The sequence below is a fragment of the Streptomyces sp. HUAS MS02 genome, from assembly GCF_055702265.1.
Map to the genome: position 1 here is coordinate 9,062,199 of NZ_CM146747.1, position 115,343 is coordinate 9,177,541.

The 115,343-nt window shown below is 72.8% G+C and carries 98 protein-coding genes and 1 pseudogene (2 of these 99 cut by a window edge); 50 read left to right on the forward strand and 49 right to left on the reverse strand.

The window, feature by feature from the left end; translation table 11 throughout:
• Positions 1–1,276, reverse strand: the 5' portion of a protein-coding gene (locus ACZ9QC_RS39120) for an FAD-dependent oxidoreductase (protein ID WP_472917441.1). It extends 71 nt beyond the left edge of the window; only the first 1,276 of its 1,347 coding nucleotides appear in the window; it begins with the start codon at positions 1,274–1,276; the stop codon falls past the left edge of the window.
• A 226-nt stretch (positions 1,277–1,502) separates the two neighbouring features.
• Here ACZ9QC_RS39120 and ACZ9QC_RS39125 point away from each other — a divergent pair, with 226 nt between their 5' ends.
• Positions 1,503–1,979: a DUF6214 family protein gene (locus tag ACZ9QC_RS39125; RefSeq protein ID WP_472921936.1), complete on the forward strand. Its 477-nt coding sequence runs from the start codon at positions 1,503–1,505 to the stop codon at positions 1,977–1,979.
• 34 nt (positions 1,980–2,013) lie between these two features.
• Here the strand turns inward: ACZ9QC_RS39125 and ACZ9QC_RS39130 are convergent, their stop codons facing one another.
• A complete protein-coding gene (locus ACZ9QC_RS39130; RefSeq protein WP_472917442.1) occupies positions 2,014–2,679 on the reverse strand; it encodes a DUF305 domain-containing protein in 666 nt (221 codons plus the stop codon).
• A gap of 194 nt (positions 2,680–2,873) precedes the next feature.
• Here ACZ9QC_RS39130 and ACZ9QC_RS39135 point away from each other — a divergent pair, with 194 nt between their 5' ends.
• Complete coding sequence (locus ACZ9QC_RS39135) at positions 2,874–4,385, forward strand: LVIVD repeat-containing protein (RefSeq protein ID WP_472917443.1); 1,512 nt, start codon at positions 2,874–2,876, stop codon at positions 4,383–4,385.
• Positions 4,386–4,708: 323 nt separating this feature from the next.
• Here ACZ9QC_RS39135 and ACZ9QC_RS39140 read toward each other — a convergent pair whose 3' ends face one another.
• The 4 genes from ACZ9QC_RS39140 to ACZ9QC_RS39155 form a co-directional block, all read right to left on the reverse strand.
• Positions 4,709–5,407 carry an HAD family hydrolase gene (locus tag ACZ9QC_RS39140; RefSeq protein ID WP_472917444.1) on the reverse strand — a complete coding sequence of 233 codons (699 nt, stop codon included), beginning with the start codon at positions 5,405–5,407 and terminating at the stop codon, positions 4,709–4,711.
• 32 nt (positions 5,408–5,439) lie between these two features.
• A complete protein-coding gene (locus ACZ9QC_RS39145; protein ID WP_472917445.1) occupies positions 5,440–6,123 on the reverse strand; it encodes a phosphatase PAP2 family protein in 684 nt (227 codons plus the stop codon).
• Between the two features lie 134 nt (positions 6,124–6,257).
• The gene (locus ACZ9QC_RS39150) at positions 6,258–7,199 is read right to left on the reverse strand and encodes a M56 family metallopeptidase (protein ID WP_472917446.1); all 942 of its coding nucleotides are present in this window, start codon (positions 7,197–7,199) and stop codon (positions 6,258–6,260) included.
• A 91-nt stretch (positions 7,200–7,290) separates the two neighbouring features.
• The gene (locus tag ACZ9QC_RS39155; RefSeq protein ID WP_472917447.1) at positions 7,291–7,851 is read right to left on the reverse strand and encodes a DUF5134 domain-containing protein; all 561 of its coding nucleotides are present in this window, start codon (positions 7,849–7,851) and stop codon (positions 7,291–7,293) included.
• A gap of 220 nt (positions 7,852–8,071) precedes the next feature.
• Here ACZ9QC_RS39155 and ACZ9QC_RS39160 point away from each other — a divergent pair, with 220 nt between their 5' ends.
• Both ACZ9QC_RS39160 and ACZ9QC_RS39165 read left to right on the forward strand, forming a co-directional pair.
• The gene (locus ACZ9QC_RS39160; protein WP_472917448.1) at positions 8,072–9,706 is read left to right on the forward strand and encodes an FUSC family protein; all 1,635 of its coding nucleotides are present in this window, start codon (positions 8,072–8,074) and stop codon (positions 9,704–9,706) included.
• Complete coding sequence (locus ACZ9QC_RS39165) at positions 9,703–10,251, forward strand: MarR family winged helix-turn-helix transcriptional regulator (RefSeq protein WP_472917449.1); 549 nt, start codon at positions 9,703–9,705, stop codon at positions 10,249–10,251. The genes ACZ9QC_RS39160 and ACZ9QC_RS39165 overlap by 4 nt, the downstream gene beginning before the upstream one ends.
• A gap of 12 nt (positions 10,252–10,263) precedes the next feature.
• Here ACZ9QC_RS39165 and ACZ9QC_RS39170 read toward each other — a convergent pair whose 3' ends face one another.
• Both ACZ9QC_RS39170 and ACZ9QC_RS39175 read right to left on the reverse strand, forming a co-directional pair.
• Entirely contained in the window at positions 10,264–11,028 is a 765-nt protein-coding gene (locus ACZ9QC_RS39170) for a VOC family protein (protein WP_472917450.1), read from the reverse strand.
• A gap of 93 nt (positions 11,029–11,121) precedes the next feature.
• On the reverse strand, positions 11,122–11,514 hold the full coding sequence (locus ACZ9QC_RS39175; RefSeq protein WP_472917451.1) for a VOC family protein: 393 nt from the start codon (positions 11,512–11,514) through the stop codon (positions 11,122–11,124).
• A gap of 87 nt (positions 11,515–11,601) precedes the next feature.
• Here ACZ9QC_RS39175 and ACZ9QC_RS39180 point away from each other — a divergent pair, with 87 nt between their 5' ends.
• A complete protein-coding gene (locus ACZ9QC_RS39180; protein ID WP_472917452.1) occupies positions 11,602–12,144 on the forward strand; it encodes a GNAT family N-acetyltransferase in 543 nt (180 codons plus the stop codon).
• 3 nt (positions 12,145–12,147) lie between these two features.
• Here the strand turns inward: ACZ9QC_RS39180 and ACZ9QC_RS39185 are convergent, their stop codons facing one another.
• Entirely contained in the window at positions 12,148–12,831 is a 684-nt protein-coding gene (locus tag ACZ9QC_RS39185; protein ID WP_184898867.1) for a glycerophosphodiester phosphodiesterase, read from the reverse strand.
• Positions 12,832–13,246: 415 nt separating this feature from the next.
• On the opposite strand from ACZ9QC_RS39185, the gene ACZ9QC_RS39190 reads away from it, so the two are divergent.
• The 4 genes from ACZ9QC_RS39190 to ACZ9QC_RS39205 all read left to right on the forward strand — a co-directional run bounded on the left by ACZ9QC_RS39190 (position 13,247) and on the right by ACZ9QC_RS39205 (position 17,188).
• The gene (locus ACZ9QC_RS39190) at positions 13,247–14,644 is read left to right on the forward strand and encodes a DUF6421 family protein (protein ID WP_472917453.1); all 1,398 of its coding nucleotides are present in this window, start codon (positions 13,247–13,249) and stop codon (positions 14,642–14,644) included.
• A 47-nt stretch (positions 14,645–14,691) separates the two neighbouring features.
• A complete protein-coding gene (locus tag ACZ9QC_RS39195) occupies positions 14,692–15,444 on the forward strand; it encodes an SDR family NAD(P)-dependent oxidoreductase (protein ID WP_472917454.1) in 753 nt (250 codons plus the stop codon).
• The gene (locus ACZ9QC_RS39200) at positions 15,441–16,511 is read left to right on the forward strand and encodes a threonine aldolase family protein (protein WP_230216820.1); all 1,071 of its coding nucleotides are present in this window, start codon (positions 15,441–15,443) and stop codon (positions 16,509–16,511) included. Before ACZ9QC_RS39195 ends, ACZ9QC_RS39200 begins: the two co-directional genes overlap by 4 nt.
• An 83-nt stretch (positions 16,512–16,594) precedes the next feature.
• Complete coding sequence (locus ACZ9QC_RS39205) at positions 16,595–17,188, forward strand: transglutaminase domain-containing protein (protein ID WP_472917455.1); 594 nt, start codon at positions 16,595–16,597, stop codon at positions 17,186–17,188.
• Between the two features lie 7 nt (positions 17,189–17,195).
• On the opposite strand, the gene ACZ9QC_RS39210 is transcribed toward ACZ9QC_RS39205, so the two are convergent.
• Both ACZ9QC_RS39210 and ACZ9QC_RS39215 read right to left on the reverse strand, forming a co-directional pair.
• Positions 17,196–17,924, reverse strand: a complete 729-nt coding sequence (locus ACZ9QC_RS39210; RefSeq protein ID WP_215452046.1) for a lysophospholipid acyltransferase family protein — start codon at positions 17,922–17,924, stop codon at positions 17,196–17,198.
• Positions 17,925–18,111: 187 nt separating this feature from the next.
• Positions 18,112–18,528 carry a DUF4395 domain-containing protein gene (locus ACZ9QC_RS39215; RefSeq protein ID WP_472917456.1) on the reverse strand — a complete coding sequence of 139 codons (417 nt, stop codon included), beginning with the start codon at positions 18,526–18,528 and terminating at the stop codon, positions 18,112–18,114.
• 75 nt (positions 18,529–18,603) lie between these two features.
• Between ACZ9QC_RS39215 and ACZ9QC_RS39220 the strand changes: the two genes are divergently transcribed.
• From ACZ9QC_RS39220 to ACZ9QC_RS39235, 4 genes are all read left to right on the forward strand, one after another.
• Positions 18,604–19,017 (forward strand): thioredoxin family protein, encoded by a 414-nt coding sequence (locus tag ACZ9QC_RS39220; protein ID WP_472917457.1) that lies wholly within the window; start codon positions 18,604–18,606, stop codon positions 19,015–19,017.
• Positions 19,018–19,199: 182 nt separating this feature from the next.
• Entirely contained in the window at positions 19,200–19,709 is a 510-nt protein-coding gene (locus tag ACZ9QC_RS39225) for a flavin reductase family protein (RefSeq protein ID WP_472917458.1), read from the forward strand.
• Between the two features lie 204 nt (positions 19,710–19,913).
• Positions 19,914–20,699: an electron transfer flavoprotein subunit beta/FixA family protein gene (locus tag ACZ9QC_RS39230; protein WP_472917459.1), complete on the forward strand. Its 786-nt coding sequence runs from the start codon at positions 19,914–19,916 to the stop codon at positions 20,697–20,699.
• Positions 20,700–20,753: 54 nt separating this feature from the next.
• Entirely contained in the window at positions 20,754–21,716 is a 963-nt protein-coding gene (locus tag ACZ9QC_RS39235; protein WP_472917460.1) for an electron transfer flavoprotein subunit alpha/FixB family protein, read from the forward strand.
• Positions 21,717–21,774: 58 nt separating this feature from the next.
• Here ACZ9QC_RS39235 and ACZ9QC_RS39240 read toward each other — a convergent pair whose 3' ends face one another.
• Positions 21,775–22,680, reverse strand: coding sequence for an endonuclease/exonuclease/phosphatase family protein (locus ACZ9QC_RS39240; RefSeq protein WP_472917461.1), 906 nt, complete (start codon positions 22,678–22,680; stop codon positions 21,775–21,777).
• 190 nt (positions 22,681–22,870) lie between these two features.
• On the opposite strand from ACZ9QC_RS39240, the gene ACZ9QC_RS39245 reads away from it, so the two are divergent.
• Positions 22,871–24,175, forward strand: coding sequence for a DUF6986 family protein (locus ACZ9QC_RS39245; protein ID WP_472917462.1), 1,305 nt, complete (start codon positions 22,871–22,873; stop codon positions 24,173–24,175).
• 145 nt (positions 24,176–24,320) lie between these two features.
• A complete protein-coding gene (locus tag ACZ9QC_RS39250) occupies positions 24,321–26,162 on the forward strand; it encodes a serine/threonine-protein kinase (RefSeq protein ID WP_472917463.1) in 1,842 nt (613 codons plus the stop codon).
• Positions 26,163–26,177: 15 nt separating this feature from the next.
• Here the strand turns inward: ACZ9QC_RS39250 and ACZ9QC_RS39255 are convergent, their stop codons facing one another.
• Positions 26,178–26,957, reverse strand: coding sequence for a hypothetical protein (locus ACZ9QC_RS39255; protein ID WP_472917464.1), 780 nt, complete (start codon positions 26,955–26,957; stop codon positions 26,178–26,180).
• 3 nt (positions 26,958–26,960) lie between these two features.
• Positions 26,961–28,010: a LacI family DNA-binding transcriptional regulator gene (locus tag ACZ9QC_RS39260; RefSeq protein ID WP_472917465.1), complete on the reverse strand. Its 1,050-nt coding sequence runs from the start codon at positions 28,008–28,010 to the stop codon at positions 26,961–26,963.
• 318 nt (positions 28,011–28,328) lie between these two features.
• Between ACZ9QC_RS39260 and ACZ9QC_RS39265 the strand changes: the two genes are divergently transcribed.
• The 3 genes from ACZ9QC_RS39265 to ACZ9QC_RS39275 all read left to right on the forward strand — a co-directional run bounded on the left by ACZ9QC_RS39265 (position 28,329) and on the right by ACZ9QC_RS39275 (position 30,799).
• Positions 28,329–29,285, forward strand: a complete 957-nt coding sequence (locus ACZ9QC_RS39265) for an ROK family protein (RefSeq protein WP_472917466.1) — start codon at positions 28,329–28,331, stop codon at positions 29,283–29,285.
• Between the two features lie 65 nt (positions 29,286–29,350).
• Positions 29,351–29,587 (forward strand): hypothetical protein, encoded by a 237-nt coding sequence (locus ACZ9QC_RS39270; protein WP_472917467.1) that lies wholly within the window; start codon positions 29,351–29,353, stop codon positions 29,585–29,587.
• A 174-nt stretch (positions 29,588–29,761) separates the two neighbouring features.
• Complete coding sequence (locus ACZ9QC_RS39275) at positions 29,762–30,799, forward strand: NUDIX hydrolase (RefSeq protein ID WP_472917468.1); 1,038 nt, start codon at positions 29,762–29,764, stop codon at positions 30,797–30,799.
• Between the two features lie 125 nt (positions 30,800–30,924).
• Here ACZ9QC_RS39275 and ACZ9QC_RS39280 read toward each other — a convergent pair whose 3' ends face one another.
• Entirely contained in the window at positions 30,925–32,280 is a 1,356-nt protein-coding gene (locus ACZ9QC_RS39280; protein ID WP_472917469.1) for a M20/M25/M40 family metallo-hydrolase, read from the reverse strand.
• Positions 32,281–32,462: 182 nt separating this feature from the next.
• Between ACZ9QC_RS39280 and ACZ9QC_RS39285 the strand changes: the two genes are divergently transcribed.
• Entirely contained in the window at positions 32,463–33,668 is a 1,206-nt protein-coding gene (locus tag ACZ9QC_RS39285) for a geranylgeranyl reductase family protein (protein ID WP_472917470.1), read from the forward strand.
• Between the two features lie 41 nt (positions 33,669–33,709).
• Here ACZ9QC_RS39285 and ACZ9QC_RS39290 read toward each other — a convergent pair whose 3' ends face one another.
• Positions 33,710–34,162 (reverse strand): nitroreductase family deazaflavin-dependent oxidoreductase, encoded by a 453-nt coding sequence (locus ACZ9QC_RS39290; RefSeq protein ID WP_472917471.1) that lies wholly within the window; start codon positions 34,160–34,162, stop codon positions 33,710–33,712.
• Positions 34,163–34,319: 157 nt separating this feature from the next.
• Here ACZ9QC_RS39290 and ACZ9QC_RS39295 point away from each other — a divergent pair, with 157 nt between their 5' ends.
• The gene (locus ACZ9QC_RS39295; RefSeq protein WP_472917472.1) at positions 34,320–35,030 is read left to right on the forward strand and encodes a TetR/AcrR family transcriptional regulator; all 711 of its coding nucleotides are present in this window, start codon (positions 34,320–34,322) and stop codon (positions 35,028–35,030) included.
• A gap of 85 nt (positions 35,031–35,115) precedes the next feature.
• Here the strand turns inward: ACZ9QC_RS39295 and ACZ9QC_RS39300 are convergent, their stop codons facing one another.
• The 5 genes from ACZ9QC_RS39300 to ACZ9QC_RS39320 all read right to left on the reverse strand — a co-directional run bounded on the left by ACZ9QC_RS39300 (position 35,116) and on the right by ACZ9QC_RS39320 (position 39,347).
• A complete protein-coding gene (locus ACZ9QC_RS39300; protein WP_472917473.1) occupies positions 35,116–35,439 on the reverse strand; it encodes a DUF6332 family protein in 324 nt (107 codons plus the stop codon).
• 63 nt (positions 35,440–35,502) lie between these two features.
• The gene (locus ACZ9QC_RS39305) at positions 35,503–36,330 is read right to left on the reverse strand and encodes a maleylpyruvate isomerase family mycothiol-dependent enzyme (RefSeq protein WP_472917474.1); all 828 of its coding nucleotides are present in this window, start codon (positions 36,328–36,330) and stop codon (positions 35,503–35,505) included.
• A gap of 449 nt (positions 36,331–36,779) precedes the next feature.
• Complete coding sequence (tgmB, locus tag ACZ9QC_RS39310; protein ID WP_472917475.1) at positions 36,780–37,763, reverse strand: ATP-grasp ribosomal peptide maturase; 984 nt, start codon at positions 37,761–37,763, stop codon at positions 36,780–36,782.
• 16 nt (positions 37,764–37,779) lie between these two features.
• Positions 37,780–37,971 carry a putative ATP-grasp-modified RiPP gene (gene tgmA / locus ACZ9QC_RS39315; RefSeq protein WP_472917476.1) on the reverse strand — a complete coding sequence of 64 codons (192 nt, stop codon included), beginning with the start codon at positions 37,969–37,971 and terminating at the stop codon, positions 37,780–37,782.
• Between the two features lie 179 nt (positions 37,972–38,150).
• Positions 38,151–39,347 (reverse strand): MFS transporter, encoded by a 1,197-nt coding sequence (locus tag ACZ9QC_RS39320; RefSeq protein WP_472917477.1) that lies wholly within the window; start codon positions 39,345–39,347, stop codon positions 38,151–38,153.
• Between the two features lie 356 nt (positions 39,348–39,703).
• On the opposite strand from ACZ9QC_RS39320, the gene ACZ9QC_RS39325 reads away from it, so the two are divergent.
• A complete protein-coding gene (locus ACZ9QC_RS39325; RefSeq protein WP_472917478.1) occupies positions 39,704–39,961 on the forward strand; it encodes a hypothetical protein in 258 nt (85 codons plus the stop codon).
• Positions 39,962–40,236: 275 nt separating this feature from the next.
• On the forward strand, positions 40,237–40,854 hold the full coding sequence (locus tag ACZ9QC_RS39330) for an LLM class oxidoreductase (RefSeq protein WP_472917479.1): 618 nt from the start codon (positions 40,237–40,239) through the stop codon (positions 40,852–40,854).
• 497 nt (positions 40,855–41,351) lie between these two features.
• Here the strand turns inward: ACZ9QC_RS39330 and ACZ9QC_RS39335 are convergent, their stop codons facing one another.
• A complete protein-coding gene (locus ACZ9QC_RS39335) occupies positions 41,352–43,643 on the reverse strand; it encodes a heavy metal translocating P-type ATPase (RefSeq protein WP_472917480.1) in 2,292 nt (763 codons plus the stop codon).
• A gap of 180 nt (positions 43,644–43,823) precedes the next feature.
• Between ACZ9QC_RS39335 and ACZ9QC_RS39340 the strand changes: the two genes are divergently transcribed.
• Positions 43,824–44,780 carry a hypothetical protein gene (locus ACZ9QC_RS39340; RefSeq protein WP_472917481.1) on the forward strand — a complete coding sequence of 319 codons (957 nt, stop codon included), beginning with the start codon at positions 43,824–43,826 and terminating at the stop codon, positions 44,778–44,780.
• 468 nt (positions 44,781–45,248) lie between these two features.
• Here ACZ9QC_RS39340 and ACZ9QC_RS39345 read toward each other — a convergent pair whose 3' ends face one another.
• On the reverse strand, positions 45,249–45,410 hold the full coding sequence (locus ACZ9QC_RS39345) for a hypothetical protein (RefSeq protein WP_472917482.1): 162 nt from the start codon (positions 45,408–45,410) through the stop codon (positions 45,249–45,251).
• 57 nt (positions 45,411–45,467) lie between these two features.
• Complete coding sequence (locus ACZ9QC_RS39350; RefSeq protein ID WP_472917483.1) at positions 45,468–46,247, reverse strand: DeoR/GlpR family DNA-binding transcription regulator; 780 nt, start codon at positions 46,245–46,247, stop codon at positions 45,468–45,470.
• 89 nt (positions 46,248–46,336) lie between these two features.
• On the opposite strand from ACZ9QC_RS39350, the gene ACZ9QC_RS39355 reads away from it, so the two are divergent.
• From ACZ9QC_RS39355 to ACZ9QC_RS39365, 3 genes are all read left to right on the forward strand, one after another.
• Complete coding sequence (locus ACZ9QC_RS39355) at positions 46,337–47,227, forward strand: SIS domain-containing protein (RefSeq protein ID WP_472917484.1); 891 nt, start codon at positions 46,337–46,339, stop codon at positions 47,225–47,227.
• Positions 47,228–47,240: 13 nt separating this feature from the next.
• A complete protein-coding gene (locus tag ACZ9QC_RS39360) occupies positions 47,241–48,113 on the forward strand; it encodes a class II fructose-bisphosphate aldolase (protein WP_472917485.1) in 873 nt (290 codons plus the stop codon).
• Positions 48,114–48,215: 102 nt separating this feature from the next.
• A complete protein-coding gene (locus ACZ9QC_RS39365) occupies positions 48,216–49,013 on the forward strand; it encodes an AraC family transcriptional regulator (protein ID WP_472917486.1) in 798 nt (265 codons plus the stop codon).
• On the opposite strand, the gene ACZ9QC_RS39370 is transcribed toward ACZ9QC_RS39365, so the two are convergent.
• Positions 49,000–50,241: a methyltransferase gene (locus ACZ9QC_RS39370; RefSeq protein WP_472917487.1), complete on the reverse strand. Its 1,242-nt coding sequence runs from the start codon at positions 50,239–50,241 to the stop codon at positions 49,000–49,002. The two genes, ACZ9QC_RS39365 and ACZ9QC_RS39370, sit on opposite strands and share 14 nt — an antisense overlap.
• 102 nt (positions 50,242–50,343) lie before the next feature.
• Here ACZ9QC_RS39370 and ACZ9QC_RS39375 point away from each other — a divergent pair, with 102 nt between their 5' ends.
• Positions 50,344–51,000 carry an alpha-ketoglutarate-dependent dioxygenase AlkB family protein gene (locus tag ACZ9QC_RS39375; RefSeq protein ID WP_472917488.1) on the forward strand — a complete coding sequence of 219 codons (657 nt, stop codon included), beginning with the start codon at positions 50,344–50,346 and terminating at the stop codon, positions 50,998–51,000.
• Positions 51,001–51,051: 51 nt separating this feature from the next.
• Positions 51,052–52,293 (forward strand): ROK family protein, encoded by a 1,242-nt coding sequence (locus ACZ9QC_RS39380; protein WP_472917489.1) that lies wholly within the window; start codon positions 51,052–51,054, stop codon positions 52,291–52,293.
• Positions 52,294–52,300: 7 nt separating this feature from the next.
• On the opposite strand, the gene ACZ9QC_RS39385 is transcribed toward ACZ9QC_RS39380, so the two are convergent.
• The 6 genes from ACZ9QC_RS39385 to ACZ9QC_RS39410 form a co-directional block, all read right to left on the reverse strand.
• Positions 52,301–52,660: a GtrA family protein gene (locus ACZ9QC_RS39385; protein WP_472921937.1), complete on the reverse strand. Its 360-nt coding sequence runs from the start codon at positions 52,658–52,660 to the stop codon at positions 52,301–52,303.
• Positions 52,661–52,734: 74 nt separating this feature from the next.
• Positions 52,735–53,712 (reverse strand): glycosyltransferase family 2 protein, encoded by a 978-nt coding sequence (locus ACZ9QC_RS39390; RefSeq protein WP_472917490.1) that lies wholly within the window; start codon positions 53,710–53,712, stop codon positions 52,735–52,737.
• 21 nt (positions 53,713–53,733) lie between these two features.
• Entirely contained in the window at positions 53,734–56,427 is a 2,694-nt protein-coding gene (locus ACZ9QC_RS39395; RefSeq protein WP_472917491.1) for a YfhO family protein, read from the reverse strand.
• Positions 56,428–56,625: 198 nt separating this feature from the next.
• Entirely contained in the window at positions 56,626–56,922 is a 297-nt protein-coding gene (locus ACZ9QC_RS39400) for a hypothetical protein (protein WP_472917492.1), read from the reverse strand.
• A gap of 94 nt (positions 56,923–57,016) precedes the next feature.
• On the reverse strand, positions 57,017–57,568 hold the full coding sequence (locus ACZ9QC_RS39405) for an ATP-binding protein (RefSeq protein ID WP_472917493.1): 552 nt from the start codon (positions 57,566–57,568) through the stop codon (positions 57,017–57,019).
• 271 nt (positions 57,569–57,839) lie between these two features.
• Positions 57,840–58,163 (reverse strand): hypothetical protein, encoded by a 324-nt coding sequence (locus ACZ9QC_RS39410; protein WP_383985025.1) that lies wholly within the window; start codon positions 58,161–58,163, stop codon positions 57,840–57,842.
• Positions 58,164–58,519: 356 nt separating this feature from the next.
• Between ACZ9QC_RS39410 and cds1 the strand changes: the two genes are divergently transcribed.
• Positions 58,520–59,644 (forward strand): L-cysteine desulfhydrase Cds1, encoded by a 1,125-nt coding sequence (gene cds1, locus ACZ9QC_RS39415; protein ID WP_472917494.1) that lies wholly within the window; start codon positions 58,520–58,522, stop codon positions 59,642–59,644.
• Positions 59,645–59,771: 127 nt separating this feature from the next.
• Here cds1 and ACZ9QC_RS39420 read toward each other — a convergent pair whose 3' ends face one another.
• Positions 59,772–60,605 carry a DeoR/GlpR family DNA-binding transcription regulator gene (locus ACZ9QC_RS39420; protein WP_472917495.1) on the reverse strand — a complete coding sequence of 278 codons (834 nt, stop codon included), beginning with the start codon at positions 60,603–60,605 and terminating at the stop codon, positions 59,772–59,774.
• A 291-nt stretch (positions 60,606–60,896) separates the two neighbouring features.
• On the opposite strand from ACZ9QC_RS39420, the gene ACZ9QC_RS39425 reads away from it, so the two are divergent.
• Positions 60,897–63,485 carry a hypothetical protein gene (locus tag ACZ9QC_RS39425; RefSeq protein ID WP_472917496.1) on the forward strand — a complete coding sequence of 863 codons (2,589 nt, stop codon included), beginning with the start codon at positions 60,897–60,899 and terminating at the stop codon, positions 63,483–63,485.
• A 154-nt stretch (positions 63,486–63,639) separates the two neighbouring features.
• Here ACZ9QC_RS39425 and ACZ9QC_RS39430 read toward each other — a convergent pair whose 3' ends face one another.
• The 4 genes from ACZ9QC_RS39430 to ACZ9QC_RS39445 all read right to left on the reverse strand — a co-directional run bounded on the left by ACZ9QC_RS39430 (position 63,640) and on the right by ACZ9QC_RS39445 (position 68,379).
• Positions 63,640–66,078, reverse strand: a complete 2,439-nt coding sequence (locus ACZ9QC_RS39430) for a right-handed parallel beta-helix repeat-containing protein (protein ID WP_472917497.1) — start codon at positions 66,076–66,078, stop codon at positions 63,640–63,642.
• A gap of 111 nt (positions 66,079–66,189) precedes the next feature.
• Entirely contained in the window at positions 66,190–66,813 is a 624-nt protein-coding gene (locus tag ACZ9QC_RS39435) for an Rv1733c family protein (protein ID WP_472917498.1), read from the reverse strand.
• A 252-nt stretch (positions 66,814–67,065) separates the two neighbouring features.
• The gene (locus ACZ9QC_RS39440) at positions 67,066–67,890 is read right to left on the reverse strand and encodes an MOSC domain-containing protein (protein WP_472917499.1); all 825 of its coding nucleotides are present in this window, start codon (positions 67,888–67,890) and stop codon (positions 67,066–67,068) included.
• A 54-nt stretch (positions 67,891–67,944) separates the two neighbouring features.
• The gene (locus ACZ9QC_RS39445; protein ID WP_472917500.1) at positions 67,945–68,379 is read right to left on the reverse strand and encodes a DUF6643 family protein; all 435 of its coding nucleotides are present in this window, start codon (positions 68,377–68,379) and stop codon (positions 67,945–67,947) included.
• 321 nt (positions 68,380–68,700) lie between these two features.
• Here ACZ9QC_RS39445 and ACZ9QC_RS39450 point away from each other — a divergent pair, with 321 nt between their 5' ends.
• Positions 68,701–70,008 (forward strand): TerD family protein, encoded by a 1,308-nt coding sequence (locus ACZ9QC_RS39450; protein ID WP_472921938.1) that lies wholly within the window; start codon positions 68,701–68,703, stop codon positions 70,006–70,008.
• 55 nt (positions 70,009–70,063) lie between these two features.
• Here ACZ9QC_RS39450 and ACZ9QC_RS39455 read toward each other — a convergent pair whose 3' ends face one another.
• Positions 70,064–71,257, reverse strand: coding sequence for a glycosyltransferase (locus tag ACZ9QC_RS39455; protein ID WP_472917501.1), 1,194 nt, complete (start codon positions 71,255–71,257; stop codon positions 70,064–70,066).
• 39 nt (positions 71,258–71,296) lie between these two features.
• Between ACZ9QC_RS39455 and ACZ9QC_RS39460 the strand changes: the two genes are divergently transcribed.
• Both ACZ9QC_RS39460 and ACZ9QC_RS39465 read left to right on the forward strand, forming a co-directional pair.
• Positions 71,297–72,103, forward strand: coding sequence for a glutamate racemase (locus ACZ9QC_RS39460; RefSeq protein WP_472917502.1), 807 nt, complete (start codon positions 71,297–71,299; stop codon positions 72,101–72,103).
• A 50-nt stretch (positions 72,104–72,153) separates the two neighbouring features.
• Positions 72,154–72,711, forward strand: a complete 558-nt coding sequence (locus tag ACZ9QC_RS39465; protein WP_472917503.1) for a hypothetical protein — start codon at positions 72,154–72,156, stop codon at positions 72,709–72,711.
• A gap of 77 nt (positions 72,712–72,788) precedes the next feature.
• On the opposite strand, the gene ACZ9QC_RS39470 is transcribed toward ACZ9QC_RS39465, so the two are convergent.
• A complete protein-coding gene (locus tag ACZ9QC_RS39470; RefSeq protein ID WP_472921939.1) occupies positions 72,789–73,784 on the reverse strand; it encodes an O-antigen ligase family protein in 996 nt (331 codons plus the stop codon).
• 282 nt (positions 73,785–74,066) lie between these two features.
• Here ACZ9QC_RS39470 and lnt point away from each other — a divergent pair, with 282 nt between their 5' ends.
• From lnt to ACZ9QC_RS39485, 3 genes are all read left to right on the forward strand, one after another.
• Entirely contained in the window at positions 74,067–75,683 is a 1,617-nt protein-coding gene (gene lnt / locus ACZ9QC_RS39475; protein ID WP_472917504.1) for an apolipoprotein N-acyltransferase, read from the forward strand.
• 67 nt (positions 75,684–75,750) lie between these two features.
• The gene (locus tag ACZ9QC_RS39480) at positions 75,751–76,227 is read left to right on the forward strand and encodes an NUDIX hydrolase (protein ID WP_472917505.1); all 477 of its coding nucleotides are present in this window, start codon (positions 75,751–75,753) and stop codon (positions 76,225–76,227) included.
• A gap of 929 nt (positions 76,228–77,156) precedes the next feature.
• Positions 77,157–77,735, forward strand: a complete 579-nt coding sequence (locus ACZ9QC_RS39485) for a TetR/AcrR family transcriptional regulator (protein WP_472917506.1) — start codon at positions 77,157–77,159, stop codon at positions 77,733–77,735.
• Between the two features lie 118 nt (positions 77,736–77,853).
• On the opposite strand, the gene ACZ9QC_RS39490 is transcribed toward ACZ9QC_RS39485, so the two are convergent.
• The 3 genes from ACZ9QC_RS39490 to ACZ9QC_RS39500 form a co-directional block, all read right to left on the reverse strand.
• Entirely contained in the window at positions 77,854–78,798 is a 945-nt protein-coding gene (locus ACZ9QC_RS39490) for an SIR2 family NAD-dependent protein deacylase (RefSeq protein WP_472917507.1), read from the reverse strand.
• Positions 78,799–78,967: 169 nt separating this feature from the next.
• A complete protein-coding gene (locus tag ACZ9QC_RS39495; protein ID WP_472917508.1) occupies positions 78,968–81,280 on the reverse strand; it encodes an ABC transporter permease in 2,313 nt (770 codons plus the stop codon).
• Complete coding sequence (locus ACZ9QC_RS39500; RefSeq protein WP_472917509.1) at positions 81,277–81,993, reverse strand: ABC transporter ATP-binding protein; 717 nt, start codon at positions 81,991–81,993, stop codon at positions 81,277–81,279. Before ACZ9QC_RS39500 ends, ACZ9QC_RS39495 begins: the two co-directional genes overlap by 4 nt.
• Positions 81,994–82,133: 140 nt before the next feature.
• Here ACZ9QC_RS39500 and ACZ9QC_RS39505 point away from each other — a divergent pair, with 140 nt between their 5' ends.
• The 4 genes from ACZ9QC_RS39505 to ACZ9QC_RS39520 all read left to right on the forward strand — a co-directional run bounded on the left by ACZ9QC_RS39505 (position 82,134) and on the right by ACZ9QC_RS39520 (position 86,389).
• Positions 82,134–83,129, forward strand: coding sequence for a sensor histidine kinase (locus ACZ9QC_RS39505; RefSeq protein WP_472917510.1), 996 nt, complete (start codon positions 82,134–82,136; stop codon positions 83,127–83,129).
• On the forward strand, positions 83,126–83,869 hold the full coding sequence (locus tag ACZ9QC_RS39510) for a response regulator (protein WP_472917511.1): 744 nt from the start codon (positions 83,126–83,128) through the stop codon (positions 83,867–83,869). The genes ACZ9QC_RS39505 and ACZ9QC_RS39510 overlap by 4 nt, the downstream gene beginning before the upstream one ends.
• Before the next feature lie 160 nt (positions 83,870–84,029).
• Positions 84,030–85,370 (forward strand): hemolysin family protein, encoded by a 1,341-nt coding sequence (locus ACZ9QC_RS39515; protein ID WP_472917512.1) that lies wholly within the window; start codon positions 84,030–84,032, stop codon positions 85,368–85,370.
• Entirely contained in the window at positions 85,367–86,389 is a 1,023-nt protein-coding gene (locus ACZ9QC_RS39520; protein ID WP_472917513.1) for a hemolysin family protein, read from the forward strand. The genes ACZ9QC_RS39515 and ACZ9QC_RS39520 overlap by 4 nt, the downstream gene beginning before the upstream one ends.
• Positions 86,390–86,508: 119 nt before the next feature.
• Here the strand turns inward: ACZ9QC_RS39520 and ACZ9QC_RS39525 are convergent, their stop codons facing one another.
• The 5 genes from ACZ9QC_RS39525 to ACZ9QC_RS39545 all read right to left on the reverse strand — a co-directional run bounded on the left by ACZ9QC_RS39525 (position 86,509) and on the right by ACZ9QC_RS39545 (position 99,617).
• Entirely contained in the window at positions 86,509–88,578 is a 2,070-nt protein-coding gene (locus tag ACZ9QC_RS39525; RefSeq protein ID WP_472917514.1) for a hypothetical protein, read from the reverse strand.
• Positions 88,575–92,555 (reverse strand): DUF5682 family protein, encoded by a 3,981-nt coding sequence (locus ACZ9QC_RS39530; RefSeq protein WP_472917515.1) that lies wholly within the window; start codon positions 92,553–92,555, stop codon positions 88,575–88,577. The genes ACZ9QC_RS39525 and ACZ9QC_RS39530 overlap by 4 nt, the downstream gene beginning before the upstream one ends.
• The gene (locus tag ACZ9QC_RS39535) at positions 92,552–93,712 is read right to left on the reverse strand and encodes an ATP-binding protein (protein ID WP_472917516.1); all 1,161 of its coding nucleotides are present in this window, start codon (positions 93,710–93,712) and stop codon (positions 92,552–92,554) included. The genes ACZ9QC_RS39530 and ACZ9QC_RS39535 overlap by 4 nt, the downstream gene beginning before the upstream one ends.
• 128 nt (positions 93,713–93,840) lie before the next feature.
• Positions 93,841–98,754 (reverse strand): DNA-binding protein, encoded by a 4,914-nt coding sequence (locus ACZ9QC_RS39540; protein ID WP_472917517.1) that lies wholly within the window; start codon positions 98,752–98,754, stop codon positions 93,841–93,843.
• Positions 98,751–99,617: a DUF4132 domain-containing protein gene (locus ACZ9QC_RS39545; protein ID WP_230216972.1), complete on the reverse strand. Its 867-nt coding sequence runs from the start codon at positions 99,615–99,617 to the stop codon at positions 98,751–98,753. Before ACZ9QC_RS39545 ends, ACZ9QC_RS39540 begins: the two co-directional genes overlap by 4 nt.
• 743 nt (positions 99,618–100,360) lie before the next feature.
• On the opposite strand from ACZ9QC_RS39545, the gene ACZ9QC_RS39550 reads away from it, so the two are divergent.
• From ACZ9QC_RS39550 to ACZ9QC_RS39595, 10 genes are all read left to right on the forward strand, one after another.
• A complete protein-coding gene (locus ACZ9QC_RS39550) occupies positions 100,361–100,888 on the forward strand; it encodes a hypothetical protein (protein ID WP_472917518.1) in 528 nt (175 codons plus the stop codon).
• Positions 100,889–101,296: 408 nt separating this feature from the next.
• Positions 101,297–103,456, forward strand: coding sequence for a hypothetical protein (locus ACZ9QC_RS39555; protein WP_472917519.1), 2,160 nt, complete (start codon positions 101,297–101,299; stop codon positions 103,454–103,456).
• A gap of 92 nt (positions 103,457–103,548) precedes the next feature.
• Positions 103,549–105,057: a GT4 family glycosyltransferase PelF gene (gene pelF / locus ACZ9QC_RS39560; protein ID WP_472917520.1), complete on the forward strand. Its 1,509-nt coding sequence runs from the start codon at positions 103,549–103,551 to the stop codon at positions 105,055–105,057.
• Entirely contained in the window at positions 105,054–106,472 is a 1,419-nt protein-coding gene (locus ACZ9QC_RS39565) for a hypothetical protein (RefSeq protein ID WP_472917521.1), read from the forward strand. The genes pelF and ACZ9QC_RS39565 overlap by 4 nt, the downstream gene beginning before the upstream one ends.
• Before the next feature lie 78 nt (positions 106,473–106,550).
• A complete protein-coding gene (locus ACZ9QC_RS39570; protein ID WP_472917522.1) occupies positions 106,551–107,552 on the forward strand; it encodes a GDP-mannose 4,6-dehydratase in 1,002 nt (333 codons plus the stop codon).
• Positions 107,553–107,593: 41 nt separating this feature from the next.
• A complete protein-coding gene (locus ACZ9QC_RS39575; RefSeq protein ID WP_472917523.1) occupies positions 107,594–108,307 on the forward strand; it encodes a nucleotidyltransferase family protein in 714 nt (237 codons plus the stop codon).
• A 7-nt stretch (positions 108,308–108,314) separates the two neighbouring features.
• Positions 108,315–109,274 (forward strand): NAD-dependent epimerase/dehydratase family protein, encoded by a 960-nt coding sequence (locus ACZ9QC_RS39580; protein ID WP_472917524.1) that lies wholly within the window; start codon positions 108,315–108,317, stop codon positions 109,272–109,274.
• Entirely contained in the window at positions 109,271–109,933 is a 663-nt protein-coding gene (locus ACZ9QC_RS39585; RefSeq protein WP_472917525.1) for a spherulation-specific family 4 protein, read from the forward strand. The genes ACZ9QC_RS39580 and ACZ9QC_RS39585 overlap by 4 nt, the downstream gene beginning before the upstream one ends.
• The gene (locus tag ACZ9QC_RS39590; protein WP_472917526.1) at positions 109,930–110,733 is read left to right on the forward strand and encodes an endo alpha-1,4 polygalactosaminidase; all 804 of its coding nucleotides are present in this window, start codon (positions 109,930–109,932) and stop codon (positions 110,731–110,733) included. The genes ACZ9QC_RS39585 and ACZ9QC_RS39590 overlap by 4 nt, the downstream gene beginning before the upstream one ends.
• A gap of 194 nt (positions 110,734–110,927) precedes the next feature.
• Complete coding sequence (locus tag ACZ9QC_RS39595) at positions 110,928–112,157, forward strand: PP2C family protein-serine/threonine phosphatase (RefSeq protein ID WP_472917527.1); 1,230 nt, start codon at positions 110,928–110,930, stop codon at positions 112,155–112,157.
• Positions 112,158–112,227: 70 nt separating this feature from the next.
• Here the strand turns inward: ACZ9QC_RS39595 and ligA are convergent, their stop codons facing one another.
• The 3 genes and pseudogenes from ligA to ACZ9QC_RS39610 form a co-directional block, all read right to left on the reverse strand.
• Positions 112,228–114,351: an NAD-dependent DNA ligase LigA gene (gene ligA, locus ACZ9QC_RS39600; RefSeq protein ID WP_472917528.1), complete on the reverse strand. Its 2,124-nt coding sequence runs from the start codon at positions 114,349–114,351 to the stop codon at positions 112,228–112,230.
• Positions 114,352–114,400: 49 nt separating this feature from the next.
• Positions 114,401–114,484, reverse strand: a pseudogene (locus ACZ9QC_RS39605) (VOC family protein); the annotation flags it as partial.
• A 107-nt stretch (positions 114,485–114,591) separates the two neighbouring features.
• Positions 114,592–115,343 carry the 3' portion of a glyceraldehyde-3-phosphate dehydrogenase gene (locus ACZ9QC_RS39610; protein ID WP_472917529.1) on the reverse strand. 703 nt of this gene lie beyond the right edge of the window, so the window shows 752 of its 1,455 coding nt (coding positions 704–1,455); its start codon lies beyond the right edge, outside the window; its stop codon occupies positions 114,592–114,594.

Genomic DNA, 115,343 nt, shown 5'->3' on the forward strand with positions numbered 1-115,343 from the left:
CCAGGGATGCCCCCAAGTCCGCCTCGGCCCTCTCTATCGACTGCCAGCCGGGCCACTCGACCGGCTCGTATCCCGCTGTCCGGAGCAGCGCCACCGGGTCGTCCGGCAGGCTCCTGGCAGAGAGCTCCGGCGCGTCCTCCAGCAGTGAGGTCGCCGTCTCCTTCGCGCAGGGTCGGTTGGTGCCGATCACCCCGGTGGGGCCGCGCTTGATCCAGCCGGCCACGTACTCGCCCGGGGAGGGCACCCCGTCGCGCAACACGCGGCCGGCGGCGTGCGGGACCGTGCCGTGGACCGGGTCGAAGGGGAGGCCGTCGACCGGGACGCCCCGGTAGCCGACCGAGCGGAGGACCAGTTGGGCCTCGATCTCCTCGTACCGTCCGGTGCCGCTCACCCCGCCGTGGCCGTCGGGCTCCGTGCGCTCCAGGCGTACGCCGCGGACGCGGTCCCCGTCGGCGAGGATCTCGACGGGCCGCAGGAAGAAGCGCAGCCGGATGCCGTGGCGGCGGGCCGGGGCGGGCGCGGTGGCCCAGCCGCGCAGCACCTCGACGTTGCGGCGCTGCGCGGCGGGCAGGGACGACGGGTCGACATAGCCGGGGTCCAGCTCCAGTTCGGCCGGGTCGACGGTCACCCGGGTGTCCGGGAGGGTGCTCAGCTCGCGTAGCTCCTTGGTGGTGAACCGCGCCTGGGAGGGGCCCCGGCGGCCCACCATGTGCACGCGGGTGACCGTGCCGGCGGCGAGGGAGTCCAGGGCGGCCTGGGGCATGTCGGTGGGCGTCAGTTCGTCCGCCCCGCGCGCGAGCATCCGAGTGACGTCCACCGCGACGTTGCCCACCCCGACGACGACGGCGGTGCGGGCCCCGGCGAGGAAGCCGTCGGCCACCGCGTCCGGGTGCGCGCTGTACCAGGAGACGAACTCGGTCGCCGACCAGCTGCCGCGCAGTTCCTCGCCCGGGATGCCCAGCCGTCTGTCCGTCGCGGCGCCCACGCAGTACACGACCGCGTGGTACAGCTCCCGCAGCCGGGCGACGGGCACCCCGCCCGCGCCCACCCGGACGCCGCCGAGGAACCGCACCCGCTCGTGCTCCAGCACGGTCCGCAGGTTGTTCTGCAGCGACTTGATCTTCTCGTGGTCCGGGGCCACCCCGTAGCGCACCAGGCCGTACGGGCACGGCAGCCGGTCCAGCACATGGACGTGCACCCCCGGGTCCTGCTGGACGAGGCTCTGGGCGGTGTAGCACCCGCTCGGCCCCGAACCGACGACGGCGACGCGCAGCACGGCGGAACTCCTTGCGCGAGGAGATGCGCTGACGCCTCAAGGATCCCACCCCCGGGCCCGCCGGGGGAGGGGTGGGAAGCCGAGGGCGGGATGCTGCGCCGTCGGGGTGCCGTGCGTTCCCGGCACGCGTGGCTGTACGCAGAGAATGTGATCATGCGTTTACGTTGCGTGGGTGCTGGAAGCATCCTTTCTCAATCTCTCCGACCGCCACTGGCAGGACGCCGCGGTGTCCGTGCGGCCCGCGTGGGAAGTGCAGGAGCACGACGGCGCCACGGCCTGGTTCAACGCCCGGCTCTCGTTCCCTGACGGTGCCGGGGTCGAGGTCCTCGCCGTGGTCTGCGGGGGCCGGCTGTCGCTGGAGGACGTACGCGCCCAGCCACCGCTGTCCCTGGACGACCTCGCGGAGCTCGCCGACTGGATCGAGGGCCCGCTGTTCGAGGCGTGCGGCACGGTGCCGGACCTCGTCGAGGAGGAGCCGCCGCGGACCCCGTACGGCCCCGGGCGGCGGGCCCGGCCCGCGTGGCCGCGCGGTGTGGAGGGGCGGCGGCTGGTGGCCGAGGAGTATCTCGCCGCGCAGCGGTGCGGCTACGACCCGGTCCTCGCGGTGATGTGCGCGACCGGGCACAGTCGCCGCAAGGCGCTGCGGCTGATCGCCGGGGCGCGTGACGAGGGCCTGCTCGGCCCCCGCCACGCCCGCCGCTGAGACCGGGGCCGGGGGCCCGGGGCAGGACGGCCGGTCACTGCGTCAGGTCGCGCATCCGGCTGATCTCCGTGGTCTGCTGGGCGATGACGTCGTCGGCCATCTCCTCGATCAGGATGTTGTTGCCCTGCGCCTTCACATCCGTGGCCATGGTGATCGCCCCCTCGTGATGGGTGATCATCAGCTTCAGGAACAACTGGTCGAACTTCTTCCCGTCGAGCGTGCCGAGCTCCTTCAGCTGGGCCGCGGTCGCCATGCCGGGCATCTTCCCGTGGTCGTGCGAAGTGTCCTGCCCGTCGTCGCCGTTGGCCTGCAGCCACCCTTCCATGGCCTCGATCTCGGGCTTCTGGGCGGCCGAGATGCGCTCGGCGATCCGCTTCACCTGGGTCGACTTCGCGTGGTCGGGGGCGAGTTCGGTCATCTCCAGGGCCTGGGCGTGGTGCTGGATCATCATGCGGGCGTAGTCGAAGTCCGCGGAATTCGGAGAGTCGTCCTCCGCCCGCTGCTTCTCGACGTCTTCCGGCGAGAGGGTTCGGGCGGCCTCACCGGGTTTTCCGGGCGCGATCACCGCCGGTCCGCTCGACCCGCCCGAGCCGCCGTCGGGGGCAGCCTCGGTCCCCGAGTCGCAGCCCGCGAGCACCAGCAGAGCGACCGTCAGCGAGGCCGTGACCAGCGGCGCGCGGGACGTGCGGCGAACGAGCACAGTGACCTCCTGGGGCACAGCAACGGGCGTACATCTCTTGAGTGTTGACGAACGTTCCTAACACGCTTTCGCGTTCGGTTGATCAAATTTGTTCGTTACAAATGCATTGCCGTCTGTTGATCTGTGCATGATGAAGACGATACTGCGGAGGTGCTCGAACCGTTCAACTGCGAACGGCCACAAGGGAGGACACAGTGACCCTGTTGAACAACCTTCGGACGCGGCGCAGACGTCTGGGGGTCGCCGCGACTGCGGCAGGCCTTCTGGCGGCGTTGCTCACCGCCGGTCCGGCGGCCGCGATCCCCGACCCCGGGGACTCGCCCGCCGTGCGGGAGAAGGTCTCCAAGAGCGATGCCGCCGAGGCGCGGGAGGCGATAGCCGCCGGCGAGATCCCCGGCCAGGACGAGATCGTCCACTCCAGCAACATCCAGCACCTGACCAACATCCCCAAGGACGCGCTGCCGGGCACCAACTCGGACCTCGCCTTCCAGGGCAAGTACGCCTACGCCGGCAACTACGACGGCTTCCGCGTCTTCGACATCAGCAACCCGAAGGCGCCCAAGACGGTGGCCCAGGTCCTCTGCCCGGGCGCGCAGAACGACATCTCCGTCTCCGGGAACCTGCTGTTCCTGTCCACGGACTCCTCGCGCAGCGACAACTCCTGCAGCAGCACCACGCAGCCCGCGACGGAGAAGTCGTCGTGGGAGGGCATGAAGATCTTCGACATCAGCGACAAGGCGAACCCGAAGTACGTCGCCGCCGTGGAGACGCCCTGCGGCTCGCACACCCACACCCTGGTGCCCGAGCACAGGAACATCTACGTCTACGTCTCCTCGTACTCGCCGAACGCCGCGTTCCCCGACTGCCAGCCCCCGCACGACGGCATCTCCGTCATCAAGGTGCCGCGCAAGTCCCCGGAGAAGGCGGCCGTGGTGGGCTTCCCGGTGCTGTTCCCCGGTGAGGGCCCGGACGGCGGCGGCAACCCGGGTTCACCCACGAACCCCGGCGTCTCCAAGACCACCGGCTGCCACGACATCACGGTGCTGCCGTCGAAGGACCTCGCCGCCGGCGCGTGCATGGGCGACGGCATCCTGTTCTCCATCAAGGACCCGGAGAACCCGAAGGTCATCGACCAGGTCCAGGACAACGTGAACTTCGCGTTCTGGCACTCGGCCAGCTTCAACCTGAAGGCGAACAAGGTCGTCTTCACCGACGAGTTGGGCGGCGGCGGCGCGGCCACCTGCAACGAGGCGATCGGCCCGAACCGCGGTGCCGACGGCATCTACGACATCGTCGGCAAGGGCGACCAGCGCAAGCTCGTCTTCAAGAGCTACTACAAGATCCCCCGTCACCAGGCCGACACCGAGAACTGCGTCGCCCACAACGGCTCGCTGATCCCGGTCCCGGGCAAGGACATCATGGTCCAGGCGTGGTACCAGGGCGGTGTCTCCGTCTGGGACTTCACAGACTCCTCCAAGCCCAAGGAGATCGCGTACTTCGAACGCGGTCCGATCTCCACCACCACCCTGGTGGGCGGCGGCTCCTGGTCGGCGTACTACTACAACGGCTACATCTACTCGAACGACCTCGTGAAGGGCTTCGACGTCCTGAAGATCAACGACAGGCGGACGGACCCGGCCAAGTGGGTCCACATGCGTGAGCTCAACGTTCAGACGCAGCCGGACTACTTCGGCTTCAACTGGTAGGAGACAGCGGTACCGCGACCGCCACCGCGGTCACGTCACCCGTCCCGCCGGGCCCTTCGGGGACCGGCGGGACACCGCGCTCCCGGCGTCCGCATTGACCGGGGCGCCCTGCGAGGACATCCTGTAACTCCCGAGCCGGCGGACGATCGGCGAACTATACTCAGCGCCTCCGGGCGGCGCCCCTGTGTGCGCCCGCCCGGCCGTTGTTCGTCCCGGGCCGCACGGGGGACGGTCCGGGACGGACGTCCGGCGGCGACGAACAGCCGTGCGGCGCACCGGACACGGGCGGACGCCCCCCTCACGGTGAGACGGCCGACGGCACCTCAGTCCAGCAGCTCCAGCACGGGCCGCAGTCCGTCCGGCCGCCCCGCGATCGGCAGATGGTCCACGAAGTGCACCCCGCACCCCAGCGCCGCCGCACCGCCGTCGGCCCGCCGGTCGTCACCGACCATGAGGGTGTCCCGCGCGTCGACGCCGAGCTCCGCGCAGGCGAGCGCGAACAGCCTCGGGTCCGGCTTCTGCACACCGTGCTCGTACGACAGTACGTAGGCGTCGACATGCCCGTCGAGGCCGTGCGCGCGGAACACCGGCCGCAGGTCCCAGCCGATGTTGCTCACCACACCGACGGCGACCCCGCGCCGCCGCAGGGTCGCGAGCACCTCGGCGGCGTCCGGGTAGGGGCTCCACGCCGACGGTGTCATATGGCGGTCGTACAGCGCGTCGTGGAGCGCGGGGGCCGGGAGCGCCACCCGACGGGAGAGGCCGGTGTACGCGGCCCGGTGCTCCTCGGCGCTCCGGTCCCGCAACGCCCACAGGCCGCCCAGGTCACCGGTCGGCGCTTCCTCGGGGGCCGCGCCGCCCGGCAGGGCGCCCGCACGCTCCAGCGCCTTGGCCGTCCGGACCAACTCGGCCTCGGGCAGGGTGAGCGAGGAGTCGGCGAGGGCCGCGCGGAGCCAGGTCTCGGTGGACTCCACGCGGAAGAGCGTCCCGGAGAAGTCGAACAACACTCCCTTGACCGTCATGCCGTTGATCCTTCGTGACCGTGCGCACCCGGTCAAGTACGCCTCGGCGCGCCCCATTTCTCGTACGCGAGCACCGCCAGGGCGATCGTCAGGCCGCCCAGCAGCCAGCCGGCCAGCACGTCCGACGCCCAGTGCACGCCCAGCCAGATCCGGGTCAGCCCGACGCCCACGACGGAGACGACGGTCACCACCACGGCCGTGCGCACGACGGCGCGGCCGGCGCCGTACAGGTGCAGCAGCCACACCAGCAGTCCGAGGACGACCGCGGCGGTCATGGCGTGGCCGGAGGGATACGCGGCGTAGTGGGCGGAGTCGACGGGGTCGGGCCACGCGGGCCGTTCCCGGCCGACGGCCGCCTTCAGCCCCTGCTGGAGCGCCGTGCCCGCCGCGCAGGTGACCGCCAGCCAGAGGGCGAGCCACCACTCCCGGTGGCGCCACACCAGCCAGATCGCAGCGGCCGCCGCCAGCAGACGCATCGTCACCGGGTCCCAGATCCAGTCCGTCAGGATGCGGAACGCGTGGGTGAGGCCGGGTTCGTCGACGGCCCATCTGTGCGTGGTGTTCGCGATGTTCTCGTCCAGCGACATGAGCGGCGCCCACGAGATCGCGACCAGGACGAGCAGCACCACGGAGGACGCCGCGAAACCGGCGGTGGCGCGGACGGTGCGGTGGGCCGACGGCCGGTGGGGCGGCGAGTCGACGGTGGGGGTGTGCATACAGCGATCCTGGCCGACTCCCGGGGCCTCGGGCCAATGCCGAGGCGTGAGATCACTGTCACGCGCCGCGACCGGAGCAAAGCCGTCGCGCCGCACGTTGTCCTTGGGCTGCTCTTGATCCCCTCTTTGCCAAATCACGACCTACCGAGTGCCCGCAATGCCGGGACGAAAGCCACCAGCACGGGAACGACCGGAACGAGGGCGGCGGACGCGGTCAGCCGCAGCCGGTGCACCGGGGCGAGCCGCTCCGGGGGCGCGAGCAACCGGTCGACCCGCTGCGGCACATGGTCCTCGGGGGTCGGACAGGGCCCGAACACCCCGCGGTCCTCGTTCAGACCCACGAGGGCGAGGGCGACGGTGAGGCGGCCGTGGCGACGGGAAGCCGTGTCGTCGGCGGCGAGTTCGACCAGGCGGTGCATCTCGTCGCGGAACGCGGCGAACACCGGAACCCGGGGGAACCCGCCCGCCAGCGCCGCCGAACAGTGCAGCAGCCAGTGGTGGCGGGCCCGCGCGTGCCCCTGTTCATGGGCGACCACGGCATCCACCTGCGGTCCCTCCAGGCGGCGCAACGCGGCCGTGGTGATGACCAGTCGGGGCGTGGGGCCGGGCAGCCACCAGGCGTCCGGCCGCTCGCCCTCGACCACGACCAGTCGGTCGCCGTCCGGCTCCTCGCCGGGCAACAGCGGGGCGCGCAGCCGGAGTTCGGCATGACGGCGTCGGCGCTGCCGCCGGTCCCGCAGGACTTCGCGAACCAGCATCGTCCCCGTCCACAGCCCGCCGCAGGCGAGCACCACGGCGGTGGCCACGGCCCAGGAGCCCCCGCTGTCCAGCGCGTACGCCTCCACGACCCCCTGCGGCGCCGGCGCGAACACCCGCCCGCGCACCACCGTCCAGGCCGCCGCCGCGCTCAGCGCCATCGACAGCGCACAGCACAGCAGCACGGCCGCCACCACGCACTGCCACACCCACAGGGCGACCACCGGTTCACGGTCCAGCCAGTCGGCGCGGGCCAGCAGTCGCGGGGCGACGACGGCGGTCAGGGCGCCGAGCAGCAACAACGCCGCGGGGACCATCATGGGCCGCAGCCTATGAGCGGGCCGGTGCACGGCGACACGGGCCGGGCCGTCGAAGTGACGCAGACCACGACGGCCATGGCCTCGCGGCGGTTCAGACCGTCAGCAGCATGGCGAACATCCCGATGCCCATGGAGAGCCGGCAGGCCCGCGCCAGCTCCGGCCGGTCGCCCCAGCCGGTCGCCCCGGCCCGAACCGGCGCCCCCGGCGCCCCCGGGGCGGCCGGTGCGGGCACGAGCCGGAGCCCCGCCCGCACCACGTACCCGGCGAAGTACACCAGCAGCGCCCCCGTCACCAGAGGCAGGCCCGTGCCACCGTGACCGCCGCCCGGCGCGGCGGCCATGACCGCGGCCATGTAGACCATCGCCAGCGCGCCCACCAGATGGTGCAGATGGTGCGCGTTCCCACGAGCCGCCCACAGCGCGCGCACCGCGGCCGCGCCGAACACGAGCGCGTAGAGGAGCCAGGCCCAGCTCGGCGGGGTCACGGCCGCGGCGGGCACGGCCATCGCCGCCATGCCGAACCCCATGAGCGCCTCGCCGCCGGCGGCACGCCGCTGCTCCTCCACGGCGCTGCGCATCCGCAGCAGGCAGTACCCCCCGGTCACCGCGCACAGCGCGACCAGCAGCCAGCCGGCCGAAACCGGTCCGTGCACCACGTACCTCCCCGTTCGACGACGTAGGTCGGGCCGAGAGTGAGGTCGGACAGTCGGTCAGGGCATGCCCGGGCCCGATGGCGCGCATACGAGCGCAAGGGTGTACGCGGGGGAGCGCGTGGGAGTGCGCCATGGCGGGCGGGCGCCACCGAGAAGCGCGAGACGAGTGCCACAGTCCGGGCGTATATTTCACGAGTAAAACACCAGTTAAGGTTAGGGGATGCGCAGCGTCCGACCACCCCGTGCCCGCCGGCTTCCGCTCGCCGGTGCCCTCCGGTTGAACCGCCCCTCCGAGATCTGGTTCAAGCCCGCGTTCAGCGTGGTCGTCGCGATGGCACCGCCGAACCTGACGCTGCTGACGCTCGGCCGCCTCGACCTGGCCATGTACGCGATGGCCGGCTCCCTGTGCGCGCTCTACGCCCACCACCGCCCCTACGCGGACCGCGCCCCGACCCTCGCCCGGGTCGTGCTCGGCATGGTCGCCGGACTCGCGGTCGCCCTCGTCACCGCCTCGCTCACCACGAACGCGGTGGCGCTGGTGACCGTGGGCGCGCTCCTCGCCGCCGCGCAGAAGGCCCTGTGCGACGCGAGCCGGATCGGGCCGCCCGCCAACGTCATCTTCACGTTCGTCACCTCGGCGGCCCTCTTCGTGCCCCAGAGTCTCGCCCAGGTCCCCGGCCACCTCGCCGTGGCCGCCGTCGCGGGCGGATGGGCCTGGCTCGTGTGCATGGCCCCCGGCCTGGTGCGCCCCTACGGCCCGGAGTGCCGCGCCACCGCCCAGGCACTGAACGCGGTGGCCGCCCACGTCGAGGCACCCGAGCGGCCCGGGCCCTGCACGGCCGCCGCGGCCGCCGTGCACACCGCCTGGCAGATCCTGCTCGCCGCCGGCGCCCGCACCGAGCCGCGGCGCGCCCTCGCGGCACTCCTGGTCCGCGCCGACGTCGCACTCGCCGCGCCCGCCGAGGCGCACCCCGACCGGCTGCGCGCTCTCGCACCGCGACCGCGCACCGCCGCACACCTCGGGCGGGCCGCAGCCCCCGCGGAGGCGGCCGACGAACCGCTCGACACGTGGCCCGGACAGCAGGGCCGGCGTCCGGCGCTGCGGCGCGCTCTCGGCCCGATGGCCCCCCTCGCCGTCCGCACGGCGCTCGGGTGCGCCCTCGCCGGATACGCCTCCCTCGCGCTCGGGGTCGGCCGCCCCTACTGGGCCCTCGTCACCGCCGCCTCGCTCTACCAGGCGAACCTCACCCTCACCTGGAGCCGGGGCGTCCAGCGTGTCGTCGGCAACCTCGCCGGGGTACTCGCCTTCGCCGCCCTCGTCCCGCTCACCCACCTCGGCCCGGCCTCGCTGGTCCTGTGCTGCCTCGCGCTCGGCTTCGGCGCCGAGGCCCTGATCAGCCGCAACTACTGGCTCGGCACGGTCTGCGTCACCCCGATGGCCCTCCTCGTCACCGAGTTCGTCCGCTTCGCGGACCCCGGCGAGCTGATCACCGACCGGCTTCTGGACACCCTCGTCGGCGTGACGGTCGGCTTCCTCACGGCGGTCGTCGTCACCGACCGCCGCTCCGGCGACCGGGTCGCCCACGCCCTCGCCGCCGTGGAGCGCGCCCGCGCGCACACGCTCCGCACCGCCGCCGACGCGGACGCCGCCCCCGGTGCCCTGCCCGCCGCACGGCGCGCCCTGGCCGCGGCCCTGGTCGAGCTGCGCGCCGTCTCCGACACCGCGAGCGGCGAATGGTGGCAACGCGCCCTGCCGTCGGAGCGGGTGACACACGTCGAGCGGGCCGGACACCGTACGCTCGCGGCGACGGTGCGACAGCACGGGTTCCGGGAAGCGGAGGGCGCACGGGCATGACGGCAGGCAACGGGCGGGCGGGGGCGGGGAGCGGCGCGGCTCTCGGGGACACGGTCGCCAAGGTGGTGCGCCAGTGGCAGACGGTGCACCCCGGTCTCGACACCGCCCCGATGGAGATCATCGGCCGCGTCAACCGGTGTGCCGCCCTCCTCCAGCAGGCCGAGGACGCACCGCTGCGTCACGCCGGGCTCACCCGCCCCGAGTTCGACGTCCTCGGCACGCTGCGCCGCACGGGCCACGAACTGACGCCCAGTGAGATCGCCCGCGAGACCTTCGCCTCCGGCGCCGCCGTCACCAAGCGCCTGAAGCTGCTCACCGAGCGCGGTCTCGTCGAGCGCCGGGGCGACTCCCGTGACCGGCGCGTCGCCCACGTCCGTCTCACCGACGCCGGCCGGGACCTCGTGGACAGCGTCATTCCGGAGCAACTGGCGTACGAGGAGACCGTGCTCTCGGGGGTGGACACGGGCGACCGCCGCGAACTGGCCGTACTGCTGGGCGAGTTGCTGATCCAGCTGGAGGGCCGACTGGGGCTGCCGCGCGCCTGAGTCGGCGCCGGGTCACCCCTCGGTTTCCGCCCCGCGGACACCGAACACGGCCCCCTGGAGATCCCGCAGCACCGCGATCCGCGGCCCCTCCGGCACCGTGGTGGGCTCCATGAGGAGGGTGCCGCCCGCCTCGGTGGCGATCCGGGCGGTGTCCTCGACGTCCTCCACGGTGAAGTACGGCAGCCAGTGCGAGGGCACCTCGGGCGGGAACTTGTCGTCCATCGTGATCATGCCGCCGAAGCGGGCGCCGTCGATGTCCCACCGGGGGTGGTCCCCGCCTGCGCTCACGCTCCAGCCGAACACCGCGGCGTAGAAGGACTTCGCGCGCTCCGGCGCACGGGTCAGCAGCTCGACCCAGCCGAGTGCGCCGGGCGCGTTGAACAGTCCTGCGCCGGGGAAGCTCCGCGCCTGCCAGAGCTGGAAGGCCGCGCCGCCCGGATCGAACACCACGGCGAACCGCCCGAGGTCGAAGACGTCCACGGGGTCCAGCACGACGGTCCCGCCGACCGCCCGCGCGGACGCCACCGCCGCGTCCGCGTCGCGCACCGCGAACGACACGTTCCAGGCCACCGGCTGCGACTCCTGGTACAGCGGCGCGAGGGCGGCCACCGCCGCGTCCCCGAGGTGGGCCACCGTGTAGCCGCCGGCCTCCTGGCGCGGATCGGTCTCGGGGCGCCAGCCGAACAGCTCGGTGTAGAACCGCTCGGCGGCCTCCAGGTCGCTGGTCCCCAGCTCGGTCCAGCAGGGCCCACCGGTCACCGGCCGCTCGAGCTCCATGGTGTCCTCCGGAAGGGAATCGGGCGCCGTACGCACGGCCCCCTCCTGCACGCTATGCCCGCGTCCCGGCCCCGGCCACCGGGGTGTGCACCCTCAGATTCCGGGGCGATAGCGCAGCGGATGGTCCGCGGGGATCTCCACCAGCACGATCTCGGTCCCGTCCGGGTCGGCGATCCACATCTCGATCAGCCCCCAGGGCTCCTTCACCGGCTCTCGCCGCACCTCCACCCCGGCCGCCAGCAGCTCCGCGTGCGCCGCCGTCACGTCCGCGACCTGCAGCCACAGCTTCAGCGCGGGCGACGGCGGCGTCGGCGAGCGGCCCGCGACCTCCAGGAAACCGCCGCCGAGGAAGTACACGACACCCCGGTGCTCGCCCGTACCGAACTCCCGGTACACGGGGAGCCCGAGCTGCTCGCCGTAGAAGACGCGGGAGCGTTCGGGGTCGGTCGGACGCAGGAGGGTGCGGCTGCTCAGTACGTGGATCATGTGGACGAGGGTAGGTGCTCCGCCGGGGCGGGCTGTCGATACCCTCTTCGGTGTTCGAGCCCTGCGGAGACCGACCAGGAGCACCCCATGGACACCGACACCGCCACCGACCTGACCTTCCGTGACGCCACCGGCGCCGACGTGGACGTCCTCGTCGCGCTGATCGAGTCGGCGTACCGAGGGGACTCCAGCCGGGCCGGGTGGACCACGGAGGCGGACATCCTCGACGGGCAGCGGACCGATCCCGAGGGTGTCCTGGCGGTCGTCGAGGCACCGGACAGCCGGTTGCTCACCTTCGAGCGGGGCGGCACGGTCGTCGCCTGCTGCCAGCTCGAACACCGCGGCGCGCACGCCTACTTCGGGATGTTCGCGGTGAGCCCGGCCCTCCAGGGCGGCGGCCTCGGCAAGGTGATCATCGCCGAGGCCGAGCGGATCGCGCGCGAGACCTGGGGTGTGCGCGAGATGCACATGACCGTGATCTCCGTGCGGGAGGATCTCATCGCCTGGTACGAGCGGCGGGGCTACCGCCGCACGGGACGGACGACCCCGTTCCCGTACGGCGACGAGCGCTTCGGCATTCCGCGCCGCGACGACCTGCGGTTCGAGCTCCTGGTCAAGGAGCTGGTGTAGCGGTCAGGCCGTGAAGCGGCCCGTGCGTTTGATGTCCGGGTAGTCGGTCGTGGCACCGTCCAGCTGGAGGGCGCGGACCAGGCGCAGGTGGTCCTGGGTGTTCACCACCCAGCCGATGATCCGCAGGTTGGCCTTGCGGGCCTTCTCCACGACCTCCAGTGTCAGCCGCCGGATGTTGAGCACCAGGGTGGCGGCGCCCACCGCCACCGCCCGGTCCACGACGTCGGTGCCGTAGCGGCTGGCGACCAGCGCGGTGCGTACGCCCGGCACGAGACGGGCGATCTCGGCGACCGCCTCGTCGTGGAAGGACAGCACCTCGACCCGTCCCACCAGGTCGCGCCGGTGCATGACCTCGGCGAGGGCGCGGGCCGCCGCCGTGTCCTTGATCTCGGCCTGGAGGGGCGCCCGCACCGCGTCCAGCACCTCCTCGAAGGTGGGCACGCGCTCGCCGCGGCCCGCGTCCAGGGCGCGCAGCTCGGCGAGGGTCTTGTCGGCGATCGGGCCCGTGCCGTCCGTCGTCCGGTCCACATCCGCGTCGTGCATGACGACGAGGGCGCCGTCCTTGCTCAGATGCAGATCGAGTTCGATGACGTCGAGGCCCGCGCGATCGGCGGCCACGAAGGAACGGAGGGTGTTCTCGGGTTCGACACCCATGACTCCGCGGTGACCGATGGTGAGGAAGTTCAAGGTGGACTCGCTTCCGTCGACGGCGGCTCGGCCCGCGTGACCGGGGGAGGGGCGGCACGCGGCTGGGGCGCAGCGTAGTCCTCCCGCCGTGCGATGCGTCCGCATGTGCACGGGCCCTTTCGGGTCGTGTCACCCCGTGTCGGCCTGGGCAACAGGACCGTTTCCGCACCTGGCCCGCACCGATCAGGTCATCCCTGAGTGGGCGAGTCCGGTACGCGTTGACCCCGAGTGCCACAGGCCCGGAGGCCGTGACGCACGAAGTGTGATCTACGACGCGTGTGACAGGAGATTCAGCGGTTAGGTGCCGGGAGTGGCGGGAAGATTTCCGGCTGGGCCGCTCAAGATCGGTCTTGCGGTGAGGAACCCTCGCTACGTACGGTGTCACTACGAAAGGTTCTCCCGTGGAGGATGGGTCATGACGGAAATTCTTGTGCAGATGGGTGCGGAGGACGTTGTTCCTTCGGTCGGTAGGGTGGTGGAGCACCCGGCCTGGCCCGTGCTCAAGGATGCCGTGGAGCGGATCCGGCCATGGCAGTCCAAGGACGGTTCGATCGACTTCGACGCCGAGCGGGCCCCCGACCGGGGCGCCGCCGAGCAGGCCGTGCGGGACGTGGTCGGGGCCGTCGAGGCACTGTCCCCGCTGCTGCCGCACGACGCCGCCTACCACCGGGCCCTCGTCGAGGACCTGCGGCGCTGGGCCGACCAGGGCTTCGAGGTCCCCGACTTCCTCGACTCGCTGCTCGCCTTCCAGCCCGCCGCGAACCGTGCGGACGGCCTCCAGCACCTGGTCGTCTTCCCGATGTACACGCAGAACGGCAACCCCGACCGCAACCTCGAAGCGGTCGTGCTGCGCATGGTCTGGCCCGAGTGGCTGGCCGAGCTGGAGCGCACCCGGTACGACAACCCGCTGTTCTGCGGCATCAAGTTCGAGGACTTCACGGCGGGCTACGACACCAACTCCGCCGTGCTCTTCCCGGAGACCATCGCCGTGCGCGAGGCGCCGGAACGATTCTCCTGGGGTGGCATCTTCTGCGACCGCGAGGCCGCCCGGTTCCGCCGGGTGACCGACGCCGCCGTCGACATCCTCGGCCTGGAGCTGCCCGAGGACATCGCCGCGATGGTCCACGACCAGACCCGCTGCGAGGAGGCCTTCGTCCTGTGGGACATGGTCCACGACCGCACCCACAGCCACGGCGACCTGCCCTTCGACCCGTTCATGATCAAGCAGCGCCAGCCGTTCTGGATGTACGGCCTGGAGGAGCTGCGCTGCGACCTGACCGCCTTCAAGGAGGCCGTGAAGCTGGAGGCCGAAGGCGTCGCACAGGCGCGTGACGTGCAGTTCGCGGTCCTCTTCGACCGGATGTTCCGCTTCCCGGTCACCGGTGAGCGCGTCCGCAACTACGACGGCCTCGGCGGCCAGCTCCTCTTCGCCTACCTGCACAAGCACGACGTCGTCCGCTGGACCGACAACAAGCTGCACATCGACTGGCAGCGCGCCCCGCAGGTCACCAACCAGCTCTGCGCCGACATCGAGCAGCTCTACCGCGACGGCATCGACCGCCCGAAGCTCGTCCACTGGTTCGCCGGGTACGAGCTGGTCTCCACCTACCTCGCCCCGCACCCCGGCTCCCGCTGGGCCAAGGGTCCGGACGCCCTGGATCTGACGCAGCCGCCGCGGAAACTCGTCGACGACGTGCTTCCGGACGAGTTTCCGCTCAGCATGTTCTATGAGGCGCTCGCCAAGAAGCTGAAGACCGTGATCGCCTCCACCAAGGGCATCACCGCGGCGGACACCGAGCGGGTCGCCGCGTGACCGCCCGGCTCGCAGGCGTCACAGTCGCTGCCCAGGAGGCGAAGACCATGCAGAACGGCAACGGTGCACTGAGCGGCGCGGTGATCGCGGTGGCCGGCGCGGGCGGACCCGCCGGCCGGGCGGCCCTGCTGCGGCTGGCCGACGCGGGAGCGATCGTCGTCGGCTCGGACAACGACCCCGAGCGGCTCTCGGAGGCCGTGGACGCGGCCCGCTACGCGCACGGCGGCGCCACCGTCGTCGGCGACACGGTCGATCTCCTCGACCTGCAGTCGACCCGTGACTGGGCCACCCGCATCGAGAAGGACTTCGGCCGGGTCGACGGCCTCGTCCACCTCGTCGGCGGCTGGCGCGGCAGCGAGACCTTCACCAGGACCAGCCTCGACGACTGGGACTTCCTGGAGATGCTGCTGATCCGCACCGTGCAGCACACCTCCCTCGCCTTCCACGAGGCCCTCCAGCGCAGCGAGCGCGGCCGGTACGTCCTGATCAGCGCGGCCGGCGCCAGCAAGCCCACCGCCGGCAACGCCGCGTACGCCGCCGCCAAGGCCGCCGCCGAGGCGTGGACCCTCGCCACCGCCGACTACTTCCGCAAGGCGGGCGGGCCGGACGGACCGACCTCCGCGGCTGCCATCCTGGTCGTGAAGGCGTTGGTGCACGACGCGATGCGCGCCGATCGCCCCAACGCGAAGTTCGCGGGCTTCACCGACGTCAAGGAGCTGGCCGAGGCCATCGCCGGTGTCTGGGACAAGCCCGCCGCCGAAGTGAACGGAAAGCGTCTGTGGCTGACCGACAAGCCGTGAATCCTCCGAAGACCGACGCCCGACGCCATCACGACCCGGAGGTCCGCGGCTTCGCCAGCGACAACTACGCGGGCGTCCACCCCGAGGTGCTCGCCGCCCTGGCCCTGGCCAACGGCGGGCACCAGGTCTCCTACGGAGAGGACGACTACACCGAGAACCTGCAGCGGATCGTCCGCAGTCATTTCGGCGCCACCGCCGAGGCGTTCCCCGTCTTCAACGGCACCGGCGCCAATGTGGTCGCGCTCCAGGCCGTCACCGACCGCTGGGGCGCGGTGATCTGCGCCGAGAGCGCGCACATCCATGTCGACGAGTGCGGCGCGCCCGAGCGGGTCGGCGGCCTGAAGCTGCTCACCGTGCCCACGCCCGACGGCAAGCTCACCCCCGAGCTGATCGACCGGCAGGCGTACGGCTGGGACGACGAGCACCGCGCGATGCCGCAGGTCGTCTCGATCACCCAGAGCACCGAACTCGGCACCCTCTACACGCCCGAGGAGATCCGCGCGATCTGCGACCACGCCCACGCGCACGGCATGAAGGTGCACCTGGACGGCTCGCGGATAGCGAACGCCGCCGCCTCCCTGGACGTGCCGATGCGGACGTTCACCAACGCGGTCGGCGTCGACCTGCTCTCCCTGGGCGGCACCAAGAACGGCGCGATGTTCGGTGAGGCGGTCGTCGTGATCAACCAGGACGCCGTCCGCAGGATGAAGCACCTGCGCAAGCTCTCCATGCAGCTCGCGTCCAAGATGCGTTTCGTGTCGGTGCAGTTGGAGGCCCTGCTGGCGAAGGACCTGTGGCTGCGCAACGCCCGGCACTCCAACGAGATGGCCCAGCGGCTCGCCGAGGGTGTCCGCGCGGTCCACGGCGTCGAGATCCTGTACCCCGTGCAGGCCAACGCCGTCTTCGCCCGCCTTCCGCACGACGTGAGCGAACGCCTGCAGAAGCGCCACCGCTTCTACTTCTGGGACGAGGCGGCCGGTGACGTCCGCTGGATGTGCTCCTACGACACGACGGAGGAGGACGTGGACGGGTTCGTGGCGGCGCTGAAGGAGGAGATGGCGCGCTGACGGCCGCATGAGGGCTGCATAGATATACGGTCACCCGAAAAGTCATTGACTCTCGGGTGATCGTTTTCCTATGCTCTGCGGACATGGAGCTGATCCAGCAGAACCCCGATCTTTCCGCCTATCTGGCTGCCGACGAGGTCATAGACCATCACCATCCACGGGTGCGGCGGGTGGCCGCGCGGCTGGCCAAGGAAGCGACGGACTCGTATGACTATGCGCGTGTCGCGTTCGAGTACGTCCGCGACGGCATCCCGCACTCCCAGGACGCCGACGATCCGCGCGTGACCTGGCGCGCGTCCGACGTCCTCGAACAGCGCACCGGGATCTGTTACGCCAAGGCCCACGCCCTGGCCGCACTGCTGCGTGCCGAGGACATCCCGACCGCGCTCTGCTACCAGCGGCTGGCGCACGACGACGGCGAGGGACACGTCGTCCACGGCCTGGTCGCCGTCCGCTTCCACGGCGCCTGGCACCGCCAGGACCCCCGCGGCAACAAACCCGGCGTGGACGCGCGGTTCTCGCTGGACGGGGAGCGCCTGGCCTTCGTACCCGACACGGCGGCGGGCGAGTCGGACGACCCCGTCCTCCACGCCGCGCCGCACCCGGCCGTGCTCGGCACCCTCCGGGCGGCCCGGGACCGGGCGCACCTGTGGAGGACGCTCCCCGTGGCCCTGTAGGGCCGGGTCAGCGGGCCTCGGCCTCGCGGACCTGCTCCGGGGTCGGGGCCGTGCCGCCGAGGTGGGCGGGCATCCACCAGGTGTCGTCCGGGCCCTTGGGGCGGACCGGGTAGGCGCGCTGCGCCGCCTCCAGCAACTCCTGCACCCGCTCGCGGAGTTGGCGGGTGATGGCGCCCGCGTACTTGTCCTTGGAGGCCTCTATCGCCTCGCCGACCCGGATGGTGATCGGGATGTGGCTGCGCTTGAAGTTGCGCGGGTGGCCCTTGGTCCACAGCCGTTGGGTGCCCCACACGGCCATGGGGATCAGCGGGACGCCCGCCTCCTGGGCCAGCCGGGCGGCACCCGACTTGAAGCTCTTCAGCGTGAACGACTGGGAGATGGTGGCCTCGGGGAAGACGCCGATGATCTCGCCGGAGCGCAGCGAGTCCAGCGCGTGCGCGTAGGCCGCCTCTCCCTGCTCGCGGTCCACCGGAATGTGCCGCATGTTGCGCATCAGCGGACCGGAGATCTTGTGCCGGAACACCGACTCCTTGGCCATGAAGCGCACCAGACGCTTCTGCGGGAGCGCCGCCAGGCCGTCGAAGATGAAGTCCAGGTAGCTGATGTGATTGCTCACCAGCACGGCGCCGCCCTGGCGCGGGATGTTCTCCGAACCCTTGCAGTCGATCTTCAGGTCCCAGACCTTGAACAGGGTGTGGGCAAGACCGACCGCGGGACGGTAGACAAGCTCTGCCATGGGCGGAGTGGACCCTTCATCTCTGCCTGGGAAGAGGGGCTCCCGGCGGAAGTTACGCAGCCGTAGGTTTACGGCATCTCGCAGATCGTGCCCCAAGAACGCACGAGTAGCCAGTCCTGGCGCCGGCCGGGGGCGAGATTCTCGTCACGTCGGACACACGATCGACCGCCGTTCGTTCACCAGGACGTCACCGCGCGCGTACGGTCACCCGCCGGACCAGCAGGTACATCTCGCACCCCAGGCAGTACCCGAACACCGCGTTCAGGAAGGCCGCGGCGAGCGCCGCGCCGGTCGCCGCCAGTCCCAGCCACCCGGGCCCGACCGTGAACCCGACCAGGCCCACCAGCGCGAAGACCAGCCCGACTCCCTGGGCGAACCGCGGCGGCTCCGGCGCCTCGAACTCCGTCGGCGGCCCGACACGCGGCCGGACGAGCCTGCGGAAGACCCAGCCGTAGGGCGAACGCCCCACCCCGCCCGCCGCGCCCAGCGCGAACGCGAACGTCTGCCAGGCCAGCAGCCACGCGCTGCCGGTGATCAGCACGACCGCCAGCACCACGGTCGTCACGGCGGCCCCGAAACGGGGTCCCCTCACATCGATGTCCATGCGTCAAGCATTCCGCAGGCCAATCTCCGTGGGGAGGCGGGAATCTTTGCAGTCTCGTGAACGCTGAAGCACGCTGTGACCGGACTTGTGGTGTGTGGGCTGGTGCTTGCGGTGGCGAGCGCCTACGGAGTGCTGCATCGGCGGCGGAGCGGGAGAGTCAGGGTGCGCGGGCGCGACGGCGACAAGCGGCTCGGCGCGGTGGAGTTGGGGGAGGGGCTCGGGGAACGGGCCACGCTGGTGCAGTTCTCCAGCGCCTTCTGCGCCCCCTGCCGGGCGACCCGCAGGGTCCTCGCCGACGTGGCCGCGATGGTGCCGGGCGTCGCCCATGTGGAGATCGACGCCGAGGAACACCTCGACCTCGTACGCCGATTCGACATCCTCAAGACGCCGACCGTGCTCGTGCTCGACGCCGATGGCCGGATCGTGCGCAGGGCGACCGGGCAGCCGCGCAAGGCGGATGTGATCGCCGCGCTGGGTGAGGCCGTGTGACACCGCATACCGGACGGCACTTGACTGTACGCGTCACCCATCGTCAGCCTGACCGTATGCCCCGAGAAATCCTTCTCTTCGAGCGTGTCCATGTGGACCTCGTCCGCACGGCGAGTTCGCGCTGTCCGGGAACCTGAGCTCTTCACGGACCAGCCCGTCGACTCCATCAGAAGGACATCTCCATGACGGCCACCTCCGGCCTCGGTTCGCCCCGGCTCGCCTCCCCCGACCTCCTGCGCTCCGTCTTCCGGCGCCATGCCGCCGGTGTGGCGGTCATCACCGCCCAGGGCGCCGCCGGACCCGTCGGCTTCACCGCCACCTCGCTCAGCTCGGTCTCCGCCGAGCCCCCGCTGCTCTCGTTCGGCATCGGCACCGGCGCCTCCAGCTGGCCGGTGATCTCCGAGGCGGAGCACGTCGGCGTGCACATACTCGGGGAGCACCAGCGCCAGCTGGCGGCCACCTTCGCCCGCAGCGGCGCCGACCGGTTCGGGGCGCCCACCGGATGGCGTAGCGGCCCGGAGCGAGTTCCCGTCCTCGACGACGTGCTCGCCTGGCTGGTCTGCCGGGTGGTGGCGCGGGTCCCGGCCGGCGAGCACCGCATCGTCCTCGCCGAGGTGGTCGTGGGGGACCCCTCGGGCTCTGGCCGGCCGCTGCTGTATCACCAGGGGCGCTTCAACGGTCTGCGAGACTGATTCCCGCACGATTACGCAGGGTTGCCTAACTCACAGTTCAAAGCGCTTGCTTAGCGGGCACGAAATGCGGGAACGTAGACGCCGTACTGGCGAGTAATATTTCGACCGGAGCGCAGGTCGCCCCGATCGGGATCGGCCGCTTCAGGCGCCTATGCTGCCTGGAAGAAGGCAGCCCAGAAATGACGATGCAGTAGGAGAGCCGGCGTGAGCTTGAGGATCGTTGTCACTGTGAAGTACGTGCCCGACGCCACTGGCGACCGGCACTTCGCCGATGACCTGACCGTCGACCGTGACGACGTGGACGGTCTGCTCTCCGAGCTGGACGAGTACGCGGTCGAGCAGGCGCTCCAGATCGCCGACGAGGCCGACGACGCCGAGATCACCGTGCTGACCGTGGGTCCCGAGGACGCCAAGGACGCGCTGCGCAAGGCGCTGTCGATGGGCGCGGACAAGGCGATCCACGTCGAGGACGACGATGTGCACGGCACCGACGCCATCGGTACCTCGCTGGTGCTGGCGAAGGCGATCGAGAAGGCCGGCTACGACCTGGTGATCTCCGGCATGGCCTCCACCGACGGCACGATGGGTGTCGTCCCGGCGCTGCTCGCGGAGCGTCTGGGTGTTCCGCAGGTCACGCTGCTCTCCGAGGTCACCGTCGAGGACGGTGTGGTCAAGGGCCGCCGTGACGGCGACGCCGCTTCCGAGCAGCTCGAGGCGTCCCTGCCGGCCGTCGTCTCCGTCACCGACCAGTCGGGCGAGGCGCGTTACCCCTCCTTCAAGGGCATCATGGCGGCGAAGAAGAAGCCGGTTCAGTCCTGGGACCTGTCCGACCTCGACATCGAGGCCGAGGAAGTCGGTCTGGAGGGCGCCTGGACGGCTGTCGACTCCGCGGCCGCGCGCCCGGCGCGTACCGCCGGCACGATCGTCAAGGACGAGGGCGAGGGCGGCAAGCAGCTCGCTGAGTTCCTCGCGGGCCAGAAGTTCATCTAAGGCCCCGCAGTCGCCGACCGCCCCTCACCCTTTCGCAAGCAGGAGAGCAATCCCATGGCTGAAGTTCTCGTCTACGTCGATCACGCAGGCGGTGCCGTCCGCAAGCCCACCCTGGAGCTGCTGACCCTGGCCCGTCGCCTCGGCGAGCCCGTCGCCGTCGCGCTCGGTGCCGGTGCCGCCGACACCGCCGCCGCCCTCGCCGAGCACGGCGCGGTCAAGGTCCTCACCCACGACGCCGCCGAGTACGCCGACTACCTGGTCGTTCCCAAGGTCGACGCGCTGCAGGCCGCCGTCGCCGCCGTCTCCCCGGCCGCCGTGCTGGTCTCCTCCTCCGCCGAGGGCAAGGAGATCGCCGCCCGTCTCGCGCTGCGCATCGGCTCCGGCATCATCACCGACGCCGTCGACCTGGAGGCGTCCGACGAGGGCCCGGTGGCCACGCAGTCGGTGTTCGCCGCCTCCTTCACCACCAAGTCCCGTGTCTCCAAGGGCACCCCGGTCATCACGGTCAAGCCCAACTCCGCCGCCGTGGAGGCCGCCCCGGCCGCGGGCGCGGTCGAGGCCCTGGACGTCACCTTCGGCGCGCTGGCCACCGGCACCAAGGTCACCGGCCGCACCCCGCGCGAGTCGACCGGGCGTCCGGAGCTGACCGAGGCCGCGATCGTGGTCTCCGGCGGCCGTGGCGTCAACGGCAGCGAGAACTTCGCCCTCATCGAGGCGCTCGCCGACTCCCTCGGCGCGGCCGTCGGCGCCTCCCGCGCCGCGGTGGACGCCGGCTGGTACCCGCACACCAACCAGGTCGGCCAGACCGGCAAGTCGGTCTCCCCGCAGCTGTACATCGCCAACGGCATCTCCGGTGCCATCCAGCACCGCGCCGGCATGCAGACCTCGAAGACCATCGTGGCCGTCAACAAGGACGCCGAGGCCCCGATCTTCGACCTCGTCGACTACGGCGTGGTCGGCGACCTCTTCGACGTCGTCCCCCAGCTCACCGAGGAGATCAAGGCCCGCAAGGGCTGAGCCTCACCGGCCTTGCCGAGGCCCCCACGACCGTTCGCGCGGTCGTGGGGGCCTCGGCTCATCCCAGGGTCAGCGAGACCTGCACCGGCAGATGGTCGCTCGGGTACATCCCGTCCACCGAGAAGGTGTTCATCGCCGCCCAGTGCGTGGTCACGCCGGGCGAGGTGAGGATCCAGTCGATGCGCCTGCCCTCGGGCCTGGGCGCCCGGTATCCGTGATACGTCCCGTACGCCTCGGTGCGCGACGCGGCCGCGTCCCAGGCGTCCACGAGACCGTTGCCCAGCATCAGGTCGTAGACCCGGCTGTCGTGGGCGGCGGCGTTGAAGTCGCCGGTGACGACGACCGGCGCCGAGCGGTCCCACCCGGCGATCGTCTCGCCGATCAGCCCCGCCGAACGCTCCCGGGCGTACTGGCTGACGCTGTCCAGGTGGGTGTTCAGGACGTAGAACTCCCGGCCCCCGTCGGCGAGATCGGCGAATTTCACCCAGGTCACCATGCGCAGCCAGTCCGCGCCCCAGGTGTTGGAGGCGATCGTGTACGGGGTGTCGGACAGCCAGAAGTGGTCGAACTCGATCGGGTCGAGTCTGCGGGTGTCGTAGAAGATCGCCATGAACTCGTCCTTGCTGCCGCCCCCTCGGCCGGTGCCGATCCAGTCGTAGTGCCCGCCGAGATCCTTCTCGATCATGCGCAGCTGCTGGTAGAGCCCTTCCTGGGTGCCGATGACGTGCGGTCGCTCGCGGCGCAGCAGCTCCCGCATCACCGGCCGGCGGACGGCCCAGCGCGGTGTGCTGTCGACGACGGTCGCGAAGCGCACATTGAACGTCATGACGTTCAGCGCGCCCGCGTACTCACCGGCGGACGCCGGTTGTGACGAGCCCGCCGTCGTCAGCAGCGGCACGGCGATGGCGGCGGCCGCCGCGGACCTGAGTCCCTGGCGGCGCGTCACTCCGACCTCTTTCGGCACGCGATGTCCTCCCCTTGCGAGTCACCATGAAGCTTGCTTATGGATACGGATGAAGAGGCCGGATCGGCGGTGACCAGGCGAAGAGCATGGGGTATCCCACGTCCGGAGGGTGTTGACCCAGGTGAAGATCGACAGTTAGCTTCGTCATGCGGATTGCTGATTCCGTACTGCGGAAAATGGAGGGTGTGGAATGGGGCAGGGCCGACAGGAGAACGTGGCGACGAGTCTCGCGGGCGCCGTCAGCGAGGAGATCAGCGCCTCCCTCGCCCCCGTCGACGCGGAGCTGGAGCGCCGCTACCCGGGCGACCCCGGCACCCGCCAACCCGTGCACACCGTCTACGTCCCCGGTGACGTCTTCGCCGCCGACACCCTGCGCACCTGGGGCGACCGGGCCCTCGCCGCCCTCGACGAGCACGCCCCCGACGCGGCGTCCTTCGCCGCCGTCCTCGGCCTCGGCGACGACCTCGCCGAACCCGTGTACGACCGCGTCCGCGCCAAGCTGGAGCGCGAACCGATCGAGGACCTCCGGGTCGACTTCGAGGACGGCTACGGGGCCCGCCCCGACGCCGAGGAGGACGAGGCCGCCGCCCGCGCCGCCCGGCTGATCGCCCGGGCGTACGCCGACGGCACGGCCGCCCCGTACATGGGCATCCGCATGAAGTGCATGGAGGCGCCGGTCCGCGACCGGGGCATCCGCACCCTCGACATCTTCCTCACGGGCCTGCTGGAGGCCGGCGGCCTGCCCGACGGACTGGTCCTGACCCTCCCCAAGGTGACGTACGCCGAGCAGGTCACCGCCATGGTCCGGCTCCTTGAGGCCTTCGAGAAGGCGCGCGGCCTGGAACCCGGCCGGATCGGCTTCGAGATCCAGATCGAGACCAGCCAGGCCGTCCTCGCCGCCGACGGCACCGCCACCGTCGCCCGGATGATCGGAGCCGCCGAGGGTCGCGCCACCGGGCTGCACTACGGCACCTTCGACTACAGCGCCTGCCTCGGCGTCTCCGCCGCGCACCAGGCCAGCGACCACCCGGCCGCCGACCACGCCAAGGCGATCATGCAGGTCGCGGCCGCCGGCACCGGCGTACGCGTCTCGGACGGCTCGACGAACGTCCTGCCCGTCGGCCCGACCGCCCAGGTCCACGACGCCTGGCGACTGCACTACGGCCTCACCCGCCGTGCCCTGGCCCGCGCCTACTACCAGGGCTGGGACATGCACCCCGGCCACCTCCCGACCCGCTACGCGGCCGTCTTCGCCTTCTACCGGGAGGGGTACGCGCAGGCCGCCGCCCGACTCTCCCGCTACGCCAACCGCGCGGGCGGCGACGTGATGGACGAGCCCGCGACCGCCAAGGCGCTCAGCGGCTATCTGCTGCGCGGCCTGGACTGCGGCGCCCTCGACCTCGACGAGGTCTCCGGCGCGACCGGCCTGACCCGCGCCGACCTGGAGGGCTTCGCCGCGCCGAGGCGGGCGGATCTGACCGTCTCCGGCCAGTAGGAACCGGTACGGGCCGATACGGACGGGTGGGTCGGCGGTGGGCTGCGTAGCGGTCCTGTGACAGCCGCCGCCGACGGTCGGAAGCGCCCCCGACCACCGCTTAGGCTTACGCCATTCATCGGTGTGTCACAGGAACGAGGCGCGGGTGTCTTCGGGGGCGAACGAACAGACGGACGGTGCCGGGCGGATCCTCGCCGGTCGGTACCGGGTCGTGGAGCAGCTCGGACGCGGCGGCATGGGCGTCGTCTGGCGGGCCGTGGACGAGGTGCTCCACCGCGAGGTCGCCCTCAAGGAGCTGCGCACCTACACGGACGCCGGCGCGCCCGAACTGGCCGACCTGGGGCTGCGCATGCAGCGCGAGGCCCGGGCCGCCGCCCGCGTCCGGCACCCCGGAGTCGTCGCCGTGCACGACGTGGCCGAGGTCGACGGCCGCCCGCTGATCGTCATGGAACTGGTCGACGGGCCGTCCCTGGACGACGTCCTCAGCGACCGGGGCCTGCTCGACCCGCGCGAGGCCGCCGCCATCGGCGCCAAGGTCATGGACGCCCTCGCCGCCGCCCACCGGGTCGGTGTGCTGCACCGGGACGTCAAACCCGGCAACATCCTGCTGGACCGCTCGGGCCGCGTCGTCCTCACCGACTTCGGCATCGCCACCATGGAGAACCCGGGCGACGGCTCAGCCACCCACCTCACCCGCAGCGGCGAACTCGTCGGCTCCCTCGACTACCTGGCCCCCGAACGAGCCCAGGGCAACGACCCCGGCCCCGCCTCCGACGTCTGGGCACTCGGCGCCACCCTGTACGCGGCCGTGGAGGGCTCCTCCCCGTTCCGGCGTACGTCCACCTGGTCGACGCTCACCGCGATCGTGACCGACGCGCTGCCCGAACCCCGGCGGGCCGGGCCCCTCGGACCGGTGCTGCGGCAGCTCATGGACAAACGGCCGGAGTTCCGCCCGGACGCCGACGCGGCCCGCGCACTGCTGGAGGCCGTGGCCTCCGGCGGCCCGCTCGACCCCTCGACGACCGGGGCCACCGGGCCCGCGCCGCAGCCGAGGGCGGAGACCCAGCACAGTGTCCCCTCGGTGCCGCCCGGGTTCGGGCCGCCGACCGCGGAGACCCCGGCGGCCGGGACGGGCGCGGGATTCGGCGCGCCCGCGCCGACCCCCGGCTTCGGCCCTCCCCAGCCGCTCGCCGGGCCCGGCACCGGGGCCTCCCCGGCCGTCGGGAGCCCCGCCGTGGGTACGCCCACGCCCCCCTCGGGACCCGCCACCACCGTCTCCTCGACCGGAGGCCGTCCACGCAAGGGCCGCGCCCTGCTCGCCGCCGTGGCCGTCACCGTCGTGCTCGCGGCCACAGGAGTCACGGTCGCTCTGCTGAACGGCGACGACGGCAAGGAGACGGGCGCCCGCCCCTCCGTCGACGCGACCGACAGCGGCACGCCTTCCCCGGGCCGCAGCCGGGGGACGGTCGACCTCACCGACGACTCGGCCGCGAAGGAGAAGGACGACAAGGAGTCCACGAGCCCCGACGAGAAGACCGACGACGCCGGGAAGGACGACGGCAAGGCGCCGGAGGCGTCCGCGTCGCCGACCAAGAACGCGAGCGGCGGCACCACCGGCGGCGGCACAGGAGGCTCCGACACCTCGGGCGGCACCACCGGCGGCAGCACGACCGGGGGCACCACTGGCGGCGGGACCACGGAGGAACCGGTCTGCCACTCCATCGGCGGCGGCAAGTACAACTGCACGGTCTGGACCACCGCCAAGTCCTACACGGCCGCCGGAACCGAGGTCGGCATCCTCAGGCAGGGCACCAACTACTTCTACTGTCAGTCGAACCTGGGCCGCCGCGAGACCTCCGGCGAGTGGACCAACGTCTGGTGGGCCAAGACCGACGACGACAGCGGCAACACCGGTGTCTGGGTCAGCGACGTCTACATCCAGGGCGGCGACAACGACGCCCCGGTGCCCGGCCTCCCGGTCTGCTGAGGCCGGTACCCGCCGTCACGGCCGCCCCCGGGCCCCCGGGTGCGGCCGTACGTACTGCTCCAGGCCCGACACCGTCGTCCACCTCTGCTCGGTGAACAACTCCCTGCCCCGGACGCACAGTTCCCGGTTGCCGCGCGCCCGGGCAGCGAACTCGTCGGGTGTGGTGCCGAACAGCTCGCGCAATTCGGCCGAGGCATCGAGGAGTTCGGTGAGCAGCGGACGTTGACGGCCGGGATGGGGGCGGGGGTCCGGGCCGCCGTCGCGCAGCACGCCCCACCGGTTGACGTAGATCCAGGCGTGGTCGAGGACCTGGCCCGACTCCAGCTCGACCCGGAAGTCGGCGGCGGGCAGGACGGCCCGCTGGAAGTTGCCGGTCGGCGAGTCGACGCCCTCGCTGGTGTCGACCACGGCGAGCTGGGCCTCGTCGAGCCAGGTGAGGAACAGGTCGGCGGTGGAGCCGGGGGAGTGGAACGGCGACGCCGAGAGGTAGCCGAGCAGGCTCACATGGGCGGAGACACCGATCCTGATGCCCGTGACCCGGGCCTTGACCATGGGGATCCGGCACGGGACCCCGTGCTCCGCCATCTTGTGGACGAGCTGCGCCGGACAGGCGTTGGAGCCGACGGAGAGCACCGGCAGCCGGTCGTCGAAGACCAGCGTGTCCAGCGGCAGCATCCGGTTGCCGTCCAGGAGCGCGGACTCGGCCGGCCACGCGCCGGGATAGCTCAGCGGGTCCTCGCGCGGCGCCACGGCGAGGCCGAGCGCTTCGAGCGTACGAGGGTCGGGGGCGTTCAAGGGTCAGTCCGCGGGCGGGAGTTCGCCCGAGCCGCGGGCGATCAGCCGGGTCGGCAGCTCGATGCGCTCGGGGGCGACGAGGGAGCCGTCCAGCTGCTGGAAGAGGCGTTCGGCGGCGGTGCGGCCGAGCCGGGAGGGATCCTGGGCGACGACGGTGATGCCCGGCCGGAGCAGATCGGCCAGTTCGAAGTCGTCGAAGCCCACGAGGGCGACCGGACGGGTGTGTTCGGCGAGGACCCGTACGACCGTGACCGTCACCCGGTTGTTGCCCGCGAAGACCGCCGTCACGGGCGAGGGGCCCGACAGCATCTCCTCGGCAGCCCTGCGGACCCGCTCGGGATCGGTGACGCCCAGCGACATCCACGCGTCCTCGACGGGTATGCCGGCGTCCTCCATGGCCGCCCGGTAGCCGCGCAGCCGCTCGGCGGCGGTGTGGATGCGGGGCATGTCGCCGATGAAGCCGATCCGGCGGTGGCCGTGGGCGATGAGATGGGCGACCCCGTCACGAGCCCCGCCGAAGCTGTCCGAGAGCACCACGTCGGCGTCGATCCGCCCGGCCGGGCGGTCCACGAACACCATGGCGACCCCCGCCCTGATCTCGGGCTCCAGGTACCGGTGGTCGTCACCGGCCGGAATGATCACGAGCCCGTCCACGCGGCGGGCGCACAACGCCAGCGCCAACTCCTGCTCACGGTCCGGGTCCTCCGCGCTGGACCCGTTGATCAGCAGCGAGCCGTGGGCACGGGACACCTCCTCCACCGCCCGGCTGAGCGGGCCGTAGAACGGGTCGGCGAGGTCCTCCAGGACGAGGCCGATGCTGGCCGTGCGGCCCTTGCGCAGCACCCGGGCGCTGTCGTTGCGCCGGAAGCCGAGCGCCTCGATGGCCTCCTGGACCCTGCGCTCGGTGTCCGGGGTGACGCCCGGCTCGCCGTTCACCACCCGGGAGACCGTCTTCAGACCCACCCCGGCCCGGGCCGCGACGTCCTTCATCGTGGGACGGTTGCCGTAGCGGTTCTCGGGGCGCCGGCTGATGCCGGCCGCGGTCTCGGGCACGGTGCGCTGTCCTGTCCTGTCGTCCACGGGGGCGGTCGCGGGTGCTGCTGCGGGTACGGTCGGTGGTGCGGGGTGCCTGCGATGTGCGGGGTGCGTGCTATCGGTGGTGCCGTGTCGAAATGGTGCGGCTGTTGTGGATGTTCCGTCGAGCATAGAGCCTGGACAACGTTGTCACAGCCGGGGGAGACTGTCTATCGCATTCTCTGGCCGGCGCCCCCCACCAGGCGAGCGTCGTGCTGCCGGTTTTCCGGCCGGAGATCCGGGTGCCGCAGGATTCGGGCGCCCGGTAGGAGACTCGCAGCGGGAGAACTGACACTGATGCAGACCGACCTCGTGGCCGCGCTCGACATAGGCGGCACCAAGATCGCCGGGGCGCTGGTGGACGGCCACGGCCGGATCCTGGTGCGCGCGCAGCGCCCCACGCCCGCGCGGGAGGACGGCGACACCGTGATGCGGGCCGTCGAGGAGGTGTTCGGCGACCTGGCAGCCGATCCGCGATGGAGCGGGGCGACGGCGGTGGGGATCGGCAGCGCCGGACCGGTGGACGCCTCCGCCGGAACGGTGAGCCCCGTGAACATCGACGGCTGGCGCGGCTTCCCCCTCGTCGAGCGGGTCCGGGGCGTCACCGGCGGGCTGCCCGTCGAACTGATCGGCGACGGCGCGGCGATCACGGCGGCCGAGCACTGGCAGGGCGCCGCGCGCGGTCACGACAACGCGTTGTGCATGGTCGTGTCGACGGGCGTCGGTGGCGGCCTCGTCCTCGGCGGGAAACTGCACACGGGTCCCACCGGGAACGCCGGCCACATCGGCCACATCAGCGTCGACCTCGACGGTGACGCGTGCCCGTGCGGCGCCCGCGGCTGCGTCGAGCGCATCGCCAGCGGGCCCAACATCGCCCGCCGCGCCCTGGACAACGGCTGGCGGCCCGGGCCCGACGGCGACACCTCCGCCGCCGCGGTCGCCGCCGCGGCGCGGGCCGGCGACCCGGTCGCCGTGGCCTCCTTCGAACGGGCCGCGCAGGCCCTCGCCGCCGGGATCGCGGCCACCGCCACCCTCGTCGAGATCGACCTCGCGGTCATCGGCGGCGGCGTCGCGAACGCCGGTGACGTCCTCTTCTCCCCTCTGCGCACCGCCCTCAAGAACTACGCCACCCTCTCCTTCGTCCAGGACCTGACCATCGCCTCCGCCGTGATGGGGACCGACGCGGGCCTGGTCGGCGCGGCCGCGGCGGCGCTGGCCGGACGACGGAGCGGGCCGGGATCCGGGACGGAGTGATCGGGGCGAGAGGAAACGCGGAAACCGGGCGTGACCCCTCGGGGGCTTCCGCAGTTGAGCGGGGCATGAAGAAGCGCAGCATGCTCGCCATCGCCTCCCTCGCCACCGGTTTCGTCGTCGCGGCCGTCACGCCGTCGCACGGTCTCGAAGCCGCCGACACGCTCGGCAAGACCGACGCACTGAGCAAACTGGACGTCGAGGGCACGCTCGGCGAGGTCGGCAAGACGGTCTCCAGCGACAGTCTGGCGGTCGACGACGACGCCCTGGGAGGCCTCGGCCAGGAGGGCAAGGGCGCCAAGTAGGGCTGACGTCCTGGTGACGGGAGGCGGATCCTCCGTCCGCCTCCCCACGCACCGCGCACGGCGGGCCCGCTTCGGCGGGGCCCGCCGTCGTCGTATTCCGGCTCCTCATCAGCGGCTGGTTTCCGTGGCGGAGTGGAGGGCAAGCCTCAGGGGGTCAACAGAAGAGGGGGAACCGTGATCGTCTGGATCAACGGTGCGTTCGGTGCGGGGAAGACCACCACCGCACGGGAACTGATCGAACTGATCCCGAACAGCACGCTCTTCGACCCCGAGGTCATCGGCGGCGCCCTGACGCACATGCTGCCGGCCAAACGCCTCGCAGAGGTCGGCGACTTCCAGGACCTGCCGAGCTGGCGACGGCTGGTGGTCGAGACCGCCGCCGCACTGCTCGCCGAGCTGGGCGGCACCCTCGTGGTCCCCATGACCCTGCTCCGCCAGGAGTACCGCGACGAGATCTTCGGCGGCCTCGCCTCCCGCCGCATCCCCGTACGGCATCTGCTCCTGGCCCCGGCCGAAACGATACTGCGGGAGCGAATAGCCGGGCGGGAGATTCCGCCCGACCTCCCCGACGGCGAGATGCGGCTGCGTCAATGGGCGTACGACCACATCGCGCCGTACCGCGCCGCGCTGAGCGGCTGGCTCACCTCGGACGCCCATCTCGTCGACACCGGCGCCCTCACCCCGTACGAGACCGCGCGGCGCATCGCCGATGCCGTGGCCACCGACGGCGTACCCGTGTGCGACATCGTGCAGACCCCCGAGCCGACCGCCGAGACGGTCGCCGCGGGGGTCCTGTTGTTCGACGAGCAGGACCGGGTGCTGCTCGTCGATCCGACCTACAAGCCCGGGTGGGAGTTCCCCGGAGGGGTGGTGGAGGCGGGGGAGGCGCCGGCCAGGGCCGGGGTGCGGGAGGTGCTGGAGGAGACCGGGATACGGCTCGACGAGGTGCCCCGGCTGCTGGTCGTCGACTGGGAGGCGCCGGCGGCACCGAGGTACGGAGGGCTGCGGCTGCTGTTCGACGGCGGGCGGCTGGACGTCAGTGGTCCGCAGCGGCCCGTGCTGCCGGGGACCGAGCTGCGTGACTGGCGGTTCGTCACGGAGGAGGAGGCGGCGGATCTGCTGCCGCCGGTGCGGTACGAGCGGCTGCGGTGGGCGTTGCGGGCTCGGGAGCGGGGCGCTGCGCTGTACCTGGAGGCCGGGGTTCCGGTGTAAAGGGTGTAAAGGGTGTAAAGGGTGACTCTCGCGCCGCCGCCGTTTCGTGTCGCTTGTGAGGCGGGTGCGGGTGCGGTGTGGTTGCTCGCGCAGTACCCCGCGCCCCTTTCGGGGCGCGGGTTCGCTCAGCTGTTTGCGTAGTTGCGCAGGAACAGCGCCTCCGTCACCGCCATGCGCTCCAACTCCTCCGGCGACACGCTCTCGTTGACCGCGTGGATCCGGGCTTCCGGTTCGCTGAGGCCGATGAGGAGGATCTCGGCTTCGGGGTAGAGGGCGGCGAGGGCGTTGCAGAGGGGGATGGAACCTCCGTGCCCCGCGTACTGCATCTCCTCACCCGGGTGGGCGACGGCCATCGCCGCCGCCATCGCCTCGTACGCCGGGCTGGAGGTGTCGGCGCGGAACGCCTGGCCGTGGCCGATGAGTTCGCAAGCGACCCGGGCGCTCCACGGGGTGTGGGCCACCAGATGCGCTTCGAGCAGCTTGATCGCCTGCTGGACGTCCACGCCCGGCGGGACGCGCAGCCCGATCAGGGCGCGGGCGCTCGCCTGGATCGACGGGGTCGCGCCGACCACGGGCGGGGCGTCGATGCCCAGCACGGTGGCGGCGGGGCGCGCCCAGATCCGGTCGGCGACGGTGCCGGCGCCGACCAGGTCCACACCGTCGAGCACCTTGGCGTCCTCGCGGAACTGCGCGTCGGCGTATCGCAGGCCGTCCCACGTCCCGTCGCTCGCGAGTCCGTCGACGGTCGTCGTGCCGTCCTCGGCGCGCAGGGAGTCCAGGACGCGGATCAGCGCGGCCAGCGCGTCGGGGGCCGCGCCGCCGAACTGGCCCGAGTGCAGGTTGCCTTCGAGGGCGTCGACGCGCACCCGCATGAGGATCATGCCGCGCAGGGAGGTGGTGACCGTCGGCAGGCCCACTCGGAAGTTGCCCGCGTCCCCGATCACGACGGTGTCGGCGGCGAGCAGTTCGGGGTGCGCCTCGGCGTACTGCTGGAGGCCGCCGGTGCCCATCTCCTCGGAGCCCTCGACGATCACCTTGACCGTGACCGGCACCCCGCCGTCGGCCTTCAGGGCCCGCAGCGCCAGCAGATGCATGATCACACCGCCCTTGCAGTCGGCGGCGCCCCGCCCGTACCAGCGGCCGTCGCGCTCGGTCAGCTCGAACGGCGGCGACACCCAGGCGGCCTCGTCGAGCGGCGGCTGCACGTCGTAGTGGGCGTAGAGGAGGACCGTCTTCGCGCCCTGGGGTCCCGGGAGGCAGCCGTACACGGACTGCGTGCCGTCGGGGGTGTCCAGCAGGGCCACGTCCTGGAAGCCCTCGGCGCGCAGCGCGTCGGCGACCCAGCGCGCGGCGCCCTCGCTCTCGCTCCTCGGGAACTGGTCGAAGTCCGCCACCGACTTGAAGGCCACCAGTTCGGCGAGCTCCTGCTTCGCCCGGGGAATCAGCGAGGCGACGGTCTCGGCGACCGGGTTCGACGGCATGGGCACGCTCCTGGTGGGTGCGACGTTGTCCTTCTGGGTACGGGGCCGCACACGCTCCTGCCCGGTGTGTCGGTGTAGGGCGCATGCGCTGCCGATCCTCCCACAGCGGCCTGGGGCGTCACCCGCCGTAGGATGCGGGGGACAGGTGCGGCAGGCGGCTGGATCGGGAGCAGTAGACCATCGTGAGCAGCGAGAACTCTTCGGCGGACGACGTGCAGCGGGTGTGGGACGTCGTCGTGGTGGGCGCGGGCCCCGCAGGGGCTTCGGCCGCCTACGCGGCGGCGGTCGCGGGACGCAGCGTCCTGTTGCTGGAGAAGGCGGAGCTGCCGCGCTACAAGACGTGCGGCGGCGGCATCATCGGCCCCTCGCGCGACTCACTGCCGCCCGGCTTCGAACTGCCCTTCAAGGACCGGGTGCACGCGGTCACCTTCTCCCTCGACGGCCGCTACGCCCGCACACGCAAGTCGAAACAGATGCTCTTCGGACTGATCAACCGGTCCGAGTTCGATCAGCAACTCGTCGAACACGCCCAGAAGGCGGGCGCCGAGCTGCGGACGGGTGTCACGGTCACCCGTGTCGAGCAGCACGGCTCGGCGGTGCCCGACCGGCGTACGGTCGCCGTCGTCCTCCAGGGCGGTGAGACGCTGCTCGCGCGGGCCGTCGTCGGCGCGGACGGCAGCGCCAGCCGCATAGGGGCACATGTCGGGGTGAAGCTCGACCAGGTCGACCTGGGCCTGGAGGCGGAGATCCCCGTTCCGGAGACGGTCGCCGAGGACTGGAAGGGGCGCGTCCTCATCGACTGGGGCCCGATGCCCGGCAGTTACGGGTGGGTCTTCCCCAAGGGCGACACCCTGACCGTCGGGGTGATCTCGGCGCGCGGCGAAGGCGCCGCCACCAAGCGGTACCTGGAGGACTTCATCGGGCGGCTCGGCCTCGCCGGCTTCGAACCGAGCGTCTCCTCCGGGCACCTGACGCGCTGCCGGGCCGACGACTCGCCGCTGTCGCGGGGCCGGGTGCTGGTCTGCGGGGACGCGGCGGGGCTGTTGGAGCCGTGGACCCGGGAGGGCATCTCCTTCGCGCTGCGCTCGGGGCGGCTGGCCGGTGAGTGGGCGGTGCGGATCGCCGAGGCCCACGACGCGGTGGACACCCGCCGCCAGGCCCTGAACTACGCGTTCGCCGTGAAGGCGGGGCTGGGTGTCGAGATGAGCGTCGGCAAGCGGCTGCTGATCGCCTTCGAGCGGCGGCCGGGCCTCTTCCACGCGGCGCTCACCGGATTCCGGCCGGCGTGGCGGGCGTTCGTCGACATCACGCGCGGGTCGACCTCCCTGGGGGAGATCGTCCGCAGCCACCCGATCGCCCAGCGGGCGCTGACCGCGTTCGACAAGTAGGCCCACGCCGTCGCCCGTGTCGTCACCGGCACCCCGGCCGGTCACCGCTGGACGGTGATCCGGAAGACGGGGTGCTTCGGCGCGGCGGCGAGCAGTTCCGCGTCGGTGGAGTCGGCGGAGACGTCACCGAAGAACCGGCCCACCTCCCAGCCCCACTTCTTCAGGTAGGTGCGCAGCACGGCGGGCTTCTCCTCGTCGGGCAGCTCGACCGCCGTGAACTCCCGCACCCGTCGGCCCACCCGGAGCCGTCCGCCGCCCGCCGCGCGCATGTTGCGCACCCACTCCGAGTGACCGCGCGCCGAGACGAGGTAGGGGCCGCCCTCGTACGACAACGGGTTGACCGGAAGCCGACGCCACTCGCCGCTCCTGCGGCCGCGCACGGAGAGCTCGGCCGTGCCGAGGAGGCTGACGCCGTGGCGGGCGAGCCAGCCGATGAAGCCGTTGAGCGCGCGGTCGACGCGGTTGACCTTGAGGTAGTGGGGCGATGCCGACATGGGGTTCCTCCCGTGGGTGGGCGAGCGGGGCTCGGGGCGATGCGTCCAGAGAGCACCGCTCTCGCTCGAGAGCAGTGTGCACGAGATCGGTGCTCCATAGCAAGAGCAGCGCTCTCGTTTGTGTGCAGTGCTCTGAATTTGTGGCACACTCCTCTGCATGAGCACTGCACGAGGGGTCCGCGCCCGTGCCCGGATCGAGGTAACCGCCGCCATCAAGGACGAGGCGCGCAGACAGCTCGCCGCGGAGGGTGCCGCCAAGCTGTCGCTGCGGGCCGTCGCACGCGAACTCGGCATGGTCTCCTCCGCGTTGTACCGCTACTTCCCGAGCCGTGACGAGCTGCTCACCGCGCTGATCATCGACGCGTACGAGTCCCTGGGCGAGGCCGCCGAGGCCGCGCACGCGAAGGCCGCCGGGGAGAGCCCCGCCGGGCAGTGGGTCGCCGTGTGCGAGGGGGTGCGGGAGTGGGCGCTGGCGCGGCCGCACGAGTACGCGTTGATCTACGGTTCGCCGGTGCCGGGATACAGCGCGCCCGAGACGACGGTGCCGGCCGCCTCCCGGACGGGGCAGGTGCTCATCCGGATCCTGCGGGACGCCCATCTGGCCGACGCGATGGCGTTGCGGGAGCTGCCCGCCGAGCTGCGGCCCGAGGCGGTGCGGATGGCCGAGGACTTCGCGCCCGATCTGCCGCCGGAGGCGCTCGCGCTGCTGGTCGGGGCGTGGGCCCAGTTGTTCGGGCTGGTCAACTTCGAGGTGTTCGGGCAGTTCAACAAGGTGGTCGAGAACCGCGAGGTGTTCTTCCGGCACGCGGCGCAGGGGCTCGCCCGCCATATGGGACTGGCCGGCGCAGTCCGCCCGGCGCAGACGTGATCACCGACTGGGCGGGCCGCGACTGGGCGCGACTGGGTGAACTCGCCCGTGACCGCGCCCGGATGGTCGCCCTGGCCCACGGGGACTACGAGTTCGGGTTGTCGCGGCCGGGTCGGCCGGGCCGAGCCGCGCCCGATCCGTCGGGCGGTGCGGGAGCCCGCCGGCTCGCCCGGAGGGCATGCCTGAAGCGGGTCAGCACGATCGTGACGACCGCGATGAAGACCACGACGGTGGCGGCAGCCGAGAGGTGACGGAGCAGGTCCTCCCGGTCGCGCAGGGAGCCGACGACGTTCGGCAGGAACTCGGTCACCCCGAAATAGGCCGCGCCCGCCATCACCGCCCCCGCGAAGAGCGCGAACCCGATCTCCGTCGTCGTCGCGTCCCGCTCGGCCTGCGTCCGTCTCCCCATGGACCGAGTGTGGGGGCGGCGGGCGTACCGGACAAGAAGGTCGGCGCGCCCGCCGGTTCGGATTCAGACGATGCCGGAGGTCTCCCGCCACAGCTCGGCGAGCGCGGGGTCGCCGGTGACGGAGGGGAAGGGGAGCCGGTTCCACAGAGCCAGGTAGAGCCGGGACGCCGGGCCCGTGATCTCGCACTCGGCGTCCGGGGCCCGTGAGGCGTCCACACGCTCCGCCGCCGGCGGCTCGGACGACAGCCGTACGGTCCAGACGGCGTCCGAGTCGGTCGCGCGCACCCGCAGGACACGTGGGGTTTCGGTGCGCACCCGGCTCCTGGGGCGGGCGTGGAAGCCGAGCAGCAACTCGTCGATGCCGTCGACCGCGAAGTCGACGGCGAAGTCGGTGGTGAGGGCCGGGGCGTTGGTCGCCGCGGGGCCGGCGGAGGGGTTCGCGGAAGGCTCCACGACGGCCTCGGCGAGGTGGGCGCGGGGCGCGTCGCCGAGGGCGGACTCCGCGTCGGCGCGGTGCACGGCCGTCTCGTGGGCCTGGCGGCGTGCCCAGAAGGCCAGGGGGGAGGGGGCGGGCAGAAAGCTCCAGCAGTCGAGGTCGGAGGGGGCGGCGCGCAGGGTGTCGAGGAGACGCCGGTGACCCTCCTCGAACCAGGTCAGCAGTGCGTCACCGTCCAGTTCCCCCGGCCCGTCCGGGAGGGGGCGGGGCGTGGGGTGTCCCTCGGCGACGAAGGCCGTGGCCCAGCGGTGCACGGCTCCCGTGTGGCGTAGCAGGTCCCGCACCCGCCATGACGGACAGGTCGGGACCTCGGCGTCGGTACCGGCCTTGCGGGCGGCTGTGGCGAGCAGTCGGCCTTCCTCGTCCAGGGCTCTGATGTGCTCAGCGGTCTCCATGGGAGGAGTCTGCCGGACGGACCGTGTGTGCAGCGCCTGTTCCGGGCCGACGCACATGCCTGGCCGACGTGCGCGCCGGGGCCAAAGCCCTGTTCGGGCCGACGCAGGCGTTGAGCCGGTCTGTCAGCGTCGGCCGGTGCTATGCCCGAGCCGGTGTGCCTACCGGGGCCGATGCAGTTGCCGAGCCGACATACCTGCGCCGACCGATGCAATGCCCGAGCCGACGTGCCTGCCAGGGTCGACGCACCTGCCCCCGCCGACGCACATGCCGAGCCGACATACCTGCCCCGGCCCACACAATGCCCGAGCCGACGTGCCCGCCTCGGCCCACGCAATGACCGGTCGATGGGCCGCCCGACGCGCATGACTGGTCCCGTGTGGCCGTCCGTGAGCTGAGCGCCCGCGCCAGTCGGGCGGGCGCTCGGGGCACGCCGGAGGCGCCGGTGGGGTCAGGGGGTCGCGCGGATGCGGCCGTGGTGGCGTGTCCTCGCCCCCGGATCCTCCTCGGCCAGCCACTCGGCGACGCTGTGGGCGATCGGCTGGCCGGTGTCCATCTCCACGAACCCGAACTGGCCGGACTGGTTGCATTCCAGGAACCACCAGATCCCGTCCGCGTCCTCGGCGAAGTCGAATGCGCCGTAGGCGAGTTCGGCGTCCCGCAGATAGGCGCGCACGGCGGCGGCGGTGCGCGCCGGGACCTCCACCGGCCGCCAGGGCGCGGTGGAGGCCGCGAAGCGGACGTCGACCTCGTCGGGATGCGCGTCCGGGGCGACCGCCTTGCGGGCGGCCAGCATGCGGTCGCCGACGGTGGTGAGCCTGATGTCCGCCGCCTTGGCGATCCGGCGCTGCAGCAGCGTCGGTCCGAACGCCACGGCGGTGAAGTCGGTGCCGGGCGCGACCCGGCTCGTGGGGACCGTGTGGGCCGACTCCTGCGGGTGGGTGCCGGAGACCGGCTTGACCACCAGGTCCGGGAAGCGTTCGGCGAAGTCGCGGGCGGCCTGCGGGAACGTGGTGATGAGCGTGGCCGGTACGGGAAGGCCGCAACGCTGGGCGTGCCGCAGCTGCCACGGCTTGTGGCGGGCCCGCCGGGCCGCGTCCGGGTCGTTCATCCAGCGGGCCCCCGTGCCGCGCAGCATGCCGTACAGGGCCTGCGAGGACTCCTCGGTCAGCCAGGCGGACGGCTCGCCGACCCGGCTGGCCGGGACGCCCGGCCGGCGCAGCCAGATGGAGCGCAGTCCGCTCAGGCTCACCAGGCGTCCGCCGGCGGACAGATGCCCGCGGAAGGCGCCGTGCACATACTCGCCGGAGAGGGCCACCCCGCCCGGGAGGTCGGCGGGGTCGAGCCGGACCACCGGGACGCCGGTCCTGTTCAGTTGTGCCACCACCAGGTCCGCCGTCACATCCTGTTCGCTGGTGAGGATCAGCACCGTCATCGTCGCCGGTCCGTGTTCAGTCGTCGAAATGGGTCTTCGAACCCGCGGTGGACGTCGTCGCCCCCAATTCCCGCATAAGACCCTGGTCGTGAGCGGCTATCCGCCCATCGGCGAGCACGTTCAACTGCAGCCCGGAGTCGTAGGTGTACGGAGCGCTGAACTCCAACTGCTCGTTGGAGCGAGCGTAGTTGAGCACGAACAGTCGCATCGTTTCTCCTTGTTCGGGACCATCCGGAAAAGCGGATGGTGACGCTCCGGCCGCCCTCTGTTCGGCCGGGTCGCAGTGTCTCCAGGGAGTTATACGAATCGAACGACTGAATGGTTGCCTCATCTTCTCGGAGGGCTCACTTCATGCACCGCGAGGGGTCAAGAGGCAACGGTGAGTGGTCAATTCGCGGCCGAGTGGCGCGTGGCGAAGGCGATGACGGAGGCGAACGCGGCGAGTACCGCGACGCTGGTGAGTGCGGTGGGCAGGGAGAACCACTCGGCCATGAAACCGATCGCGGGCGGGCCGAGGAGCATGCCGAGGTAGCCGAGCGTGGAGGCGGTCGCGACACCGCCCGGACCGGCCAGCGCGCCGGCCCGTTCGATGGCCACGGGGAAGATGTTGGCGAGGCCGAGACCGGTGACCGCGAAGCCGAGGAGCGTCGCCCAGACCGAGGGGGCGAGGGAGCCGAGCAGTATGCCGGCCGTCGCAGTGGCCCCGCCGGCCACGAGCACCGTGGTCCTGCCCAGACGTTCGAGCAGGGTGGTTCCGGTGAGTCGGCCGACGGTCATGGCGAGCGCGAAACACGAGTAACCGATCGCCGCGACACCGGGTGAGGCGTCCAGGTCCGCCTCCAGGTGCAGGGCGCCCCAGTCGGCCAGCGCCCCCTCGCCGTAGGCCGTGCAGCCGGCGATCAGGCCGAGGACGACCACCAGCGCGCGCGTACGGCCGTCCAGGCGGCCGGGGCCCGGCGGGCCGGTCTCCCGGGCGGGCCGGCCGGGGGCGCGGTCGAGGGGTGCGGGGGGTTCGTATCGCAGCAGGGAGGGCGCGGCGACGGCGGTCACCAGGAGGCCGATCACGGTGATGCCGAGCAGATGGCGGGTGGGGGAGAGCGAACCCGCGACGAGGCTGCCGAGCCCGGCCCCGACCATGCCGCCGAGGCTGAACGCGGCGTGGAAACCCGGCATGACGGGCCGCCCCAGCGCGGCCACCAGGTCGACGGCGGCGCTGTTGAAGGCGACGTTGATCCCGCCGAAGGCCGCGCCGAACACCAGGAGCACCGCGCCCAGGGCGAGCGCCGAGTGGGTGAGCGGCGGCAGGGCCACACTGAGGGACAGCAGGACGGCGCAGGCGACCGTCACCGGGTGGCTGCCGAAGCGGCGGCAGAGGCGGCCGGTGAGCATCATCGTGATCACCGCTCCGGCGGACACTCCCAGCAGGGCGAGCCCCAGGGCGCCGGGCGAGGCGCCGGTCTGCTCCTTGATCGCGGGGATTCTGACCACCCAGCCGGCGAAGACGAAGCCGTCGAGGGCGAAGAAGGCGGTGATGGCGATACGAAGGGTTCGCAGGTGCGAGGGGCCGGCGGGGTGGCCCGGCACGGCGTTGCGCGATCGGGTTTTGTTTATTCGCGGCACAAAACCAGGCTAAGCGGGGGAGGGGGGTCGGGCAAGGTGGTGCGTGGGGCGGGCCGGCGCCCTGGGTCGGTGGCGCGTCGGAAAGGGGCGGCACGCGGAAGCGGTGCCATGTGGGCAGGGGGGCGGTGCCCTGAACTGGTGATGCGCGTACGAAAGCAGGGCGCCGTGCCCCGCTCATGCTCGGCGACTTCACATGCATGTACAACTAATGTGCTTGACGCCTTCCCGTGTGGACCGTCGAACTCGACGGGGACGGTGCCCATCCCGCGGCCTGACGCCGTGCCGCCCACGCTCCCGACCGGCTGCTCACCCCACGTCGCGTGGCCCGAGTGGCCGTCGCCGCGGAGAACGCCGGGTTCACGCTGCTCACCCTGGACGACGGCGTGCTCCCACCCGCCGCCGCGCCCGACACGATCGGCCGGATAGGCGCGGTGGAACGGGCCGCGTTCGTCGCCGCGTCGACCGCCGTCGTCGGCGTGGCGCCCGTCGTCCCCTCACGTACGCCGAACCCTTCCATGTCTCCAGCCAGTTGGCCTCTCTCGACCACGTCTCCGTCGGACGCGCCGGATGGATGGTGAGCGAGGAGCGGCGACCGGAAGGGACGGTGTCGCCTCCGGCTCGCCGGGCGCCTACAACTGGGTGGCGCCCGGTGCCGTCCGCCGAGTGCGCCACCGGGGGCGGCAGTTCGACGTGGACCCGGTGGCGACCCTGCCGCGCAGTGCCCAGGGGCATCCGGTGATCTTCCAGGCCGGAGACTCGGCCGAGGGCCGGGACTTCGCCGCACGCAAACGCCGACGTCATCTGCTCCGCGCACGGCGAGGACTTCGACGACGCGCTCGCGTTCGCCGAGGACGTGCGGGGCCGCCTGACGGCCGCCGGACGGCCCGAGGACGACCTGGGCATCCGGCCCGGCACCGAGATCATCATCGGCGCCACCGAGGAGGAGGCGCAGGAGAAGAAGCGCTGGATCCGACGCCAACAGGTCACCCCGGCCACGGCGTTGGGCATCGCCGGGCTCCTGTGGAACCGGGACCTCTCCGACCGGGACGCGGACGGGCCACTGCCGAAGTTGGACCCGGTCGTGGTCGAGAACGACGGCTCCTTCGGCGCCTGGCGCGTCGCCGACCCGCGCAGAGTGGTCGCCGAGTGGCGGGACAGGGCCGAGGCGGACGGCTGGTCGCTGCGCGAGACCGTCATCGCGCTCGGCCCGCAGCGTGGCCATGTCGGCACCCCCTCCGGCCTCGCCGACCGGTTCGCCCACTGGGTGCGGCACGGCGCCCTCGACGGGTTCAACATCACGCCGCACCTGATCCCCGACGGCCTGGACGACATCGTCGATCTGCTCGTCCCGGAACTGCGGGAACGCGGCGACTACCGCACCGCGTACACGGGGACGAGGCTCCGCGAACACCTCGGCCTGCGCGAACCCCTCACCCACCGAGCCACGCACGACGGCCCGCAGGCGGGCTGACCCCGAAGCGGTCGTCCCACGACTCCGATGGCGGGGGCCCGCCCGATCAGAGAGCCCCCGGATGCCGGATGCCGGATGCCGGATGCCGCATGCCGCATGCCGCATGCCGCATGTCGTGCGCCGTGCGGGCGTACACCCGGCCGGGGCGCCCACCCTCGTCCGCCACGGCGAGCGTCACCCTCAGTGATCGCTCGCGTCGAATTCGATCAGCGGCCCTGACGGCTTTCCGTGACCCCGGCGCGGAATTCGGCAAGGATGCGGTATTCGAGCGCGATCTCCCGGCCGTAACCGCTGTGATTCACAGCACAGTTACGCGATTTGCCGCCCGGTTGAACCGGAACCGGCAATTCGGCGGGGATTTCGTCGAAGGGGCGCGGACGTCGCCTTGAATCGCTCGGCGACCCCGTCCGGGCGTGACCTCGGTGAATTGGTGAAGGTCGCGAATTCGGCGAGGTCACGCCCGGCGGGGAACGGCCCCACGGCCCGGGCCGGTTGATTCAGTCGGCCGCCCGGAAAGTCCGCAGGCGAAGGGAGTTGCCGACGACGAAGACCGAGGAGAAGGCCATGGCCGCCCCCGCGATCATCGGGTTGAGGAGACCGGCCGCCGCGAGCGGCAGGGCGGCCACGTTGTAGGCGAACGCCCAGAACAGGTTGGACCGGATCGTGCCGAGGGTCCGGCGGGCGAGGCGGATGGCGTCGGCCGTCACGCGCAGGTCGCCCCGTACGAGGGTCAGGTCGCCGGCCTCGATCGCGGCGTCCGTGCCCGTGCCCAGCGCCAGCCCCAGGTCGGCCTGGGCGAGCGCGGCCGCGTCGTTGACACCGTCACCGACCATGGCGACCGAACGGCCCTCGCCCTGAAGGCGCTTGACGACCGCGACCTTGTCCTGCGGCAGCACCTCCGCGATCACGTCCTCGGGCGCGATCCCGACCTCACGGGCGACGGACTCGGCCACGGCCCGGTTGTCCCCGGTCAGCAGGATCGGGGTGAGGCCGAGAGCGCGCAGGCGTGCGATCGCCTCGGCGCTGGTCTCCTTCACCGCGTCGGCGACTTCGAGGACCGCGCGGGCCTCGCCGTCCCAGGCGACCACGACGGCGGTGCGGCCGGCGGCCTCGGCCCGGTCCTTGTCCCGCCGCAGGTCCGTCGGCAGTTCCATGGCCCAGTCGGCGAGCAGCCGTTCACGGCCGACGAGCACCGCGTGGCCGTCGACGACGCCTTGCACGCCGAGGCCGGGCACGTTCGCGAAGTCCTCCGGTGTGGGCAGCGAGCCGAGTCGGGCCAGCGCGCCCTCGGCGACGGCACGGGCGACCGGGTGCTCCGAGGCGTGCTCCAACGCGCCCGCCAGACGCAGCACCTCGGCCTCGTCGGTGCCGTCGGCGGGGTGTACGGCCAGCAGGGTCATCCGGCCGGTGGTGACGGTGCCGGTCTTGTCGAGGACGACCGTGTCGACCCTGCGGGTGGACTCCAGCACCTCCGGGCCCTTGATCAGGATGCCCAACTGGGCGCCGCGTCCGGTGCCGACGAGCAGCGCGGTCGGTGTGGCGAGCCCCAGGGCGCAGGGGCAGGCGATGATCAGGACGGCGACCGCCGCGGTGAACGCGGCCGTGAGTCCGGCGCCGTTGCCGAGCCAGAAGCCGAAGGTGCCCAGGGCGAGGGCGATCACGATCGGCACGAACACGGCGGAGATGCGGTCCGCGAGCCGCTGGGCCGAGGCCTTCCCGTTCTGCGCGTCCTCCACCAGCTTCGCCATCCGGGCCAGTTGGGTGTCGGAGCCGATCCTGGTGGCCTCGACGACGAGACGCCCGCCCGCGTTCACGGTGGCGCCGGTGACCGAGTCGCCGACCGCGACCTCCACGGGAACGGACTCTCCGGTCAGCATGGACGCGTCCACGGCGGACGAACCCTCGACGACGGTCCCGTCGGTGGCGATCTTCTCGCCCGGCCGTACCAGGAAGCGGTCGCCCACCCGCAACTCGGCGACGGGCACCGTCCGTTCGCCGTCGGGGGTGAGCACGGTGACGTCCTTCGCGCCCAGCTCCAGCAGTGCCCGCAGGGCCGCGCCCGCCTTCCGCTTGGAGCAGGCCTCGAAGTAGCGCCCGGCGAGGATGAAGGCGGTCACCCCGGCGGCCGCCTCCAGGTAGATCGAGCCGGCGCCGTCGCCCCGGACGATGGTCAGCTCGAAGGGATGCGTCATGCCCGGTGTGCCCGCCGTTCCGAAGAACAGCGCCCACAGCGACCAGCCGAAGGCGGCCAGGGTGCCGATGGAGATCAGGGTGTCCATGGTGGCTGCCCCGTGCCGGGCGTTCTTCCAGGCGGCGCGGTGGAAGGGCCACCCGGCGTACGTCACCACGGGAGCCGCCAGCGTCAGGGACAGCCACTGCCAGTACTCGAACTGCCACGCGGGGACCATCGCCATCGCGACTACGGGGACGGCCAGGGCTACGGCGGTGACCAGGCGCTGCCGGAGCGGCCGCAGCTCGTCGTCCGCCGCCTCGCCGGTGCCGTCCCCGCCGTACTCGGCGTCGGTGCCGCCCGGCTCGGCGCGGGCGGGCGGCGCGGGTTCCCGTGCCGTGTAGCCGGTCGCCTCCACGGTGGCGATCAGGTCCCGCACCGAGATGTCGTCCGGATAGCTGACCTTCGCCTTCTCGGTGGCGTAGTTGACCGTCGCGGTGACGCCCTCCATGCGGTTCAGCTTCTTCTCGACGCGTGCGGCGCAGGAGGCGCAGGTCATGCCGCCGATGGTGAGCTCCACCTCCGCGGCGGTCCCGGTACCGGTGCTGGTGACGGTCATGGCTGCTCCCTCGTACGTGATGGGTGGCGATCTTCTCGGATACGGGGCGGGGGTATCCTTGCGCACCAGGTCTGTATACCCCTCCAGGGTATCGAAGGCAAGTGGCTCCCTGCGCTTGACTCTATACCCCCTAGGGGTATGGTGAGCTGTGTGAAGACCTGGACCTCGAAGGAGACGGCCATGAACACCGGACTGAGGATCACCGCGTTCGCCGCCGCGCTGGCCGCGACGTTCGGCGCCGCCTACGGCGTGGGCAAGGGCGTCGAACCCGTCGTCTCGGACACGGCGAAGAAGGAGCCCGCGCGCCACGACGGCCACACCGAGAGGTCACCGCGGCCCGGAGAGGGCGCCGACGCGCAGGCGGACGCCCCGGCCGGCGGACTGCAGATCTCCGAGGGCGGCTACAGTCTCGACCTGCGCACCCCGAGCGTCACCGCCGGAGACCGCTCCGACCTGCGCTTCGTCATCAGGGACGCGAAGGGCCGTGCCGTCACCGCGTACCAGCGCGAGCACGACAAGGAACTCCACCTGATCCTCGCCTCGCGCGACCTGGTCACCTACCGCCATCTGCACCCCACCCGCGCCGCCGACGGCACCTGGAGCACCCCCGTCGACCTGCCCGAGGCCGGTGACTACCGTGTCTTCGCCGACTTCACCCCGGCGGGCGAGAACGCCGAGAACCTCACCCTCGGCGCCGACCTCGCCGCCTCGGGGACGTACAAGCCGCGCAAGCTCCCGGCACCGGCCGACACCGCCGAGGTCAACGGCTACGAGGTCGAACTGGACGGCGGCCTGCGCCCGGGCGCCGCGAGCGAACTGAAGCTGAAGGTCTCCCGCGACGGCAGGCCCGTCACCGACCTGCAGCCCTACCTCGGCGCGTACGGCCACCTGGTGGCCCTGCGCTCCGGTGACCTCGCCTACCTGCACGTCCACCCCAACGGCGAGCCCGGCGACGGCACGACCGCACCCGGCCCGGACATCTCCTTCACGGCCACCGCCCCCAGCGCGGGCAGCTACCGGCTCTTCCTGGACTTCAAGCACGACGGCAAGGTCCACACGGCGGCGTTCACGGTCGAGGCCGGGGGAGCGGCCGCGCCGAGCCCGGCGGAGGAATCTCCGGCCGAACACACGCACTGACGGCGGCGGTCCTGCACTCAGCCGCCGGCCGTCACCACCGGAGGCCCGCCGCTCCCCGACCCGCGTCGCCCGCTCGAAGGCGTACCCGGCCTTCAGGATCGACCAGTCCCGCCGGCGCGGGCCCACGACCTGCGGCCCGACCGGCAGCCTCCCGGGGTGAACCCGGCCGTGAGGGACAGGGCCGGGCAGCCCGTCACGGAGATCAGGTACGCCGAGCGCATCCGGTCGAGACAGGACTTCATCGGTGTGCCGTCCACGACCGTCGGGTACCCGCGCGTCTCGGGCGTGTCGGAGGCCGCCGCGAGACGACGCCTCGGCGCGCTGCGGCTGCGAGGGCAAGGTCCGCATCCGTGCCGTGATCGACCCCGCGGTGCTCGGGCTGCCCATCGAGGCCATCCTCTGGGTCCGCACGCCCCCGGCCCGGGGCGACACCGTGACGGCGGCCCTCGCCGGGCCCGCCCACGTCCGCTACGCCAGTTTCGTCATCGGCGCGCGCCAACTCTCCTCGTCCGCACCGCGTTCCCCGACGAGGCCGCCCTCCATGCCTTCGTCCCCCGCTCCCCGCGGCTCCCCGACGCGGCGTCCACTGACGTCTCCCTCGTCCTCACCACCCTCACGCGCAGGCGGCATGTCGGCCCCTGGCTCCAGGACTGGCCCGGCGCCGTGCCGGCTCGACGGCGGCGGCCCTCAGACGGTGACGACCCGTAGCCCGGCCTCCTCGAAGCGGCGGACCGTCGCGGGCGCGGCGGCCGAGTCCGTGACCAGGGTGTCCACGGCCTCCGTCGCGCAGATCCAGGCGAAGGCCCGCCGCCCCAGCTTGCTGGAGTCGGCCGCGACGACGACCCGCTCGGCACGCTCGCACAGCAGCCGGTTGACGGCGGCCTCCGCCTCGTCGTGCGCGGCGGCACCATGGGTCACGTCGAGGGCGCCGACGCCGAGCACGGCCACGTCCAGGGTGATCCGGTCCAGCACCCCGTCGGCGAGCGGGCCCACGAGTTCGTACGACTGGGCGCGGGCCACCCCGCCCGTCACCACGATCTTGAACTGCGGACGCACCGCCAGCTCGCTGGCGATGTTGAGCGCGTTCGTGACGACGGTCAGCGCGGGAGCGCCGGACGCCAGATCGCCCCGCACGGCCAGGGCCCGCGCCACCTCCGTGGTCGTCGTGCCACCGGTCAGGCCCACCGCCTCGCCGGGCGCGACGAGATCCGCCACCGCCTTCGCGATGCGCTGCTTCTCGGTGGCACGCCGCGCCGTCTTGTAGCGCAGCGGCAGCTCGTACGAGACGCCGTGCACGACCGCCCCGCCCCGGGTGCGCACGAGCATCTGCTGCTCCGCGAGCCCGTCGAGGTCGCGCCGGATGGTCGCGGCGGACACCCCCAGCTCGGCGGCCGCCTCCTCGACGTCCAGCCGCCCCCGTTCGACGAGCAGTTCGAGCAGTGTCTGCCAGCGTTCGTCGCGGGACATCCGTCTCCTCGTGCTTGAAGATGCTCGAAAGATGACTCTATCTTGCAGAAGTAAGCATGAGCCTTGCGTATCCCGGGGAGGGTTCCCGCATGACCCATGTCGAGGACGAGCTGCACAGCCAGCCCGAGTGCTGGTCCCGCGTCGCCGCCGACGCGCCCGGACACGCCGGGGCCCTGCCGGCACCGGGGGAGCGAGTGGCGCTCGTCGGCTGCGGAACCTCGTACTTCATGGCGCGGGCCGCCGCCGGCTTGCGCGAGCGGGCCGGGCAGGGCGAGACCGACGCCTTTCCGGCCTCGGAGTTCCCCCACGGACGGGCCTACGACCGCGTCGTCGCCCTCACCCGCTCCGGCACCACCACCGAGGTGCTGGACCTGCTGGGCGCGCTGCGCGGCCGTACCCGCACGACGGCGGTCACCGCCGACCCGGACACCCCCGTCATGACCGCGGCGGACGACCTGGTCGTGCTGGACTTCGCCGACGAGAAGTCCGTCGTCCAGACCCGCTTCGCCACCACCGCCCTCACCCTCCTGCGCGCCCACCTCGGCCTGCACCCCGAGGCCGCCGTCGCCGACGCGCGGGCCGCGCTGGAGGCGCCGCTGCCCGAAGGGCTTCTCGACAGCGCCCAGTTCACCTTCCTCGGCCGGGGCTGGACCGTGGGCCTCGCCCACGAGGCCGCCCTGAAGATGCGCGAGGCCGCCCTGGCGTGGAGCGAGGCCTACCCGGCGATGGAGTACCGGCACGGCCCGATCAGCGTCACCACCCGCTCCACGGTGACCTGGATGTTCGGCGAGGCACCCGACGGCCTGGCCGCGCAGGTGCGCCAGACCGGCGCGACCTGGGTGGCCGGCGGGCTCGATCCGCTCGCCGAACTGGTCCGCGCCCAGCGGCTCGCCGTCGCCGTGGCCGCCGCCCGTGGTCTCGACCCCGACCGCCCGCGCCACCTGACGCGTTCGGTGATCCTCGACGCGAACGACCGCTGAACCAGGAGGAGCCGTGCCCCTGACGACGACCGGTGCGCTGATCACCGAGGCCGCCGCCGCGCACTCCGCCGTGGCCGCGTTCAACGCCATCACCCTGGAACACGTCGAGGCGATCGTGGCGGGCGCCGAGTCCGTCGCCGCGCCCGTGGTCCTCCAGATCAGCGAGAACGCCGTCAAGTTCCACGACGGAGACGTGCTGCCGCTGGCCCGAGCCGCGTCCGTGGTCGCCGAGCGGGCGGCCGTGCCCGTCGCCCTCCACCTCGACCACATCCGGAGCGAGGACCTGCTGCACCGGGCGGCCGACGCCGGCTTCAGCTCCGTGATGTACGACGCCTCCCGCCTGCCCTACCTGGACAACCTCGCCGCGACCCACGCCGCCGTGCGGTGGGCGCACGGCCAAGGGCTCTGGATCGAGGCCGAGTTGGGGCAGGTCGGGGGCAAGAACGGCGCGCCGCCGCTCGACGCGCACGCGCCCGGCGCCCGTACCGACCCCGAGGAGGCGCGGGCCTTCGTGGCGGACTCGGGCGTGGACGCGCTCGCCGTCGCCATCGGCAGCTCCCACGCGATGACCACCCGCACCGCCGCCCTCGACCACGTCCTGCTGAAACGGCTGGCCGCCGCCCTCGACGTCCCCCTCGTCCTGCACGGCTCCTCCGGAGTCCCGGACGGCGAACTGCGCGCGGCCGTGGCGGGCGGCATCGCCAAGGTCAACATCGGCACCGCGCTCAACATCGCCCTGACCGGCGCGGTCCGGGACCACCTCGCCGCCCACCCCGACGCGGTGGACCCGCGCACGTACCTCGCGGCGGGCCGGACGGCGATTGCGGACACGGTGGCCCGGCTGATCGGCGTCCTGCGGACGGAAGAGACGCCTCCGCCCGCGTAGCAGGGCCCGTACGCGTCCGTCCCGCATGGGAATGTGACCGTCTCGCGAAGCACCCCTCCCCAGGCGTGAAGTGTGACGCCCGTCACTGGTACGTTTCCGGACATGCGGGAGACGGAGATCCACCTCGCTCAGCCGCCGGACGTCGCCCTCACCGGTGTCGGCGTGCACGGCGTCGCGAGCCGCACGGACGTGTTCCGGCTGCCGGAGCTGTGGCAGCTGCACCTCTACCAGTACGAGGCCGAACTGACCGTCGACGGCACCACCCACACCATCCGCCCCGGCCGGGTCAGCCTCGTCCCGCCCGACACCACCGTCCGCTACCGCTACCGGGGCCGCTCCGAACACCTCTTCGCGCATCTGCGCATCGCCCCGACCGGGCCGCCCCGCACGGTTCCGGTCGTCCAGGACGCCGGCGCCGAACTGCCCGCGCTCACCGGCCTGTTGCTCCAGGCGGTGGCCGCCGCACCGAGCGAGCCGGACCGCACCCGGGCCGAACTGTGGACCGCCCTGTGGCGGGTGGCCCAGCTGACCCCGCCCGTCGCGGCCGCCCCCGGACCGCACCCGGCGGTCACCACCGCCATCGCCCACATCGAGTCCCACCTGGCCGCCCCGCTCACCATCCCGGAGGTGGCACGCGTGGCCGGCGTCTCCCACAACCACCTGACCCGGCTGTTCCACGCCGAGACCGGCGGCACCGTCGTCGCCTACATCCGCCGCCGCAGACTCGAACGCGCCCACCATCTGCTGCGCGCCACGACCCTCTCCATCCCCGCCGTGGCCGCCTCCGTCGGCATTCCCGACCTCCAGGCCTTCAACAAGGCATGCCGCCGCGAACTGGGCGCCTCGCCGCGCGCCCTGCGTGGGGCCACCTTCGCGGCGGGGGTCGCTAAGTCCGCCTGACCGCCCTGAGCACCACGAACTTGGCGTCGCTCGCGACGAGTTCGCTGTTGCCGAAGATCCGCCGCAGCGTCACGTGATAGCCCAGATGACGGTTCCCGACCACCCAGAGCTCACCACCGGGCCGCAGCGCCCGCCGCGCCCCGGTGAACATCCGCCGCGCCGTGGCGTCGCTCGTCGCCTGGTGGGAGTGGAACGGCGGGTTGTTCAGGACCAGATCGACACTCCCCGGTGCGAACCCCTCCAACCCGTCACCGACCAGGAACTCGGCCGCCCCGCCGGCCTTGCCCTCGGCCGCCCCGTCGGCCTCTCCGCCGACGGCACCGGGTGCCGTACCGCGCACCGCCCCGCCGTTCCCGTCGGCGTCCGGCAGATTCGCCCGGTACGTGGCCTCCGCCGAGGCCACCGCCTGGTAGGACTCGTCGACGAACACCACCTCGGCGTCCGGATCGGCCAGCGCGACCGCCGTACCGACCACACCGTTGCCGCACCCCAGATCCACGACCCGCCCGCCGCGCGGGACCTTCGGCAGTTGCCGCAGGAAGAACCGGGTGCCGATGTCGAGCCGGTCGGCACAGAACACGCCCGCGTGGTTGACGACGGTGCGCCCGGCCAGCACCCCGATGTCGTCCGGCAGGCGGTAGGCGTACGGCCACGGATCGTCCCCCCGGGCCTTGAGCGTCGCCGCGTCCGGGGTGCAGTGGATCAGCCGCGCCTTCTGCCGGGCGAGCGAGGTGCGGGTCGGGCCGAGGATCCGCTCGAAGAGCTTCAGCGTCGAGGTGTGGATCTCCTTGACCATCCCGGTGCCGATCACGACCGTGCCCTCGTGCACCGCGGGCGCGAGCCGGTGCAGCTGGTCCTCCAGGAGCGCGAGGCTCTTGGGGACCCGTACGAGGAGCACGTCGACGCGGTCCGGAGGAGCGTCCCGGGTGGTGAGCAGCCGCACGCCGTCCGCCTCGACGCCGTTGCGTTCCAGATTGGCCCGCGTCGCCTGCCGGCCGAGGAACGAGTCGGTGATCTGCGTCGGCCGGTGCGCGGCGAGCGCGGTGGTCAGCGCGCCCCAGCGGTCCCCGACGACCACGACCGTCCCGTCCAGCCGTGTCCCGCTCTCCCCGAGGTGGCGCAGCAGATACGCGTCGGACGCGTCCCAGGCGCGCAGCGGGTCACGGGGGTCCTCGGGGAAGCGGGCCAGGTCGTACTCGCCCTCGGGCGCGGTCATACGGTCGCTCATCGTGCGCCCAGGCTAACCGAGTACGGCCCCGCTCCCGGCCGCCGAGCCGCCGGGGAGCGAGGGCCCCGCCGACACCGGGCCGCCGTGCGGGACGATGGTCGCATGGACGCCGAGCTGTTCCCCCGGAACCGGACGGAGATCGCGCCCGGCGCGGTCCACCTGCCCGACTGGCTGGACGCCGAACAGCAGCGCCACCTCCTGGACGCCTGCCGCGTGTGGGCCCGGCCGCCCGCCGGGCTGCGCACCGTCCGTACCCCGGGCGGCGGCACGATGACCGCCCGGCAGGTCTGCCTCGGCCGGCACTGGTACCCGTACGGCTACGCCAGGACCGTCGTCGACGGAGACGGCGCGCCCGTGAAGCCGTTCCCGGACTGGCTGGGGGAGCTGGGCCGGCGCGCCGTCGCGGACACCCTCGGAGCGGAGGCGGCGACCGCCGCGTACGACATCGCCCTGATCAACTTCTACGACGGCGACGCGCGCATGGGGATGCACCGCGACGCCGACGAGAAGTCGGACGCGCCGGTGGTGTCGCTGAGCCTCGGTGACAGCTGTGTCTTCCGCTTCGGCAACACGCGGACACGGACCCGGCCCTACACGGACGTGGAGCTGCGCAGCGGTGATCTCTTCGTGTTCGGCGGACCGGCCCGCTCTGCCCACCACGGGGTGCCCCGGGTGTACGCGGGGACCGCGCCGGCCGGGCTGGGGCTGGTCGGGCGGCTGAACATCACCCTGCGGGTCGGCGGCTTCGACGACGGTTGACGCCCGCCGGGCGGGGTTCGACGCCGAGCGGATCATGGGAGACTCGCCCTCATGGACGGGAAGGCGGCCCCCAAGGCGGCGGGCGAAGGGACGACGGCACGGGCGCGGCTGGACCGGGGCAGGGGCGCGCTCGGTCCGGCATTGGAGCTGGTGCACACCGGGCGGGCCCCGACGAGGGCCGTGCTCACCGCCGAACTGGGCGTCACCCGGGCCACCGCCGGTGCCGTGGCCGCCGAGCTGGAGGCCCTGGGGCTGATCCGGGTCGACGCGCACCCCGGGGCCGCCGCCGGCTCCCAGGGCCGGCCCTCCCACCGCCTGGAAGTCGCCGAGGAGGGACCCGTCGCGCTCGCCGCCCAGGTGCACTCCGACGGCTGGCGTGCCGCGCTGGTCGGGCTCGGCGGGCGGATCGTCGCCACCACACCCGCCTGCGAGATCGTGGACGCCGACCCGGCGAAGGTGCTCGGCTCGGTCGTCGACGCGGGCGCCGAGCTGCTGGCGGAGACCGGGCGCCGGTGCGTGGGGTCGGGCCTGGCCGTGCCGTCGGCCGTCGCCGAACCGGCGGGGCTGGCCCTGAACCCGCTGCACCTGGCGTGGCCGGCCGGGGCGCCGGTCCGGCAGATCTTCGCCGAGCGGGTCCGCGCGGCCGGGATCGCGGGGCCCGCGTTCGCGGCGAACGACGTCAACCTCGCCGCCCTCGCCGAACACCGGCACGGCGCCGGGCGTGGCTCCCGCGATCTGCTGTGCGTGGCGACCGGGCACCGGGGCGTCGGCGGTGCGCTGGTCCTCGACGGCCGTCTGCACACGGGCAGTTCGGGCCTGGCCCTGGAGGTCGGGCACCTCACCGTCAATCCCGAGGGCCGGCCCTGCCACTGCGGCAGCCGGGGCTGCCTCGACGTCGAGGCCGACCCGCGTGCCTTCCTGTCCGCCGTGGGCCGCGATCCGGGCCCCGAGGGTTCGCTGCTGCAACAGGCCAACGAACTGATCCGCACCCAGTACGGCGACCCCGGTGTCCGTACGGCCGCCGAGGCCGTCATCGACCGCCTCGGCCTCGGGCTCGCCGGGCTGGTCAACATCCTCAACCCGGACCGCATCATCCTCGGCGGCATGCACCGGGCCCTGCTCGACGCCGACCCCGACCGGCTGCGGGCGGTCGTGGCCGAGCGCAGTCTGTGGGGACGGCAGAGCGGGGTCGCCCCGATCCTGGCCTGCACCCTGGATCACAACAGCCTGGTCGGAGCGGCCGAGTTGGCGTGGCAGCCGGTGCTCGACGACCCGCTGGGCGCGCTGGCCTGAAGTGGCCTCACCCGGGCCCGGAACCCCGCAGCATGATCGTGCGGGACACCAGGAACGTCACCGGGATCGCTGCCCCGGACGCCAGCAGGGGCGCGAACCGGCTACCCACGTGCAGCACGTCCACGATCACGTACACACCCGCCGTCGTGAGCAGGAAATTCGTGGCGTTGGTCAGCGGGAACAACAGGAATTTACGCCAGGTCGGACGGGTGCGATAAGTGAACCGCGCGTTGAGGAAAAACGAGCCCGTCATACTCAGGGCGAATGCGAGGATATGCGCGGCGAGATAGGGAAGCACATTGAGGAACAACAGATATAGGCCGTAATAGACCCCGGTGTTGACGACTCCGACCAAGGCGAAGGTCATGATCTGCCCCGATATGCGCCGCTCGGGTGCCGGGCGGGCCACGGGGCGCGGCGGTGTACGCGTCGCCGTCCCCATCAGCGAATGAGGTCCTTCGTCGTGCCGCACGCGGCGTGCCCCTCCGTCTGTTCCGCGTTGGTCGCCTTCACCAGGAAGTGCGGGCGCCCCTTCACCTCGTAGTAGATCCGGCCGGTGTACTCCCCGATCACCCCGAGCATGATCATCTGTACTCCGGCGAGGGCGGTCACGGCCATGACGATGGTGACATAGCCCGGCGTCTCCACGCCGTTGACGAGTGCGTCACCCACGATCCAGGCCGTGTACAGCCCCGCGCACATCAGCAGGCACAGGCCGAGGTGGAGGGCGGCACGCAGCGGACGGTTGTTGAAGGAGAGCAGCCCGTCCAGCCCGTAGTTCAGGAGCGACCGGAAACTCCAGGAGCTGCGGCCGTGCCGACGCACGGCGTTCTCGTACTCGAAGGTCGTCCCGGGGAAACCGACCCAGGCGAAGAGCCCCTTCGAGAAGCGGTTGTACTCCGTCAGGTCCAGGACGGCGTCGACGACCCGGCGCGACAGCAGCCGGAAGTCCCCCACGCCGTCGACGAGTTCCACGTCGACGAGCCGGTTCACCAGCCGGTAGTACAGGCGGGCGGTGGCGGTGCGCAGCAGGCCGTCGCCGGTCCGCGTACGGCGGGCTATGACCTGGTCGTAGCCCTGTTCGCGCAGGCCGACCATGCGGCGGATCAGTTCCGGCGGGTGCTGCAGGTCGGCGTCCATGACGATCACGCAGTCGCCCGAGGCGTGCCGCAGCCCCGCGAGCAGCGCGGACTCCTTGCCGAAGTTCCGGCTGAACGACACGTAGCGGACCCGCGCGTCGAACTCCGCCAGCCCCTTCAGAACGCCGAGCGTACGGTCCCGGCTGCCGTCGTCGACGTACACGAACTCCATGTCGTGTCCGAGCGGGAGCAGTTCCTCCGCGACCTTCTGGATCTCCTCGTGGAAGCGTCCGACGACGGCGTCCTCGTTGTAGCAGGGTGCGACGATCGAGATGAGCATGGAACTCCCCAGGGGTGCGGTTCACGGAGCGGTGGTCACGCGCTCGCGTACGGTCGGGTCGTCGGGCGCGGGGCGAGCGGTGGCCGGGGCCACGGGAACGTGGCTGCCCCGCAGCCGACGGCGGCGTAGCGGGCCCGCGGCCGCGATCACCAGGACGGCGGTGAGCGAGAGCGCCCCCACCGCCGTGCCCAGCCGCAGCCCGGGCGGATGGAACGTGCAGGTCACGCTGGAGGCCGAGCCGTACAGCGGTACGGCGACGAGGCCGTGGTGGCTCTTGGCGGGCAGGGCCGGGGCGTCGTCGGCGGCGCAGCGCCACCCCGAGATCCGGGGCGCCGCGAGCACCGCGATCCCCGTGCTGTGGGCGGGCAGTTCGGCCCGGACGGTGCCGTCGTCCACCCGCACGCGCGTGGCGCCGGTGGCCTTCAGCCCCGCCACGGCGGTGTGCAGCCGTGCGGTGTCCAGACAGCCGACCGCTCCCTCCGGGACCAGGCTCGTCCGGTTCGGCGACAGCTCGATCCGGAACCGCCCGGAGTCCCCGACCGTGCCCAGCCGCTGCATCGGGGCGATCTTGGTGACGGGCTGGTCGGACCGGAACCGCCCGGTCGGCTCCACACCGGGTCCGACTCCGGAGGCACCGCCGTCGGCGAGCCGCGCCGTGCCCGACAGATGCGGCGCCCACAGGTGCAGCTCGGATCCTGCCGGACAACTGCCCGTGATCGTGGGCTTCTTCGGTGCGCTCGCGTGGGGCAGCGGGCCCACCCGCACCCCCGGCCGCCCGTCGTCACCGGGCGACGGCGGCTTCCCGGCGGCGGTGCGCACGGTGATCCGGGGCACGGTGTACACCCGCGCGCCCAGCAGCAGTTCCTGGTTGCGGTACGGCGAGGGACCGAAACCGGAGAGGTCCGTGGGGCCGTCGGCGCGATCGGCGTGCGGCCGCACCGTGACCAGCGGCGGTACGTCCCGCCGGGTCACGGTCACCCCGCTGCCGTCCTGCGGGAACCAGTCCTGGTGCGGGTCCGGCGGGGAGTGCACCCGGGCGCCCACGGAGAAGATCGCGTCCGTCACGGCGTTGTCCAGGCTCTGCACACTGCGGCCGCGCGAGGTCCAGCCGCCCCCGAGGGCGGTGAGCATCCTGCTGAGCACGTCCGAGGTGAGACTGCTGTAGTACTGGGCGCCCTGCCCGCCCACCAGCAACGGGTCGTTGCCGACGGTCTGCTCCCGGCCCGGGTCGGTCCGGTAGCGAGGCCAGCCGTCGGCCCCGGCGATCGCTGCCGCCTGCTGCCGCTGCCGCCCGCCCCAGGGGGCGTAGTCGTCCATGTGCCCGAGCCGCAGCCGGGTGTCGGCGGCGGAGGTCACGGCGGTCTCGCCGAACTGCGTGCACACGAGCAGCGCCACCGCGAGGACGGCGACGGGCCGGCCGTCCCTCCGCCTCCGCCCGAGCAGGAGCAGACCGCCCAGCGCACCCACGGCGGCGAGCAGCGCGAGCGGCAGGGTGAAGACGCGGGTGGTCCGCTCACTGCCGCTCGCGACCACGATCACCAGAGCGAGCAGCACCCCCGCCGCGCCCAGCGCACGCGGGCCGGGAACGCCGTACGACAGGGTGTGCCAGGCGGCGATCACCAGCAGCGCGCAGAGCACGAAGACCTGGCGGTACGAGCCGCCCTGCGGGGTGGCGAAGGCGTGCCACAGCAGATGCGTCGGCCCCCACTGCGTCGACAGGGCCACCGCCACCACCAGCAGCGTCCACCCGGCGCGCGTGCGCACCGGGGCCGCCCTGTGGAAGGGCAGGGCGAGCGCGAGCAGCAGCGCGGTGGTCCCGACGAAGACGGCCGGCGTGCCGAAGCTGTAGGTCCCCGGCAACAGCCGGGCGAGCAGGTCCTCGGTGGGGACGGGCACGAACTGCCGGACCCGACCCGGATGGGCGTGCCGGGTGCCGAAGTAGACGACGGCCACCACAGGGGCGGCCAGACCCATGCCGAGGACGGTGATCAGGGCGGCGCGCCCCGCGGCCCAGAGCCGCTGTCGGCGCGTGAGGTCGCCGAGCCACAGCCGGAGCAGCAGCACCAGGCCGGCGCCGAGGGTGGCCATGTACGCGGTGTAGAAGTTGGCCGTCCAGGCGAGCGCCACGAGCAGCACACCGAGGAACGGCCGCCGCCCCCGCCGCGCCCACTCGCCGACCAGGCACAGCAGCGGCAGGAAGACCAGACCGTCGAGCCACATGGGGTTGTAGACCGCGTCTGCCAGGGTCCAGCCGCACAGCGCGTACGACGACCCGAACAGCCCCGCCGCCCACCAGCGGCCGGGACGCAGGGCAAGCAGCAGGCAGGCCATCGCAGCGGCGGCCGACGCCACCTTCAGCAGGGTGATCACGTACACCGCGAGGTCGATGTCGTCGCGCGGGAACAGCGCCACGAGCGGGGCGAACGGGCTGCTGACGTATGTCCCGAGGTCGGGCAGGAAGCCGGCACCGAGGCCCGACCGCCAGTTGACGTACAGGCCGCCGTCCGCCCTGCCGTGCAGCAGATCCCACAGGTGCGCGTGGAAGGGCACGTACTGGTTGCCCAGGTCGTTGACGCTCCGGGTGCGCGGGCCGAAAGGGTAGCTGCGGGCCACGGCATCGGCGGCGCAGAGCACGGCGAGGGTGAATGCGGCGGCGAGCAGCGCGGCCTTCCCCTGCGGTCGAACTTCCGCCGCGGAACGGGTTTTCGGTTTCACACCCCGACCCTGTCCGCTCGGCACACCGAGTTCCGTTGAACTACCCACTTCATTTTCCGACGGGCCTTCCTTTCGGTTCGCCGGATTAGAGGCTCGTAGCTCGTTGAAGGTTGTGCCGTCGACGAAAAGTGAAGGCCGTGGTTCCGAATTCCGCAGAGGAGAGGAAAGGGGGAATTGAATGTATGGATACGGGAGTTGTCACCCAGGTGATCGACGGGTGAACTCGGCCGTGAGACTCCACGGCGCGGCCACCTGGGGCCGCCGCAGATCCGCCCGCCGTACGCAGGGCCCGATCAGGAACGGCCGCGGAGGCGTATGGGCGGGGATGACCGTGAGCCGGTCGCGTACCGCGCTGTGCTCCAGCACCAGGCGGAGGACCGCGAAGGGCCCGTCGAGGCCGGGGTCGGGACGGGGGTGCGCGCCTCCACGTAGATCGCCTACCCCGCCGCCGAACACCCCGCCGACGAGGCCCTGTTGGCGTCCTTCACCGCCCACCCCGTGCACCAGGCCCTGGCGGCGGCGGTGAAGCTCCGGCCACCGGTGGACATCTCGGTGGCCTGAAGGGGCCTGAAGGGTGGTCACCGCCCGGTCAGCCTGCGACGGTCGACCGGGCGGGAGCGTGTTCGGACCGGTGCCCACGCGCGGCGGGCCTGCGTCCGGTGTCGTACGGCGGCGCGGTGTCGAGTGCCAGCCCGGTGTCGAGCGTCAGGCCCGTGTCGTACGGCGAGATCTTCGGTACCGCGGCCGAGGACGCCGGCAGGGTGAACCACACGACCTTCCCCGTCTCGCCGTGCGGCCGCACACCCCAGCTCTCGCTCACCGCGGCGACCATCGCGAGACCTCGGCCGCAGGTGGCGAAGGGGTCCGCGTCCTGGACGACCGGGAGACGGGGGTCGTGGTCGTGCACCGAGACCGTGAGCCGGCCGAGGAGCAACTCCATCTCCACGGTGCACGTCTTGTCCGGTTCCGCGTGCCGGTGGACGTTGGACAGCAGCTCGGTCACCCCGAGTGCTGCCCGCTCTATCAAGGGATCCAGATGCCAGTAGCGCAATTGCGCAGATACGATTCTGCGGACCTGGCCGATCCGCGACGGCAGGGCTTGGAGCTCCACCGTGCAGTGCCTGCTTTGCTGGCTGATCACGGCTGCGACTCCCCGAATTGAGTCCGGAAGAAGATCGGAGTACGGATCCAGCGAGGTGGCTGGGCGAAAAGCGCCGCCTGCTGAGGTGCGGCCGCCTACGACTGCCGCCTGGGGCGGAGGCCTGAGCCGCCGCCTGCTCGTGGGGTGGCTGTCGACGACCGCCGCCCGCTGACGTGGCCGGCGGGCTGGTTCGCAGCGTTATCGCCGGTAAACCCAGAGTGACGTGAGACCAGAGTGACCCAGGGGGCCCGGTCCCGCAACTCGCGGTTCGTCAGCCGTTGCGACCGGCCGCCCTGCGCACCGCCTCTATGAACCGGCGCGCGGACGGTGGACCGGGCTTGCCCGGAGCGGGGTCGTGCTCGTTCAGCGTGAGCGTGTAGCGGGTGCCGTTCACATCGGCCAACGCCCGGTCCTCGTTGGCGAACCAGGGCTTCGAGGCCCGGACCGCCTGCACCGGCGCGCTGTCGATCTCGCTGCCGTAACTGGTGAGCAGCTGCAGTCGGCCGTCCTCGATCCGGACCTGCCCCGCCCGGGTGAGCTGCCGCAACCTCTTCCCGATCCGCACGCCCGTGGCCGTGAACTCCGGCTCGGCCATGTACCCCGCCCCCTAGTGCGCTTCGACTGTGCCCTGTCGTCTGATCCGTCGCGGACCGTGATCCAGTGTGCCCGAGGTCGCCTCCCCCTGGACGGCTCCGGCGGCGTCGACCCGGCCCGTGCGGTGAAGTCTGCACGTCCCCCGCGTCGAGCACCAGTGCGCACGGTGGACCGGGGGCGGGGTTCCGGCGCATGCGCGGCATGCGCCCCCCATGCGCCCCGCGCATCCTCACCACAGGAGTCTCTTTGAGGGGCTCAAAGGCATGTTTATGCAGGTGAGAAGCGTGCGGAAGGTGTCTATCATCGGGACGTCCGACGCCGCGATCCGCCGTCGGCGCAATGCGTGAGGAGCACGCCGTGAGCACCGCCCACCCCACCCGCCCTGGCGCCACCCTCGACGTCGATCACAGCGACACCGAGTACCGCGGCTGGCTCAAAGAGGCCGTCCGCAAGGTCCAGGCGGACGCCAACCGCTCCGCCGACACCCATCTGCTGCGTTTCCCCCTGCCCGAGAGCTGGGGGATCGACCTCTATCTCAAGGACGAGTCGACCCACCCCACCGGCAGCCTGAAGCACCGCCTCGCCCGCTCCCTGTTCCTCTACGGCCTGTGCAACGGCTGGATCAGGCCGGGCCGCCCCGTCATCGAGGCCTCCAGCGGTTCCACGGCCGTCTCCGAGGCGTACTTCGCCAAACTGATCGGCGTCCCCTTCATCGCCGTCATGCCCCGCACGACCAGCGCCGAGAAGATCCGCCTGATCGAGTTCCATGGCGGACGCTGTCACTTCGTCGACGACTCACGCAAGATGTACGAGGAGTCGGCCCGCCTCGCGGCGGAGACCGGCGGCCACTACATGGACCAGTTCACGTACGCCGAGCGGGCCACGGACTGGCGCGGCAACAACAACATCGCCGAATCCGTCTTCCGCCAGCTCCGTCTGGAGCGCTTCCCCGAGCCCGCCTGGATCGTCGCCACCGCCGGGACGGGCGGCACCTCCGCGACCATCGCCCGCTACGTCCACTACATGCAGTACGACACCCGCATCTGTGTCGCCGACCCGGAGAACTCCTGTTTCTTCGAGGGCTGGACCACCGGTGACCCCGACGTCACCTGCGACTGCGGCTCCCGTATCGAGGGCATCGGCCGCCCCCGCATGGAGCCCAGCTTCGTCCCCGGCGCCGTCGACCGCATGATGAAGGTGCCCGACGCCGCCAGCGTCGCCGCCGTCAGAGCCCTGGAGAACGCGATCGGCCGCAAGGCCGGCGGCTCCACCGGCACGGGCCTGTGGAGCGCCCTCAAGATCGTCGCAGAGATGGTGGCCGAGGGCCGCCAGGGCAGCGTGGTCACTCTGCTGTGCGACCCGGGCGACCGCTACCTCGACAAGTACTACTCCGACGAGTGGCTCCGGCGACAGGGCCTGGACATCGAGCCGTACGCCGTGGCGATCGATCGGTTGCTGACGACGGGCGTCTGGACGGACTGAGTCGCGCTTGTCACCGCCGTGCACGTCCGCGCCCCGTCAGGGGCGCGGGGAACTGCGCGGCCAGCCGCGAACGACCCGCGGCCTCGAACCGACCTCATCCGTGGCGGCGCTCAGAAGGTCCGCGCGCTCAGTCGTCCGCGCCGTCGTCCTCGTCCTCCCCGGCCACCACCAGGCGTCGCAGATGCTCGGAGATCTCGGCCCGCGCCTGCGCGGGCAAGCCCGCGTCGGTCACCAACGTGTCGACCTGCTCCAACGCGGCGAACGAACTCAACCCAACCGTTCCCCACTTGGTGTGGTCGGCCACCACCACGACCCGCCGCGCCGACTGCACGAGACGCCGGTTCGTCTCGGCCTCCGCCAGGTTCGGCGTCGACAGACCCGCCTCGACCGATATCCCGTGCACGCCGAGGAACAGCACGTCGAAGTGGAGAGCCGCGATCGCCTGATCGGCCACCGGCCCCACCAGCGAGTCGGACGGCGTCCGCACCCCACCGGTGAGCACGACGGTCGCCGCACCCTGCCGGGGGCCGGTCGTGCGCTGGGCGGCGTGGAAGACGTCGGCGACCCGTACCGAGTTGGTGACCACGGTCAGATCCGGCACGTCCACGAGCCGGTGCGCCAGCGCGTACGTCGTCGTGCCGCCCGACAGGGCGATCGCCGAGCCCGGCGCCACCAGCTCCGCGGCCGCCCGTGCGATGTCCTCCTTGGCGGTCAGCTCCAGCCCGGACTTCGCCTCGAAACCCGGCTCGTGGGTGCTCGCCTCGGCCACCGGCACGGCGCCGCCGTGCACCTTCTCCACCGCGCCCTGACGGGCCAGCGCGTCCAGATCGCGGCGGACGGTCATGTCCGACACACCGAGCTTCCGCGTCAGCTCGTTGACCCGGACCCCGCCCCGCCGTCGTACCTCGTCGAGGATCAGGGCTCGGCGCTGCTCCGCGAGGAGGTTCTGGTTCTCACTCACGTTCGCTCCGGTCCTCTCGCCCCATCACGCCCGACACGCCTTCCCTACCCCCTCCGACGAGGACATTCCCCCGTCCCCGGTCCCGAGGACGTCCCATATTCGCACGCTCCACCACAGGTGATGTCATTCCCCGCACAGTCGCGTGCACCTCACGCTTCGTTTCTCGCGCCCGCCACTATCACACGGATCGGGGAGATTCGGTGATCACAGGTGTATGACGTCCGATCAGGGGCGATCATCAGTGCCTGCACATCACACCGACTTGTGGCGCGTCACGGGGGAAGCGGAACAGTGGATCGTGCGAGGGAACATACGGCACATACGGAACCCGGGGAACAGCCTGCATCGCGGGACGGGGACCGACACCCCTATTCCGGCCGTTCCACGACGGGCGGGACCGCCCTCGAACTCCTGGTCCACGGCGTCGGCGGCACCACCCCCGAGCGCATGCTCGACGATCCGCGCACGGTCCGTGTCACCGGCGACGACACGGCCGCGGTCTTCCGGCGCATCGACGACGCCGACGCGGAGAAACGTCCCGCCGATTATCGCGGCAAGCCCGTCCCCGAGGCCTACGTCTGGTGCAACCTCACCTCCGGGAACGGCTCACGGGCCCTGTGGCTGTTGCTGCTCCCGTTCATGGTCGTCAACCTCGCGCACTGGATGCGCCCCAGCACCCGCGGCCGCCGACGCACGGTGCGCCTCTACGGGCTCCTCGTCCGGCTGGCCGGTCTGACCCTGACCGTGCTGCTCGTCGCGGCGGCCTGTGAGGTCGCGCTCGACCTGACCGCCTGGCAGTGCGCCGGCGCACGCGCGTGCGCGGAGGCGCACTCCTGGCTCGGCTTCCTCTCTCCCGCCGTCTCGGACGACGGTTGGTGGAGTCAGCCGGGCCGCCGCCTCGCCGTGGCGGCCGTGGTCCCCACCGCGTTGACCGGCCTCCTCTGGTACCTCTCCCACCGCACCTGGAGCGCGTACGAGTCCCAGCGCCCCATGGACCGCGACGACGGCCGTGCCGAGGACGAGAAGCCGGCCCCGGACGCACCCGGGCGCGACGCCGCGACCCACATCGCACCCGACGCCGAGGACACGGCCCGCGCCGCAGCCGATGTCGAGGACACGACCAGCGCCGCACCCGATGCCGAGGACACGGCCCGCGTCGCGCTCGGCCGACCCGGGTTCTGGTACGGGCGTCGTCTCGTCGCCAGGCTGCGCGCCGCCCACGCGGCGGCCGGGTTCCTCACCGTCGCGGCGGCCGTCGGCACCTCGGCGGCCCGCCACGACCGCCGAGCGGGCGGACCGGCCCTCCTGGAACCGCTGGGCTGGCTGCTGAACTCGGCACTGGTGCTGCTGACGGTGAGCGTGGTCTGGGTGGTCTGCCGCAGAGGCCGCAGCGAGCGGCGCCTCGACAAGGAGCTCGACGAGAACCTGGTCCGCCGCCTCCCGGCCTGCTCGATCGCCGTGCTCGTCCTCGCCGTGGTGTACGCAGGGTGGTCGCGCCCCGGCTGGAGGTCGACGGGGCGACTGCCGGGCGACCTGGCCTTCGGCGGTATCACCCTGGTGCAGGGCCTCCTCGTGGTCGCGCTCGGCGTCGTCGCCCACACCCTCCACCGCTCCCGCCCCGACCCGCGCACCGCCATGTACGGCCTGGCCGGCCCCGCCGTCGCGATGCTCGCCTGTGCCCTCGGCGGCGTGATGTCCGCCGGTGTGGCCCAGCGGGTGGCCGACTGGCTGGGCGGCACGGAGGACGCCCTCTCCGGCCCACCCGTCCTGCTGACCTGGCAGGCCTCCGTCATCCCGCCCCTCCTCCTGGTCCTCCTCGTCCTCCTGGGCTGGCTGACCCACCGCACCTGGGTCCTGCGCGAGGCGGAGACGGCGGCTGTGGAGCGCGAGTACGGCCTGCTGGGAGAACCGCGGCGGGAGCACCAGGAGCAGCGGGAGTCGCAGGAGCCGCAGAAGCCCTCGGCACCCGGAGCTTCCGGCCCGGCGCTGAATGGGGAGCACGAGGCACAGGACGCCGGTCGCACCCGTCGTATCGCGCGGACCCGCGCCATGGCTGCTCTCACCGACCGGGCGCCCCGTATCGTCGCCGTCACCTCCACCGTGACCCTGCTGCTCGGCGCTGCGGCCCTCACCGGTGCCCTGGTGACAGGCGAGACACCGGCGGGGGCCGCGCACGGCTCGTACGCCGTCGTCGCGGGCGCCGCGCAGACCGCGCAGGCGCTGGGGTCCTGGCTGATCGGCGTGGGCTTTCTGCTGTTCGTCACCTGGGGCCGCCGGGCCTACAAGGACGCCTCCGCGCGGCGCACGATCGGCATCCTCTGGGACGTGGGCACCTTCTGGCCGCGCGCCGCACACCCGTTCGCACCGCCCTGCTACGCCGAGCGGGCCGTACCGGATCTGACCTGGCGCATGGCCACCTGGACCCGCTCCACCGGCGGTCGGCTCGTCATCTCCGGCCACTCCCAGGGCAGCGTCCTCGCGGCGGCCGCCGCATGGCAGCTCACCCCGTCCGCGCGCCGACGCGTCGCGCTGCTCACCTACGGCTCACCGCTGGAGCGGCTGTACGGACGCTGGTTCCCGGCCCACTTCGGCCCGGAGCCGCTCGCCGCCCTGCACCGCGAGGTCGACTGCTGGCGCAACCTGTACCGCCGCACCGACCCCATCGGCGGCCCCGTGCGGCTGACGAGCCGGCACGGACCGCAGGTCGACGCCGAGCCCTTCAGGGACCCGCTCGCCTACGGCCGCACCGGCGCCCACCCGCTGCCCGCCCCGATCCTTGGCCACTCCGACTACCAGGCGGACCCGGCCTTCGTGGCAGAACGCAAGCACCTGCTGGACCGGCTCGGCACCGACCTGCCGGGGCCACGGACCACGCCCTGAACCCTGGCCCGGCCGGGGCAGGTGACATCCCGCGCGGGACGCGCGCCCGTGGTCAGGAAACGCGGTCACGGCACGCTCGCCGCAGGCCTTGCCCGTGCCGAGGCAGACGCCGTGACAGCCCCGCCCCCGGGCCGCGGATCCGCCGACCTGCTGCCTACGGCAGCTCCGGAAGGTCCTCCGCGTACAGCAACGTCAGGTCGTCCGTGTTCGGTTCGTCCACCTGGGCCACCCGGCTCGCGTGGCGCTCGACCATCGCCTCGAAGGTCTGGCGCGCGGTACGGCCGTTGCCGAAGGCCGGGCCCTTGGGGAGGACGGTGAAGTACTTCAGCAGGGCGTCGCCCGCGCCCGGCGCCAGCCGGTACTCGTGCTCCTCGGCCTGCTGCTCCACGATCCGCAACAGCTCGTCGGGGACGTAGTCGTCGAAGGTGATGGTCCGTGAGAAACGGGACGCCACACCGGGGTTGACGGTGAGGAAGCGCTCCATCTCGGCCGTGTAGCCGGCGACGATCACCACGACCGCGTCGCGCTGGTCCTCCATCAGCTTCACCAGCGTGTCGATGGCTTCCTTGCCGAAGTCCCTGCCCGAGTCCTCCGGGGACAGCGCGTACGCCTCGTCGATGAACAGCACACCGCCACGGGCCCGTTCGAACGCCTCCTGGGTGCGGATCGCGGTGGAGCCGATGTGCTCGCCGACCAGGTCCACCCGGGACACCTCGACGAGATGCCCCTTCTCCAGGACACCGAGCGAGGCCAGGATCTCGCCGTAGAGGCGGGCGACCGTGGTCTTGCCGGTGCCGGGGGAGCCCGTGAACACCAGGTGCCGTTTGACCGAGGCCGCCTTGAGGCCGGCCTGCTGGCGGCGGCGGCCCACCTCGATCATGTCGGTGAGGGCGCGGACCTCGCGCTTGACGCTGTCCAGGCCGACCAGCGCGTCGAGTTCGCCGAGGACGGCCTTCGAGGACCGCGCCGACGGCTCGGGCGCCACGGCGGGCACGGCCGTCGGCGGCTGCTCGGCGGGGCGCTGACCCGGGATCGAGCCCAGCAGGCCGGGCGCCCCAGAGGTGGTCTGGATGGCCGTCTCCCGCACGGCGGGGGTCCGCACGCCCGCGCTCTCGTCGCTGGTGCAGTCCTCGACCACCGGACCACCGCCGGCCGTGCCGGGGCCGCCGTCCGCGAACTCATAGCCACCGCGCGCGCAGCGCTCCGTACGGCACTTGCGCAGCGTCGCCCGGCAGCCGTCGATGATGTGGAAGCCGTAGCCCCCGCTGCCGGTCACCCGGCAGTCGAGGAAGCTGCCCCGGCCCTCGGCGGAGACGTAGAAGCCCGCCTCGGCGGGCGAGGTCACCGTGCAGCGCTCGATGGTCGGGTCGGCGCCCTTGGTGACGATCACGCCGGTCTGGGTGCCGTCCACGGTGCAGCCGTTCAGGGTGCCGCCGCTGCCGTGGTCACGGAACCAGGCGCCCGTGGCGGCGTCCCGGATACGGCAGTCGTCGAGCTGTGCGGTGGCCCCGTCGCTCACCGACACCGCCGTGTTGCGCACCTGCGACAGGTCGCTGTCGACGACGTCCGCGCGGGAGCCCCGGTCCAGCACGAACAGCGCGTCCGGCACGTCGTGCACCCGGCAGGACTCCAGCACCGCCGTCGCGCCGTCGCTGACCCAGACCGCCGGGTAGTCGCCGGTGCTGTCGAAGATCTCGCACTGGTTGGCGTCCACCCGGGTGCCCGGGTCCCACACCGACAGGCCGTTGCGCCCGAACTGCCGGACCGACGTACGGGTCAGGGTGAGGACCGAGCGCGAGCGGAGGTCCACCGCGTTCTCGGGGATGTCGTGGATGCGGCAGTCCGCGAGGGTGAGCACGGCGTCGGTGTCGAGGGTGACCCCGTCGGCCGTGGTCCGGTGCACGTCGCAGTCGGTGAGATGGGCCGTGGCGCGTCCGGTGATCTGTACGCCGCTGCCGCGGACCTCGTAGATCTCGCAACCGACCGCCTCCAGCGAGGAGTTCTCCCCGGTCGCCGTCAGGCCGGAGCCCGAGGTGTGGTGGATGCGGCAGCGCTCCAGCCGGGGGTGGCCGCCGCCGCGCACCGCGACTCCGGCCTGGCCGGCCGCGACGACCTCGCACTCCTCGAACACGCCCCCGCCGCCGTCGACCACGGCGATGCCGATGCCCGCCGGGTTGTCGACCGTGCAGCGCCGGACCGTGGGACGGGCGCCGCCGCGCACCTCGATACCCACCGCGGAGCGGGTGACGATCCGCAGGTCCAGCAGCTCGGGGGTGCCGTCCTCGACGAGCAGCGCGGGCGCCGCCGCGTCCTGTCCCTCCACATGCAGGTCCTGCACGACGGCCGAGGCGGAGACGGTCAGCGGCACACCGTCCACGGGCGCGATGCGCACGGAGCCCGGCGAACCCTCCGGGCCGCGCAGCGTGACCCCGTGCCGCACCACGAGGTTCTCCCGGTACGTGCCCGGAGCGACGATGAGCACGTCGCCGTCGCTCGCGGCCTCCAGGGCCGCGGCGAGCGACGAGTACTCACCCGTGCGGCGCCGCCACCGCGATGTACCGGTGTGCGTCACCTGGACCGTGCCCTGTGCCATGGCGTTGCTGTGCCCCCACCTCGTGGAACGCGGGTCGATGCCGAACAGTTCGGCTGGTCGGTCCACCGTAGCGTGCGCGGGCAGGGGGAGTTGACCGGAGTGGGAAGGCGGTCAGCTGCCCGTGCCCGTCCTGCCCCAGTCCGGCCCGGCCTTGTCCCATGCCTGGTCCCAACGGGTGTAGCGATGGCGGACCATGCGCCAGACGATCAGCCGTCGGATCCCCTCGACGAGGCCGGCTGCGAGGACGGTGGAGCCGAATCCGGCCAGCACCGCGTGGGTCGTCGCGGTGGCGGTGTCCAGGGGGCGGCCCACCGTGCGGCCCTGGCCGTCCGTCCACAACGTGAAGTGGTCGCCGGGACGGGGGGTCTTGAGGTTCGCCATGACCGTGCCGTGCCGGGCGGTGCCGTCCGGGCCGGTCCAGTCGGCGACGACCCGGCTCTGCCGGTCCCGGGTCGTCGCGGTCTCCGGATCCGGGTCCAGCGGGGAGCCGTCGACCTTCTCGACGACCGTGGCCGTGACCCGGTGGCGGCTCAGCTGCTGGTCCCGCACGGACTGCTGCAGGGCGCTCTGGGCACTGGTGCCGACGACGGCGCCGATCAGCGGCGCGGCCACGAGGATCAGTACGAGGGCGGCGAACGCCAGCCAGGCTTCGACCAGATCGGTCGTGCGTCGCAGTGGGTTGTGACGCCAGCGCCACAGGCCGCCGAACGCCCGTAGCCCACCGATTGCCCGCACTCGCCCCACACCCCCTTACGCGTCCGTGATAGCCCCGGGCGGAGCCGTCCACGCGCGATCCCGGTCAAGAGAGAGGGAAATCACCCTCCGACCGGCCTTCTCATGAACTTCTCACAAAGGCCCAACGGCCGGACCCGCGGCGTGTGTTCCCCGCACGAACCGAATCGTAGGCCGAATCGTAGGAGATTGAATTTTCAAGGGGAGATCGGGGGTTCTCTCACGACCGCCCAGAACCCATCGGGATCGAACTCGCTATTCGAGCACCCGGACCGGATCGCCGACCCGCACCGTGCCCGGGGATTCCGGGACGAGGTTCTGCCCGAAGACCAGCTTGTCGCCGAAGCGGCGGTGGCGGGCGAGGGTCCGCAGCGGCTCGCGGCCGCGCTCGGCGGTGTCCTGGTCGGTGGTGGTCACCACGCACCGGCCGCACATCTTGGCGACCCGGAAGCTCACTTCGCCGATGGCGACCCGCCGCCATCCGTCCTCGGCCCAGGCGTCCGTGCCGTCGGCGACCACGTTCGGCCGGAAGCGGCTCATCGGCAGCGGGCCCTCCTCGGCGTGGTCGCCCCGTGCGATCAGGTCGTTGAGCGCGTCCAGCGAGGCGAGCGTGGTGAGCAGCAGCGGATAGCCGTCGGCGAAGCTGACGGTCTCGCCGGGGCGGGCGTACTCGGGGTCGATCGGTCGGCGGGTCGCCGGATCGTCGAGGTGTACCAGCCGGACCGGGAGGCCCAGGTAGTCGCTGAACCAGGTGTGCGCCGCCGCGTCGGCGGGGACGCCCTCCACCTTGTCCCGCCAGATCTCCACGGTGGTCGTGTCGGTGGGGGCGGGCACCGGGACGGTGAGGGGCTCGCGGCCGGGCGCGGACAGCAAGAGGCCGCCGCCGGGCTGCTGCCCGGCGGCGGCCAACGCCATACGCGGATGCGGACGTTGAGTGATGACCTTGCCCGAGTCGTCGACCAGCACCCAACGGCGGTCGCCCGCCAGCCCCCAAGGCTCCACGACGGCCTCGTCGGGGGCGAAGCCCCGGGCCGCCTTCAGCGGGTGGACATGGATCGAGTGCAGTGACGGATTCCCCATGGGGTCATCCTGCCAGCAGGCGGTGACAACCCCACGCGAAAGGTTCCAGATGCCTCAGTACCCGCGGTACTGCTGGCCGTTGTACGGGTCCTGCTGGTAGGGGGCCGCGGGGGCCGGGCGGGGGGCCGCCGGGCGCATGGCCTCGTAGCCCGCCATCGGACGTTGTTGCTGCGGCGGCTGGGCGCCCGGGTAGCCGCGCGGGCCGGCGGCCTGCTGCGGGATGTACGCGTTCGGCGCCTGCTGGAGCGGCGAAGGCTGCTGGGCCTGCGGATAACCGTAGGAGGGGTGGGAGGGACCGGCCGGCAGCGCGGGCAGCGCCGACGGGAGGGCGGGCAGGTTGCTGCCCGGCGTGTCGTACGCGGCGGGTACCCGGATCGGGGCGATCTGAGGGGTTCCCCGCTCGGCGACGAGAGAGTCGTAGATCGGGGTGTCCGCGAAGGACGAGGCGGAGTAGTAACCGCCGCCGTAGGTGGAGCGGGGGGAGGTCATGGCACATAAGTTAAGCCCACGATGTGCTGGTTGGGGAGACCGATAAGAGGGTTGTTTTCCGTGTCGGCAGTGACGCCGGATCCCCAATGCGAGCGAACTCGGCGAAAAAGGGCAGCAAAGCGCGTTCTGATCGTGTAAAGGACGAGTTCCCGGCCGGTTACCGGCGGTCGACCGAGGATCTTTCGGTACGGGTCCTGGGGCATCCGGGCCCCGGGGGAATAGGTTGGGCCGACAACGGATCCGGCCGGATCCGACGGACTGCGTGGGACGCGGCCTGGTGACGACCTTCTGGATGACCATCTGATGGGGGCGGACATGTCAATGCCGAAAGGATCGAACACCGCGGTGCCGACGACCGCGCTGCGCGTGGAACTGGGCTGGCGCTCCGGACCGGGCGTGCCCGACGCGGACGCCTCGGCGCTGTTGCTCGTCGGCGGAAAAGTGCGCTCGGACGCCGACTTCGTCTTCTACAACCAGCCCGCGCACTCGTCCGGAGCGGTCCGGCACGAGGGCAAGCGCGACGCCGGGGGACAGGTGACCGACGCGCTCCTCGTCGACCTCGCGCGCCTGGAGCCCGCCATCGAGACCGTGGTGCTGGTCGCCTCGGCGGACGGCGGCACCTTCGGACAGGTGCCCGGACTGCACATCCGCGTGCTCGACGAGAGGGCGGGCACGGAGGTGGCCCGCTACGACAGCGCGGACGCCGGCGTCGAAACCGCTTTCGTCCTCGGGGAGTTCTACCGACGCCAGGGCGCCTGGAAGTTCCGCGCCGTCGGCCAGGGCTACAGCACCGGGCTCGAAGGCCTCGCCACCGACTACGGCATCACGGTGGACGAGCCCCAGCAGGCGGCGGCACCGACGCCCGCACCCGCCCCGGTCGCCCCGCCCCCCGCTCCCGTCGCTCCCGTCACCCCTCCCGTCACCGTGCCGCCGCCGGTGACGACCGCCCCGCCCCCGCCTCCCGCCCCGCCCGTGGCGGCCCCGGCCCCGGTCCGTCTGACCAAGGTGACGCTCACCAAGGAAGCCCCGGCGGTCTCGCTGACCAAACAGGGCGGCACCTCCGGCGGCATGCGGGTGAACCTCAACTGGGAGGTGCGCAAGCAGTTCAAGGGATGGGGCAGCAAACTGGGCCGGGCCGTCGCCATGCACGCGGACCTCGACCTCGACCTGTGCGCCCTGTTCGAACTCTCCGACGGCAGCAAGGGCGTCGTCCAGTCGCTCGGCAACGCCTTCGGCTCCCTGCACCAGCCGCCCTTCATCCACCTCGACGGCGACGACCGCACCGGTGCCGTCAGCAGCGGCGAGAACCTCACCATCAACCTCGACCACAAGCAGTACTTCCGGCGCATCCTCATCTTCGTCACCATCTACGAGGGCGCCCGCTCCTTCGCCGACCTGCACGCCACGGTCACCCTCCAGCCGCAGCACGGCGCACCCATCGACTTCTCGCTCGACGAGTGCACGGTTCCCTCCACCGTCTGCGCCCTCGCCCTCATCACCAACCAGGGCGGCGACCTCATCGTCCAGCGCGAGGCCCGCTACCTCGTCCCCGAGCGCGGGGTGAGCCCGCAGCGCACCGTCGACTACGCCTACGGGTGGGGCATGAACTGGACGCCCGGCAGGAAATAGCCGTCCGCATATGAGGAAAGGGTTCCGCACACGAGGCAGGTGCCGATGCGGGCCCCTAACCCTCGTCCGGCACCGGTTCGGGGCGGGCGTAGGTGCGGCCCTTCCAGGCCGCGCCCCGCCCCCGGTGGTGCCGCACCGCCGAGTCGACCGTCATCAGCAGGTAGAGGAACGCGGTGAACGGCAGCAGGAGGGCGAGCCCCGGCGGCTGCCCGTAGTGACGGAGTATCGGCACGTACGTCACCGTCATCACCAGCCAGGCGAGCCCGCCGGGCAGCGCCGTCGCCGGGTCCGTCGTCACCAGGCCCGTCACGAGGGCGACCGGCGGGACGAGATAGACCAGGGCCAGGCCGAGGACCGTGCCCGCGAGCAGCAGCGGACTGTGCAGCAGCTGGGCGTAGGCGCTGCGCGCCACCATGTCCCACAGGTCGCGCAGCCGTGGGTAGGGCCGCACGCTCTCCACGCGCTCCGCCAGCCCGAGCCAGATGTGGCCGCCGCTTCCCTTGACCGCTGCGGCCAGCGCCACGTCGTCGATGACGGACTGCCGGATCGCGTCCGGGATCCGCGCCCGCTCGGCGGCCTCGGCGCTCAGCAGCACACAGCCGCCCGCCGCTGCCGCCGTGCGCGAACCCCGTACGGCGATCCGCCGGAACGGATAGAGCTGGGCGAAGAAGTACACGAAGGCCGGTACGACGAGCTTCTCCCACACGCTCTCGGCGCGCAGCCGGGCCATCTGGGAGACCAGGTCGAAACCGCCGGTCCGCGCGGCCGCCACCAGCGCGCGCAGGCTGTCCGGGCGATGCGCGATGTCCGCGTCCGTCAGCAGCAGGAACTCGGGTTCCCGCGCGCGTGCCAGCGTGATGCCGTGGCGTACGGCCCAGAGCTTGCCCGTCCAGCCCGCGGGCGGTTCCCCGGGCGAGGACACGGTCAGCGGCAGGCCCCCGAACCGGCGGGACAGCTCACGGGCCAGCTCGCCGGTACCGTCCGAACTGCCGTCGTCGACCAGGAAGACCTCCGCCCGGCCCGGATAGTCCTGGCCCAGCAGCGACGGCAGGCTCTCGGGCAGGACGGCGGCCTCGTCACGGGCGGGGACGACGACACAGACCCCCGGCCATTCGCCGGGGTCCCGGCGGGGCGGCAGGCGCACATCCGTGCGCCAGAAGAAGCCCTGGCCGAGCAGCAGCCACAGCCAGGCGGCGAGTGATCCGACGGCGGTCCACGCGATGGCGCTCACGTCCGCAGTCTGCCCCACGGCAGCGGCCGTACCGAGGCCATCGTCTATCGTGGCCGGGTGAAGATCGCGCTCATGGACTCCGGTATCGGTCTGCTGCCCGCCGCCGCGGCGGTACGGCGGCTACGGCCCGACGCGGACCTCGTGATCTCCTCGGACCCCGACGGCATGCCCTGGGGACCGCGCACCCCCCAGGACCTGACCGAGCGCGCGCTCGCCGTCGCCGAGGCGGCCGCCGCCCACCGGCCCGACGCGTTGATCGTCGGCTGCAACACCGCCTCCGTGCACGCCCTGCCCGCCCTGCGCGCCCTCCTCGAACCCGGTCTGCCGGTGATCGGCACCGTCCCGGCGATCAAGCCGGCCGCGTCCGGCGGCGGCCCCTTCACCATCTGGGCGACACCCGCCACCACCGGCAGCCCTTACCAGCGCGGCCTCATCGAGGAGTTCGCCGACGGCGTCCCGGTCACCGAGGTGCCCTGCTGGGGACTGGCCGAAGCGGTGGAGCACGCCGACGACGCGGCGATCGACGCCGCGATCGCCGCCGCGGCCGCGCTGACGCCCACCGATGTGACGACCGTGGTCCTGGGCTGCACCCACTACGAGCTGGTCGCCGAACGCATCCGCGCGGCCGTCCAGCAGCCCCGCCTCCCGCCGCTCGTCCTGCACGGCTCCGCCGGCGCCGTGGCCGCGCAGGCGCTGCGCCGCATCGGTGAACTGCCCAAGCCCGAGGCCGACTGGACCGGGTCGACGCTGACCGTCATCCTCAGCGGCCGCGAGGGCTCGCTGCCCGCCCCGGCACTGGCCTACGAGGAGGGGCGAGTCCTCGGGACCGCCGGTGCGACGACGGCCGCCATCGCCGAGCGGTAACGCTCCGCGACCAGGTGCCCGCGCAGCGGAACCTGAGTAGTCTCAAAGCCATGAGGGACCACCCCCACGGCGAGCCGGGCACCCACGCGGGCCCGCACCCCGAGGTATGGACCGGCCGCGCGACCAACCGCGGCCAGTGGCTGTTGGCACTCGGCGGCGCCGCCTGCATGGCACTGGGCATCGAACTCGCGGTCGACTCCGCGTGGGCGTCCGGTGTCGCCCCGCTCGTCATGTCCGTCGTCGGCTGCATCGCGGCCGGGCTGCTCGTCCTCTTCGGCACGCTCGCGTTCGTGCACGTCTCTGTGAAGGTCGACGAGGACTGCCTGGAGGTCCGCTGCGGCCACATCGGTGTGCCGCGCCGTCGCATCCCCCTGTCCCAGGTCGCCGACGCCGCCTTCGCCCCCTGCGTCACGCCCCACCAGTGGGGTGGCTGGGGTTACCGCTGGCGGCCCGAGAAGGGCACCGCCGTCGTCGTACGACGCGGCGAGGCCGTGGTGCTGAGCCTCTGGGACGGTCACACGTTCACGATCACGGTGGACAACGCGGAGACGGCCGTGGACATCATCCGCGCCCGGCTCACCCCCAAGGCATCCGACTCCGCGCACTGACACCCTCTACGTCCGCCGGTCGCGCAGAGTCTGTCGTGCATGGCGTCGCGAGGCAGGCGGCAAGGTGACGACGGCCCCTAGCGGTCGCCGAGGCGGTCGTCGAGGTCCGGCGTCCCCGCCGGCTCCCCGTCCGTCAGAGGCCACGCCGTCGCCATGCCCGCGAGCAGGCCCGCGCCCGCCGTCACCGTGGTGAAGCTCAGCGCGTTCCCCACGGCGGCGATCGCGGCCACCGCGGTCAGGGCAGCGCCCGCGGTGAGCACCACCGGCGTGGGGCGCGGGGTCCGCCACAGGACGTACAGAACCCAGCCGAACACGGCGGCGAGCAGCGCCACACCGACGAGCCCCTGCTCGGCGGCCAGCTGCAAGGGGGCCGAATGGGGCCGGTCGTCGGCCGACAGCGACTCGGCGACCGTCGGGCTGAGCTCCCCGAAGCGGCCCGGTCCCGCGCCGAGCAGCGCGTCGTCGTGGACCAGGACGAGCGCGTCGTGCCACAGCAGGATCCGGTGCGGCGTGAGCTGGCCCTCCAGTGAGTCGGTCAGCCCGGCCGGCAGGGCGTTCTCCGCGACGGCCCAGACCGTCGCCGTCACCAGGGCCGTGGCGAGGGCGAGTCCCACGAGCCCCGGGCCCCGGCGCATCCGGGCCGCCGCGAGCGAACACAGCAGCACCCCGGCGCACGCGGCGAAACCGGTCGTCGAGCCGAGCACCGCCGCGGTCACGGCGATCCCGCAGGCCAGCAGCCGCAGCGACAGCCTCAGGCCGGACGAACGGGCCGCCCAGGCGGCACAGCAGGCGGCACCCGCCGCCAGGACCAGCAGCGCGGCGGTCGCCCCGGTGTGCCCGAGCGGTGAGACCAGCGGCGAGCCCGTCATGGTGTGCGGGTCGGTGACCGCCAGACCGAGGCCGGCCAGCGCGCCCGCGGACGGTGCCACCACCGGCAGCAGGGCCCCGCAGATCCGGCCCGCCGCATAACCGGCCGCCACGGCGAGCACCGCCAGCAGCACACCCTCCGGACGGCCGCCCCGCGCGGCCGCGGTGATCAAGGACCAGGCGGCGCATGCCCCGAGCAGCAGCACACCCGTGACATCGGAGACGTTCCGTCTCTCGTGCGAGGCCGACGCTCCGGCCGCGGACTCCGTCCCCGTGGACTCCAACGTGTCGCCCCCCGACTGTGCCGGGCCTCGACCGCCCGGACCACATCCGGCCGCACGTCAGAGGCTCGCGCACACCGTAACGGGTGATGCGCCGGTTTGTGGACGAGTTATGCAGGAACGATGCGGCTGCGGGCGACAAAAGCCGCACCCGGGACGTGCGGACCGCGCTGTCGGCGCCGGGGTGACGCGCCGTACACTCCCCGAGTGACCGTCACCGCCACTCCCGTAGACGAGCCGGAGCAGCTCGAACCCCAGGCCGCGCCCGTTTCCCGGGTGTCCCGGTGGGTCGGCCGGCTCCTTCCGGCCGTCGTCGCGGCCCTCTCCGGGGTGCTGCTCTACGTCAGCTTCCCGCCCCGCACCCTGTGGTGGCTCGCCCTGCCGGCCTTCGCCGGCTTCGGCTGGGTGCTGCGCGGACGCGGCTGGAAGGCGGGCTTCGGTCTCGGCTACCTGTTCGGTCTCGGATTCCTGCTGCCGCTGCTGGTATGGACCGGCGTGGAGGTCGGCCCCGGTCCGTGGCTCGCGCTCGTCGCCATCGAGGCGGTGTTCGTGGCGCTCGTCGGCGCGGGCGTCGCCGTCGTCTCGAAGCTGCCGGGCCGGCCCGTGTGGGCCGCCGCTCTGTGGATCGCCGGTGAGGCGGCACGCGCGCGTGCCCCGTTCAACGGATTCCCCTGGGGCAAGATCGCTTTCGGCCAGGCGGACGGCGTCTTCCTGCCGCTGGCGGCGCTCGGCGGCACACCCGTCCTGGGCTTCGCGGTCGTCCTGTGCGGGTTCGGTCTCTACGAGGTGGTGCGCCTGGTCGTGGAGAACCGGCGCACCGGCGAGGCCGTACGCCGGGGCACCGCGGCGGTGGCGGCGCTCTCCGTGGCCGTACCCCTGGTGGGCGCCTTCGCCTCCCGCGCCCTGGTGAGCGACGAGGCGGAGGACGGCACCGCGACCGTCGCGGTCATCCAGGGCAACGTCCCGCGTCTGGGGCTCGACTTCAACGCCCAGCGACGGGCCGTGCTCGACTACCACGCCCGGGAGACCGAGCGGCTGGCCGCCGAGGTCAAGGCCGGCAAGGTCGCCCGGCCCGACTTCGTGCTCTGGCCGGAGAACTCCTCCGACATCGACCCCTTCGCCAACGCCGACGCCCGCGCGGTGATCGACGGGGCGGCCACCGCCATCGGCGCCCCGATCTCCGTCGGCGGGGTCGTGGAGCGGGACGGCAAGCTCTACAACGAACAGATCCTGTGGGACCCCGAGAAGGGCCCCGTCGACACCTACGACAAGCGGCAGATCCAGCCGTTCGGCGAGTACCTGCCGCTGCGGTCGCTGGTCGGCGCCATCAACGGCGAGTGGACGTCCATGGTCCGCCAGGACTTCAGCCGGGGCACGAAGCCCGGTGTGTTCTCCATGGACGGCGCCGAGGTCGGTCTCGTGACCTGTTACGAGGCGGCCTTCGACTGGGCCGTGCGCTCCGAGGTCACCGACGGCGCGCAGCTGATCTCGGTGCCGAGCAACAACGCCACGTTCGGTCGCAGCGAGATGACCTACCAGCAGCTCGCCATGTCCCGGGTCCGCGCCGTCGAGCACAGCCGCACCGTCACCGTCCCGGTGACCAGCGGAGTCAGCGCGATCATCATGCCGGACGGGCGGATCACGCAGAGGACGGGCATGTTCGTCCCGGACTCCCTGGTGCAGAAGGTCCCGCTGCGGTCCTCGCAGACGCCCGCCACCCGGGTCGGCATCGCGCCCGAGATGCTCCTGGTGCTGGTCGCGGCGGGTGGACTCGGCTGGGCGATCGGGGCCGGTGTGCGCGGGAGGCGCGCCGGTGGCGTGTAGCCGTACGCCTCGCGTGCGCGTGGTGGACGGGGCGAGGTGAGGGGACGGGCCCGTTAGGGTCGGCTCCATGGCTACCCCTGACTTCATCCGCACACTCCGTGCTTCCGCCGGCAACCAGCTCCTCTGGCTCCCCGGAGTCACCGCCCTCGTCTTCGACGACGAGGGCAGAGTGCTGCTGGGCCGCCGGTCCGACACCGGCAGGTGGGCGCTGATCGGCGGCATCCCGGACCCGGGGGAGCAGCCGGCGGCCTGTGCCGTGCGGGAGGTCCACGAGGAGACGGCGGTGCGGTGCGTGGCCGAACGGGTCGTCCTCGTACAGGCGTTGGAACCGGTGCGGTACGACAACGGGGACGTCTGCCAGTACATGGACATCACGTTCTCCTGCCGTGCCGTGGGCGGGGAGGCGCGGGTCAACGACGACGAGTCCCTGGACGTCGGCTGGTTCTCGCTGGACGCCCTGCCGCCTGATCTGAGCGAGTTCGCGTTGTTCCGCATCAAGCAGGCCATGTCCGACACGGCCACGTGGTTCGACCCCACGGTCTGAGACCGCGCGCGGGACGGCGGGGCCTGGTCCGTGCGCCTGGTGCGCGCGCTCGCCGCGCGGGCGTGCGCGCGGGCACCGGCCCCGACGGCCCCTCCCTTGGTGGCGTTGACGTGGTCGAACGACGCGTCGTCCTACGGTTCCCGGAACGTTCCGGGAAGAGGGGTGGAGCCCTGCGACGAGTCATCCCCCGCGCGTTCCCTACGGCTCCCGACGGGCGCCCCACCGGTCGGCGTCATCGACTTCGGTGATCTGGGCCCCGGTTGGACGGTCGCGGAACTCGCGGTCACCTGCACCTCCGTACTCCACCACCACGGCGCGGGTCCCGCGTCGGTGCTGCCCGCCGTGCGGGCCTTCGACGCGGCGCGGTCGCTCGGGGACGAGGCGGTGGCCGTCCTGTGGCCGCTCGTCTTGCTGCGGTCGGCCGTCATGGTGGTCAGCGGCCAGTACGACACCCTGCTGGACCCGGACAACCGGTACGCCACGGCCGCGCTGGACCGCGAGTGGGCGATGCTCGAGGCCGCCGAGTCGGTACCGGCGCAGGTGATGACGGGCCTGTTCCCGCAGGAGCTCGCCCGCCCTGCGGCCCGGCCCGCGCCCCGGCTCGCAGCCGACGCCCGGCCGCTCGCCGCCCTTGCGTGCGGCAGTGGTCGGCCTGCGGGGCTCCTGGCCGTCGGCCGGCTGCTGCCCGCGCTGCCCGCCGACGTGCACCTCATCGACCTGTCGGTGGGGAGCGACGCCCTGCACACCGGACGCTGGCTGGACCCCGGCATCGAACGCACGTTCGCCGTGGAGGCGTTGGCTGCCAGGCGGACGGCCGTACGCACCCGGCACGGTGAGCTCCGGCTGACACGGGCGTCCGGCTGGTTCATGCCGCGCGGTAAGGTGCGCCTAAGTGGACGGTTGTCCATGAAGGTGAGGGACGGTGAGTCGTGTCGAGAGGCGAGGTGCCGCAGCGGTCGGACGCGCAGCGCAACCGTGAGCGCATTCTGGAGGTGGCCCTCGCCGAGCTGTCGCGCTCCGCCGACGTCCCGCTCAGTGCGATCGCCAAGAAGGCGGGCGTCGGACAGGGCACCCTCTACCGCCACTTCCCCGACCGCGAGGCGCTCGTCCTGGAGATCCACCGCCAAGAGGTGCAGCAACTCGCCGACAGCGCCGCCGACCTGCTGCGGACGCGGGAACCCGACCGGGCCCTGCGGGAGTGGATGGACGGCCTCGCCCGCTACGCCATGGCCAAGGCCGGCCTGGCGGACGCGCTCCGGCGGGCCGCCGCGGTGACGGGCGGTGCGGCGAAACCGGGCTATCCGCTCTTCCTCGCCGCGATCGACCGTCTGTTGGCCGCCAACCACGAGGCCGGTACCATCCGCCCCGGCGTGACCACGGACGACTTCGTCCTCGCCATCGCGGGTGTCTGGCAGATGGACCCCGCGGGCGATTGGCGCCCCCGGGCCGACCGCCTCTTCGACCTGGTCATGCGCGGCCTGCGCACGGGGGCGCCGGGCCGCGTCTGAGAGTTGAGGCCCTGAGTGGTGAGACAGGCCCCGACGGCGCGTTCCGCCCAGCCGAAGGTGGTCACACCGGGGCCGCAGAACCAGGAGTTCGGTGAGGGGCAGGGCGAGATGTGCCTGCTCACCCGGAGAGTGCGTCCAGGAGCAGGTCCGCGCCGAACGGTACGGCCAGGGCCCGGTTCCCCAGGTCGGCGGGGACCTCCGGATGGTCGGGGTTCACCCGTACCAGGCGGGCCCCGGGGGTGTGCCGTACGACGTTCTCCATGGGCCACCGGATCACGCCGGGAGTGTTGAAACCGGCCCCGATCTCCAGCACGAGCAGACGGGCGGTGCCGGGCGCCTCCCCGAGCCAGCGGTTCAGCCGCTCGCCCGCCGGCATGTGGGCGCCGTCGACGAACTCCGGTCCCACGCGCACGTTCGGGAACAGGTCCGCCCCGCAGTTCGGGCAGACGGGCAGGGCGGACGGGTCGGTCACCCGGCCCGTCTCCCGGTCGTAGGAGGTGAGGACGCGGTCGAGGAACGGCCGGGCCGCCCAGGTCTCCTGGACGCACGGCACTGTGCACTGCAGGCGGCCGTAGTCGCCCTGGGGTGTGAAGACCCGGTCCGGGGCGAAGCCGTTGCGGGCGAACAGCGCGTCGACGTTCGAGGTCATCACCCAGTGGTCGCGGTCGCCGACCAGGGAACGCAGCCGCCGGTACAGGGGGTTGGGCTCGGAACCGAAGCGGATGTCGTCGATGTGCACGGCCCAGTAGCCCCACATCATGTCCGCGGGCAGCGGTACGCCCAGCAGATAGCGGGAGCGCAGGCCGAGCCCGTACAGCGCCGGGAGCAGCTCCTTGAGGCGTGCGCTGTCCCCGTAGTCGTAGCCGGCGGCCGCGCTCAGCCCCGCGCCGGCGGCGACCAGGACGCGGTCGGCCTCGTCGAGCCAGGTGCGGAGAGTGTCGGCGGCGGCCGGGAGAGCGGCGGGTGACGTCACGGGGGCGGTGGCGTCGTCCGTGAGGGCGACCGTGGCGCGGTTGGTGAGGGCGACTGTGGTGTCGTTCGTGGCGTCGTTCTGGGCGGTCATCTGGCGGGTCCTTTCGAGCGTCCTCCCAACGTAGGGCGGGGACCGGCCGGGGCCAGGGTCGGTTCGGGACCGCTGATGGTCGGAATCCGACAGCCGCCGCCCCGCCGCCCCGCCGCCCCCCCCCCGGCCCTGCCGCCCCGCCCGGCCCTGCCGGTCTCCTCGGGCCACGTCACTCGTTGTGCAGCACCTGCGCGATCGTCAGCCGGGCCGCACGGCGTGCGGGGACGTACGCGCCCAGGACGGCGATCACGACGCCCGCCAGGGCGAGCGCGGCCAGGGCCGGGGCGTTCCAGACGTCCGTCATGTACGACGGCAGGGTGAGGTCCGCCGCGTCCGCCATACGCGGAACGACCACCTGGTGGCCCGCCATGCCGAGCGGGATGCCCAGGAGCGAGCCGAGGGCGCCGAGCAGCGCCATCGAGGCCACCGTCATCACCGTGACCTGGCGTGGTGTCATGCCGATGGACTTGAGCATGCCGAGGTCGCGTCGGCGGTCGCGGGTGTTGAGGACGACGGTGTTGAAGACACCGAGGGACGCGACGGCGGCGAGCAGGAGGGTGAGCGCGGTGGCGGATCCGATGATGGTCCGAGTGACGGAGTTGGCGCCGGTCGCGGACGGGCTGAGCCCGGGATCGGCCGCCTCGGCGGCACGGGCGTAGGCGCCTGCGTCGGCCCCGCCGCGGAGCTTGACGTGGTAGGCGATGGGTTTCTCCGCCGGGGCCACGGTCCGCATGGTCGCCCAGTCCGCCACGACGACACGCGCGTTGGACTCCATGTACTCGCCGACGACGACCACGTCCGCGCCGCGATCGCCCTTCTCCATCCGGAAACGGTCGCCGACGTCCAGACCGTGACCGCGCAGGAAGGCCGAGCCCGCCACCACCTCACCGGCGCCCCGGAGCCACCGGCCCTCGGTGAGCACGTTGCCCATCAGGGGACGGTCGCCGCGACGGGCTTCCAGCCAGAGCTTCTCCGCGGAACCCGCCAGCCGGACCTCGGTGTCCGCCCGGGCGGTGACCTCACGCGCGTCCGGCAGCGAGCGCAGCAGGGCGTGCAGGGCGAGGTCGTCGTGGACCGGCATGGTCTCCTTGCCGTCGCGGTACTTCCCCACGTAGACCGTGACCTGGTAGGCGTCGCGGCCCGCGTTGCCGAACCGGTCCATCGTCGTGGCCAAGCCGGTCGCGAACGTCACGGTGGTCACGCCGAGGACCACGGCGGCGAGCGTGAGGGCGCTGCGCCCCGGCCGGGCGAACGGCAGCCCCAGCCCGAGGCTCACCGAGCGCGGCAGCCGGCTGCCCGCCAAGCGGCGCTGGACACCGAGCGCCCGGCCGGCGCGCGGCGCGTTGCCCGCGCTGATCGCCCGCGCGGCGGAGAGCCGGTGGGCGCGCACCGAGGGCGCGAGCGCGGCGAGGAGGCATACGGCCGGCATGCCGGCCAGGGCGAGGACGTTCACCCAGGGGGCGAGCGAGACGCTGTCGTGGAACACCCCCGCGTCCGGACCCGTGAACGCGAACTGGAGCAGGGGCCGTGCCGCCAGATTGCCGACTGCGGTCCCGAGGACACAGCCCAGCACCGCCGGGACGGAGATCATCACGAGGTACACGATCACCACCTGCCCCGGGGTGAACCCCAGCGCCTTGAGGATGCCGATGTGCCGGAAACCGGAGATCACCGCGCCGCTGACCACGTTGGCGACGATCAGCACGGCCACCACGACGCCGAGGACTCCGAAGGCCAGCAGATACGGCGCGTACGCCCGCGCCGCACTGCCTATCTGGTCCTTGAGGGTGAGGTACGACCGTGAGCCCGCCAGCGCACCCGTCGGCAACCGATCCGTCACCGCTTTCAGTCGGGCGCTGAGCCGACGGTCCGACGAGGCGTCGTCGAAACGGAACAGCACCTGCGTGACCGTCGGGTGCAGGGCCTCGATCTGCCCCGGGGAGACCCAGGCGTCGGCGGTACGGCTCAGACCGAAGGCGAAGCCGACGATCCTGAGCGTGGGACCGGAAGGCAACCGGAGCTTCATGCCCAGGTCGTCCGCCGTCCAGTCCGACTGCCGGTTGAGGACGACCTCGCCGGGCCCGGTGGCCCAGCGGCCCGCCCACAGGTCCAGCCGGTCCACCGGGCCCCCGGGGCCGGACCGGCCCACGACGGTCAGTTCGCTGCCGAGGCCGTAGCCCATGGCCTCCCGCGGCAGCTCGACCGTGGCCTGGGGGAAGGGGCCCGCGGTCGCCGTGACTCCGGGCCGGCGCGCCGCCCGTCTCAGCTGACCGTCCGAGACCTTCGCGGAATCGAACGCGGCGACCACATGCGGCCCGCGCTGCGTGCCGAAGGCCTTGTCGAACGGGGACGAGGCCGCGTCGACCAGACCGAGCGCCACCACGATCGCCGCCGTCGAGGTCAGCGTGACCAGTCCGATCACCAGCGTCTGCAGCCTGCGTCGCCGTACCGCCGCGCGCGCGGCCCGCCACACGGCCCTCATACGGACGGCTCCAGGGTGTGCTCGCCGCGCACGCGGCCGTCGGCGAACTCGACGAGACGGCTGGCGCAGTGCCGGGCGAGACGCTCGTCGTGCGTCACCAGGATCAGCGTCTGGCCGATCTGGTTGAGGTCGAGCAGGAGGTCCATCACCTGTTCCCCGGCACGGCTGTCCAGCGCGCCGGTCGGCTCGTCGGCCAGCAGCAGGGCCGGCCGGTTCATCAACGCCCGTGCCACGGCCACCCGTTGCCGCTCACCGCCACTGAGCACCGCCGGGTAGGCGTTGCGTCGGTCGGCGATGCCGAGCTCGTCGAACAGCTCCAGCGCGCGGCGACGGGCCTGCCGGGCCGGGGTGCCGGTCAACTGGGCGGCCAGCGCCACGTTGTCGAGCGCGGACAGGTCGTCGATCAGGTTGAAGAACTGGAAGATCATGCCGATGCGGCGCCGCCGGTACAGGGCGAGCCCCTTCTCGGTCAGTTCCCCCACGCTCTCGCCGTGCACCACCACCGTGCCGCCCGTCGGACGGTCCAGGCCCGCGATCATGTTCAGCAGCGTCGACTTGCCGCACCCCGAGGGGCCCATCACCGCGACCGCCTCACCGGCCCGGATCTCCAGCGACACCCCGTCCAGCGCTGTTGTCTCCCCGTACTCCTTGCGCACGCCGTCGAGTCGTACGACGGCCTCCGCGCTGTAGTTCTCGTTCTTCTCGGTGACCATGCACCGGACGCTAGGCGAGTGGCGCCGCCGGGACATCCCTCCCCGGACGGCACCGTGGCCCGCGCCTCATCCCGGAGATGCAGGCGACCGCATCCCGGGGCGGATGCGCGGCGACGGGCCGGTCTGCGAAGGTGAACCCCATGTGGGAGTGGGGGACGAACGGACCGGTGGCCGTGCTGGGGGTGGTGGCGGCGGTCGCGGTCGGTCTGGCGGTGGCTCTGGTGCGCACCCGACGCCGGTGGCAGAAGGCGGTCGGGGAGCGCGGCTGGTTGCTCGAACGGGAGCGGGAGAGCGCCGCGCGGGCCGCTGTCGCGGCGGAACGTGACCGTATCGCCCGGGAGTTGCACGACATCGTCAGCCACAACGTCAGTCTGATGGTGGTTCAGGCGGGCGCGGCCCGCGAGGTGATGGACACCATGCCGGACGAGGCGGCGGCGGCTCTGCTGGCCGTCGAGGACGCGGGGCGCGGCGCGATGACCGACCTACGGCATCTGCTGGGTCTGCTGGCGCCCTCGCAGGACGGCGAGGACCCGGAGGACGGGACGGACGCGCGGGGGGACGCGGTCCGGGGCACGGACGTGGCTGAGGGCGTGGACGCGGTCGGGAGCGGGGTCGACCACGGGGCGAGGGAGGGAACGCGGCGGGTGGCGTGCCTGGAGCGGGCGGAGGGAGTGGGACGGGCGCAGCCGACGGAGCTTGCGCCCCAGCCCGGACTCGACCGGCTGGGTTCGCTCGTCGACCGGATCTCGTTCGCCGGTCTGCCCGTCGAGGTACGGATCTCCGGCGAGCCGCGTCCGTTGCCGCAGGGCATCGACGTGACGGCGTACCGGATCGTCCAGGAGGCGCTCACCAACGCGCTCCGACACGGTGACGGCGGCAAGGCCGAGGTCACCGTGCGCTACGCCGACCGGGCGCTGCGCGTGGAGGTGCTGAACACCGGCCCCAGCGTGCTGACCGGCGGCACCGGCGCCCCACCGCGTCCCGCACGCCCCGCCCCGCGCCATCCGAGCGGTACCGGGCGCGGGCTGCTCGGCCTGCGCGAGCGCGTCGCGGTGTACGGCGGCGACCTGGACGCCCGACGCCGCCTCGGCGGTGGCTACCGGGTCCGCGCCCGCATACCCCTGGACCGGCCATGACACCGGCCATGACACCGGCGGAGAAGCCGGTCGCGAGGCCGGTTGAGAAGTCGACCGGGACGTCGGCCGAGACCGAAGCGGCGGGGCCGCGGGTGCTCGTGGTCGACGACCAGACGCTGATCCGGACCGGGTTCCGGCTGATCCTCACCGCCCGGGGCATCGAGGTGGTGGGCGAGGCCGCCGACGGCGCGGAAGCGGTGGCGATGGCCCGCGAACTGGAACCGGACGTCGTGCTGATGGACATCCGGATGCCGACCATGGACGGCCTGCAGGCCACCCGGCGCATCCTCGCCGCGAACCCGGAGTGCCGGGTGCTCATGCTCACCACCTTCGACCTCGACCGCTACGTCTACGCGGCCCTGTCGATCGGCGCCAGCGGCTTCCTCCTGAAGGACGTCACACCGCGGCATCTCGCGGCGGCCGTACGCCTGGTCGACACCGGTGACGCGCTGCTGGCCCCCTCGATCACCCGACGCCTGGTGGAACGCTTCGCCACGGAAGCCGCCGAGACGCCCGTGGTCCCCGCCGACCTCCAGGTCCTGACCCCGCGCGAACTGGAGGTCCTGACTCTCCTCGGGCGCGGCCTGTCCAACACCGAACTCGCGGCCGAACTCACCCTGAGCGAGGCCACGGTGAAGTCGCACGTGGCCCGTATCTTCGCCAAGCTCCAGCTGCGCGACCGCGCCCAGGCCGTCGTGATCGCCTATGAGAAGGGGCTGGTCAGAGCCAGGGAATCTTGAAGGGTGGAGGGCGCCGCGCCACGGGCCGGGTGATCGCGAACGGGAACGAAGATCTGGTCACAATCGTTCACGAGCCGCACGCCTATCGAAGGAGCACGCCCGTGTCCGCCAGACCGACGGACCCCCCGACCGGATCCACAGAGCCCCGCAGGTGCGGCCGATGAGCGTCGCCGACGCCGTGCTCGGTCTGGTGGCCGTCCTCGTGCTCACCGCCGGAACCGGTTATTTCGTCGCCCAGGAGTTCGCCTACGTCTCCGCCGACCGGCTCGCCCTGGCCCGGGAGGCGGAGGCGGGCGACCGGAGGGCGGCGCGGGCCCTGACGGTGCTGGAGCGGCTGTCGTTCATGCTGTCCGGCGCCCAGCTCGGCATCACCGTCACCGGCCTGATCGTCGGCTTCATCGCCGAACCGTCCGTCTCCGCCCTCCTCGAACCCGCCCTGACCGGCGTCGGTGTCCCGGAGGGCGCGGTCGGCGGGATCTCCCTGGTCCTGGCCTTCGTCGGGGCCACCGTCGTACAGATGGTGTTCGGCGAGTTGGCCCCGAAGAACCTCGCGCTCGCCGTCCCCGAGCGGCTGGCCAAGTCCCTGGCCGCCTCCACGCTCGCCTACCTGAAGATCGTGGGACCCGTCGTGCACATCTTCGACGGCGCCGCGAACAGGCTGCTGCGCCGGGTGGGCGTCGAGCCCGTCGAGGAACTGCATCACGGGGCGACCCTGGAGGAGCTGGGCCACCTCATCGGTGAGTCCCACGAGCAGGGCGAACTGCCCCGGGACACCGCCGAACTCCTCGACCACGCCCTGGAGTTCTCCGACCGGACCCTGGACGAGGTCATGGTGCCGCGCGCGGGTGCCGTCTTCGTCCGCAAGGACGCGTCCGCAGCCGAGGCGGTCGAACTCATCGCGAAACACGGCCACTCGAACTACCCCGTGCTCGGCGACCACCCCGACGACGTCGCCGGAGTGCTGGGCGTCCGCGAGCTGATGCGACTGCCCGGCCGGCCCCTCACCACCACGGCGGGCGCCCTCGCACGTCGCCCGCTGCTGCTGCCGGACACCCTGCCGCTGCCGGACGCCGTGACCCGGATGCGTGAGCGCGACGACGAGTTCGCCGTCGTCCTGGACGAGCACGGCGGAGTCGCCGGCATCGTCACGTACGAGGACATCGCCGAGGAACTCGTGGGCGACATCGCCGACGAGTCCGACACCGTCGTCGAACTCGCCGTCCCCGACGGCACCGGCTGGCTGGTGGACGCCGGCCGTCGCCTCGACGAGGTCGCCGACGCCACCGGTGTCGCACTGCCCGAGGAGGAGGACTACGACACCGTCGCCGGCCTGGTCGTGGACCGCCTCGGCCGTTTCCCGGCCATCGGCGACCGGCTCACCGTCGACCTGCCCGACGGGGGGAGCGCGGTCATCGACGTACGCACCCTCGACCGACACGTACCGGACACGGTCCGTCTGGAACGGCTGCCCGCGCGTGAGCACGAGGAGACCCAGGCATGAGCTTTCCCATGGCGCTCTTCGTCACCGTCCTGCTGCTGATCGGCAGCGGGTTCTTCGTGGCCGCCGAGTTCGCGCTCGTCGCCGCCAAACGGCACCGTGTCGAGCAGGCCGCGGCCTCGGGCCGGCGCGGCGCGCACGCCGCGCTGGCCGGCATGCGGGAGCTGTCCCTGATGCTCGCCGGCGCCCAACTGGGCATCACCATCTGCACCCTGGGCCTGGGCGCCGTGTCCAAGCCCGCCATCTCCCACGAACTCGACCCCCTGCTGCACGACCTGGGACTGCCCAGCGCCGTCAGCTACGGAGTGGCCTTCGTGGTCGCCATGGTCGTCGTGGTCTTCCTGCACATGGTCGTCGGCGAGATGGCACCCAAGTCGTGGGCCATCGCCCACCCCGAGCGGTCCGCGATGCTGCTGTCCCCGGCCTTCCGGGCCGTGGTCCGGGCCGTCCGCCCCCTGATCGGACTGCTCAACCGCGTCAGCAACGCCCTCGTACGACTGTGCCGGGTCACACCGCGCGACGAACTCGCCTCCGTCCACAACCGCGAGCAGCTCACCCACCTCGTCGAGGAGTCGCAGCGCCTCGGCCTGATCAGCGAGGCCGACTCCGAGCTGATCACGCGTTCGCTGACGGAGCCCGAGACGCCGGTGCGCGAACTCGCGGTCCCGGCCGCCGAGATCACCTCGGTGGACGCGGACGCCGACGCCGAGGCCGTCCTCCGCGCCGCCGCCGAGCACGACCGTACCCGGCTCCTGGTCCGCGACCCGGACAGCACTGTCCTCGGCTCCGTCCACGCCCGCGACGCTCTGGTGGCCCGGGCGAGGGGACGCGCGGTCACGGCCCGCGGCCTCGCCCGGCCCGTACCGCGACTGGGCGATGACGCGACCGTGGCCGACGCGATCGACGTCCTGCGCCGCCACCGCGCCACGCTCGCCGTCGTCCACGACGACACGGGGCGCCTCACCGGCCTCGTCAGCCTGGACGACCTACTGGCGCGCTATCTGCAACCGAGGACGGTCTGACGGTTCGAATACCTGAGGGGGTGACGGGCCGCCGGGCGCCGGGACCGCATCGCACCGCGGCCCCGGCGCGCCGAGGTCCCGGTGCGGTGCGGTGGCGCCCGGCCGTGATCGGTTGAGGGTCAGGTGGTGGGGGCCGGGAGCCGCCATGTGGACTGGATCAGGGCGCTTTCGGTGCCTTTCAGGTAGACCGCGGCGGCGAGCCAGGCGCGGGCGTAGCGGTCCGGGTCGGGGTCGGTGACGCGTCCGAAGACGTCGCGGGAGCGGCGGTCCGCCTCCGTGGTGAGCACGGCCGCCAGGTCCGCGCCCGCCCTGAATCCACTGCGCCGCAGTGCCGCGCCCGCTCCGTCCCGGTCGCCGTCGCGGGCCGGCTCGGCGACCGCGCGGCGGCCTCCGGAGACGGCGACCTCGACGAGTCGGCGCAGCCGCCACAGCGGAGCATCGGCGAGCGGGTCGGCCGGAGCCCCGGCGGGGCCGTCGACCGTGGGCAGCGCGTCCTGCGGCGGGAAGTGCGCTCCCCGCAGGCGGTCGTAGCCCAGGTCGGCGTGCCCCTGCCACTCGTCCGGCAGCCGCAGCGTCGCCTCGGTGCCCGGGACCGGGCCGATCGCGAGCGGGCGCAGCGTGGCGGCCCGGTCGGGTTCCAGACGCCCGAGCACCCGTATCCGCAGGCCGGGACGGCCCGCCAGCTGACGGAAGTTCGCGGTGTGCGCGAGATCGGGGTGGCCGTTGGCCGGGGTCAGCCGGACGAGGAGACCGCTGTCGGCCGACTCCCCGGAGCCGGACACCTCGCGGGCGAACAGGTGGTCGCCCGCCGCGCCGACGAGGACCAGGTCACAGCCGATCAGCCGGCGCGCCTCCAGCTCCGCCTGCTCGGGATCGGCACCCGGGCCGCCGGTGAGCCGCTCGGCCACCGCCTCCGCGAGGGGGCGGGCGAACAGGGCGGCGAGCGGGCCCGCCGTCCAGGAGAGACCGGCGAGCGGAGTGGCCCGAACGCCCTTGCCTGAGCCGAGGCGACCCTCCGGCGAGACCGTGGCACCGGAGATCAGCAGTCCGCCCCGGGAGAGCCCGGCGTGGTCGAGGGTCCCGGAGCCGAGGGCGACGCTTGCCTTGGCGGCGCCCCGGGCACGGGCCGGACCGCCCGGCTTCACATCGGCGATCGAGTACCAGCTCCCGTCGTCGGAGACCAGATGAGTGACGACACCGCCGTATCCGGTGGCCGAGATCACCGGTTCCCGGCACACACCGTGCACCCGCAGACCGCCGCCCGGCCGATAGGCGCGCCGCGCCGTGCCGACGAGGGCGGGGTCGGTGTCCGCCGCCGCCAACAGGCCGGTGGTGAGCAGCAGTTCGCGCACGGCCGCGACCAGGTCGGCCAGCCGGTGGCCGTCGCGCCGGGCGCGGGCCCCGCGCAGCCCGCGGACGACCCGCAGGGCCGCAGCCTCGGCGCGGTGCAGCCCGGCGAGGCGCGCGGTGTGCGCGGCCCGCAGCAACTCCGCCTGCGGCACCGCCCCCGCCGCCGGGACCCCGGCGGCGAGCACGGCCGCGGTGGCCGCCCAGAGACCGGCCGCGGCGGCGACCTGGGCGGGCGTGGGGGCCTTGCCGCCGCCCCGGCCGAGGTCGTCGGCCCCGCCGACGGGGCCCACCCCCGCGGTTGTGCCGGTGCCGGTGGTTCCTGTGCTGCCGGTTTCGGTCGGTCTCGTCGTGTCGGCGGGGGCGGTGGGATCGGCCTGCCTCGGGCCTTCGGCCGGGGCGACGGTGGCGGAGGATCCACCCGCTGTGCGAGAGCCGTTGGCTCCGACGGCCGGTCCGGCTGCCGGGGCCCCACCATCGCTTCCGTGGGGGTCGTCCGCCGCCGTGTCGGTCGGCGCGGCCTCCGGCTCGGCTGCGGCCATGTCCTCGGCGTCGGCCACCGGGCAGGCGCTCAGGACGGCGGCACGGTGCAGACAGCGGGGTGCGAGCAGGCAACTGCACACCGCCCGCTCGGCGTCGGTCACCGCGCCCGAAGGGCCGGGCGTCAGTGCGACCTCGGCGTCCTCGCCGCACCGGACGCGCAGGACACCGCCGTCGGCCTCGACGGGCAGGGCCGCGTACGTCTCGACCGCGGCGTCCAGTTTCTTGCGCAACCGGGAGGTCAGGCTCTCCACGGCGGCGGCCACCACCTCGGGTGCCGCCGGGGGCAGTTCGGCGTTCATCGGCTCTCTCCGCGGAGGCGGTCCCCCACCCAGCGGGCGAGGGCGAGGGGACTGAGGGCGGCGACCGGCATGCCGGCCGCGACGAGTTGCTGGGCGACGGGTACCGAGTAGCGCGGGGTGCCCGTGTCGTCCAGGGCGGCACAGCCCATCAGGTGCACACCCGAACTCGCGAGGGCCCGGACCTCGCCCAGGAGGCCGCCCAGCGAGCAGCCCTCCTCGAAGTCGCTGACCACGACCACGAGGGTCCGGCTGGGCACGGTCACCAGGGAACGGGCGTGCGCGAGCCCCGCCGCGATGTGCGTGCCACCGCCGACCCGGACCTCCAGCAGCAGCGACAGCGGGTCGTCCACCCGGTCGGTCAGGTCGATCACCTCGGTCGAGAACGCCAGGAAGTGCGTCGACAGCGTGGGCACGCCGCCCAGTACGGCCGCGGTCAGCGCGGACCAGATGACGGAGGCCTCCATCGACCCGGACACGTCGACGACCAGGATCAGCCGCCAGTCCGCCTCCTTGCGGGAGCGGGTGCTGAACACCGGCCGCTCCGGTACGACCATGGTCCGGCCGTCCGCCGTACGGTGGGTGCTCGCCAGGTTGGCCCGCAGGGTGCGCGGCAGATCGAGCCTGCCACCGGGGCGCCGGGTCGGACGCGGGGTGGCCAGACCGGTGAGCGCGGGGCGCATCCGGGTGGCGAGCTCCTTGGCCAGTTCGTCGACGAGCCGTCGTACCAGCGGGCGCAGCCTGGCCAGTTGCTGTTCGGGCATGCCGCCCGCGAGGTTCAGCACGGAGGTCAGCAGGTCGACCGACGGGCGGACGGCCTTGGGGTCCAACTCGGCCAGTACGTCCGTACGGCCCCGGTCGGCGGCCCGCGCCAGCACCTCCTCACGGACTTCGGCACCGAACAGCGCGTCCAACTCCTCGCCCCACTCCCGGGCCGTGGGGAACGACGCCTCCTGAGAACCGCCTTGACCGGGACCGCCCTGGCCGAAGTCCGAGGAGCCCTCGCCCCGGCCGGTGCCGTACAACTCGTCGAGCGCGTGCGCGTAACGCCGGGCGTTCTGCGGCAGCTTCTCGCTCTCCCGGCCGAGGAGCAGCCGCCAGCGGTCGGTGGGGGAGAGGTGGAGGGGCGCGACGGACGGCTGAGCGGTGGGGTGGGGCGCGTCGGCGGAGGCGGGAGGGTGGGTGGCCTCGGCCGTGACGGTCGCCTGCGGGGCGCCGACGCCCACCGTGCCCTCGGTTGCCACCGCGCCGTCGGTCACGACCGCGGCCTCGGCCGTCACCGCAGCCTCGGCCGTCTCGGCTGTCGCAGCGTTCTCGCCGATGTCGGTCGAAGCCTTCGGCTCGGCGGTGACAGCCGGGGTCCGCGCGGCGGCGGTGTTGTCGGCAGACCTCGCCGGGGTCGTAGCGATCGGCAGCCGGAGGGAGTCGACGGCCATCAGGCCCGCCGTGTCCGCCGCCGTCCACAGCGCGAGGAGTTCCGGTGAGGCGGTGAGGGACAGGTCGAGGCGGTCGCCGAGGCGTTCGGTGACCGTACCGAGCAGACGGTCGCGGCCGGCCGGGGTGAGCGTGTCGAAGCCGCCGCGCAGGGCGGGCAGCCGGTCCAGGAAGCCCTGGTCCGTGAGCGTGTCGATCCGGTCGAGCAGCGGGTCCAACGCGGTCGGCGCGGACTGGAGCAGCGGCGCGGCGCCGCTGAGCAGACCGCTCAGCCGAAGGGCGAGCGCGAGGCGGCCGTCGGGCCCGGTGGCCGTGTCGATCCAGCCTGCCGCACGCGTCCCGACGGTGTCGGCGCCGTCGAGGTCGAGCAGCACCCGCGCGGCGAGGGCGGCCCCTTGGATCAACGGGGAGCCGGAGCGCGCGAGCGTGCCCAGGGCGTCGTCCATACGCAGTCCGAGGCGGTGTTCACCTGCCCGGGACGCGAGCGCGACCAGCGCGGCCGCGTCCTCCGGCTGGTCGCTGCCCGCGAGACCGGGCAGAGCGCGGACCGCCGCCTCCAGGAGGTCGACGGCCAGCTCGGCCGCCGCCGACCTGCCCTCGGGCGTGGTGCCGGGCAGGTGGCCCCGCCGCAGCGCCTCCAACAGGTCGAGCCCTTCCAGCAGTTCGGGCAGGGTGGCCGAGGCCGGGAGCACGACGGCCGCGTCCGCCAGCCGGTCGGCGACCAGCGCGGGCAGGTCGCAGCGGGCCGCAGCCCGGAGCCCGGCGAGGACCAGGGCACCGGTGGGCCCGCCGTCCGCCGACTCCCGGCGGAAGGTCTCCCGCAGGGTGCCCTCGGCGGCCAGGGCCGCCGTCACACCCCGGATCCCGGCCAGGTCGAGCCGGACCGGGACGGCCGGGGTCCACGCCACGCGCCACCGGGTGGTGAGCGCCGTGCCGTCGCCCGTGCCGGTCACCTCCACGGACTCGCCGTAGCCCGCACCGCACACCGCGAGACGCTGGAGCAGGATCTCGCGACGGCCGTCGAGGGCGGAGCGGAGCGGGTCGAGCCGGAGTTCGCGCGAGGCGGGGTCCTCCGGGCCGGGCAGCCGCAGCGCGGCCACCTCCGCCTCCACGGACGGGCCGAGACCGGAACGAGGGGTGCCCGGTGCGATACGGCCCCGATCGGTGCCGACCAGCACCACTTCGAGCGCCCGCGCGAGAGCCCGGCCCCGGCCGAGCGGCTCGCCCTGGCCCATCACCGTCGTCAGCGCCTCCAGGACCTCGCCCCGGCCGGGGGCCGCGAGACCCCGGAGACTGGCCAGGTCGCCCGCCACCCGCAGGGTCTCGGTCGCCTCGCCCGTGCCCGCGGTGTGCCCGGCAGCGCGCAGCTCCCGGCACACATCGGTGATGGCCCGCGCGGCGGCGCCGTACAGCAGCTCGGGGTCGCCCCCGGCCGTGAACACCGCCTGCTGCCAGCGCGGGTCACGGATGCCCGCCGGATACCCGGAGCGGGAGTCCAGCAGGTCGAAGGCGTACGGGACGAGCGAGGTGACGACCGGCGGGTGCTCCCCGACGAGGCCCGCTCCCCGGGCCCCGGCCGTGATGCCGTCCGCCCTCGCGGCCGACACCGCACCACCCGTGCCGGCCGTCTCCTCGTCGGCGGGTGCGTCCCCTTCGTCCTGCGCGCCGGCCGGGTCGGCGTCCACGTCGGCCGCGTCCGTCAGCGCCGGGGCGTGGAAGGCGCCGATCACGGCCGCCACCCTGCGCCCACCCGCCGCCGCGCGGGCGATCGTGTCGCGCATGTGCGCCTCACGGGCCAGGTCCACCGACGGCACGCCGCCCGCGGTCTCGGCGTCACTGCGCAACGCCCACCCCACGCCGAGAGCCGCCCGGCGGATCGCCTCGGGCGTACAACCGGGAGCGAGCACCTCCACACACCGGTCCCACAGATCGTCACCGTCACGACCGGTTCCGGCGGCGGTGAGCGCCGCGGCGAAGGCGGTGGGCGAGACGAGGGACGCCCTCGGCCCGTCCGTATCCGTCGCCGGTCGGCCCGTGCCCGTCGTCGGACTGCCGGTGTCCGTGGTCGCACGGCCGGTGTCCGCGACGGGCTCTCCCGTGTCCGTCGCCGGTCGGCGCGTGTCAGGGAGGAGCTCCTCCGTCACCGTCCCCGGTCGGTCCGTGTCCGTCCCCCGTCGGTCCGTGCTCCACGCCGGATGGGACATCGGCAGGTCGCAGCACACCACTTCCTTGCCCCGCTCCCGGGCCCAGCGGAGGGCGGCGAGTTCGGGGGAGAAGTCGGCGAACGGGTAGAAGCCGAGGCGGCCGCCCTCGCTCGCCCCGGCCAGAGCGACCGGCGCGAGGGTGCCCGGCGCGGCGAGGTGGGGCAGCCAGTGCTGGAAGTCGGCCGGCAGCTCCACGCAGACGACATCCGCGCCGGACGCGTCCAGCAGAGCGGGCACGACCGCGGCGAGGGCCGGGCTATGGTGCCGTACCCCCAGCAGGTACGGCGCCGACGAGTCGGCGAGGACCGTGACGGCGGCCCTCGGGTCCTGAGTGGTCGTCACCGAAGGTTCTCCCGCAGGTCCCAGAGGCGGCGCCACGTCGCCGAGCCGTCCTCGGCGCGACGGCGCACCGGGCCGTCCCAGTAGCCGAGCAGCCGGGCGTGGTCGGCCGGGTCGTCCTTGCGGACCACGCCCAGCAGGTGCCCGGGGACGAGGTCGAGCGCGTCCCCGCCGGGCAGGTACGCGGCGGCCACCCCGAGCGAGGCCGCGACCGACACGGCCTCGGCGGTGGACATCACCGTGCCCGGACGCTCCACGTCCCAGCCCTCGGCGGAGCGCCCCGCACGCAGATCGCGGAAGACGGTGACCAGCACGTCGAGCACCGCGTCGTCCACGCCGAAGGCCGCGCCCGCCCGCTGCACCGCCGCCTCCGCCTGCCGCCGGACCAGGGCCGTCTCGGCGTCGACGTCGGCGATGGGGTGCACGGTCTCGAAGTTGAAGCGGCGCTTGAGGGCGGCCGACATCTCCGAGACACCCCGGTCGCGCAGGTTGGCCGTTGCGATGACCGTGAACCCGGGCGCGGCCGCGACCTGGGCGTCGTCCGTGCCGGACAGCTCGGGCACGCTCACCCGGCGGTCGGACAGGATCGACACCAGGGCGTCCTGCACCTCCGGCAGACAGCGGGTGATCTCCTCGACCCGCGCCACCCGGCCGGAGCGCATCGCGCCGAGCACCGGCGAGTCGACCAGCGCCTGCGGGGTGGGACCCTGGGCGAGCAGCAGGGCGTAGTTCCAGCCGTAGCGGAAGGCGTCCTCGGTGGTGCCGGCGGTGCCCTGCACGGTGAGCGCGCTGGTGCCGCACACGGCGGCCGACAGCAGCTCGGAGAGCATCGACTTGGCCGTGCCGGGCTCGCCGACGAGCAGCAGGCCGCGCTCACCGGCGAGGGTGACCACGCACCGTTCGACCAGGGCGCGTTCGCCGACGAACTTGGGTGCGATCACCAGCTTGTCCGGCAGCGTCTCGTGCGGCTTGGCCAGCTTCAGGGCCTCGCCGCCGCTGCCGCAGACGAAGGTGACGACGGAGCGCGGGGTCAGGCGCCAGCCGGGCGGCCGCGGACCCTCGTCGTGGGCGGCGAGGAAGTCGAGTTCGGTGGCGTGGCGCTCCTCGGCGGGCAGGATCTGCCGGGCCGGAAGGGCCGTCGCCGTGTCGGTCGGGGTCATGAACGTCCTTGCTCAGTAGGTAAGTAGTTAAGTAGGCAAGTAGGTAACGCTGTAGGTCGGTACGTGTGCGGAAAGGTGCGAGGCGAGGTCAGGCCTGGGCGCCCGGTGGCCGGGCGCCCAGATCCCGATCAGCGGCGGCGCCCCCGACGCACCTTCAGCTCCTCGAACCGGGGCGCGTCGCCGTCCTGGATCCGCTGCCAGGCCCTGCGGTACAGCTCGGCGGCCGGTTCGGACGGCACGATCACGCCGAACGTGGCGTCCTCGTCGGTCATCAGACCGTCGAACAGCGGCAGCTTCCACCGCTCCAGCGGCAGCCGCGGCGCCTTCGGGTCGATCCAGCCGCCGGGCAGGAAGAGCGAACGCCCGGCCCTGGCGCGGCTGGCCTCCACCACCAGCTCGCCCCCGGCCAGTTCGGCACGGGCCGCCTTGAGCCGAGCCGGCTTCCACCCCGTCCAGCGGGCCGTCATACGGTCCGTCGGGTCGGGCATGGCGAGCAGCATCAGATACAGCGTGGCCGCGTCCTCGCCGATGCCGTACTCCTTCGCCACCTCGGTCACCAGCTCGGGCACCGAACGGCTCGGGTCCTGCGGCCACCAGGTGCCGTCCTTGCCGCGCTCGCCCGCCACCGGGTCGCCCGGGTCGGCCAGCAGGGCGGCGTACGGGGCGCAACGGGCCAGCCGCAGCGCCACCTCGACGGCGTAGGGCCGCTGGTTGTCGATGCGCAGCGCGGGCAGGTACGGGTCCTCGCCCGCCTCGTCGAGCAGCGCGACCCGGATGCCCGGCGCCGGCTGGTCGTCGTGGGTGGCCAGGATCACGGCGCCGTACCGCTCGAAGCCCTCGCCGACCTCGGTCGGGGTGCCCGCGGTCTTCCGGAACTGGGGGAGGCCGATGTACCGCCCGACGTCCAGCACGAGCCCGGGGTGCGCGAGCCGCTCGCGTACGGCGGTGAGCGCGGTGGGCAGCGCGGCCCGCAGCGGGTCGCCGGCGGGCAGCCGGTGGGCGAGCCAGGCGGCGAGGCCCACCGAGCCGACGAGGGTGTCGGCGGTGAACCCGACCGCGTCGTCGTCGACGGGCCGGACCCGGTCGCCCCTGACCGCCCATTCCAGGTCCCGGGTGAGGCGGGGTTCACCTGCCGGGTGGAGCAGTGCGGGCAGGGCGCTGCGGAGCTCCCACCGGGAGTGCTTGACCGCGCGGGTCGCGTCGGCGAGCAGATCCTCGGGGATCGCGATCCTCCTGCCGACCCTGCTGTTCCAGACCTCGGCCGCGGCGGCCACATCGGGCCCCTCGGTCCACAGCCGGGCGGGGTCGGCGGGCAGCAGCGCGGCCACCACGGCGTTGCGGATCTCGCCGTCGACGCCGCGCAGTTCGTCCTTGGCGACGGCCGCGGGAGCCTGCTTCACACCGATGGCGTTGCGTGCCTCCGTGGACAGGAACACCCGCTGGTAGACGTCGACCTGGGGAAGTCCGGCGACGATCAGCCGGGCCATCGTCTCGGTGACACCGGTGCGGCGCGCGAACTCCTCGGCGGCCTCCGGGAACCAGGGAGCCGGGCCACGCTCGGCCAGTTCCGCGAGGAACGCGCCGAGCCGGGCCGCATGCGCTTCCCCGGCCAGTCGGCAGGACTCGCGGAGGGTGTACGGCTCCGGGATCTCGAAGCGCCCCGTCGGGTCGTGGAAGAACCCGGTGAAGACGGCGCCGTCGTCGTCGAGGGAGAGGCGTCCCACGACGGCGAGGAAGGCGTCGTCGCCCAGCGGCAGCAGACCGTTCCACGAGCCGGAGCGCCAGTCGCCCGACGCGGTGCGCAGTTGATCGGCCTTCAGGCCCAGTATCACCGCGCGCCACCGCTCGGAGGCGGCACCGATACCCAGCCCCAGCGTCGCGAACCGGTCGAGCAGGGCGCGCAGCGCCTCCCGGTGCTCTTCCGGGGTGGTGAGGGCCAGGGCCCGGAAGACGATGGCGCTCGTGCGGTCGGCCAGCGACCACAGATCCGGCTGTCCGCTCGGCAGTTCGGTCCCGTCGAGGTGGAGGCGGACCGCCGCTCCCTTCGGTGCGGTGGTGGCGGGGCGGAGTCCGGCGGCCCTGCTCATCACCCGCAGCGAACGGAAGACGGTGTCGGCCTCCTCGTCGCGGTTCCACCAGTGGTGGGGCGGCTCGCCGAGGCCGCTCAGGGCGCTCTGGAGGACGGTGTCGGCGGGGCCCGCGGGCCCCTCCAGTTCGTCCACTCCCTCGTCCAGCGCCCGGGTGAGCCGGGCCGCCGCCGCGTCGAGGACGGCCTGCTGCCCGGCGGCGTGGCGGACGACTCCGGCGATGCCCGCCACGAGGGCCTCATGGGTGACCGGCAGCAGCGCGCGGATCGCGTCGGGCAGGGCGTCCTTGTCCTCCTGCGCGGCGGCGGCCAGCAGGGCCGTCGACGTGGCCGCGTCGATGCGGCGCAGCGCCGCGGAGCCCTCCGGGTCGCGGGGCGTCATGCACTCCCAGAACTGCACCGGGGGCAGCAACAGCGTGCCCTCGCCGAAGACGCCCGGGGTGCGGTCCGTCTTCGCGACGGAGGTGACGACGCCGTCGGTGTCGACGATCTCCAGCTGCCAGCCGTTGCGGACGATCGCACGGGCCCGGTCGTCGCCCGGGAACACGACCAGCGCGGACGGCCGGCCCTTCCCGGCGGGCAGGGTGACGGTGTGCCCGGCCAGGTCCTGTGTGCGGTAGGCGCCGTCGGGCAGCCGGACCGTGCGCAGGCCGACCACGCCGTCGACGGGTGCGCAGGCCGGCGCGTGGCCGACGGTCGGAGACGGGCCGAGCCAGCCGCTGTCGTACACGCTGCCCTCGGGGGCGTCGCGCAGCGCGTCGGCGAGGAAGGCGGGCATGCTCATCCGCCCGCGCCTGTGCGTCGCCGGGTCGTACTCGTAGAACCCGTGCGTCTCCCGCTCGCCCTCCGCGTGCCAGACCCAGTACGAGGCGCCGTCGAACATCAGCCACCGCTCGTCGGGGATCGTGGTGTCCCCGGCGTGCAGCACCCCCGCGCCGGTGGCCCGGCCGCCGCCCGGCAGGGGCAGGGTGAGCTTCAGGTCGGCCTTGTACCAGTCCATCTCGGTGCTCCGGGTGCCGCCCGGGCCCTCCATGGGCTGGGGGCTGTCGGCCCGGGTGTGCCAGTAGCCGCGCAGGCCGTTGTCGCGGGACCGCCAGTAGACGAGCAGCTCGCCGTCCACGTGGTGGAAGCCCGGATCGCCCCACCTGTCGCCCGCGGAGACCCGCAGATCGTGGGTGAGGAGCGTGCCCTCCGCGCCGATCACCCGGGCCTGGGCGGCGCCCGCCACGACGAGGTGCGGCCAGGCGTCGGCGACGACGATGTCCTCGACGTCGTCCTTCGGGACCAGCGTGGCCGTGGCGTCCTCCCAGGCGGGCCAGCCCAGTTCGTCGAAGAGCCCGGCACGCAGCGTGCGCGACAGCACCGGTGCCAGGTCGGCGGAGACGGCGCCGCGCACCTCGTCCTCGGCGAGCGCCAGCGCCTCGGCGGGCAGCCACTTCAGCCGGGTGAGCGCGTCGGGCAGCTGGGGCAGACCCACGGCGGCGAACCGCCGGACGACCCCGCGCACCCACTCGGCCAGCAGCGGCCGCCCGCCCGGCGACGCGGCCAGCACCCGGATCGCGCGCCGCCCCTGGTCGTCGTCGCCGAACCGGTCCGCGCCCCGCCGGAAAGCCTGGTGGAAGCGGGAGTCGCCGGCCAGCGACATCAGCTCGCGGTGTCCCTCACCCGGGGCCCACTGCTCCAGCGGCAACGCCGAGTCCTTCGGCGGGGCGGCCACGGGCACGTCCAGGGAGAGCAGCAGATCCATCAGGTCGATGTCGTGCGTGACCCGCAACTCGCGTCCGGCGGTGGTCAGTTCGGCGCGCAGCCGGTCCGCCGTCCGCTCGACGAGCGGATACAGCTCGGGCATCCGGGTGGAGCCGCGCCAGGACCGCGCCCGCTCACGGTAGGTCAGGAACCGCTCCAGCCAGCCCGCCGTGCCGTCGTGCGGACGCTGCTCCTCGGGCAGGGAGCCGTCCCACAGCCCGGCCGTGGCGCCGGAGGCCTCCAGCATGTCCAGCCACATCGCGGGCATGTCGTCGTCGTGCGACGCGGGGAGCGTGTCCAGCAGGGTGCCCCGTACCTCGGGCTCGCGCTCCGCCAGCGCCACCAGCGCCGTACGGTGCCCCTTCCACCAGCCCGCCGCCGCGCGCAGAGTGGACGGCAGGACCAGCAGTTCGGCCAGGTACTCCTGTTCGGTCTCGTCCGCGTCCCGTCCGGCGGCCCGCGCCAGCCGGCGCAGGTCGTTCGCCATCTGCGCCGAGGGCGGCAGACCGCCGGCCGTACGGCGCAGGCACAGCTTGGTGAAGCGCCGCAGCGCCTCCTCGGCCGGGACCCGCGCGGCCAGCTCCTTCGCGTACGCCGACAGCACCTTCACCGGGAGCGCGCCGGCCAGCGCGAACTCCAGGAACACGGCGTCGAGCCGCTCCTCCTCCACGACGAGCCCGTGTTCCGCCTCTGCCTTGCGGGCGCGGGTGAACAACTGGGCCGCGTACGTGGCGTTCTCCTCGGCGAGGAACACCCGTCCGGCCTGCTCGAAGAAGGTCGGCAGGAAGTGCGGCACCGACGCCGCCAGCCGCTCGCCGAGCTCCAGATAGGCGTCCATGGCCGCCTTCGGCTTGGTCTTCGCCTGCCGGGCCGCCTTCTCCAGGTCCGGCACGATGCCCAGCGCGTGGTGCCCGTCCGCCGGGTGGTGCACCAGCACCCACTCGGGGAAGCCCAGCGACTGCCGCAGCCCCAGCCCGACGACCGCCGGCTCCGCGTCCGGCTCCAGGCCCAGGAACCCGGCGGCCAGATCCTCCGCCGCGCCCAGCTCCCCGGCGACCAGCCGCACCACCACCCGGTCGTCCAGGCCCGGATGACGGTACGCCCGTGCCGTCAGCGGCACCGCCCGCTCCCCGGCCCCCTCGGTGTCCGGCGGCAGCACCCCGCCCGCGGCCAGCACATCCTCGTACGACACCTCTGTCCCCCCGCTCATGCGTCCTTGCCCTCCTCGATCACGCGCCCGGCGTACAGCGCCGCGGCCATCCGCATCCCCTCCGACCACGCCACCGGGCCCACCTCGCCGAGCGGCAGGGCGTGGCCGTCCTGGTCCTGCCAGGTGAGGCTGCCGGTCTCCACCTCGTCGTCCCAGTACGGCTCCCCGATCCACACGGAGGCCTCGACGGTGCGCTCGCCGTCCCGGACCCGGGCGGTGGCGTACCCGCCGGAGACGCGGTACCCCAGGGACGTGGCCCGCGCGGCGAGCGCGAACCGGGAGCGGTACTGGCCGCCGGTGAACTCCCGCACCTGGGTGGCCTTGGCGGCCAGGTCGTCCGGGCGCCGCCAGGTGGCCCGGTGTATCTGCTCGACGCGCTGGACGATGCCGAGCTCCGCCGCGAACTCCCGGATGTCGTCGAGGTCCGGCAGCAGCACCGGGTGCGGCAGGGTCACCGTGCGCGGGGAGAGGCGGACCGTCTCACCGTCCAGGTTCACCACGCGCAGTTCGCCGGAGTCGGTGGCGCCCCGCAGGAAGCCCACCTCGTCCGGGTCGTCACCGACCACCGCGAGGTCGCGCAGGGCGGCCTGCCACGCCTCGTCCGGCCACACCCGGGCCAGCAGGCCGGTGGGCACGGGCAGTGACGACACCATCCAGGCGTCCACCTGTTCGACGCACGCCGTCGCGTGCCGATCCAGCCATTCGGCGAACCGGCGCAGCCGGTCCACCTCGGGATGGTCCTTCAGCGCCTTCGGCAGCGACTTCAACTGCCGTCCCGCCGCGCGGCCCGAGGTGGCTCGTGCGGCCACCCGCCCCTCCACAAGAGCGACTTCGTACCCGTCGCCCGCCGACAGCCATCCCACGAACCCCAGCCCCTAGCATCAATTGCACAAGAAGAAAGCACAGTTCAGCCGGGGAATCCCGGCCCACGTGCGACCATGTGCGGAACGCTAGCGGCAGCCACTGACAATCGGTCCGGCGCCTCCCCACGAGGCCCCCTGCGGCCCGTCGGAAGCCCCGACGGCGAAAGCGGCACGCGAGAGGATCCCCCCGGCGTCCGGCAAGCCAATCGAAGCCGACAGGGCAGACGCATCCGTAGACCTACGTAACCGGAGTACGTATTACCGGCCAGTCGCCGTAGGCGGCACCGCGCGTCCGACGTCTGTCCGTCGCGTTCACCCTCCGCAGTGACACGTGCCCCGGCCGACGGCCGTGCTGGGGGGCGCAGATCGTCCGACGAGCCAGGCGATGCCCCGACTCGTCAACGGGGCGGCGGTTTCCACAGATGACAGACAGGGGCCGAAAACCGGCGGATGGCCGAGATCGCGCGCACCGCGCGGTGGCGGGAGGGCGGCGCCCGGCGTGCGATACGCGCCAATGCCGTCCGGATGCCGTCCCGCCCGCAGCACGGCCACAACGGGTGGCACCTGCCCCGCCCGTACCGCCTGTCACACCACGGTTACCGTGCGCTGATGCGGACTCTCCGGGCGGTCGACACGGCTCCGCCGCATCGTCTTCACCCGGCGCGCACTTCCGGCCGGGCCGCGGCCGGCCGCAGCCCGTCGGGGCAGACGGTGCGCCCGCCGGATGCCTAGCCTCCCGGCCCATGCGATCACCACTGATGAGACGCTTCGGCCTCGGTGCCGTACTCGCCCTCGCCCTGACCGTGTTCGGCATGGCCCCCGGCGCGAGCGCGGCCGCCCCGGCCCCCGCGGAGCTGACGTTCGCCACCGACAGCGCCACCACCACGCCCGGCGGCACGGTCAACCTGTCGATGACGATCACGAACAACCACACCTACGACGTCTGGTTCATCTACCAGACCATCGAGCCCACCTGGCTGACCAACCAGCGCCCCGACCTGAAGTACTCCTTCACCGGCTGCAGCCTCGCCACGGCCGCGGGTGCCACCCCCTGCGCCGGGACCGGTCCCGCCAACCTCGGTACCAACTACGGCGCCACCATCCCGCCCGGCCAGAGCCGCACCGTCACGCTGACACTCCAGGTCGCCGGTGACTCCGGCTGCAACGGGAACATCGGCTTCTACTCGTACTACTACGCCGAGTTCAGCGACCGGACCAACGTCAGCGGCGGTCCGGTGTTCACGCCCGAGACCCGGGTGCTCTGCGCCTGACGGCCCGTCGACGAGGTGGCCGGTCGTGACGGGAGTGACCTGAAATGATCTGCGATCAGGCTTCCGTCATGGTCTGGACCACTGGTGAGCGATCCGGCGGACCCCGGCGGTCCGCCGACCCGCCCCGCAGGGCCCGGACCAGCGCGCCGGGCCCTCGCGGTCGTCGTGCGTCCCGTTCGGGGCGGATGAGAAAACGTTCAATTCGGTTGCAGGTGCGCCCACTTGGACACCTGCGCTTTTCCGTCATGTTTCGCAGCATGACCACGAAAGACGCACACAGACACCACTATGTGACGCGACGGATGCGTCGACGACCGGGTTCAGAGGGGGACGCCGGCGTCACGCAAGGGGGTGCGTCCGCTCCAGGAGAGGCGTGCTCACCCCTGCCCGGGGAGGGGACTTCACCGCATGAAGCGGACTTCACGCACCACCGTGCTCACGGTGGGCGCGCTCATCGCCGCGCTCGGCCTGCCCGCCGGTCCGGCCCACGCCGACGACCCCGCACCCCGCATCGATCTGCGGGTCCTGGTGGTCAGCGACGGTGGCCCGTCCACCGACGCGATAGCCGCCGAACTCACCACCGCGGGCACGCCGTACACCGAGATCGACCTGACGAGTTCCGACCGGCCCGTGATCGACGCCGGCTTCCTCGCGGACACCCTCGACGGCCGCCCGCGTGCCAAGTACCAGGCGGTCGTGCTGCCCAACGACAATCCGTTCCCGGCCGGCTCCACCGAGATGACGGCGCTCGCGGAGTACGAGCGCACGTACGCGATCCCCCAGGTCGACGCGTACACCTACGCGCGTCCAGAAGCCGGTTTGCAGTACCCGGTGTACGGCGGCTACTCCGGCGGCCTCGACGGCGCCGAGGCCCAGGTGACCGACGCCGGGAAAGCGGGACCCTTCGGCTACCTCGACGGCGCGGTGCCCTTCGAGGACAACGACCCCGCCGTCGGCGAGAGTTACGGCTATCTGTCGAGACCGGTGGCGGGCGCCGACTTCACGTCCTACGTCGACGCGCCGATCCCCGGCCAGTCCACGCGCGGCAGCCTGGTGGGCGAGTACCGCCACGACGGGCGGCGCGAACTCGTCGTCACCTTCGTGTACAACCAGTACCAGCAGCAGTTCCGGCTGCTCGCCCGCGGCATCGTCGAGTGGATGACCGGCGGGGTGCACCTGGGCGCCACGCGGAACTACTTCGCCGTGCACGTGGACGACGTGTTCGCCGCCGACGACCGCTGGAACACCGAACTCAACTGCACCCCCGGCGACGTCGACTGCGCCGACCCGAACGTCGAGCCCGACCCCATCCGCATGACCCCGGACGACGTCGACCACGCCACCGCCTGGCAGACCGCCAAGGGCTTCACCCTCGACCTCGCCTACAACGGCGCCGGCAGCGTCGACCACCGCGAGGACAACAACGGCGACGACGCCCTCACCGACCGGTTCGTCGCGGAGCGCAACCGCTTCCGCTGGATCAACCACACCTACTCGCACCCCTTCCTCGGCTGCGTCCAGGACACCAGCGTGGTCCCCTGGCGATGCGCGACCGAAGCCGACGGCTCCACCCGGTGGGTGAGCCGCAACGACATCTCCGACGAGATCGCCACCAACCGCGTCTGGGGCGAGACGGCCGGACTCCCCCTGGAGGACGGCGAGTTGGTCACCGGCGAACACTCCGGCATGAAAGTGCTGCCGCAACAGCCCGCGGACAACCCCAACCTGGCGCTCGCCCTCGACGACAACGACATCACCTGGCTCGGCTCCGACAACTCCCGCGAGCCCGTCCAGCGGCAGGTCGGTTCCGCCACGACCGTGCCCCGCCACCCGATGAACGTCTTCTACAACGCCGGCCGCGCGGCCGAACAGGTCGACGAGTACAACTGGATCTACACCAGCCGCGCCCAGGGCGGCAGCGGCATCTGCGAGGACAACCCCGCCACCACCACCTGCCTCACCGCACCGCTGGACCCGGCCACCGGGTACGAAGAGGTCGTCGTGCCGCTGGAGAAGCGGATCGCCCTCGGCCACGTCCTCGCCGGCGACCCCAAGCCGCACTTCATCCACCAGTCGAACCTCGCCGAGGACCGCATCGCCTACCCGGTGCTCAATGGCGTCCTCGACGGCTACGCGGCCCTGTTCGCCGAGGACACCCCCGTGGTCAACCTGCGGATGAAGGACATCGGCGCCGAACTCCGCCGCAGGGCCGCCTGGCAGGCCGCGCTGCAGGCCGGTGACGTCACCGCCCACCGCATCGGCGACACCGTCACCGTCGAGGCACCGGACGGCCTGGCGGTCACCGTCACCGCGCCCACCGGCACCACCCTCGCCGGTTCCGCCTTCGGCGACGCCTACGCGGGCGCCGTCTCCGGCTGGACCCCCTCCACGGGCGCCCCCCTCTCCCTCGGCCTGCCCGCCTCCGCCGGCCCCTCGGCCGCCGACGCCACCGGGCCCGTCGAGACCACGGGCCCCGCACCGGACACCCGAGTTCCCGCGGGCGTGAGCAAGAGAGTGCCGTACACCGCGGACTCCGTCACCTCGGACTCCACCACCGCGGGCGACTGACTCGCGGCACCCGCCCATCGAGCCGTCCCGGCCGCACCACCCCGGGCGGGACCGGCAGGAAACACCCCACACCACGGCCGTGGAGCACACCGATGCCCGTTCCGCACGACGCGCGCCGACTCGGCGCGGCGCGCGTCACCCTCCTCACCGAAGGCACCTATCCCCACAGTCACGGCGGCGTCAGCGTCTGGTGCGACCAACTCGTCCAGGGCATGCCGGACCTCGACTTCGACGTCATCGCCGTCACCGGCACCGGACGCGAACCCCTCGTCTGGGACCTGCCCGCACACGTCGTCCGTGTGCTGTCGGTCCCCATGTGGGGCGACCCGCCCGAGGGCCGCGCGCCCCGGGGCCGTGCCCGTCACCGGCTCGTCGGCGCCTACGAGCGGTTCCTCACCGCCCTGCTCGACCCGGGGGCCGAGGACGGCTTCGCGCCCGCCCTGTACGAGCTGGCCCGGGCAGCCGGGGACGGCACGCTCAGCCCCTTCCTGCGCTCGGACCGGGCCATCGCCCAGCTGACCGCCGTCTGGAACCGCCCCGGCCTCGCCGTCCGCGAGGCCCGCCCCACGCTGCACGACGCGCTCACCGCGACCTCCCTGCTCGAACACGCCCTGCGCCCGCTCGCCGCACCGGCTCCCGAGACCGGCGTCGCGCACGCCGTCAGCGGTGGTGTCGCCGTCCTGCCGGGCCTCACCGCCCTCGAACGGCACGGCGTCCCCCTGCTGCTGACCGAACACGGCGTCTATCTGCGCGAGCGCTACCTCGGCTACCGCACCGCCCCCTACCGCTGGCCCGTGAAGGCGGTCGTCCTCGGCTTCTTCCGCCTCCTCGCCGAGGAGACCTACCGGCGGGCCGCCCTGATCACCCCGGGCAACCGCTACAACCGGCTCTGGGAGGAACAGGGCGGCGCCGACCCCGAGTCGATCCGTACCGTCTACAACGGCGTCGACCCCGCCGCGTTCCCGCCCGCCGGGCCCGAACCGGGGACGCCCACCCTCAGCTGGGCGGGCCGCGTCGACCCCATCAAGGACCTGGAGACCCTCATCCGGGCGTTCGCCCTCGTCAGGGCGGAACTCCCGGGCGCGCGACTGCGGTTGTTCGGCGGGACACCACGCGGCGGCGAGGCCTACCGGGAGCGCTGCGAGGCCCTCGCCGCCGAACTGGGCCACGGCGACGCCGTCACCTTCGAGGGCCGCGTCGACGACATCAAGGACGCCTACGCCGCCGGCAACGTCGTCATGCTCTCCAGCATCAGCGAAGGCTTCCCCTTCACCCTCATCGAGGCCATGTCCTGCGGTCGGGCCACCGTCTCCACCGACGTGGGCGGTGTACGCGAGGCCGTCGGCGACAGCGGGCTCGTGGTGCCGCCGCGCGACCCGGAGGCGATGGCGAAGGCCGCGCTGGAGCTGCTGGGCGACCCGGCGCGCCGCCGGGCCATGGGGGAGGCGGCCCGGCTCCGGGTGATCGAGCAGTTCACCCTCCGCCGGACCATCGACACCTTCCGCTCCATCTACCTCGAACTGCCCACCCTGGAAAGGCGATCGGCGACCGTCGACATCCCGGCGCCGACGCCCGCCCCGATCAGCACGGTGGCCGGATGAGCGGCCCCCTGTCACTCGAACCCGGCGGCGTCGAACAGGACACCCTCGCCATCAGGCTGGCCGACCGGCGCCGCCCGCGCCGCCGCCCCAGCTGGGCCCTCGGCGACGACACCACCCTCACCATCCGGCTCCCGCACCAGGGCCCGGACGAGGACGCGGTCAACGCACTCGCCGCCGAACTGGCCGACCGCGTCGGCCCCGCCGTCCACCCGTACGAAGTGGCCGCCCTGCTGGAGGCGGAGGGCCTGTCCGCCTCCCTCATCAAGGAACGCTACGGCCACCCGAACCTGTTCTCGCTGGCATCGGCCCTGTACGAACGGGTGCCGAGGACGTTCCCCGAACCCGCGCCGGGCGTCGACCCCTGGCGCCCGGACACCGTGCGCTGCCTGCTGCGGGGCGTCCTCTTCGCCCTGCCCGGCCTCGCCTATCTGCTGACCGCCCCGCTGTGGAACCCCGGCGCGCACGCCCCGGCGCTCATCGTGGCGGGACTCGTCTCCTGGGCCTGGGGCCAGGCCCTCGGCCACCGTGCCCATCTGCGGATGGCGGCCGGGCCACGCGAAGCGGGCCGTACGCTCCTGACCGGCGCGCCCGTCGGAGCGCTGCTCGCCACGGCCGTCTCCGCACTGCCCGCCGACGGCGGACCCGTGACCCTGGTGGCCGCCGCACAGTCCGCGTACCTCGCGGCGGCCGGCGTCCTGCTGGTCCTCGGGCGGGAACGCCAACTCCTCGCCGCGCTCAGCCCGTTGATCGCCGGGGCCGCCGTCCTCCCCTGGTGGGAACCGGGACCGTGGCTCCGCGCCGGACTGCCCCTCCTCGCCCTGCTCGCCACCCTCGCCGCCACCGGCCGGACCCTGCGGACCACCCTCGCCGCACCGGCCGTCCCGGACGCCCGCCGCCCCCGCCCGCTGTGGTCCCTGCCGTACGGCCTCTTCGGACTGGCCGCCGGCGTCCTCGTACTGCTGGAGGGCCGGCAGGAGCCGTACGCGGTGATCGTGCTGACGGTGAGCATGGGCCCGGCGGAATGGCTGCTCCACCGCTACCGGGGACTGTCCGTCTCCGCGCTGCGCGCCGTCGCGACCCCCGCCGGGTTCCTGTTGCGCTCGGCCGGGATCCTCGGCCTCTGCCTGCTCGCCTACCTGCTGCCGCTGCTGCCCGCGGCCCTGCTCACCGACGCCGACCCCGTCCCGCTGCTGCTGCTGGCCGCCGTCCTGTGGACCGCGCTGCTGCTGCAGGCCTTCGGGGCGGCCTGGCCGTCGGCCGCCATCTGTCTCGCGGCCGCCGGCGCCGCCGGGACGGTCACCCTGCTGCGCCTGCCACCGGGCGACCTGGCGCTGCCCCTGTGCTGCGCCGCCGCCGCGCTCTGTCTGTCGGCGTGCGCGCTGCGGCTGCTCGGCCGCCCCGCGCCGCACGCCTGAGCCCCGTGCTCACCACGACCACCGCACCCCCCCACGTGCCACCCCCCACACAACCGACCGACCGGAAGGACACACCAGTTGACCTCCGCACCGCTCGCCGCCGTCACCGGAGCCGAGGGCTTCATCGGCTCGCACCTGACCGAGGCGCTCGTCGCCTCCGGACACCGGGTCCGGGCCATGGCCCAGTACAACTCCTTCTCCTCCTACGGCTGGCTGGAGACCCTGCACCCGGACGCCCTCGACCAGGTCGAGATCGTCCTCGGCGACGTCCGCGACCCCGGCTCGGTCCGCGGCCTCCTCGACGGCGCCGACACCGCGTACCACCTGGCCGCCCTCATCGCGATCCCGTACTCCTACCAGGCGCCGCACAGCTACGTGGACACCAACGTCACCGGCACCCTCAACGTGCTGGAGGCCGTCAGAACCCTCGGCACACCCCGCCTGGTGCACACCTCCACCAGCGAGACCTACGGCACCGCGCGGACCGTGCCGATCACCGAGGACCACCCCATCAACACCCAGTCCCCGTACGCGGCCTCGAAGGCGGGCGGCGACCGGCTCGCCGACAGCTACCACGCGAGCTTCGACACCCCCGTCGTGACCCTGCGGCCGTTCAACACCTTCGGGCCCCGCCAGTCGATGCGCGCGGTGATCCCCACGGTGATCGGGCAGGTCGCGGCGGGGGAGCGCACCATCACCCTCGGCGACCTGCGCCCCACCCGGGACTTCACCTTCGTCAAGGACACCGCCCAGGCGTTCCTGGCCGTCGGCACCGCGCCCGCCGACAAGGTCGTGGGCCGCACCTTCAACGCCGGCACCGGGGGCGAGATATCCGTCGGCGACCTCGTCGCGCTGATCGGCAAGGTCATGGACCGCGAACTCGACGTCCGCGAGGACGAGGCACGCATCCGGCCCGCGAACTCCGAGGTCATGCGGCTGGTCGCGGACGCGGGCCGGCTGACCGCCGCCACCGGCTGGCAGCCCGCCCACACCCTGGAAGAGGGCCTCGCGCACACCGTGGAGTTCTTCCGCGACCCGGCCAACCTCGCCCGCTACAAGACCGGCATCTACAACATCTGACTCCCGTCCACGCACGGCACGAAGCATGAAGGAGGAGCACCATGCACGCAGTGATCCTGGCGGGAGGCAAGGGCGTCCGGCTGCGGCCCTACACGACCGCGCTGCCGAAGCCGCTCGTCCCCATCGGCGACCAGCACGCCATCCTGGAGATCGTGCTGCGCCAGCTCTCCACGGCCGGCTTCACCCACGTCACCATCGCCATCGGTCACCTCGGCGAGATCATCCGTGCCTACGTCGGCGACGGCTCGCAGTGGGGCCTGACCGTCGACTACGCCCCCGAGGAGAGTCCGCTGGGCACCATGGGCCCGCTGCTCAACCTGCGCGAGAAGCTGCCCGAGTCGTTCCTCGTGATGAACGGCGACATCCTCACCGACCTCGACTACGCCGACGTCCTGCGCCGACACCGGGATTCCGGGGCGCCGCTCACCATCGCCACCTACACCCGCGAGGTCCACATCGACTTCGGTGTCCTGACCACGCACGACAGCAAGGTCGTCGCCTTCACCGAGAAGCCGAGCATGGACTACCGCGTCTCCATGGGCGTCTACGGCGTCTCCCGCTCCACCCTGGAGGGCTACACCCCCGGACTGCCGCTGGGCTTCGACGAGTTGGTCCTGGACCTGATAAGAGCTCAGAACCAGCCGCACGCCTACGACTTCGACGGGTACTGGCTGGACATAGGCCGACCGGACGACTACGACCGGGCCAACGCCGAGTTCACCACCCGCAAGTCGCTTCTGCTCAAGGGAGCCTGAGCACCACATGCGCATTCTCGTCCTGGGTTTCACCGGCTATCTGGGCACCCATGTCGTCGAGGGGCTGCGCTGCCTGCCGGGCGCGCTGGTCCTCGGCGGCGGCCGTGCGCCGACCGCCGACCACGCCGTCGACCTCGCGACGGTCAGCCGTACGGACCTGGCGAAGACCCTGGCATCGGCCGCGCCCGACACCGTGGTCAACTGCGCGGGCGCGACCGGCGGCGACCCCGTCACCCTCGCCGAGGTCAACGCCAGGGGCGCCGCCGTCCTGTGTGCGGCGCTCCGCGATGCCGCGCCCGGCGCCCGGCTGGTGCACCTGGGCTCGGCAGCCGAGTACGGGCCCGGCGTCGCGGACGTGCGGGTGACCGAATCGGCGGCCACCCGTCCGGTCGCCCCCTACGGCGCGACCAAGCTCGCGGGCACGGTCGCCGTCACCACCTCCGGCCTGGACGCGCTGGTGCTGCGGGTCGGCAACCCGGTCGGCCCCGGGGCACCCCCGACCGGCCTCCCCGGCCGCATCGCCACGCTCCTCCGCAGCGCCGGCTCCGACCCCGACGCGGTCCTGCCCCTGGGCGACCTCTCCGCGTACCGCGACTTCGTCGACGTCCGCGACGTCACCCGAGCGGTCGTCCTCGCCGCCACGGCCCCCGGCCCGCTGCCGCCCGTCCTCAACATCTCCGGCGGCCGAGCCGTCCCGGTCCGCACCCTGGTCCGGCTCCTGTCCGAGAAGGCCGGCTTCCGAGGGCGGATCACGGAGAACGCGACGGCCGGGCGTGCGGCCGACGCTCACCCGGCCGGGTCGGTCCGGTCGGCGGAGGTGTCGTGGCAGTGCTCCGACATCACCGCCGCCGAGGCGGCCCTCGGCTGGCGTCCGGCCCACAGCCTGGACGACGCGCTCACCGCGCTGTGGGAGAGCGGACGGGAAGACAACGGCGGGGGCGGCGAGAAAGGTGACCGTACGTCGTGAGTCTGCTGATCCCGCTCTACGTCCACCCGGCCGAGGACCCGGGCGCCTGGCACCGGCTGATCACGGCGGCGCCCCGCACCTACGCCGTCGTCCTCAACCCCGCGAACGGCCCCGGCGACGTCCCCGACCCCGCGTTCACCGCGGCGGCCGGGGCCCTGCGCGCGGCCGGGGCCCGGCTGCTCGGCTACGTCGACACCGACTACGGGGTGCGCGACCGCGCCGAGATCGCCGACGACGTACGCCGTCACCGGGAGTGGTACGCGGCCGACGGCTGCTTCCTCGACCAGGTGACGGCCACCCCGGACGGCCTGCCCGACTGCCGCAGGCTCGTCCGTGCCGTCCGCCGGCTCGGCGCCGCCACCGTCGTCCTCAACCCCGGGGTCCACCCGGCCCCGGGATACGCCCGTCTCGCCGACCTGACCGTCACCTTCGAGGGCCACTGGTCGACGTACGTGTCGGCGTTCAGCCGGCCCGCCTGGGCCGCCCGCCACCCGCCCGAGCGGCTCTGTCACCTCGTCTACGGCGTCCCCGAGGCCCTCGTCCCGCTCGCCGTGCGCACCGCGCACGACCGGGGTGCCGCCGTCTGCGGCCCGGTGACCGGGGAACCTCCCAACCCCTGGGCCCAGTTGACGCCCGCTCTCACCGGGACGGACCGATGAGGAGGCCGACGTTCGCGTACGCGGCACTGCTGGCAGCCCTGGTGGCCTCGGCCCTGGCGGGCTGCGGCGACTCCGAGCCGGACAACGAGTCCACGTCCGGGCCGCGTTGGAAACCCCGGCCCGGTCTCGCTTGGCAGTGGCAGCTGGACGGCAGGGTCGACCCCTCGGCGGACGTCCCCGTCTACGACATCGACGGCTTCGAGAACTCCGCCGAGGACGTGGCCCGGCTGCACCGGGACGGCCGCAAGGTCATCTGCTACATCAACGTCGGCGCCTGGGAGGACTTCCGGCCCGACAAGGACGCCTTCCCGCGCTCGCTGCTCGGCGAGGAGAACGGCTGGGCGGGCGAACGCTGGCTGGACATACGGCAGGTCGACGTCCTGCGGCCCCTCATGGAACGCCGCTTCGACATGTGCCGGGACAAGGGCTTCGACGCGGTGGAGCCCGACCTGATGGAGGGCTACGGCGACGACACCGGCTTCCCCCTCACCGCGCGCGACCAGCTGACCTACAACCGCATGATCGCGGACATCGCCCACGAGCGCGGCCTGGCGGTGGGCCTGAAGAACGACCTGCCCCAGATACCCCAGCTGCTGGCCGACTTCGACTTCGCGGTCAACGAGGAGTGCGCCCAGTACGACGAATGCGCGCGGCTCTCGCCCTTCATCGAGGCCGGCAAGGCGGTGTTCCACGTGGAGTACACCGAACCCAGGAGCCGCTTCTGCGCGGAGTCCCGCAGGCTCGGGCTCTCCTCCATGGTCAAACGACTGGAGCTGGGGGTGTGGCGGCAGCCATGCTGAGCGCGGGCCGCACGGCCGGCGCCCGAGTGCGACTGTCCGTCGTCGATCAGGGATCGGGCACCCGCGACGTTGTGTCGTCGCTCGTGCAACCATGCGTGACCGGGCCGTTCTCCTGGAACGAGAACCGCGCTCACCCGGCTCTCGGCTCCTATGGTGGAGATCACAGGCTGGCGACGGACGCTGAGGCGGCGACCATGGCGGATACGGCGATCGACTACGCGGCGGTGTTCCAGGCACTGCCGGGCATGGTGGCGCTGCTGACACCCGAGCTGGTGTACGCGGACGCGAACGAGGAGTTTCTACGGATGTCGGGGCGCACCCGCGAGCAGGTGGTGAACCGGTACCTCTTCGACGTCTTCCCCGACAATCCCCAGGACCCGTCCGCGAGCGGGATGCGGAACCTGGCGGCCTCGCTCAGCCGCGTGGTGGAGACCGGCGAGCGGGACTCGATGGCGTTGCAGCGCTACGACGTGGAGTCGGTGGAGCGGCCGGGGGAGTGGGAGGAGCGGTACTGGAGCCCCGTGAACGCGCCGGTGTTCGACTCCGACGGGAAGGTGGTGCTGCTGATCCACAAGGTGGAGGAGGTCACCGAGCTGATCCGCGCCCGTGAGCGCGCCCCCGGCGACCGGGCCCGCGTCATGGAGGCCGAGCTTCACACCCGGGCGCGGGAGCTGCAGGAGGTCAACGAACGGCTGCGCGAGGCGCACGCCCACGAACGGGAGGTCGCGCTCGCCCTGCAGAAGGCGATGCTGCCAGCGCCCCACCCGATCGGGGACCATCGGGCGGCCGTCCGCTACCAGCCGGCGACGGACGCCCTGAACGTGTGCGGCGACTGGTACGACCTGGTCGACCTGTCCGGCGTCGACCGTGTCGGCATCGCCGTCGGTGACGTGGTCGGTCACGGTCTGGCCGCCGCCTGTGTCATGGGCAAACTCCGCAGCGCGCTGAGCGCCGCGTCCCTGGTGGCCGACGGTCCCGCCCAGGCACTGGACGCGCTCGGCCTGTACGCCCGCTCCGTCGACGGCGCCGAGAACACCACCGTCGTGCAGACCTGCGTCGACTGGGACACCCACACCATCACCTACAGCAGCGCCGGCCATCTGCCGCCCGCCCTGCTGTGCCGTGACGGCACGGTCGTCTTCCTCGACGGGGCCACCGACCCGCCGCTCGGCGCCCGCCCCGAGCACATCCCCCGCCCCGAGGCCACCCTCGACTTCACCGAGGGCGACACCCTGGTCCTCTACACGGACGGTCTGATCGAACGCCGTGACGAGGACATCGACGCCAGCCTCGGCCGCCTCGCCGAGGCGCTCACCCGCCATCGCCGCTCCGCTCCCGAGCTGCTCGCCGACGCCCTGCTCCTCGACCTCCTCCACCACGGCCGCGCCACCGACGACACGGCCCTCGTGATCCTTCGGCTGTGAGACGCAGGGCCGATGGCCGCCACGGGCACCGCCCGCCGAGCCACCCCGAGGCGCCGACGCGTGACGCCGTTCACCGCGGCGTCACGACCGGTCGGTCCAGGAAGTCGGCCACCAGCGCGGCGAACTCGTCCGGGTCGGCCAGGCGGATGCCGAGGGCCTCGGCCTTGGCGCGCTTGGAGCCGGCGTTCTCCCCCGCGACGACCAGGGACGTCCTCTTGGAGACGCTGGAGGAGGCGCGGCCCCCGGCGCGTTCGACGAGTTCGTTCATCTGGTTGCGGCTGAGCTTCTCCAGGACGCCGGTCATCGCGCCCGTGACCACCACGGCCATCCCGGCGAGCGGCCCGCCCGCGGCCCCGGCGCCCTCCTCGGCGGCGGAGTTCTCGGTGTCGGGGGAGTCCTCGTCGGCCGGCGCGGGAGGTGTGGCGCCCGGCTCGGTCATGTTCACCCCGGCCGCCACGAGCTTGTCGATGAGCGGGGCGAGTTCGGCGAGCTCGGCCACGATCGACGGGGCCTTCTCGGTGCCGATGCCCTCGACCCGCTGGATGGCCTCGGCGTCCGCGGCCCGGATGTTCTCCATGGTGGCGAAGTGGCGGGCGATACGGCGGGACATGGAACGTCCGGTGCCCCGCACCCCCAGCGCGCACAGCACCCGCGACAACGGCCGCCCCTTGGCCGTCTCCAGCGCGGCGAGGAGATTGTCGGTGCTGGTCTCCCCCATGCGCTCCAGCCCGAGGAGCTGCTCCCGGGTGAGGGCGAACAGGTCCGCGAGGTCGGCCACCAGGCCCGCCTCGACGAGCTGGACCACCCGTGTGTGACCGAGCCCCTCCACATCGAGCTGGTCGCGGCCGACGGCGTACGACAGGGACGCCACCAGATGGCAGTTGCGGCCGTTCTCACAGCGCCAGCGCTGCTCGCCGGTGTCGATGCCGGAGCCGCATCTGGGGCACACCTCGGGGAACACGATGGGCTGTTCCTCGCCCGTGCGCAGATGGGCGACGGGCGCCTCCACGCGGGGGATCACGTCACCGGCGCGGTGCACCATGACATGGTCGCCCAGCCGCAGGTCGCGGCGCGTGATGTCGGCCGGGTTGTGCAGGGTGGCGTACGTGATGGTGGAGCCGTCGATCTCGACGGGTTCCAGCACACCGCGCGGCGCGATGATGCCGGTGCGGCCGACGTTCCACTGCACCTCCAGCAGCCGCGTGATCTTCTCGACGGCCGGCAGCTTGTAGGCGATCGCCCAGCGCGGGGCGCGCGAACCGGACCCGGCGGCCCGCTGGTCGGCGGCCAGGTCGGCCTTGACGACGATCCCGTCGATCCCGAAGGGCAGCCCGGCCCGCAGCGCGGCGATCTCCGTCACCCGGGCGAGCACCTCCTCGACGGAGGCGGCGGTGACACCGGGCACGGCCGTGCTCGCGGTGGTGTTGACGCCCAGTTCGGCGGCCCGGGACATCAGCTCGCTGTGGGCGAGTTCGGTCAGCCGGTCGGCGTCGGCGGCGTCCGTGCCCGGCAGGGCCAGCAGCCCGTACCCGAAGAACGTCATCGGCACGGTGTAGGCACGCTCCCTGGCGCGCAGGGTGCCCGCCGCGGCGTTGCGCGGGTTCGCGAACGGCTGCCCGCCGTGCTCGGTGCGTATCTCGTTGGCGTGCTCGAACTGGGCGGTGGTCATGAGGACTTCGCCCCGCACCTCCACCGTGACCGGCTCGGCGAGCTCGTCCGGCAGCCCCTCGATGGTGCCGATGGCGTGCGAGACGTCCTCCCCGGCCGTCCCGTCGCCACGGGTGATCAACCGCGTGAGCCGGCCCCGTGTGTAGCGTGCGGCGACCGCGAGGCCGTCGAGCTTGGGCTCCACGCTGAACCGCTCCACGTCGTGCCCGACACGCCGGGCCAGCGACGCCGTCCACGCGGTGAACTCCTCGCCCGAGAACACGTTGTCCAGGCTCAGCATCGCCACCGTGTGGGGCACGTCCCCCTCGACCGCGCCACCGGCGACCTTGCCGGTGGGCGAGTCGGGGAGGATCAGATCGGGGTGCTCGGCCTCCCACGCCGCGATGCCGCGCACGAGCCGGTCGTAGGTGTCGTCGTCCAGCGCCGACGTACCCCCGGTGTAGTAGGCGGCTGAGGCCCGCACCGCGTCCTCGACTGCCTGTGCGTAGGCGGCGGCATCCACGATCACTGCAGCTGATGTCGTCATGCCCCCATCCTGCCGCCCACCACTGACAACGCCCCCGCACGCAGAAGTGGTCGGTGGGATCCTCGGTGAACTCGACGCCCTTGCCGAGGAGGGTCTCGTAGGTCTTGCGGCAGTCGTCCGTGCTGGGGACCAAGCCCGATTCAAGACCTTCCGAAGGGTTCCGTGGAACGCGAACCGCCCGCCGGGCGGAAAGCCCGGCGGGCGGCCGGTGTCACGTGGGAGGCCCCTCGGCCGGGTGGATCAGACCGCCGGCGCCGGGTAGGTCGGATACTCCACCCCGGAGACGTGCTGGACGACCCGGATGACCTGGCAGGAGTAGCCGAACTCGTTGTCGTACCAGAGGTAGAGGATCGCGTTGTCGCCGTCGACCTTGGTGGCACCGGCGTCGACGATCGAGGCGTGGCGGGAGCCGATGAAGTCGCTGGAGACCGAGTCGGGCGCGTTGGTGAAGTCGATCTGGCGCTTGAGCGGCGAGGTCAGCGAGACGCCCCGGAGGTAGTCGAGGACCTCCTCGCGGTCCGTCTCGCGGCCGAGGCGCAGGCTGAGGATCGCGATCGACACGTCCGGGACGGGGACGCGGATCGAGCTGCCGGTGATCGGCGCCTTCAGGTCGGGCAGCGCCTTGGCGACGGCCGAGGCGGCACCCGTCTCGGTGATGACCATGTTGAGCGGCGCGGAGCGGCCACGCCGGTCCGACTTGTGGTAATTGTCCAGCAGGTTCTGGTCGTTGGTGAACGAGTGGACGGTCTCCACGTGACCGCGCAGCACACCGAACTCGTCGTCCATCGCCTTCAGCGGCGGCACGATCGCGTTGGTGGTGCAGGACGCGCAGGACAGGATCTGCTCGTCCGGCTTGACCGTGTGGTGGTTGACGCCGTGCACGATGTTCGGGACGTCGCCCTTGCCGGGCGCGGTCAGCACGACCTTGTCGATGCCGGGCCGCAGGTGCTTCGACAGGCCCTCGCGGTCGCGCCACTTGCCCGTGTTGTCGA

Coding starts and splice junctions, on each gene's coding strand:
- ACZ9QC_RS39140 (WP_472917444.1), bottom strand. CDS start 5,407: ATGACGGTCAAGGGAGTGTTGTTCGACTTCTCCGGGACGCTCTTCCGC.
- ACZ9QC_RS39145 (WP_472917445.1), bottom strand. CDS start 6,123: ATGCACACCCCCACCGTCGACTCGCCGCCCCACCGGCCGTCGGCCCAC.
- ACZ9QC_RS39150 (WP_472917446.1), bottom strand. CDS start 7,199: ATGATGGTCCCCGCGGCGTTGTTGCTGCTCGGCGCCCTGACCGCCGTC.
- ACZ9QC_RS39160 (WP_472917448.1), top strand. CDS start 8,072: ATGCGCAGCGTCCGACCACCCCGTGCCCGCCGGCTTCCGCTCGCCGGT.
- ACZ9QC_RS39165 (WP_472917449.1), top strand. CDS start 9,703: ATGACGGCAGGCAACGGGCGGGCGGGGGCGGGGAGCGGCGCGGCTCTC.
- ACZ9QC_RS39170 (WP_472917450.1), bottom strand. CDS start 11,028: ATGGAGCTCGAGCGGCCGGTGACCGGTGGGCCCTGCTGGACCGAGCTG.
- ACZ9QC_RS39175 (WP_472917451.1), bottom strand. CDS start 11,514: ATGATCCACGTACTGAGCAGCCGCACCCTCCTGCGTCCGACCGACCCC.
- ACZ9QC_RS39180 (WP_472917452.1), top strand. CDS start 11,602: ATGGACACCGACACCGCCACCGACCTGACCTTCCGTGACGCCACCGGC.
- ACZ9QC_RS39190 (WP_472917453.1), top strand. CDS start 13,247: ATGACGGAAATTCTTGTGCAGATGGGTGCGGAGGACGTTGTTCCTTCG.
- ACZ9QC_RS39195 (WP_472917454.1), top strand. CDS start 14,692: ATGCAGAACGGCAACGGTGCACTGAGCGGCGCGGTGATCGCGGTGGCC.
- ACZ9QC_RS39205 (WP_472917455.1), top strand. CDS start 16,595: ATGGAGCTGATCCAGCAGAACCCCGATCTTTCCGCCTATCTGGCTGCC.
- ACZ9QC_RS39210 (WP_215452046.1), bottom strand. CDS start 17,924: ATGGCAGAGCTTGTCTACCGTCCCGCGGTCGGTCTTGCCCACACCCTG.
- ACZ9QC_RS39215 (WP_472917456.1), bottom strand. CDS start 18,528: ATGGACATCGATGTGAGGGGACCCCGTTTCGGGGCCGCCGTGACGACC.
- ACZ9QC_RS39225 (WP_472917458.1), top strand. CDS start 19,200: ATGACGGCCACCTCCGGCCTCGGTTCGCCCCGGCTCGCCTCCCCCGAC.
- ACZ9QC_RS39235 (WP_472917460.1), top strand. CDS start 20,754: ATGGCTGAAGTTCTCGTCTACGTCGATCACGCAGGCGGTGCCGTCCGC.
- ACZ9QC_RS39245 (WP_472917462.1), top strand. CDS start 22,871: ATGGGGCAGGGCCGACAGGAGAACGTGGCGACGAGTCTCGCGGGCGCC.
- ACZ9QC_RS39265 (WP_472917466.1), top strand. CDS start 28,329: ATGCAGACCGACCTCGTGGCCGCGCTCGACATAGGCGGCACCAAGATC.
- ACZ9QC_RS39270 (WP_472917467.1), top strand. CDS start 29,351: ATGAAGAAGCGCAGCATGCTCGCCATCGCCTCCCTCGCCACCGGTTTC.
- ACZ9QC_RS39280 (WP_472917469.1), bottom strand. CDS start 32,280: ATGCCGTCGAACCCGGTCGCCGAGACCGTCGCCTCGCTGATTCCCCGG.
- ACZ9QC_RS39290 (WP_472917471.1), bottom strand. CDS start 34,162: ATGTCGGCATCGCCCCACTACCTCAAGGTCAACCGCGTCGACCGCGCG.
- ACZ9QC_RS39295 (WP_472917472.1), top strand. CDS start 34,320: ATGAGCACTGCACGAGGGGTCCGCGCCCGTGCCCGGATCGAGGTAACC.
- ACZ9QC_RS39300 (WP_472917473.1), bottom strand. CDS start 35,439: ATGGGGAGACGGACGCAGGCCGAGCGGGACGCGACGACGACGGAGATC.
- ACZ9QC_RS39305 (WP_472917474.1), bottom strand. CDS start 36,330: ATGGAGACCGCTGAGCACATCAGAGCCCTGGACGAGGAAGGCCGACTG.
- tgmB (WP_472917475.1), bottom strand. CDS start 37,763: ATGACGGTGCTGATCCTCACCAGCGAACAGGATGTGACGGCGGACCTG.
- tgmA (WP_472917476.1), bottom strand. CDS start 37,971: ATGCGACTGTTCGTGCTCAACTACGCTCGCTCCAACGAGCAGTTGGAG.
- ACZ9QC_RS39335 (WP_472917480.1), bottom strand. CDS start 43,643: ATGACCGTCACCAGCACCGGTACCGGGACCGCCGCGGAGGTGGAGCTC.
- ACZ9QC_RS39340 (WP_472917481.1), top strand. CDS start 43,824: ATGAACACCGGACTGAGGATCACCGCGTTCGCCGCCGCGCTGGCCGCG.
- ACZ9QC_RS39345 (WP_472917482.1), bottom strand. CDS start 45,410: ATGCCGCCTGCGCGTGAGGGTGGTGAGGACGAGGGAGACGTCAGTGGA.
- ACZ9QC_RS39350 (WP_472917483.1), bottom strand. CDS start 46,247: ATGTCCCGCGACGAACGCTGGCAGACACTGCTCGAACTGCTCGTCGAA.
- ACZ9QC_RS39355 (WP_472917484.1), top strand. CDS start 46,337: ATGACCCATGTCGAGGACGAGCTGCACAGCCAGCCCGAGTGCTGGTCC.
- ACZ9QC_RS39365 (WP_472917486.1), top strand. CDS start 48,216: ATGCGGGAGACGGAGATCCACCTCGCTCAGCCGCCGGACGTCGCCCTC.
- ACZ9QC_RS39370 (WP_472917487.1), bottom strand. CDS start 50,241: ATGAGCGACCGTATGACCGCGCCCGAGGGCGAGTACGACCTGGCCCGC.
- ACZ9QC_RS39375 (WP_472917488.1), top strand. CDS start 50,344: ATGGACGCCGAGCTGTTCCCCCGGAACCGGACGGAGATCGCGCCCGGC.
- ACZ9QC_RS39380 (WP_472917489.1), top strand. CDS start 51,052: ATGGACGGGAAGGCGGCCCCCAAGGCGGCGGGCGAAGGGACGACGGCA.
- ACZ9QC_RS39385 (WP_472921937.1), bottom strand. CDS start 52,660: ATGACCTTCGCCTTGGTCGGAGTCGTCAACACCGGGGTCTATTACGGC.
- ACZ9QC_RS39390 (WP_472917490.1), bottom strand. CDS start 53,712: ATGCTCATCTCGATCGTCGCACCCTGCTACAACGAGGACGCCGTCGTC.
- ACZ9QC_RS39410 (WP_383985025.1), bottom strand. CDS start 58,163: ATGGCCGAGCCGGAGTTCACGGCCACGGGCGTGCGGATCGGGAAGAGG.
- ACZ9QC_RS39430 (WP_472917497.1), bottom strand. CDS start 66,078: ATGGCACAGGGCACGGTCCAGGTGACGCACACCGGTACATCGCGGTGG.
- ACZ9QC_RS39440 (WP_472917499.1), bottom strand. CDS start 67,890: ATGGGGAATCCGTCACTGCACTCGATCCATGTCCACCCGCTGAAGGCG.
- ACZ9QC_RS39445 (WP_472917500.1), bottom strand. CDS start 68,379: ATGACCTCCCCCCGCTCCACCTACGGCGGCGGTTACTACTCCGCCTCG.
- ACZ9QC_RS39450 (WP_472921938.1), top strand. CDS start 68,701: ATGCCGAAAGGATCGAACACCGCGGTGCCGACGACCGCGCTGCGCGTG.
- ACZ9QC_RS39465 (WP_472917503.1), top strand. CDS start 72,154: ATGAGGGACCACCCCCACGGCGAGCCGGGCACCCACGCGGGCCCGCAC.
- ACZ9QC_RS39480 (WP_472917505.1), top strand. CDS start 75,751: ATGGCTACCCCTGACTTCATCCGCACACTCCGTGCTTCCGCCGGCAAC.
- ACZ9QC_RS39490 (WP_472917507.1), bottom strand. CDS start 78,798: ATGACCGCCCAGAACGACGCCACGAACGACACCACAGTCGCCCTCACC.
- ACZ9QC_RS39495 (WP_472917508.1), bottom strand. CDS start 81,280: ATGAGGGCCGTGTGGCGGGCCGCGCGCGCGGCGGTACGGCGACGCAGG.
- ACZ9QC_RS39500 (WP_472917509.1), bottom strand. CDS start 81,993: ATGGTCACCGAGAAGAACGAGAACTACAGCGCGGAGGCCGTCGTACGA.
- ACZ9QC_RS39505 (WP_472917510.1), top strand. CDS start 82,134: ATGTGGGAGTGGGGGACGAACGGACCGGTGGCCGTGCTGGGGGTGGTG.
- ACZ9QC_RS39510 (WP_472917511.1), top strand. CDS start 83,126: ATGACACCGGCCATGACACCGGCGGAGAAGCCGGTCGCGAGGCCGGTT.
- ACZ9QC_RS39515 (WP_472917512.1), top strand. CDS start 84,030: ATGAGCGTCGCCGACGCCGTGCTCGGTCTGGTGGCCGTCCTCGTGCTC.
- ACZ9QC_RS39520 (WP_472917513.1), top strand. CDS start 85,367: ATGAGCTTTCCCATGGCGCTCTTCGTCACCGTCCTGCTGCTGATCGGC.
- ACZ9QC_RS39525 (WP_472917514.1), bottom strand. CDS start 88,578: ATGAACGCCGAACTGCCCCCGGCGGCACCCGAGGTGGTGGCCGCCGCC.
- ACZ9QC_RS39535 (WP_472917516.1), bottom strand. CDS start 93,712: ATGACCCCGACCGACACGGCGACGGCCCTTCCGGCCCGGCAGATCCTG.
- ACZ9QC_RS39540 (WP_472917517.1), bottom strand. CDS start 98,754: ATGAGCGGGGGGACAGAGGTGTCGTACGAGGATGTGCTGGCCGCGGGC.
- ACZ9QC_RS39550 (WP_472917518.1), top strand. CDS start 100,361: ATGCGATCACCACTGATGAGACGCTTCGGCCTCGGTGCCGTACTCGCC.
- ACZ9QC_RS39555 (WP_472917519.1), top strand. CDS start 101,297: ATGAAGCGGACTTCACGCACCACCGTGCTCACGGTGGGCGCGCTCATC.
- pelF (WP_472917520.1), top strand. CDS start 103,549: ATGCCCGTTCCGCACGACGCGCGCCGACTCGGCGCGGCGCGCGTCACC.
- ACZ9QC_RS39565 (WP_472917521.1), top strand. CDS start 105,054: ATGAGCGGCCCCCTGTCACTCGAACCCGGCGGCGTCGAACAGGACACC.
- ACZ9QC_RS39575 (WP_472917523.1), top strand. CDS start 107,594: ATGCACGCAGTGATCCTGGCGGGAGGCAAGGGCGTCCGGCTGCGGCCC.
- ACZ9QC_RS39580 (WP_472917524.1), top strand. CDS start 108,315: ATGCGCATTCTCGTCCTGGGTTTCACCGGCTATCTGGGCACCCATGTC.
- ACZ9QC_RS39590 (WP_472917526.1), top strand. CDS start 109,930: ATGAGGAGGCCGACGTTCGCGTACGCGGCACTGCTGGCAGCCCTGGTG.
- ACZ9QC_RS39595 (WP_472917527.1), top strand. CDS start 110,928: ATGGCGGATACGGCGATCGACTACGCGGCGGTGTTCCAGGCACTGCCG.
- ligA (WP_472917528.1), bottom strand. CDS start 114,351: ATGACGACATCAGCTGCAGTGATCGTGGATGCCGCCGCCTACGCACAG.